Source organism: Nocardiopsis sp. iso_237, assembly GCF_056173345.1.
This window is the reverse complement of the sequence record NZ_CM149669.1, coordinates 6,229,057-6,344,399: the sequence shown is the minus strand read 5'-3', so window position 1 is coordinate 6,344,399 and position 115,343 is coordinate 6,229,057. Positions and strand designations below refer to the sequence as shown.

The following is a 115,343-nucleotide window of genomic DNA, read 5'->3' as shown; positions in this document are numbered from 1 at the left end:
TGGACCGGCTGCCGCTCACCATCAACGGCAAGCTCGACCCGGCCGCGCTGCCCGCGCCCGCCCACACGGGCAGCGAGGGCCGCCCGCCGCGTGACGACGTCGACCGCGCCCTGTGCGACGACTTCGCCGCCGTCCTCGGCCTGGGCGGGGAGGCCGACGCGCCCAGCGCCGCACTCGGCATCGACGACGACTTCTTCGACCTGGGCGGGCACTCGCTCCTGGCCATGCGCCTGGTCGGCCGCGTCCGCAAGCGCACCGGGCAACGGCTGCGCGCGGGCGACCTCATCGCCGCGCCCACCGTCGCCCGCCTGCGCGCGTACCTGGAGTCCCCGCGCCGCGAGGACCTCCTCGCCCCGGTGCTGCGCCTGCGGGAGGGCGGGCGCAGGAGCCCGCTGTTCTGCTTCCACCCGGCGAGCGGGTTCAGCTGGTCCTACGCGGGGCTCGCCCCCCACCTGGACAAGGAGCGGCCCATCGTCGGCATCCAGTTCCCGGGCCTGCGCGAGGACGACCTGCCGCCCACCATGGACGGACTCGTGGAGCGCTACGCCCGCCTCGTCCGCACCGTCCAGCCCAACGGCCCCTACCACCTGGTCGGCTGGTCCTTCGGAGGGCAGATCGCGCACGGCCTCGCCACCCTCCTCCAGGCCGAGGGGGAGGAGGTCGCCTTCCTCGGGATGCTGGACACCTACCCCACCGACTCCGCGCCCGTCCTGCGGGCGGGCGGCGCCATGTCCGACGCCGAGGCCGAACAGGAGGCGCTGGAGTTCCTGCTCTCCAGCTCACAGCGCGACCTGCCCTCCTGGCTGACCGCGCCGTACCGGCGGGAGGAGGTCGTGGAGTTCATGCGCGACAGCGACGGCGTCTGGGCCGACTTCGACACCGACACGATCGAGCGCGTGGTCCGGGCCCGCATGTACACCAACGAGGTCATGTACCGCACGGGATACCGGGTCTTCGACGGCGACCTGCACTTCTTCTCCGCCACCGCCCAGCGCGAACCCGACTCCGGCATCACCGCCGAGCTGTGGAAGGAACACGTGCGGGGGCAGGTGCACGACACCCCCGTCGACCACCACCACGACGACCTCACCGGCCCGGCCGCGCTCTCCGTCATCGGCCCGGTCCTCGACCGCGCCCTGAGGGCCGCGCGCGGGAACCCGACCCCGGGTTTCCAGTCGAAATAAGGCAAGGCTAGCCTAACTAGCGACTCGGGCTCCCCGCCGTATCCCCGTGCCCCACCCCACTCCCACGAAAGCGAAGACCGTGAAACAGCTGACGACCCCTCTCAGGGGAGGTGCCCTCACCTCCGGCGGCCTCGCCCTGGCTCTGGCCCTCACCGCCTGCGGTACCACCCCGGACGCGGCCGACGGGACCGACGCCGGTGCCACCGTCGAGGTCGAGACCGACTACGGGACCGTCGAGGTTCCCGAGGACCCCCGGCGGATCGTGGCCCTGGAGTTCGGCAACGAGATCCTCGTCGAGGCCGGGATCGACCCCGTCGGCGTGATCGAGCCCAACCCCGGCCTCTACACCGAGGACGAGCTCGCCGTCCTCGAGGAGGCCACGGTCGTCCAGGCCTCCAGCCTCGAACTCAACCTGGAGGCCATCGCCTCCGCCGAACCCGACCTCATCATCGGCGGCGTCCGCGAACAGAGCCACGAGGACTACGAGGAGCACTTCGCGACCCTCTCCGAGATCGCGCCCACCGTCCTGTTCGACTTCGAGGGCGCCGGACACGAACTCCGCGACATGAGCCTCGGACTCGCCGAGGTCGTCGGTGACGGCGAGCGCGCCCAGGCCGAGCGCGACCGCTACGAGGAGCGCGTCACCGAGATCAGCGAGACCTACGCCGACCAGCTCAGCGACCACACCTTCGCCGTGGTCTTCGGGGTCGACAACGAGTTCGCCGTCATCAACACCAACGCCTGGGGCGCCCACATCCTCGACGAACTCGGCGCGGAGGCGACCGCCGTCACCGAGGAGGCCGGGACCGACTTCGCCGCCTGGCAGTCCTACGAGAACATCGACAAGCTCCAGGACACCGACGTCGTCTTCTACGAGACCGACGTCGCCCACGAGCCCGACCCCTTCACCGCTGACCTCCTCGGACAGGACCTCTGGCAGCCCCTCCCCGCCGTCGAGGACGAGCAGGTCCACCCGCTGCGCTACGGCGCCGCGCGCACCTGGGCCCAGGGCAACGACGTCCTCGACCAGATCGAACAGGTCCTGGAGACCCTCTAGGCCCCGTGTCACGCGACCCCAACGAAGGAGCGACCATGACCAACCCCTTCGACGACACCGAAGGCACCTTCCTCGTCCTCGTCAACGACGAGGACCAGCACTCGCTGTGGCCCGGGTTCGCCCGGGTCCCCGAGGGATGGACCCCCGTCCACGGACCGGTCTCCCGGGACGAGGCGCTCGCCTACGTCAACGCGCACTGGACCGACCTGCGCCCCCGCAGCCTGCGCGAGGCGCTCGCTTGACGGCGCGGTGGGCCCCTCTCCCGGACGAGGGGCCCACCGCCTCCGGACGGCGGCACACCCGAGGGCGGACCACCGCCCGCCCCACCCGTGAAGGACCCCGTGAAGCTCTCCCAGCTGATGGTCGACACCAGCCCCCTGCGCCTGAGCCGCGAGTTCAGGATCGTCTTCGTCGCCCGACTCGTCTCCGTCTTCGGGCTGGGGTTCGCCGCGGTGGCCCTGCCCATGCAGGTCTACGAGCTCACCGGGTCCTCGCTGCTCGTGGCCACCGTCCACACCACGTCGGCGGTGAGCGTCCTCGCGGGCACCCTGGTCGGCGGCATGCTCGCGGACCGGGGCGACCGGCGGCGCCTCATCGTCATCGGCCGGGCCTCCGCCGTCGTCGGCTTCGGGGCCCTGGCCGTCAACACGCTCGTGCCCGCCGAACCCTGGCTCTGGGTGATCTACGCGGTCGCCGCCTTCAACGGCTTCCTCGGCTCCTTCAGCGCCGTCGCCCTCCAGGCCGCCGCCCCCGGGTTCGTCCCGCGGGACAGGCTTCCGGCCGCCGGTGCCCTGCTCGCCCTCAACGGTGAACTCGGCTCCGTCCTGGCGCCCGCGCTCGGCGGGGTGATCATCGCGGCTCTGGGGATGGGCGGGAACTTCGTCATCACGGCGCTGCTCTCGCTCTTCACCACCGTCCTGGTGTGGCGCCTGCCCCGGCTGGAGGCCCCGGAGGAGAGCCGCGCCCAGCCGGTCCTGGACGCCCTGCGCGAAGGAGGCGGCTTCGCGCTCCGGCACCGCGTCGTCGGCCCCCTGCTGCTCCTGGGCCTGGCCCAGATGCTGTTCGCCGCACCCCAGGTGCTCATCAACGAGTTCACCGACAAGGTCCTCGGCGGCGGACCCACGCTGGTCGGCCTCCTGTACACCGCGCCCGCGATCGGCGCCCTCATCGGGTCGCTGACCAGCGGCTGGGCCGGACGGGCCCGGCGCACGGGCGCGCTCCTGCTCGTCGCCGTGGCCCTCTGCGGCCTGGCCGTGCTGGGGCTCGGCGCGAGCACCTGGGCCCCGGTCGCCTTCGCGTTCCTGGTCTTCCTCGGCTTCGGGCAGGTCGTGGAGGAGATCCTGCGGTACGCGCTGCTCCAGTCCCACACCCCGGACCGCCTGCGCGGACGCGTCAACTCGGTGTGGACCGCGCAGTCCACCGTCGGCAGTTCGGCGGGGGCGCTCACCCTCGGAGGCCTGGCCCCCGTCATCGGCGCCGCAGGCGCGATGATGGCCGGGGGAGCGCTCACCGTCGTCAGCGTCGGGGCGCTCGCGGTGGCCTTCGCCGGGCTCCGTACCGCCCGGGTCCTCGCGGAACCCGAACCCGAACCCGTCTCCCGGGTCCAGTCCGAGCAGTAGCCCGGCCGCTTCCGGTTCCGGGAGACGCGGGAGGATGGGACCCTCATCCTCCTCCGAACGATACTGGAACCCCGACCGTGATCGACAAGTTCACCGACACCGTGAAGCGTGTGGTCGTCCACGCCCAGACCGAGACCGTGCGTTTCCACCACAGACGGTTGGGCCCCGAGCACCTGCTGCTCGGCCTCGTGTACGAGGAGGAGGGGATGGCCGCGCGGGCCCTGCGGGGGCTCGGGGCCAGCTACGAGGCGACCGAGGCGGAGGTCCTCAGGGTCACCAGGCCGAGGAAGCGGCCGCCGTACGACGACCCGGGTTTCTCCCGGGAGACGCGCACGGCCCTGAAGTACGCCTTCCACGCGAACGCGCGGTTCGACCACGGCCACTTCGGAACGGAGCACCTGCTGCTCGGCGTCCTGTACCGGGACCGGGCGACGGCCCCGGCCGTCCTCCGGGGGCTCGGAATCGAGCCCGAGCTGGTGCGCGGAAGGGTCGAGGAACTGATCGCCGAGATGAGCGCGAGGTAGCCCCCGGGCCCCAGGGAGATGATCACGCGGTCGGTTCCCCCGGCCATTGTCGGGTGAATTCCGCCGGTGTCCGGACGGGGGCGTCGGTGCCCCTCGCCTGGGCGGCCCACTCCTGCTCCGGTGCTGGTCAGCGAGCTCGCGGCGACACAGGGAACCGGAATGCGACCCTCCCCGGCACGGATTCCACCGAATCCGCGCCGGGGTTTCTTCACGCGCGGGAAACGGTGTCTTGATCCGCGTGAAATAGGGGTCCTGTCGTGTGTTCTCCCGAAAGGATTCCGCGCGGCACGAGCGGACGCCCGGTGGCTCCGACGCGGTCGGTCCGGCCACGGGGTCGACGCGGTGGCACGTGGCGGCGCCATGGCACGCGGGTCCCCGCCGTCGACGACGGAGTCGGCCGAGGGGACGCCGAACGACCCCGTCGGGCGCGTCCGAGAAAACACGCGGGCGTGTTCCCTCGGAGGCGGCGCGAGCACTCCGTGAGAGCGGGGCGGAGGGGGTCGTCTCACAAAAAATGTACCAGTGTTTGTCGCACATGGTGTGGGGGTGTTTCCCCTTGTCCGACAGTGCTTCCGGGGCCGGAGCGATGGCCCGCGAATGCCTCCCCGGCGCTCGTGGGGGCTTGCCACACGCCTCTCACGTGCTAAAACCTAGATGGGTTGGTGTTGCTACCAAACCCATAACGAATCGTTGAGAGGTGGTTCATGCATCTACTTCCCTCCGATACCGAGAAGCTTCTCCTGGCCGTCGCGGGCATGATCGCCCGGGACCGGCGGGCCAGGGGCGTCAAGCTCAACCAACCGGAATCGGTAGCGCTGCTGTCCTGCTGGGTGATCGAGCGGGCTCGTGAAGGTGCCAGAGTGGCCGAGCTGATGCAGGAGGGGCGCACCGTGCTCTCCCGCGAGGAGGTCATGGACGGGGTCTCCGAGATGATCCCGAACGTCCAGGTCGAGGCCACGTTCCCCGACGGGCGCAAGCTCGTCACCATCACGGAGCCGATCCAGGCGCGGACCCGTCCCCTCCCCGGAGGCGACCCGTCCCCTGAGCTGACCCGTCCCGTCCAGGGAGCGACCCCATGATCCCCGGTGAGATCCGTACCCGCGCCGTGCCCCTGGACCTGAACGCCGACCGTGAACGGTTGACCCTCGTCGTCGTCAACGCGGGTGACCGAGCCATCCAGATCGGCTCCCACCTGCACTTCCCGGACGCCAACCCCGCGCTGCGCTTCGACCGCGAAGCGTGCCAGGGCTTCCGGCTGGACGCCCCCGCGGGCACCTCGGTCCGTCTGGAACCCGGCGTGAGCCGCACCGTCGAACTGGTCGCCCTCGGCGGCCGACGGTACGTTCCCGGCCTCCAGATCCAGGACCTGAGCAAGGAACCCAAGACCGGCGAACGCGTGCCGCGGCCGGTCATCCCGTTCGGCACCCCCGGCGTCGAGGTCCCCGAACCGGAGCGCGCCTCCGGTACGACGATGCGCGTCGGTGAGCTCGACGCGCACGACGGCGACCCGGCCGAGGTGGTGCCCACCGAGGTCCTGCCGGGCGACCAGGAAGACGCGACCGAGGACACTGAGGAGCAGCAGCCGTGAGCCGCATCGACCACCGTGAGTACGCGCAGCTGTACGGACCCACGGTCGGGGACCAGATCCGCCTGGGCGACACCGACCTGTGGATCGAGGTCGAGGAGGACCGCACCGTCGGCGGTGACGAGGTCGTCTTCGGCGGCGGCAAGAGCATCCGCGAGTCGATGGGTCAGGGCATGACCCTGCGCTCCGAGGGCGCCCTCGACCTGGTGATCACCAACGTGGTCGTCATGGACCACTGGGGGATCGTCCGGGGCGACGTCGGCATCCGCGACGGCGACATCGTCGCGATCGGCAAGGCCGGCAACCCGGACGTCATGGACGGGGTACACCCGGACCTGCTGATCGGCCCCGGCACCGACGTCATCGCCGGTGAGGGCAAGATCCTCACCGCCGGGGCGATCGACACCCACGTGCACTTCCTCAGCGAGATCGAGATGCACGAGGCGCTGACCACCGGCACGACCACGGTGATCGGCGGCGGCACCGGCCCCACCGAGGGCTCCAAGGCCACCACGGTCACCCCGGGCGCGCACGCGCTGCGGACGATGCACCGCGCCCTGGACAAGTTCCCGCTCAACGTCCTGCTGTTCAGCAAGGGCAGCACGGTCTCCATCGACGCGCTCCGCGAGGACGCCCTGGCCGGGGCGGGCGGCTACAAGGTCCACGAGGACTGGGGCGCCACCCCGGCGGCGATCGACGCGGCCCTGCGCGGCGCCGACGAGTTCGGCCTCCAGGTGGCGCTGCACGCCGACTCCCTCAACGAGACCGGTTACGTCCAGCACACGCTGGAGGCGATCGGCGGTCGCGGCATCCACGTGTTCCACTCCGAGGGCGCGGGCGGCGGCCACGCGCCCGACATCATCATCACCGCCGGTGAGTCGAACGTCCTGCCCGCCTCCACCAACCCGACCCTGCCGTTCACGGTGAACACCGTGGCCGAGCACATGGACATGCTCATGGTGGTGCACCACCTGAACCCGCGTGTCCAGGAGGACCTGGCCTTCGCCGACTCGCGCATCCGCGCCTCCACGATGGCGGCCGAGGACGTCCTGCTCGACATGGGCGCGATCGCGATCACCTCCACGGACGCCCAGGCGATGGGCCGGATCGGTGAGCTGATCTGCCGCACGTGGCAGGTGGCGCACGTGATGAAGAACAGGTACGGCCGACTCGCCTCGGACCTGCCCGCCGACAACGCCCGTGCCCGCCGGTACGTCGCGAAGTACACCATCTGCCCCGCGGTGGCCCACGGCGTCGACCACGTGATCGGTTCCGTCGAGCCCGGGAAGATGGCCGACCTGGTGCTGTGGGACCCCGCGTTCTTCGGCATCCGGCCGTCCGCGGTGATCAAGGCCGGCGCGATCGTCGCCGCTCCGCTGGGCGACCCCAACGGCGCGGTCCCCCTCCCGCAGCCGGTGCTGCTGCGTCCGACCCTGGCCGCGCAGCCCACGTCCGCCGCCGACCTGGCGGTGAGCTTCGTGTCCCCGATGGCGATCGAGGACGGTCTGGCCGAGCGCCTGGGGCTCCAGCGCAGGCTGGTGGGCGTGCGTCCCACGCGGGACGTCACCAAGGCGGACATGCCGAACAACAACGCGCTGCCGAAGATCGACGTGGACCCGGAGACGTTCGCGATCAGCATCAACGGTGAGTTCGTGAAGCCGCAGCCCGTGGACGTGGTACCGCTCGCGCAGCGGTACTCGATGTTCTAGGCCGCCGTGTGAGCACTGGACTGGGCACACTGCTGCTGGCCGACGCCCGGCTGCCGGTGGGCGGCCACACCTACTCGGCCGGGCTCGAACCCGCCCTGCTCGACGGCCTCCCGCCGCACCGCGTCCCCGAGTACATCGCGGCCCGCACGCGCACGGTGGGCCTGGTGGAGGCGGCCGCCGCCGTCCTCGCCCACCGGGCGGTCGGGGGCGTCACCGCCGCGACCGCCGACGGGCCCGAGGGGGTCGGCGTGGACCCCGGGGCCCTGGCCGACGTGCACGCGGCGCTGCTGGCCCGCTCACCGAGCGCGCCGCTCCGGGACATCTCGGGGCTGCTCGGCCGGGGGCTGGTCCGTCTCGCGGACCGCCTGTGGCCGGAGCACCCGGCGGTGAAGGCGCTGCGCACGCTGGGGCGCGCCCCGCAACGGCCGGTCGCCCTCGGAGCGGTGGCCGCCGTCATGGGGGCCGACGAGGCCGAGGTCGCCCGGGTGAGTCTGTACGACGACGCCCAGACGGTGGCCTCCGCCGCGCTCAAACTCGCACCCGTCGACCCGGTGGACGCGGCCGGGTGGGTGCTCGGAGCCGAAGGGGTGATCTCCGCGACCGTCGCGGAGGCGCTCGCGGTCCGGGGGCCCGACGACCTTCCCGCACGTACCGCACCCCAGATCGAGGGGTGGTCCCTCGAACACCAACTCAAGACCAGGAGGATCTTCGTTGCCTGAGCAGACCGAAGCGAACACGGGTTCCACCACCGGCACCCGGCGCGCGATGCGCCTGGGCGTGGCCGGTCCGGTCGGAACCGGCAAGAGCACGCTGATCGCGACCCTGTGCCGCGAGCTCGCCGACGAGCTGAGCATGGCCGTCGTCACCAACGACATCTACACCGACGAGGACGCCCGCCTGCTGCGCGCGGCCGGGGTCCTGCCGATCGAGCGCATCCACGCGGTGGAGACCGGCGCCTGCCCGCACACGGCCATCCGTGACGACGTCACCCCCAACCTGCTCGCCGTGGAGGACCTGGAGGCGGAGTTCGCCCCGCTGGACCTGGTCGTGGTGGAGAGCGGCGGCGACAACCTCACCGCCACGTTCAGCCCCGCTCTGGCCGACGCCCAGATCTTCTGCCTGGACGTGGCCGGCGGCGGCGACGTGGCCCGCAAGGGCGGGCCCGGCATCGAGCGCGCCGACCTGCTCGTGGTGAACAAGACCGACCTCGCCCCGCACGTGGGCGTGGACGCGGAGCAGATGGTGGCCGACGCCTCCAGCTCCCGCGGCGGTCTTCCGGTGCTGGCGCTGAGCCAGCACGACGACGTCTCCATCAAGGCCCTCGCCGGGTGGGTGCACCAGGTGCTGGCCGACTACCGCGCCGGGAACCACGTGCCGCGCGACCCGGGCCCGATGGCCCCGCACACCCACGCCGACGGCACCACGCACACCCACGAGGGTGACGGGAACCACGAGCACGGATGAGTGAGACCGTCGCGGCCCGCGTGACCGTCGAACGGGTCGGCGGGCGGGTACGCCTGACCGACCTGGCGGGGGGAACCTACCTGCGGGCCCAACCCCTGGGCGTCCGCGGCGACACCGCGCGGGTGGCCCTGCTGGGCACCTACGCGCTGCTGCTCGCCGGGGACGACCTGCGGATGGAGATCACCGTGGGGCCCGGCGTGTGGCTGGAGCTGGTGGAGCCGTCCGGGATGGTCGCCTACGACGCCCGGGGAGGCGCCGCGAGCTGGCGGGCCGACCTCAACGTGGCGGACGGCGCGTGCCTGGTGTGGCGTGGCGCGCCGTTCGTGGTGACCCAGGGCGCGGACATCACCCGGCACACGCGGGTGCGCCTGTCCGGCTCCGGTCGGGCGCTGGTGCACGAGACCCTGGTGCTGGGGCGCAGCTACGAGTCGTCCGGGGGGCCGCTGCGTTCGGTCACCCGGGCCGAGATCGACGGTCGTGCCCTCCTGGTGGAGGACCTCGACCTGCGGGATCCGCTGCTGTCCACGGCCCCCGGGGTCATGGGCGGCAACCGGGTGCAGAGCTCGACCTTCCTGCTCGGCGCCCGCCCGGAGCGGTCGGTGGGCGTGCGGGAGACCCTGCTGCACGGGCCCGGCGCCCTGGCGCGGGCGGTGGCGGAGCACGCCCACGAGGCGGACGCGCAGGTCGCTGACTCCTGGGAGCGGTGGCGGGCGGAGTTCGCCGATCGGGTCGGGTACGAGGGCGCGACGGAGGACGTGTTCGCCTGAGGGCCGCACGGCCCACGAAGTGCACGGACCACGCGGGGCCGGGGAGTGTCCCCCGGCCCTTCGCCGTGTCCGGTCGGGGGCGTGGCCTGACGGGAGCGTCAGCTGGTCGCTCGGTCGCCCACTTAACCGGTCACCCCTGGTCAGGGCCCGGTCGGCCGGTGAGGCGACAGGTCGGGGTGGAACCCCGGGCCGGTGGCGGGCGGGCAACCGCATCCGCGGCCGTCCACCGGTCCAGCCCCTCCGTCACCTGGTCGGTCGGTGGGCCGTTCGGCGGACGGGCCCGCCCCTCCGCTCAGTTGGCCAGGTCCCCGATGTCCACGACCTCGTCGGCCCAGGCCCTCAACAGCGCGTGGTCGTGGCTGATCGCGAGGACGCCGACCCCTTCGGCGGCGAGTCCGGACAGCAGGTGCGCGACGGTCGCCGTGGAGGCGGCGTCGAGCATGGCGGTCGGCTCGTCGCAGACCAGGTACGCGGGGGCGGCGGCCAGCGCCCGGGCCACGCAGGCCCGTTGCAGCTGACCGGCGGAGACCTGGTCGGGGTACCGGTCGAGCAGGTCCGGGGTCAGCCCCACCCGGCGCGCCAGCTCGGCGGTCCGGTCGGCCGTCTCCGCCGCCCGCGAGCGGCCCCGGGCGGAGAACGGTTCCGCGATGATCCGCCGCAGCGGCATCCTCGGGTCCGTGGCGGACCCGGGGGACTGGTGCAGCAGCCCCAGACGACCGTCCATCCGACCCCGCCGGGTGGAGGGCGGCAGGCCGTCGGCCACCACGGTGCCCGCGTCGGGTGGGCGCAGGCCGGTGAGGATCCGGGCCAGGGACGACTTGCCGCTGCCGGACGGGCCGGTCAGCCCCAGGACGCGCCCGGGTGGCACGGTCAGGCTCACCCCCCGCAGGACCACCCGGTCCCCGTAGCGGCAGGTCACACTGTCAGCTACCAACGACATCGGTCTCTCCCGTCCGGTCGGTGAGGGAAGGGTCGGCGGGCGGGTCCGTGAGTTCCGGAGGCAGCCCCGGCAGCGGGTGCAGCCCGTGCGCGGGCAGCGCCGCCATCAGCGCCCTGCTGTAGGGGTGCCCGGGTTCGGACAGCACCCGTCGGGCGGGTCCGCGTTCCACGATCCGTCCCGCGTACATCACCGCCACGTGGTCGGCCACCTGCGTCGTCTCCAGGATCTGGAGGTCGTGGGTGATGACCAGGACCGCCGTGCCGGAGTCGGCCACGCGTCGCAGCAGGTGCAGGACCTGCGCGGCCAGCTCCGGGTCCAGCCCGGCGGTGGGCTCGTCGGCCAGCAGCACCCGGGGCCGACCCGCGAGCGCGGCGGCCGTCACCGCCCGGACGGCCATGCCGCCGGACAGCTCGTGGGGGAACAGCTCCGCCGCGTCGGCCTCCAGACCGACCCGTTCCAGGAGGTCGGGGACCGACTCCTCGGTGCCCAGGGCGGAGACCACCTCCGCGATCTGCGGCCCCACCCGGCGCACCGGCGTGAAGGTCCCGGCCCCGGACTGCGCGGCCAGCCCGATCGTGCGCCCCCGGAGCGCGCGCCAGACGCGTTCCTCGGCGCCGAGCACCTCCCGGCCGTCCACCAGCACGCTCCCGGAGGAGCGGGTCCCGGCGGGCGACAGCCCGCACAGGGCCGAGGCCAGCGTGGACTTCCCGGACCCGGACTCCCCGACCAGCGCGGTCAGTTCACCCGCCCGCAGGTCGAGGTCGAGCTCCGTGGCGGCGTGCACCCAGCGGCCGTCGCCGGTGGGCAGCCGCAGGGTCAGGGACCGCACCCGGACCAGGGCCTGGACGGTGTCGGCCGGTTCGTCCGGTGGCACGGTGACCGGCAGCGGGTCCGGGCCACGGCCGCGCCGCCGACCGGACCGGCCGCCGTCCAGCGCGCGGGTCAGCCCGGCCACCGAGAGCGTGGTGGCCACGAGCACCCCGGCGGGGGCCGCCAGTGTCCACCACGCCCCGGTGAACACGTCGCCGCGCGCGACCTCCAGCAGGGTGCCCAGGCTGGCCTCGTCGGGGGAGAGGCCCAGGCCCAGGAAGCTGAGCGTGGACTCGTGCCAGACGGCGTGCGGGACCAGCATCACCAGGCCGACCGCCGCCTGCGGGAGCGCGGCGGGCAGCAGGTGCCGGTACAGCACCTGACCCCGGGAGGCCCCCCACAGGTAGGCGGCCTCGACGTACTCCGAGGAGCGCACCGAGAGCATCTCGGCGCGCACCACACGGGCGATCTGCGGCCAGTGGGTGAGCGCGATCGACGCGATGATCGCGGGCAGCGACCCGGGGTAGAGGGCGACGATGACGACGCCGATCAGCAGGTGGGGCAGGGCGTTCACCCCGTCGGTGGTGCGCATGAGCAGCCGGTCGACCCGGCCGCCCGCGGTGGCGGCGACCGCGCCGACGGCCACCCCCAGCACCGTGGCGACCACGGCGCAGACCAGCGCCACCAGCAGGGACACCCGCAGCCCCTCGGCGGAGCGCACGAACAGGTCGTAGCCCGAGTGGTCGGTACCGAACCACTGCCCGGGGCCGGGGGGCAGCAGCGCCCGGGCGAAGTCGGCCGTCTGCGCCCCGGCCCACCAGGGGACCAGGACGGCGTAGGCGACGAGGACGGCCAGGGTCGCGACGGGAAGGAACCGGACGGTGCGGCGTCGGCGGGGCCGCGCGGTCGGCGCGGTGGTCGCGGACTTCGGCTCAGACATCGGCGCTCACCCTCGGGTCCAGGAACAGGTAGGCGGCGTCGGCCAGCAACGAGCCGAGCAGCACCACGGCGGTGGTGGCCAGCGTGAGGGCGGCCAGCAGCGGGAAGTCGAGCGACTGCGCCGAGGCGACCAGCGCGGCGGCGATCCCCGGCCACGCGAAGATCTCCTCCACCAGCACCGCGCCCACGACGAGTTCGGGCAGCCGCGCCCCCACGATCGTCACGAGAGGGGCGAGCGAGACCGGCAGCACGTGCCCGGTCACCACCTTGGCGGGGGAGAGCCCGCGCGCCCGTGCGGCGCGGACCGGTTCCGACCCGCGGGCGCGGGCCACGGCGGTGCGCACCGCCAGCAGCAGCCACGGGAGCTGGGTCAGGGCGAGAGTGCAGGCGGGCAGCACGAGGTGGGTCACCACGCCGCCGAACGTGGGGGCCTCACCGGGGGCGGCGGCCCCCGCCACCGGGGCCCAGCGCAGGATCACCGCGAACACGGTGACCGAGCCCAGGGCGAGGACGAACGGGGGCACCGCCTGCACCAGCACGCCGACACGGGTGACGACCCGGTCCGACCACGAGCCGGGCCGGAGCCCGGCGACCGTGCCCCACACCAGGGCCGACAGCACGGCCACGGCCAGGGCGGTGCCGGAGAGCAGCAGGGTCCACGGAAGGCGTTCGGCGAACACCTCGGAGACCGGCATCGTGTACCCCCGGGACCAGCCGAGGTCCCCTTGGAGCAGGTCGGAGGCCCAGGACCACCAGGCCCGCCACCAGGGGACGTCGAACCCCAGCGCGGTGCCGAGGGACTCCCGCTGCTCGGCGGTGGTCCGCTGGTAGCCCGCCCCCAGGTAGGCGGCGAGCGGGTTGAAGGGGGAGCGCGCGGCCAGCAGGAACACCAGCGCGCTCAGTCCCACGAGCATCGGGAGCCCGACGGCGACGCGGCGCGCCACCAGTCCCGCCAGCTCGCGGCGGCGGTCCCGCCACCGGGTCCGGTGCGACCGGGCCCGGCGGACGGGGGAGGAACTCATCGACGCCACTCGGAGAGGTTCCACCACGGACCCCAGGAGACCCCGTGGGCGTGGGGTTCGAGTACGAGCGGGCCGCGGTCCCAGTCGTCCTCGGCGGCGATGTAGGTGTGGTCGACGAACGCCATGAACACGTACGTGGGGTTCTCGACGTAGGCCCGCTGGATCCGCTGGTAGGCCTCGACGCGCTCGTCGGGGTCGAGGGTCCGGCGGGCCTCCTCCAGGTCCTCGTCGACGCCCGGGATGGCGAAGTCGCCCGGGTTCTCGTAGGTGGGGGTGTCGGCCTCGCGGGTGTGCAGGGTGGCGTACACCTGGGTGTCCAGGTCGTAGGGCTTGTCGCCGCCGCCGAGCAGGATGCCCGCCTCGGTGGAGTTCTCACCCATCTCGTCCCAGGAGGCGCCCTGGATGTCCACCTCGATCCCCAGCGGCAGCATCTCGGCGGCGAAGGCCGTGGCCAGGTCACGGCGCAGGTTGTCCGAGGCGAGGTAGTACAGGGTGAACGCGGCGCGGTCGCCGTCGCGGACGCGGACGCCGTCCGGGCCCTCCTCCCACCCGGCCTGGTCCAGGAGGTCGGCGGCGGCGTCGGGGTCGTACTCGAAGACGGCCTCCGGGTCGTGCGCCGCGCCGTAGACGTCGGGGACCGGGGTGTGGGCGGGGCGGCCGTGGCCGGCGAGCACGTTCTCCACGACCCCGTCGCGGTCCACACCGAGGTTCATCGCGAGCCGGGCGTCGGGGTCGGCGGTGAAGGGGTTGTCCGAGGGAAGGGAGAGGCCGCGCCACTCGGCGGTGCGCACGGGCAGGACCTCGGAGCCGTCGACGTCCGCGAAGGTCTCGGCGGTGACCGGGGGGAGCACCGTTCCGTCGATGTTGCCCGCCCGCATGCGCTGGGCGCGGGTGTTGTCGTCGGGCACCGAGAGGATGACCAGTTCGGTGACCTCGGGCGCGGTGCCGTGGTACTCGGGGTTGACCTCGAACACGGCCTGGTCGGCGCTGAGGTCGGACAGCACGTAGGGGCCGGTGCCGACCGGTGCGCGGTTGCGCTCGGAGTCCGCTGCGGGGCCCGGGGTGATCTCCTCGGAGGGGGTGATGCCGAGGGTGAGCCGCGCGGGCATGGCGTAGTAGGGGTAGTTCAGGGTGAAGCGCACGTTGTGGTCGTCGACGGCGGTGACCGACTCGATCATCGAGTAGGAACCGGCGACCTCCGACGCGGTGTCGGGGTCGATCACGGCCGAGTAGGTGGCCACCACGTCCTCGGCGTCGAGGGCGGAGCCGTCGGAGAAGGTGACGTCCGTGCGCAGCTCCACGTCCCAGACGGTGTTGTCGTCGTTGGGTTCGGGAGCGGAGGCGGCGAGGGCGGGGACGAGTTCGGGGAGTGTGTCGTCACCGGAGGACTCGGGGCGCAGGAGGCCCTCGAAGATCGGGGAGACGCCGAGTTCGCCGTAGCCGTTCACGGGGTCGAACTCACCGACGGTCTGGGCGTCGGCCAGGACGATGCGGTTCGGTGTGCCCGTGGCGTCGGCCTCGGTGGAGCCGGTGCAGGCGGTCAGGAGGAGGGTCGGGGCGAGAGCGGTCGCGAGGAGGGCGCGTGTCGGGACGGTTCCGTTCATTCAGTTCTTCCTTGTGGGAGTCGTGGTCTTTCGATGGCGAAAGGTTGACCATCTGATCAGATGATAAGGTATTGGTCATTCCCGTCGGCCACCGGTTCGACCCGGGCCCCCGAACCGGAGACGACGGTCACCCCTCGGGCCCGCGATCGGGGATAATGGACCCGATGACCTCCCACAGCGACCGGTTCCCCTCGGAGCCCAAGATCGACATCGGAGCCTGGGCGGATCGCTTCCGCCTGCTCGGAGACCCGACACGCCTGCGTCTGCTGGCCGCCATGCACCACGCGGGCCCGGCGAAGGCCTCGGTCGGGGAGCTCGCCGCGATGGCCGGGATCACCGACGTCGCCGCCTCCCAGGCGCTGAGAACCCTGCGCCTCCAGGGCTGGGTCCAGGACGAACGCGACGGGCGCACGGTGCGCTACACGCTCGTCGACACCACGGTGCACTCCCTGCTGCACCTGATGGGCGCCGAACACTGAGAACGCCGTCGGGGCGGGTGCCTCACGCACCCGCCCCGACGGCGTCCCCCCACGCTGTCTCCTAGTCGATCCGGAACAGCGTGGTGGTGCCGGACACCTCGTTGGCCACGACCAGCACCGGGACGCCCGGAATCGGGGAGTCACCGGCGCTGATGAAGGTCAGCCCCTCCGCGCCCAGGTCCCCGGCCTCACGGCTGGCCGGGTCGGCGCCGAGGTCGCGGTTGTTGAGGTACTGGGTGAAGGTCACGTCGCGCGGGTCCGTGACGTCGTAGACCATCACCCCGCCCACGCGTTCCAGGCCCACGAACGCGTAGGTGCGGCCCTGCACCTGGCCCAGCACGACCCCCTCGGGCTCGGGGCCCTTGTCGTCGCTGCGGCCGTCGAAGTTGTTCTCGCGGTGGTTGGAGTTGAAGAACTCCGGCGCGGCCTCGGCGGTGATCCGCTCGAAGTCGGAACCGGAGTCGAACAGCTGCTCGCCGTCCGCGCCGAAGATCGAGAAGGACCGGCCGCCGAACGAGTGGATCTCCTCGTGGCAGGAGCCGTCCTCGCGCAGACCCTCGGCGGTGCTGACCGAGAGCCGCCCCAGGTTGTGGTCGGCGGTCAGTTCCTCGACGGTCTCGATCCCCCGGTCGTTGTCCTCCAGGAACTCCCGGACGCGCGGGGCGTCCTCGCACAGGTCCAGGTTCTTCACCCGGGTCTCCTCCGAGTAGCCGTCCCAGTCGCGGGCGTCGCCCTCGTTGGCGGTGACCAGCAGGGTCTGTCCGCGCCACCGGTAGCTGTCGAAGCCGTCGGGCTGGTACACGCCCTGGACCGGCCAGTTGGCGATGGTGATCGCTCCGTCGCGGTCGGACGCGTCCAGCTCGTTCCCGGGCTCCATGTGGTCCTTGGTGCCGAAGGGGACGATGTCGGTGATCTCCGCCCGGCGCAGGTCCAGGACGGCGAAGGCGTTGGCCTCCTGGAGCACCACGTGGGCGCTGTGGTTGGTGTCGGCCACGATGTACTCGGGTTCCAGGTTGCGCGCCACCCGCCCGGGGGTCCCGGCCTCGCCGGTGGACAGGTCCGGGCCGTACACGCGCACGTCCGGGTGGAGCTCGCGGCCCTCGTCCCAGGCGCGGAAGTCGGCGGTGCGCACGTCGTCCTGGGTGAGCGCGGCCGGCCTGCGGTTCACGGGGACGACGCTCACGGAGCCCTCGGGGTCGACCGTGACGTCGTCGTTCGGCTCCCCCTCGTTGGCCACCAGCAGGGTGCGGCCCTCGGGGGTGAAGGTCAGCATGTCCGGCAGCGCGCCGACCCGCAGGGCGTTCACGGACCTGCCCTCGGTGTCGAAGAGGACCACCCATCCGTCGTCGGTGCGGTCGGCGGCCTCCACGGCCACGGCCACCACGTTCCCGTGCACCGCCACGGAGTTGGCCGCCCCGCCCCGCTCCACCACGGACCCGTCGGCCGCCCGGACACCGGCGGTCTCCAGGTCGAAGAGCTTCTCGGGCCGCTCGGGGTCGGACACGTCCAGGACCTCCACCACGGCGGCGGCCGCGTTGACCACGAACAGGCGCTGGGTGCGCGGGTCGTGGGCGACGATCTCCGCGCCCGAGGCGTCGAAGACGTCGGCGTGATAGGTGCCCAACGCGGACAGCTTGACGGCCCCGGTCGCCTCGGGAGCCCCGTACGAGGGCGCCTCGTCGGCGTGGACGGGGGCGGCCAGGGTGAGGCCGAAGGCCAGGACGGCCGAGGCGGTGAGGGATCTGCGCATGCTGTTTCCTGGAGGTTCGGGGGAGGCGGACGCCGGTCGCGTCCGTGCCGAGCCAACCAGGGGAGGGCGATCCCGCGCCGAACGGCCGGTGTCCTGGGGATGAAACCCGTGGTTCGGGGGTTCGACCGGCCTCCTGACCCGCCCCGACCAGCTCCCCGACCCGTTTCCCGACCCGTTTCCCGACCCGCTCCCGGAACCGCCGGTCTCACTCCCAGGTGAGGCGGCGGGCCGTGGTCACCTCCAGGGGGGAGGCGCCGAAGTGGGCGGCGAGCAGGACCCGCCCCTCCTCGGAGCGGGTGTGCACCACCGAGCCCTGGGAGACCCACCGACGCCACGCCCGCTCGAACGCGAGCGCGCCCTTCCGGTTGCGGGCCAGGGCGGAGGGCACCGCGTGGAACACCGGCACGGTCGTGTCCGTCGGCGTCACCCCGGAACCGTCTCCGGTCCCGGCCCCCTCCTGGTCGACGAGGACGTGCCGGGGGACCAGGTAGCGCAGGTCGCCCACCAACGGCCCCAGGGTCTCGTCCAGTGACTCGGTGAACAGCTCCGCCGAACCCGGGTCGGTGAGCGTGAACCGGTACACGCCGTCGGTGTCCACGTGGACGCGGACCCCCTCGGCGCCGGTGGCCGAGCGGCCCGCCCAGCGCAGCGCGTCGGCCACCGCGCACGCGTACCGCGAGGTCCCCACCGGTTCGCGGGCCAACGCGCGGACGCGAGCGGCCTCCCGCTGCCTGCGCAGGGTCTCCCGGCGGATCCGGCGGGTGTCGCGCCACCAGTGGACCAGGGCCGCCAGGCCGAACCCGGCGGCCACGGCGAGCGGCCCGATTCCGAGCGACCCGAGTCCGAGGGACGCGAACACCAGGCAGAGCGCGGCGGCGGCCCCCAGGACGAGGGTGGGCACCAGGTGCCGGGCGGGCGGTGTGTCGACCGGCTCCGGATGGATCACCTGATCCCCCACCAGCACCTCGGGTGGTCCGGGAAGTGCCAGGTCCAGGCCCGCCTCCGCAGTCTCCGCCGGTACCGCCCGCCCCGTGTGCACCCGGAGCGTGGGCAGCACCAGGTCCGCGTAGCCCGCGCCCAGACGCCACCGTGCCCGGGTGCCCTCGCGGTCGGCCGCGCGCCCGGCCATCCGGCGGTTGACGCGCGCCGGGTCCTCGGGCGGGTCGTACGGGGACAGCTCCGGGTCCACGTGCGCGACCCCGCTCATCACCTCGCCGTCGGCGCCCACCCCCAGATAGCCCTCGTGCTTGCGCACGAACCTGCTCCAGTCGGCCGCGCCGCGCGGGTGCCCCCGGCTCACGCACACCACCGACCAGGTGTGCGCCACCTTCTCCGGCCACTCCGGGTCGAGGCGCAGCGCCCGCCCCCGGCTCTGCACCACCGCCGTGGGAGTGGTGGCGGTGGTCAGGTCCACCACGGTGTTCACGCCGCGCGCGTCCCACCCCTCACCGAGCAGTGCCCGTGTCCCCACCAGGACCTGGCAGCCGCCGGACTCCAGGAACCGCGTCACGACGCCCACCCACGTGCGTGAGGTCCAGGAGCCCTCCACCGAGTGCAGGCCGCCGGTCTCGCGGAGGGCCAGCTCCACCCCGGGCAGCTCGGCCCGGGCGAACTCCAGGAGCGCCGCGCCGGTGCCGGGTCCGGTCGCCACGGTGCGGCCGGTGACCAGGACCGGATCCAGCGCGGAGGTGCGCGGGTCGGCGGCGAGCTGGCTCACCTGGAGCCAGGCCGAACCGGCGTCGTCGGGGAGTACACCCCGGAGCGCGGCGGGGGCGCGGGCGGAGGCGCGTTCGTGGTCGCACAGGACCAGCGCCCGCAGCCGGGGACCGAGGGCGTCCCTCTCCGCGGCGAGGATCTCCACCGTGGCCAGGGACTTCGCGGCGCTGCGGGCCAGGACCCGGTCCACGGGGGAGGTGCCGCGGCGAACGCCGTTGCGGGTGAGGTGGTGGCCCACGGACGGCAGGGCGGCGCGGATCCGCTCGCGGGCCTCCCTGTCCCGCGCGGAGTCGTCCAGGCAGTTCCTGGCGTAGTCACCGATCAGCGCCGTCCAGTCCTCGGCCCGCGGAGGGTGCCGGTGCCGTTCGTGGACCCTCGCCCCCTCGGGCAGGGCCACCAGCCCCCGGTGGTGCAGGCGCAGCACGGCGTCGGTGAGCTCCGGTTCCCGGACGGCCAGATCGCCCCACCCCACCCGGCCGCCCTCCCGGGTGTCCCGGGTGACGAAGCGCGCGTCCAGCCAGGGCAGGAAGTCGGTGGTCGCGAACCCGGGGGCGAACAGGTCCGTGCACATCTCCTCGAACCTCGCCGCCTGTCCGGCCAGGTACTCGTCTTCGGTCAGGGTGGGCTCGGTGACGTGCACGAGTTCGGCGAAGGGGGCCAGGTACCCGTCCCGCACCAGCGCGGGGATGGACGCGCCGGTCACGGGCGGGCCGAAGAGACGGTCGACCAGGTCCCGCTCCGTCGCGGTGAGGCTCGCGGCGGGGGTCCCGGTCAGCCCGACCACCCGGGTGTCGGGGAGTTCGTCGAGGATCTCGGAGAGCAGCCGTCCCCACACCTGGAGGAGGTGGTGGCACTCGTCCAGCAGGAGCGTGAGCGGACCGGCGCCGTGCAGGGCGTCCACCAGGGCCCGCCCGTTCGCGTGCAGCCGGTCGCGGACGGGGGTGGCCGAACGCCCCTCCTCGTCGGTCTCGGCGTCGGGGTCGAAGACGGCCAGCGACTGGTAGGTGAGCACGTTGACGGCGTGCCCGAGGTCCCGGCCGCTCCCGGCGGAGCACCCCTCGGGGCGGGCGAACCCCTCCCAGTGCCGGATCCACTGCCCCTGGATGGCGGTGTTGGGGACCAGGACCACGGTCCGGCGGCCCAGACGTCGGGCGGCCTCCAACCCGACGAGGGTCTTGCCGGACCCGGGCGGGAGCACGACCCAGGTCCGCCGGGCGCCGTCCGTCCAGCGCCGGTCCACCTCCGCGAGCGCCTCGCGCTGGTAGGGGCGCAGCTCACCGGGCCAGGCGGCGCCGCTCAGCGGTGCCGCGTCCCGTGGCGGTCCCCCGGTCTCCGACATCCCGCCAGCCTAGCCAGGGCGGTCCGGTGCGCCGGTGGCGGGACCGAGTCGGACGGTGGGCCCGCCGTCTCGGGCGGACCCACCGCGCCCCTCACTCCGAACGCAGCCCCTCCGGGCGCATGGTGCGCAGCAGCGCGGGGATCGCCAGCAGGGTGGTCAGGAACGCCACCCCCATGCCCGCGCCGACGATGACCAGGGTGTCCGTCGGGATGAAGGCCGGGGGGATCCCCGCCAGCCGTTGCACCAGGAGGCCGAGTGCGGTCCCGACGGTCGCGGCCAGCGTGACGCCCAGGAGCACGGGCAGCGTGGTCTGCCACAGCACCGACGCCACCAGTGTGCTCCGCCGTGTGCCGAAGGCGGTGAGGACCGCGTGCACTCGCCTGCGTTCGCGGACCTGCTCGACCGTGCCCACCACCAGCCCGGCGGCGATGACCGCCAGACTCGCCAGGGCACCGGCGATGAGCGCGTCACGTATGTTGACCATGCCCGAGTAGGTGGCGCTGAGCATGGGAAAGCCCACGTGTGACGTCGGGTCCAGAGCCACGGCCGCGAACCTGAGCTCCTCCTCCATCTCGGGGACGGACGGGTCGACGCGGATCCAGACCGTACTCCGGGTGGCGATCTCCTCGGGCACCGCGGCGGCCTCCGGGGTGGCCAGGACGACGTCGGCCGCCGTCAGCCCCATCCCGCTCCACGGGTGTTCGACCAGCGGCCCCTCGAACCCGGTGAGCCGGGGCACCGTCCACGCGCTCTCGGCCCTCTCGTCCCTGGGCCGGACCATGACCGTGTCACCGGCCGCCAACTCCGGCACCCCGCTGAAGGCGTCCCCGGGGGAGCACTCCGGCAGGTCGGCCATCTGCCGGAGGGCGGCGCAGCCGGCGACGTACACCACGACGTCGGAGCCGCTGTCGTCGACGCCCCACACCCTGCTGAAGGTCACGGCCTCCTCCACTCCGGGGACCCCCGACACGGCGTCGGCGGGGTCGTCGTCGGTCGGCGGCATCATCAGCTCCGCCTGGACCTGGAACCCGGCCGCCCCGAACGCGTCCTCCGTGTACGCCTGCGCGCGGGTCTCCGCCCGTTCCATCGTCGACTCGGCCCAGGCGTTGGCGAACAGGCTCTGCAACGCGATGGCACCGGCGACGGTCACCACGATCCCGCTGACGGCGCGTGTGGGACCACCGCCCGCCGCACCCAGACGGCGCAGGGCCAGCTGGAGTGAGAGGGGTCCGCCCGAGGCACGGCCGAAGAGGCGGTTCACCACCCAGGGCAGCACGGCGGTCGTACCGAACAGGGCGGCCAGGAGCCCGATCGACACCAGGGGGAACCACGTGCCCCCGGTCAGGCCGAGACGCCCGGTCAGTTCGGGGTTCGCGCTCAGGACGATGAGTACGAAGCCGAGGACGAGCAGCAGCAGACGCCACCACAGCCTGGGCCGCTGCCGTTCGGCTCGCCGGACGGTGCCGAGCGGTTCGACCACCACGCCCTTCAGGGAAGCGAGCACCACCCACAGGGACAGCAGCGGAACCCCGACCAGGACCAGGAACCCGAGCAGGGGCTGCGGTGTCACGTCGGAGGTGAAGAGCCCGGAGGACACCGGCACCGACTCCACGACCGGGCGTCCCAGAAGGAAGAACCCCACCCCGAGAGCCAGACCGAGCGCGACCCCCGGAAGGGTCTCACCGGCCGCGACACACCGGGTGGCCCTGCGGTCGGCACCCATGAGTCGCAGTGCGGCCAGGCGGCGGTCGCGCTGTTCGCCGCCGAAGCGCACGGCCGCGCTCAGGAACACCACGACCGGGGTGAGCATGACGACCACGCCCACCACGCCGAGCAGCAGGACGATCGGTCCCGCCAGGACGGCCCGTTGTTCGCCGCCGAACTCGGTGATGCGGACCCCCGCGTTCTCCAGGGACAGGTCGTCGCTGCCGAGGTAGAAGGCGAGCTCGCCAGGGCCCATGAGGCCCTCGGGCCCGATCTCCCCGACGACGGTGTGGTGGTCGAACCCCTGTCGGAGGGCCTTCGCCCCGGGGCCGTCAAGGACCTCGGCCAGGGCGGGGGAGAGCACGATCTCGCCGTGGCCGGGGATCTCGGCCACCCCCGGTGGGAGCGGGGGGTCGGAACCCTCGGCCCGCAGCACCCGCCCGTGGATCTCCCGCCCGTCGTACTCGGTGCCAGCGAGACCGACCAGCAGCGTGTCGTCACCGGCGGGGGGCTCCGGATGGGGTGCCGCCTGGTAGTCCACGCGATCCGCGGCCCGCTCGGCCAGGTTGTCCAGGATGGTCGGCAGGGAAGCGGCCAGGAGCAGGGCGGCGGTGGCCACGCCCACCCCGATCGCCGTCAGCACGGATCGGAGGACCACCTCCCGCCCGCCGCGCAGGGAGAGCTGCGCGCCCAACCAGAGGTCCTTGGGCAGGGACGAGCGGACCCGGTCCGCGCCGGTCCCGTCCTCGGAGCCCCCACGCGGGCTCATTCCGGTCCTCCGACGTTACGGGTGCGGCCGTCCCGGCACACGACCTCGCGGTCCGCGTAGGCGGCCACTCGGGGTTCGTGCGTCACCACGACGACGGCGGACCCGCTCTCCCGGGCGGCGTCCGTGAGCATCCGGATCACCCGTTCCCCGTTCAGGGAGTCGAGGGCGCCGGTGGGCTCGTCGGCGAACACCACGCGGGGGCCGGTGATGAGGGCCCGGGCCACCGCGACCCGTTGTCCCTCCCCGCCCGAGCACTCGCCCGGGGTCTTGCGCGCGAGTTCACCGACGTCCAGCCGGTCCAGCCACTCCGCCGCCGTGCGTTCGGCCCGGCGGCGGGAGTGCCCGCCCAGCCGGAGCGGGAGGGCGACGTTCTCCAGACAGGAGAGTTCGGGGACGAGCTGTCCGAACTGGAAGAGGAAGCCGAACTCGGAGCGTCGCAGGGCACTGAGCCGGGTGTCCGAGGTGTCGACCAGGTCCTGCCCGTCGTACTCGATCCTGCCTTCGTCGGGTCGCACCACACCGGCCAGGCAGTGCAGGAGGGTGGACTTCCCGGAACCGGAGGGGCCCATGATCGCGACGATCTCGCCGGGGTACAGGCTCAGGGACGCGTCCGTCAACGCCTGGGTGAGGCCGAAGGACTTGCGCAGTCCCGAGGCCGCGAGCAGGGGTTTCCCGGGCTCCTCGGGGAGCTGGTCGGGCAGGGTTCGGGGGGTGGGTCGGGTCATCGTCCGCGGACCTCCCCGGCGAGGTCGTTCAGTCGGGCCGCGGTCAGTTCCAGCCAGCGCAGGTCGGCTTCGAGGTGGAACAGGGCGTGGTCGCAGATGAGCTGGTCGGAGAGGTCGCCGTTCGTCTTCCGGCGGGTGAGCTCGCGCATCTGGCGCAGGTGCTCGGCGCGTTGGACGTCGAGTACCCCGTCGGCCGGTCGGCCCGTGAGGAGGGCCAGCACGACCTTGGTGTACAGGGTGCTGTGGAGGTAGGGCTCGGGGGTCTCCGGGTGGGAGAGCCACTGCTCCACGTCGGTGACCCCGGCCTCGGTCACGGTGTACCGCTTGCGTTCGGGGCCGGCGCCGGGCTCGACGGTGTCCACCTCCACGAGCCCGTTCTTGAGAAGCCGGGAGAGGGTCGCGTAGACCTGCCCGTAGGCCAGGGGTCGTTTGGTGGCGAAGCGCTCGTCGTAGGCGCGCTTCAGGTCGTATCCGTGCTGGGGGCGGGTTTCCAGCAGCCCCAGGAGGGTCTGGCCGAGTGACATGCGTTGACTATACACACGATGTATACGCGATGTGTATAGAGCCCGGAGCGCCCGCACGCTCGGGGGCGCCCCGGGGGCGGGGGCCTCGGGCGTCAGAGGGCCGTCGGCGGGGGCGCCGACTCGGGTCGGCGTCGGCTGGCCCCGCTCGGATCGTCCGGAGGCGGTCGGGAGGCAGGGGTGCGGGTTCCGGTCGGCGGGACGGAGCCTGGCCTGGCCGGGTGGATCACCTATGGGCGGTGTCGCCCAGGCGGCGGCCCGGGACGGGGCGCGCGGTGACGCCGGGATTCCGTGGATCGGAGGAGTTCCGGGTGAGCGCGGCGCGGTCGGGCGTCACCGGTTCGGGCGCGCGGACAGGAGCTCCCGGCCCGGCTCACGACGCGGGTCGCTGCCGGGGGAGCCGTCCGTCCGGTCAGTGCTGGTGCTGCTCGTCCGGTCTCGCGACGCGCTTGGCGTCCTCGTCCGCGCGGGCGGCACGGCGCAGGCGGTGCCAGGAGGTGGCCCAGCGGAGGCGTTCGCCCTCGTCGGTGCCCACGCAGGCGGTGACGAAGGCCATCAGGAACACGTACCCGGGCAGGTCCGTGCCCTCCAGCGCGCGCTGGAACTTGGCGGCGCTGACCACGCCCCCGCACTTGTACTCCAGTTCCAGGTACGACCAGCCGCCCGCCCAGGCGAGGTAGCGGCGCATGGTGAGGAGGAACTCGGCGGGGGTCCGCGCGTCCATGGGGTTGGGGCGCCGCTCGGCTTCGGGGCGCACGCTCTCGACGGGATCGACGGGGAGGCTCATGGGTTCGGAGGGCACGTGGTCCAGCCAACCGTCCCGGTGTGGTGTGCGGTTGGGTCCGGTCGGTTCGAGGAGGCCCGGGACACTCACACGGTCTCCTTTTCGGCGGTCGGGGTGACGGCCTGTGTCATGGGAGGACTCTCCAGTACCCGTGGGTCACGGGTACGGACAAGGGGGGATCTGAGAGAGCCGACCGTCTGAGAGGGAGCGTTGTGGCGGGAACGCTGACCGGCCGGTTGCAGGGAATCTACCTGAAGAAGGCGAAACGCGAAAGCGCCTGGTGTCCGCGTCCGCGGGAGGCGTACGTCTCTTTTTCGAGGTGACGGCCTCGCGGCACCGTGTTCTGTTGGGAAGTTCTCTCAGAAAACGGATTCCCGGTGATCGTTGGTCCCAATGTAAACGTCAGCAATGCCGGGAACATTCTTCTCCCAGTTCACTTGGGTTCCACTGGGAAATGATCTTTCTTTTTCGTCAGATTCGGCGCCCGAAACCTCTGATTTTCGGGTGTCCATAACCCGGCGAGGGTCAGGGGGTCCACCAGAGTGCGGTGGCGTCGTCCCGTACCTTGCCCCGTGGGAACCGCTGACGGGTGGGATCAGCGGCCTCCAGCTCCCGGACCCGGCGCACCAGGGACCCGGGGCCGCGGTGCCGGACCAGATCGAACGCGCCCTCCCAGGACAGGTCCCCGAACACCTCCACGGCCCGGCTCGCACCGTCGGTCATCGCGAGGAAGGGGCCCAGGGGAGCCGTGCCGACCACGGCCTCCTCGGCGGCGCGGGGGTCGGCGCCCGCCGTCCAGAAGCCGCCGGGGACGTTGCGCCAGGCGCGGACGTCCCCCACCCGGGGCCGCAGGTCGTCCAGCCGGGTGTCCGCGATCAACCGGACCCCGCCGTCCCCCTCGGTGAGCAGCACGGAGTCCGACAGCACCAGGTACTCCAGTCGGTCCGCCCCGACGCGGGCCGCCACCACCGTGGCCGAGGGCGTCTCCCGGACGCCGAGGTCGCAGGTCCCCTCGTGCAGGGACGACACGGCGGTGACCGCCTCCGCCAGCGCGTCGCGCGGGGCGGCGCCCGCGTCCAGCCCCGCGAGCAGCAGCGAACCCAGGCGCCGGGTGTGCCAGGCGACCCCGTGCGAGCAGCCGTCGTCCAGGTCGGTGGGGGCGCTCACCCCGTCGAGCAGCACCGCGACCGTGGCGGTCGCGGCGGCGAAGTCCTCGTTCGGACGGTCGGGGCGTCCCGGGGCGGTGGCGATGAGGAAGGGCACGAGCCCCCTCCTACCCGCGACGGGCGCACCGACACGGGAGGAGGGGGAGGGGGTTCGGTCAGCGCACGACCACGGTGGTGTAGACGTCCAGGTGCCCCTGCTCCCACAGCCAGTCCATGGCGGCCAGGCTCACGCGGGCGCAACCCTTGGAGGCGGGCTGGGCCGGGACGCTGGGGTACCCGTGTACGGCGATGCCGCCGTTGAAGTACTTGGGACGGTAGAGCGCCCCGTAGGGGCCCGGGTCCCAGGCGTCGACGTCACGGAAGACCGAGTACTCGCCCGTGGGCGTGGTGGCGATCCGCTCGGAGCCGTCCGAACCCTCGTAGGGCTGGCCGGAGCCGGTGGACGTGTGGATCACCTTCTCGACCGCGCCGTCGACGACCACCAGCAGCAGCTGGCGTTCGAGGTCGATCTCCACCGCCGTGCCCGCGCTCGTGGCGGAGGGCACCGTGCCCTCTTCGAGCGCGGTGCGGGTGGCGGGGCCGACGATCCCGTCGCGGTCGATCCCGGCGGCCTTCTGGAGCGCGATCACGGCCTGCTCGGTGTGCGGGCCGAACTCGCCGTCCACACCGTCGATCCAGTAGCCGAGCGCGGACAGTCTCTCCTGGAGGGCGTTCACCTGGGCGCCGGAGTCACCCGTGCGCAGGTCCGAGGTCACTCCCACGGGGGAGGACGCCGCGGCGGGGGTCGTCGGGACGGCGTGCGCCGGTGCGGCCAACAGCGCCGAGCCCACCGCCAGGGCGCAGGCCGCCCCGAGGGTGAGTGTCGTAGTGCGGAGGGTGTTCCTTGCGAGGTGTGATCGGGGGGAAACCATAGGTTCCATTTACCCACAAGTCCGCCGCCGTCCCGGATTCGGGGCGGCCGAGATCCGCACGGCGGGCTACTCGAAGCGGGAGCTGCGCACCGGGCCGGAGGTGGACACGGGCAGACGCGGACCCCGGGCCCAGCGGTCCGCGACGGCCTCGGCGAAGGTCGGCAGCGCCGGGTCCGGGTCCTCGGTGTCGGCCGCGACGATTCGTTCGGCCAGTTCCTCCTCGGGCGACTCGTCGGCGGGGACGCGCTCCACCTCGTCGTCCACCACCCGGAGGTGCTCGCCCCACGGCGACGCGACGTTCTGGTGCAGCACGGAGACGACGTCGGCGGTGACCCCGGGCGGGGAGGTCCAGCAGGAGGCGTGCTCGAACAGGACCTGTCCGGGAGCCCGGGGCACCAGATCACGCACCAGGTCCGGCTCCGAGTCGGTCAGGTCGTAGGCGACCACCAGGGCGTCCGAGCGCTCCGGGTCCACCGGGACCACGGGCAGGTCCAGTACGCGGGCGGCGGCCAGCCCGAGGACGCGGCTGGAGCGGTCCGGGAGCGGCATCACGGCGTCCGGTCGGCTCCCCGCGGCCTCCAGCACCGAGGCGAGGTCGCGGAGCCCGCTCCGGCACGCCTCGTAGGAGTCGCCCAGGTGGGCGTAGCGGCCGTTCATACCCTCGTCGAACCCGAACGGGGAGATCTGCCCGAGCAGCGCCCCGGTCAGGGCGAACTGCCATCCGCGCAGGTCCCGGCTGTCCAGAGGGCCCGCGGCCCCGGCCGCTCCGGCGCGCTCCACCATGCGGGTGATCCGGTCGTGGGCCAGGTCCCAGCCGTCGTCCTCGGGGGTGGACAGGCGGGCGAGGACCTCCCGTGCGGTGTCCACGTCCCCGGAGCACAGGGAGTTGTACGCGAGCAGGTAGCCGCCCGGCCAGTCCGGCAGGACGTCATCCCAGGCGCGCAGCTCGCGGACCGCGTCGGAGTGCCGCTCCTGGTCCTCCAGGGCCGAGACCAGCTCCCACAGGGCGGGGGCGGCCGCCGGGGCGAGCCGACGCGCCGCGCGCAGGGCCGGGACCGCCAGGTGCGGGGCGCCGGCCTCCAGGCACTCGAACCCGAAGTCGTAGCAGGCCTGGGCGCTGTCGGGATCGGCCCGCAGGGCCCGGGAGGCGGTCGAGAGGTCGTCGAGGCCCACGGCGCCGGCGACCGCCGAGGCGAACGCGGCCAGGTCCCCGAGCGGCAGGTCGTCCGCGACGTTCCTCAGGGAGTTCACGGCGGCCGGGACGTCCCCCGCCTCCAGCAGCTTCCAGGCGCCGGGGAGTGCCGATGTCATGGTGGTGCCCTTCGCTCCGGGGACGGGCCCCGTTCAGGACCCGCGGTGGTCCGGCACCCGGCCCCGTCGTCCACGTCGGCGGTGCGGTCTGCGACCAGGGGTTCCCGCCCGGTCGGCGCATGCCCCCGCCCTGTCGGCGGGGGCGCGGTCACCGACCCAGCGGTACCTCAGCCAGGGAACGGGCCACCTGGGCCAGGGCTCGGCAGCGGGCGAACTCTACCGGAGTGAAGGGCAGCCCCGCACGGTGGACGGTCAGGGCGCCCCCGCCGGGCGCGGGCAGGGTCATGACGGTGCCGGACAGCTCCTCCCGTGGCCCGGACGATCGCGGCCACGCCCCCTCCGCTCCCTCCTCGCCCCCGTGGACGTGTCGTGGCCCCGCATGGCGGACCTCGTGGGCGGCGGCGAGGGCGATCAGGCAGCGTTCGAGTGTGGTCGCACCGGTGACCAGCGCGTCCACCATGGTGAGTGTTCGGCTCGTGGTGTCGCTGAGCTCGTGGACGTCGGCGGTGCGCACCACGGCGCGACGGGCCCCGGCGTCCCGCACGGCGCGGCGCAGGTCGGCCTCGTCCACGTTCGGGGGCACGGTCACGAAGAACTCGTCGACGGCGTCGGTGCCGTCGGGGTGGACCTGCATGAGACGGATGTCGACCCCGAGTGCCGCGAATCGGCCGGTGAGGGCGGCGAGTCCGCCCGGCACGTCGGCGACGGTGACCCGCACACTCCAGAGCCGGTCCTCGACGGGGGAGGTGGAGCGGGTGCGGTCAGGGGGGAGCGTCGTGGCCGGGTTCGCGGGTGTACGGCGGCGGTGTCTGCGCCAGCGGTGCAGGGCGGAGAAGGCGAGGAGCAGGACCCCCAGCGCGATCAGGGCCCGGATGCCGCTGTCGCTGTGTCCCAGGGAGACCACCAGCAGGTGCGCCGCTCCGGCGGCGAACAGCAGGGTCCCCGTCTCCAGCACCTCACGGCCGAGGAAACCGTGACGGTCGTCGTGTGCATGGCTGCCACTGAAAGCGTCCATACCCCCGAAGATCCCAGGCCCAGGTTGCGTCCGTCCTTCGTCCCGTGTCGCCCCGGTAACGACGGAGAGTGATGTCGCTCACTGTTCCGGTCTCGTGGCTCGGGGTACACGGCGGTGGTCGTTCCTCGCGGACACGCCGTGCCGATCGTTCGACCGACCTCGGTCGACGTGGGCCCGGGCGCGGGCGCCGGGGAGTCGGTTCAGGGAAGGTCGATGACGTCGGTGACGTCGATGTCGATCCGCGCCACCCGCAGTCCGAGCCGGTCCTCGACGAAGGCGCCCATGTCCCGGCGCGCCGTCGCGGTGGCCTCGGGGATGACGGTGCCGGTCAGGACCCGGGCGGTGGCGGCGATGACCAGGCCCTCCGGGGTGTCCTCGATCCGGCAGCGGCCCAGGACCAGGCCCCCGGCCGGGTCCACGCGGGCCCGCAGCATCGCGGAGACCGCCGAGTGGCGGATCCGCGTGTCGCCGGGGGCCCCGCCCGAGCCGGTGTCGGGCAGCCGGAGCGTCCTCCGGGAGCGCCCCTCGGCGCGCACCACGCTCATGACGTCGTCGAGCAGGCCGGGCGGGGCGGTGACCTGGCGGTCGTCCTCCAGCGCCGCGCCGAGCGCCGACAGCAGGGGTCGGAACTCCTCGGTGGCGGCCCGGCAGTGCGGGCAGGTCCGTTCGTGTTCGGTGACGGTGCCCGCCCGGAGGTGGTCCAGGAGCGCGTCGGCGGAGGTGCCGCAGGGCAGTCGTTCGTGGTCGTCGGACGGTTCTACCGCCATGGTTCGAGCGCCTCCACGAGATGGGTACGCGCGCGGTGGATGCGCCCGCGTACGGCGGTCGGGGTCGTGTCGACGATCTCCGCTATCTCCTCATAACCCAATCCTTCCATTTCCCGGAGGACCCAGCAGATCCGCTGCGGGGGCGGCAGGCCGGACAGCGCCGCGCGCAGGGCCTCGTTCAGGTCGGTGGCCAGGGCGCTGTCGGCGGGGCCCGCGCCGCGTTCCCTGAGCGCGGAGTGGTCGTCCTCCTCGGCGGGGTCCTCGGGGCGGCGGGCGCGCAGGGCGTTCAGCGCGAGACGGCCGACCATCCGGTGCAGCCAGGCGGGGAACGCCTGCGGGTCCCTGAGGTCCGGCAGCCTGCGCCAGGCCGTGATCAGGGCCTCCTGGGCGGTGTCCCTGGCCTCGGCGGCGTCGCCGAGGGTGCGCAGGGCGATGCGGTAGACGGTGTCCTGGTGGCGGCGCACCAGGGTCTCGAAGGCGTGGTCGTCACCGTCCTGTGCCCGTTCCACGAGCACGCTCTCCGGTAGTGCGGTGTCCGTGTGCATCTGCGGGGTCCAGCTCCCGAGGCCGGGTCAACTACCTGTGGTCAGAAGGTGACCACCTTACGCAAGGTCGCCCCGATGTCTAGTGTGGTGCAGGTCACATCAATATGAGCGTGAGCCGGAGCCCTCCGGTCGTGTCCTCCACGTGACGGCCCGAACAGAACGAAGGGCCGCGACGAACCGTCCGCACCGATCCGCAGGAGCACCCCATGGCAGCCAAGGACCCCGCGACCGCCCGCACCGACATCCACGAGGCCCCCGCCCCGACCGCCCTGGACACCACCTCGTCCGGGCGCACCGACCGCGCCTCCGCCCGCTCCGCCGAGCAGGGGCGCACCGACATCGCCGACCACGTCGTCGCCAAGATCGCGGGGATGGCCGCCCGCGAGGTGCGCGGCGTGCACCAGATGGGCGGGGGAGCGGCCCGGGCCTTCGACGCCGTCCGCGAGCGCATCCCCGGCTCCACCTCCACCAACGCCGCCGCCCGGGGCGTCTCCGTCGAGGTCGGCCAGACCCAGGCCGCCGTCGACATCAACCTGGTGGTCGAGTACGGGATCTCCATCCCGGACCTCGCCGGAGTGGTCCGCCGTAACGTCATCGCCGGGGTGGAGCGCATGACCGGTCTGGAGGTCACCGAGGTCAACGTGACCGTCGACGACATCCACCTGCCCGACGACGAGGCCCCGGAGGCCCCGTCCGAGCCGCGCGTCCGCTGACACGCGCCCCCTCTCACAGCAGCTAAGGAGCACGAACGATGTGGTCGATCGTCGGACTGGCCTACGGGTCGTTCCTCGGCCTGGTGGCCTACTTCGGCGGGTTCGGGGCCTTCCTCCTGGTCCTGCTCCTCGGGGCGGTCGGGTTCCTGGCCGGGCGCGCCTACGCGGGGGAGACGGACCTGTCGCCGCTCTTCTCCCGCGAGCGCTCGGGCAAGGACACGCGATGGTGAGCGCCACGGTGGTCGACCCGGTCCGTCCGGCCGCCACCGGGGTCGAGGCACGCGCCGCCCGCCGCGTCGCGGTGCGCACCTTCCGACCCCGCCGGTCCACCGCCGCCGTCCTGGTCAGTGCCGTCACGGCGCTGGTCGCGGGGGTGGCCGCCGCCGAGCTGATCGCCACCCTGGTCGGCAGCCCGCTGCGGATCATCCCGCTGGAACGGGTCACCGAGCCGACCGTCGGAGTCCACTGGGACGGCCCCGAGATGCTCGTGGCCTCGGCGGTCACCGCCGTCGTCGGTCTCTTCCTGCTGCTCACCGCGCTCGTGCCGGGACAGGGCAGCCACATGGTGCTGCGCACCGACGACCAGGACCTGGTCGTCGGCCTGTCCCGGCGGGGCCTGTGCCAGCTGGCAGAGACCTCCGCCCGTGAGGTCGCCGGGGTCACCGGTGCCCGCGCCCGGGTCCGGCGCCGCACCGTCCGGATCACCGTCCGTGCTCCCGCGCCGGTCGACCCCGGACTCCGGGGGCGGGTGGAGGGCCTGGTCCGGGACCGCCTGCACGATCTCGACACCGTCCGTCCGGTGCGCGTGCGCGCCAGGATCCGCCGGGTGGAAGGGGGGCTCCGGTGAGGCGCCACCCGCACCGTTCGGCACGTCGGACCGCTCGGGGGAACCGGCAGGGGCTGGCCCTGGTCGGCGCGGTGCTGACGGCCGCGGGCACGGCCGTCCCCCTGCTCGTCCACGGGCCCGTCGACCTCCTTCCTCCGGGAGCCTCGGGGGAGACGCTCGGATCGGTGGGTGAACTCCTCGCCCCGCACCTGTCCGCGCCGTGGGTTCCGTACGCGGCGGCCGGGCTGGCCGTGGTGGTGGCGGTGCTGGCCCTCCGCTGGCTGGTCGTCCAGGGGCGCACCGCGCGGGTGCCCTCGCTCCGCCTCGACGAGGGGGAGCGAGGCCGCACCGACGTCGCGGCCCGCGCCGCCTGTTCCGCCCTGGCCAGGGAGGTCAGCGGTTACCCGGGTGTGCGCAGGGGTCGGGCCCAGCTGACCGAGTCGTCGCGCGAGCCCTGCCTGCGTCTGGACCTCGTCCTGGCCGAGGACACCGACCCCACCGCCGTGTGGCGGCGGTGCCGCGACGGTGCGCTCACCAGACTGCGGGTGTCCCTGGGACTGGACCGGCTGCCCACGGTGCTCCGCATCTCGGTCTCCGGGCAGCCGTCCGGACGCGAACTCGCCTGAACCCGCCGCGCACACGCGCGGGTTCCGGTTGAGCGACGGGGGTGGCGCGGGCCCCGGGCCACTGGGGAGGACCCGGCACGGCCCCCACCCCCGTCCGACTTCGGTTTTCTCCTCCGGAGGGCTCCTTCGACGAGACTTCCGAACGTTGAGTGCCCTGCCCTGCACCCGTCACCTCCCGGACCGGAGCACGCCCGTGTGGTGCTCCGGTTCTCGCGTGCGTACTCCCGAGGGCGATCGACCGAGGTAGGCACCGAACAGGCCTCGCGGGCCTCGCGTGCGCACGCCCGAGAGGCGATCGCTGAACGCCCTGCCACCCGGTACCTCCTCGTGTGGAGACGCCGCCCGTACGGTGCTCCGGTTCTCGCGTGCGCACTCAGAGAGACGCGCTCCGGTGAGGAAGGCCCCGGCCCACTGACCTCCACTCCGCATGAGGACCCTGTTCCCGCGACCTCAGCCGTCGCCTCTGGCGGTCTCCTTCGAGACGGCGGTTCTGCGGGCCTTCCGCCCGCCGTGGACGCAGCGGCGCATCAGCTGGTCGAGCGGGCCCGGCCGGTTCCGGACCTCCAGCCAGGCCGCCAGCACGAGGCTGACCGACCAGGCCAGCGCCGCCACCAGCAGCGCGCCGAAGGGACCCGCCTGGGTGCCCAGACCGACCAGGTCCGGGTGGAGCATCACCGCGACCAGCACCGAGTTCAGGAGGTAGAAGGTCAGCGAGCGCTGGCCCATCGCGGCGACCGCCCCGGCCAGCGGGCCCTTCCGGCGTTCCAGCCGGATGCCCCACAGGGCGAAGAGCGCCGCGTACCCGGCGCCGCCGAGCACCCCGCTGAGCACCTGGAGGGCCATGTACAGCCCCTCGGTGAGCGCCCCCGGGGAGAGCACGCCCTGTACGGTCAGCGCGGTCGGCAGGGCGCCCAGCACCGAGACCGAGGTGCACACGACCGCCACCCGGGTGAGGAAGCCCCGGTGCGCCTCGGGGTCGTCCAGCAGACCGGCCCGACCCGCCCGGTAGCCCAGGACCACCAGGATCAGCAGGGGGAAGGCGAAGGCGATGAACACCGGCCCGAACGGCAGGAAGACCAGCCGCTCGATCCAGTCCCCGGCGGTGAGGTAGCCGGGGACGGGCGCGTACTCCCCGGCGGCGTCCGAACCGTCCGCCGCGGCCATGCCGACCATGGCGAGCGGAACCGTGATCACGTAGAACACGGCGAAGACCACGGCGGCGCGCACGATGGCCCGGTTGGAGCGGAACAGCAACCAGCCGGTGACCAGCGCCGCCAGGCCGTACGAGGTGAGGATCTCGCCGGGGAAGACGAGGAACGCGTGGACGAAGCCGAACAGCAGCAGGAAGCCGCCACGCCGCCGCAGCAGACGCCGGACCTCCCGCTCCGACGTGCCCCTGTCCAACTGCCGGGAGACCATCCAGGCCATCCCGTAGCCGAAGAGGATCGCGAACATCGGGAAGGCCCGGTTGTCCAGGAACAGGGTGGTCAGCAGCGAGGCCGCCCGGTCCTGGAGCGGGTAGCCCACGACGTCCGTGCCGAACCCGGCCCCGACGTACACCCCCGCGTAGGCCATCGCGATGAGCAGGAGCATGGCGCCGCGCGCGAGGTCGGGTGCCAGCCTGCGTGGGGCTCTGGTGGGTGGCCCGACCCCTGTTGTCGCCGACATGTCGATGGTCCCCTCTGTTCGTGGCACGCCTGGGAGTCTGGTGGCAGTCTTCGCCAACCGGTTGGTGCGGCGCATCGGTCAACCGGCCAGCCGATCGGCCAGAAATGGGTAGGCAGGTGGTGGGACGCGGTGCCCCGCGCGGCGCGGTCCCCGGCCGAGGGATCCCTGAACCAGGAGGCGGCATGAGCCGGTTCTTCATGAACGAACGCGAGACCCTGGTCGAACAGGCGTTGGAGGGGCTGGTCGAGGCCCACGGCGGACTGGTCGACGTCCATACCGACCCCCTCTTCGTCACCCGGCGCACGCCCGCCAGGGACAAGGTCGCGCTGCTGTCCGGAGGGGGCTCGGGCCACGAACCGCTGCACACCGGATTCGTGGGTACCGGGATGCTCGACGCTGCGGTGCCCGGCGACGTGTTCGCCAGCCCCACCGCGCTCCAGGTGCGCGCCGCCATCCGCGCCGTGGACGCCGGGGAGGGCACGGTGATGGTCGTCAAGAACTACACCGGCGACGTCCTCAACTTCTCGATCGCCGCCGAGCTCCTGGCCGAGACCCACCGGGTCGAGCAGGTGCTGGTCGACGACGACCTCGCCACCCAGAAGGAGGACGACGGCGGTCCCGGGCGCCGGGGCACCGCGGCGGTGGTGGCGGTGGAGAAGGTCTGCGGGGCCGCGGCCGAGGCCGGTGCGCCCATCGCCCAGGTACGGGCGCTCGGCCAGGAGGTGGTGGCGCGTTCCGCGACGCTGAGCGTGGCCTTCGAGGCCTGCACCAACCCGATGACCGGGAAGCGCTCCTTCGAGCTGGAACCGGGCCGGATGGAGTTCGGCGTGGGCATCCACGGCGAACGCGGGATCGAGACCCGCACCGTCACCGAGGCCGCCGCCCTGGTGGAGAGCCTGGTCGACCCGCTCGTCGAGTCCGTGGGGATCAGGCGGGGGGACTCGGTCCTGGCGATCGTCAACGGGCTCGGCGCCACCCACGGTCTGGAGCTCGGGGTGGCGGCCCGCGAGACCCGCAGGGTCCTCGACGGTAAGGGCGTGACCCTCGCGCGGTCGCTGGTGGGGCCGTACGTCACTTCGCTGGACATGAAGGGGCTGTCGATCACGCTCACGGCGTTGACCGACGACCTCGTGGAGTTCTGGGACGCGCCGGTGCGGACCCCCGCGCTGGCCTGGTGAGAGGAGCGACCATGTCCGACAACGAACTCACCGGTGCGGACGCCAGGGCCTGGCTGCTGGCCTTCGCGGACCGGGTGGTGGCCGACGCCGACGAGCTCACCGAGCTCGACCGACAGGCGGGTGACGGCGACTTCGGCTGGAACATCGGTTCCGCGCTGAAACGGGCCCGCGCCAACCTGGACGGCGACGACCCGGCCGGGGTCTTCCAGTCCGTCTCGGACACCTTCCTGGCCTCCGGCGGCACCAGCGGGCCGCTCTTCGGGCTCTGGTTCGGCCGCCTCGGCGCCGGACCTCCGGCTCCCTGGTCCGTTCCGGACCTGGCCCGGGCCTTCGAGACCGCCACCGGTGCCGTCCGGCGCCTGGGCGGGGCGGAGGTCGGTCACAAGACCATGGTCGACGCGATGGTCCCCGCGACGCGGGCCCTCGCGGAGACACGGGCCACCGCCTGGCGGGAGGCCCTGGGTGAGGCCGCTGAGGCGGCCCGGGCCGGGGCCGAGTCCACCAGCGGGATGATCGCCCACCGGGGACGGGCCAGTTACCTGGGGGAACGGGCCCAGGAGGTCCTCGACCCCGGGGCCGTCTCGATCGCCTGGTTCTTCGAGGCGGCCGACGGGATCTGATCCCCCATGGTGGAACCGGGGCGCCGACGCTCGGGGTTGCGTGCCGTTCGGTTGTCCACAGCCTGTGGACAACCGAACGGACCCGTGTCGGTAGTCTCCAGCTGGCGGCCCCGGCGCGGGCCCGCCGAACCGAACGAGGGAGCCGACCGTGGGTGCTGCAGTCAACGACCACAAGGTCATCGTGATCACTGGCGCGGGCGGGGGGATCGGCCGGGAGACGGCGCGGCGGCTGCTGGGCGACGGCCACTCCGTGGTGCTGGCCGGGCGGCGCCGCAAGACCCTGGAGGAGACGGCGGGAGAACGTCCCGGAGCGGTGGTGGCCGAGGCGGACGTGACCTCCTCGGAGTCGGTCCGAGCGCTCTTCGGGACGGTCCGCGAGCGCTTCGGCCGCGTCGACGTGCTCTTCAACAACGCCGGGGTGTTCGGCCCCGCCGCGTCGGTGGACGAGATCGGGGACGAGGCCTGGCGCGAGGTCCTGGACACCAACGTCACCGGCTCGCTGAACTGCGCCCGCGAGGCCGCGCGGATGATGAAGGACCAGACCCCCGGAGGCGGGCGGATCATCAACAACGGCTCGATCTCCGCGCACGTCCCCCGGCCGTCGAGCGTGGCCTACACCGTCAGCAAGCACGCGATCAGCGGCCTCACCGCCTCGCTCAACCTCGACCTGCGGGGCCACGGGATCTCCTGCACACAGATCGACGTCGGCAACGCCGCCACCGCGATGACCGCTGGTTTCGGCGCCAGCGCACGACAGGCCGACGGCTCGGTCCGCCCGGAACCCACCATCGACGTCACGCACGTGGCCGACACCATCGCGCACATCGTCTCCCTGCCCCTGGACGTGAACGTGCCGACGGTCACCGTGATGGCCCGGGAGATGCCCTTCGCCGGGCGCGGCTGAGTTCCGCGAAGGCGTGGCGGCCCGGCGGGGGCCGTGCTAACGTCACTCCTTCGCGGCGACCCGGACCTGGCCTCCCGGCCCAGGGACGTGCCGAACCCGTGTCTCCCCGCCCTGTCGAGGGCCGGTGGAGAGCGGACGTTTCTGCACGTTCTCCGACTGCCAGGGAGCCACGCCCGTGCGTGTCCACTGCGCGGTGTACGCCCTGGGGCTGCGCCGCTACTCCACCTACCGCGCGGCCGCCGCCGCCGGGGTGTTCACCAACTCGGTCTTCGGCGCGATCAACGCCATGGTGCTGCTCGCGCTGTTCGCCGCCCGCCCCGAGATCAACGGTTACGACGCCACCGACGCCGTCACCCAGGTGTTCGTCGCCCAGGCGCTGCTGGCCCCGCTCGCCATCATGGGGCCCGCACTCGACCTCAGCGAGCGCATCCGCACCGGCGCGGTCGGCGTCGACCTCCTCCGGCCGGTCCCCCTGCTCGGCTGGACCCTGGCCCAGGACATGGGCCGGGCCACCTTCGACTTCGCCTTCCGCAGCGCACCCACCTTCGCGGTCGGCGCGCTCCTGTTCACCCTGGCCCTGCCCGGGGACCCCGCGCGCTGGCTCCTCACCCTGGTCTCGTTCGTGCTGGCCGTCGTGGTGGGCTTCGCGCTGCGCTACCTGTACTCGGTGGTGGGGTTCTGGCTCATGGACACCCGGGGCGTGTGGGCCGTGATGGGCCCGGCCGGGCCGGTCCTCGCCGGGATGCTGCTCCCGCTCACGCTCTTCCCCACCGGCGTCGCGGACGTGCTGCGGTATCTGCCGTGGGCGTCGATGGTGCAGATCCCCGCCGAGGTCTTCCTCGGCAAGGACTCGCTGCCGGGCGGGGGCGTGCTCGGCGGGTTGGCGTTGCAGGCGGCGTGGGCGGTGGCGCTGCTCTCCCTGGCCGCCTGGCTGACCGGCCGGGCCACGCGCAGGGTGGTGGTCCAGGGTGGCTGACACGCTCTCAGCGAGGAGGCGGGCCCCCTCCCCGCTCCGGAACCTGGGCCCGGAGCTGCGCACGTACGTCCGCCTGGCCTGGACCTGGACCCGAGCGGTCGCCCAGTACCCGATGGCGCTGTCCCTGTTCACCCTCGGGATCACACTCGCCTCCCTGGCGGAGATGGGCGCCGTCGTCGTGGTGTTCGCGCACGCCGGGACCCTGGCCGGGTTCACCGTGTACGAGGGACTGCTGGTCTACGCGCTGGCCGCGTTCTCCTTCGGCGCCGCCCAGCTGCTCACCGGATCGGTGGACCGCCTCGGGGAGCACATCCGCACGGGCAGCTTCGACACCATGCTGGTCCGGCCGGTGTCCCCGCTGATCCAACTGGCCGCCGACCAGTTCTCGCCGCGCCGCTTCGGCCGGATCGTCCCGGCCCTGGTCGTGCTGGTGTTCGCCCTGGTCATGTGCGACATCGACTGGACCGTCGGGCGGATCCTCATGCTCCCGGTGCTGCTGGCCTCGGGTGTGGCCGTCTGTACCTCGGTGTGGCTGATCGCGGGCTGTCTCCAGTTCTTCGCCACCGACGCCCGGGAGGCGGCCAACTCGGTCACCTACGGCGGGCAGGCGCTCACCGAGTACCCGATCGCGATCTACGGGCGCGACCTGGTGCGGTCGGTGACGTACGTGGTGCCGCTGGCCTTCGTGAGCTGGCAGCCCGCGCTCCACCTCCTGGACCGGCCCGACCCGACGGGGCTGCCCGGGTTCCTGCGCTTCCTCGGCCCCGTCGTGGCCGTCGCCCTCGCGCTGGTGGCCGCCCAGGTGTGGCGGTTCGGCCTGCGCCGGTACCGCTCCACCGGAAGCTGACCCGGACCCGGAACCCGACGCGGGTGCCCCGACGGGGCAGGGAAACCCGGACGCTCGAAGGCCCCCGACCCCCGACCCGCGACCCCGACCCCCGACCCCGAACGACAGGAAGGAGTGTGCCCCCTTGCGGGTCCACGCAGCGGTGTACGCCCGAGGGCTGCGCCGCCACTCGACCTATCGCGCCGCGCTCGTCGCCGGCGCCCTCACCAACTCGGTCTTCGGCGCGATCAACGCGATGGTGCTCCTGGCCGTGTTCGCCGCGCGCCCCGAGATCAACGGTTACGACGCCAGTGACGCCGTCACCCAGGTGTTCGTCGGTCAGGCGCTGATCGCCGTCACGATGATCGTCAACACCGCGCCCTCCCTCGACCTGGCGGAACGCGTGCGCGGCGGCGACGTGGCCACGGACCTGCTCCGCCCGGTCTCCCTCCTGGGCTGGTGGATGGCGGAGGACCTCGGCCGGGCCACGTTCACCTTCCTCTTCCGTGGCGTGCCCACCTTCTGCGTCGGCCTCCTCCTGTTCGACGTGGTCCTGCCGGGCGGCCCGGTCCGGGCCGCGGCGGTCCTTCTCTCGGCGGTCCTGGCCGCCGTGATCGGGTTCGCGCTGCGCTACCTGTGCTCGCTGAGCGGTTTCTGGCTGATGGACACCCGGGGGCTGTGGACGGTGAGCGGCCTCGTCGCCCCGGTGGCGGCCGGGATGCTGCTGCCGCTGGCCCTGTTCCCGCCCGCGCTCGCGGACGTGCTGCGGTATCTGCCGTGGGCGTCGATGGTGCAGATTCCGGCGGAGATCCTGCTCGGCAAGGACTCGCTGCCGGGCGGGGGAGTGCTCGGCGGGTTGGCCTTGCAGGCGGGGTGGGCGGTGGCGCTGCTCCTGTTCGCCGCCTGGCTGACCGGCCGGGCGACGCGCAGGGTGGTGATCCAGGGTGGCTGAGACGACGACACGGGACCGCGAGCCCGGGACTCCGCTGGCCCGCGCCGCCGGGGCCGTCCTCCGGCCGGTCCAGGACTACCGTCGGCTGGCCTGGATCTGGGTGCGCGCCTTCGCCCAGTACCCGGCCTCCCTCCTCCTGATGTCCCTGGCCGTCGCGGTGAGCGTGCTCGCCCAGATCGGCGCGGTGGTGATCGTGTTCGGGCACGCCGGGACGCTGTCCGGGTTCACGGTGTACGAGGGACTGATGGTGTTCGGGCTGGCGGCGAGCTCCTTCGGGATCGCTGACATGTTCATGGGGGCCGTGGAACGGCTCGGCCTGCACATCCGCGCCGGTTCCTTCGACGTCATGCTGGTCCGGCCGGTGTCCCCGCTGGTCCAGCTGGCGGCGGACGAGTTCTCCCCGCGCCGCCTCGGCAAGGTCGTCCCCGCCCTCGTGGTGCTGGGGATCGCGCTGGCCAACGTCGACGTGGAGTGGACGCCCGGCAGGGTGCTCCTGCTCCCGGTGATGATGCTGTCCGGGGTGCTGATCTGCGGCGCGATCTGGGTGGCCACCGCCTGCCTCCAGTTCTTCGTCGCGAACGCCCGCGAGGCGGCCAACTCGGTCACCTACGGCGGGCAGGCGCTCACCGAGTACCCGCTGGCGATCTACGGCCGCGAGATCGTCCGCTCGGTGACGTACGTGGTGCCGCTGGCCTTCGTCAGTTGGCAGCCCGCCCTTCTCGTGCTCGACCGACCCGACCCCCTCGGCATGCCGGAGGCCCTGCGCTACGCGGGCCCGGTCGTCGCCGTACTCGCCTGCACCGGAGCCGCGCTGCTGTGGCGGTTCGGGCTCCGCCACTACCGATCCACCGGGAGTTGACCGATGACCGCAGAAGGAACAGAGGAACCCACCAACGTGGCCGCCGAGACGGGAGAGGCCCCCGGGGCCTCCGAGGTCTCCGAGGCCGAACCGATCATCGAGGCGGCCGGGCTCGGCCGCGACTTCGTCGTCTCCGAGGGCCCCTTCCTGCGCCGTACCCGGCGCACCGTGAGCGCCGTCCGCGACGTGACCTTCACCGTGCGGCGTGGGGAGATCGTCGGCTACCTGGGGCCCAACGGCGCCGGGAAGTCCAGCACCATGAAGATGCTCACCGGCATCCTCACCCCCACCTCGGGGAGCGTCCGGGTGGTCGGAAGGGATCCGTCCCGCGAGCGCACCCGCCTGGCGAGGGACATCGGCGTGGTGTTCGGCCAGCGCACCACGCTCTGGTGGGACCTGCCGCTGCGCGACAGCCTCAGCCTCACCCGGCACCTGTACCGGGTGCCCGCCGACGTCCACGCGGAGCGGCTGGCCGAACTCACCGAGCTGCTGGAGCTGGAGCCCTTCCTGGACACCCCGGTCCGCCAGCTCAGCCTGGGGCAGCGGATGCGCGGGGACCTCACGGCGGCCCTGCTGCACGCCCCGCCGCTGCTGGTGCTGGACGAGCCGACCATCGGCCTGGACGTGGTCAGCAAGTCGACCATCCGGGAGTTCCTGCTGCGGATCAACCGGGAGCGGGGCACCACCATCCTCATCACCACGCACGACCTCGGGGACGTGGAGCGGTTGTGCGACCGGGTGATCGTGATCGACAAGGGGCGGCTGGCCTTCGACGGGGACCTGCCCGAGCTGCGCGCCACCGTTCCCACCCCGCGCGTGCTGGTGGTCGACCTGGTGGCACCGGCGCCCGCGATCGAGGTGGAGGGAGCCGTCACGGTCCGGGTGGACGGGCCGCGCCAGTGGCTGGAGCTCGCGGACAACCCGGCCCGGGTGATCTCCCGGGTCACGGCGGAGCACGAGGTGGCCGACCTGACGCTTCGGGAGCCCGACATCGAGGGAGTGGTCTCGGCTCTCTACCGGGGGGCGTTGCCCACCGAAACCCGGGCCTGATGCCCCTGTACCAAGGGGACGCGTTCGGGGACCATGGGATGTATGTCCCCTTTGTCATACGGTCTGTGGCTCGGGGTCGCCTTCGGTGTCCTGTCCTGTTGCGCGTACACGGCGGCCGCCGTCGCGCAGCGCAGACTCGCCGTCCGCGTTCCCGAGCCACTGACCGGCGGACACCAGATCGGAGCGCTGCTCCGGCACCCCCTCTGGTGGATCTCCCTCGTGTTCAACGGCGGCCGCGCCGGATTCCAGGTGGCCGCGGTGAGCTTCGCTCCGCTGACCGTCGTGCAGCCCCTCGGCGTGCTGGTGCTGGTCCTCGGTATCCCCTGGTCGGCGCGGCTCTCCCACCGGAAGGTGAGCCGCGCGGAGTGGCGGGGCGCGGCGTACACGATGGTGGCGCTGGGGGTGCTGCTGGCGGTCACCGTCACCGGTGATCATGGCGGGGTCCTGTCCTACGAAGGGGCGGCGCTGGTGGGCGTCGGGACGGTGGTCCTGCTCGGCGCGGTCGCGTGGGTCGCGGGTCGGGTGCCGTCGCGGGCCTGGCGGAGTTACCTGCTCGCGGGTGCGGCCGGGGTGGCCTTCGGGGTCTCGGCGGCGACGGTGAAGACCGCCGTGTGGGCCTTCGACGAGGGTGTGCTGGCCGGGCTCACGCACCCGTCGAGCCCGGCGACAGCGGTGATCGCGGTCTTCGGGCTCCTCCTTGCGCAGGCCGCCTATCAGGGGATGGACCTGGGGGCGCCGCTGGGCATCACGACGCTGGCCAACCCGGTCGCGGCCGCCGTGGTGGGGGTGGCCCTCATGGGGGAGACCTACGCGGGCGGTTGGCTCGGTGGAGTAGTCGCCTTGGGGTGCGCGGTGGTCGCGGCGCACGGGATCCGTCTGTTGACCGTGCCCTCCACCGACGAGGGGGCGAAGGCGCCGGAGGGGACACAGGGGACGTAGGGGCGGGGTCCTCCTGGGATCAGACTGCCGGTGTGGCCTTAGCTCGTACGCAGGAGTGCGACCCATTCGGGGCCGGGAAAGAGGAGGTGCCCGGGGCCGGGGAACGTGGAGTCCCGGACCGTGCTGCACAGCTCCTCCAAGAGTTGAACCTTCCTGTCGAGGCCATCGCCACGTCCGGACAGTGGGGCGTGGCCAAACCCGACCCCGACTTCTTCGCCCGCGTCATCGCCATGGCCCCGGGGAACCCCAGGAGATCGTGTATGTCGGTGACCACCGTGACAACGATGTTCTTCCCGCTCGTGAAGCCGGGCTGCGGTCGGCGCTGATCCGTCGCGGCCCCTGGGGATACCTGTGGGCGGATTAGCCGGAGGTGCGCGCTCAAGCGGACTGGGTCATCGAGTCGATCAGAGAGCTGCCAGGCCTGATCACCGCAACGGACTGACCCCGTCCGCAGTTTCCACAACGCATCGAGGGGTCCTCCGTCACCTGGGGGTGCAACGAGATGACTCCACAGTAACCACGGTTCCCTCTCCACATTCAGGTTCTCGTCATCGCCTGTAAGCCGATGAGGAGTGGCCGGACCTGTTTTTGCCCCCAGCCTGTGGACAACCCGGTCGAGAAACGTTTCGGCGGCCGCCGCCGGGACCGCCCCAGCGGTGGGGGTCGGCTTTCGTTGCGTATTTTCGTCACGGTGAGTTGCGTCCCCGCGACCGTCCCACCGCAGTTCACCGCGTCATCCTCGCACCTCGGAACCGGGGAAGTCGGCGTTGCGGAACCCTTGGGACACGCACCGTCCCCGACTCAGAGCTCCGGGAAACCCACGGTGACCACCAGACCCCCCTCCGGACGTGCCCTCGCGGTGGCCTTGGCACCGTGCGCCGTGGAGATCGAACGGACGATGGACAGCCCGAGCCCGGTCCCGGGGCGGTCCCGGTGCAGACGGGCCGCGTCTCCCCGATGGAAGGGCTCGAACAGCTCCTCCGCGTCACTCACTGCCGCTCCAGTGTTGGTCACCCTGAGCACCGTGCGGCCCGCGGCCGTGCGCACCCGCACCTCCACCCACCCGTCCGCCGTGTTGTACCGAACGGCGTTCTCCACCAGGTTGCGCGCCAGGTGCTCCAACAGGACCGGGTCGCCGTCCACCGCAGCGGACTCCGCGTCCACCCGCAGATCCACCCCCTCCGCCTCGGCCGCCCCCGCGTGCTGGGCCACCACACCGTGAACCACCTCGGCCAGGTCCACCTCCTCGGTCCGCGCCAGTCCGCGATCCGAGCGGGCCAGCAACAGCAGTCCGCTGATCAGCGCCTCGCTGCGCGCCACCGAGTCCAGCGCCCGACGGAAGGTCGGCCGCAGATCGTCCGGGACCCGGTCCTGGGCCAACGGCACCTCCAGCGCGGCACGCTGCACCGACAACGGCGTGCGCAGCTCGTGCGAGGCGTTGGAGACGAAACGGCGCTGGGAGTCGAAGGCCCGCTCCAACCGGGACAGCATCCCGTCGAACGTGTCACCCAGCTCCCGGAACTCGTCGTCGGGCCCCCTCAGGTCCAACCTGCTGTGCAGGTCGTGCTCGGACAGTGTGCGCGCCGCGTCGGTCACGCGGTGCAACCGCCGGAGCGGCCCGCCCGCGATCACCCACCCGGCCAGCGCCGCCAACAGGGTCACACCCAGGAGGATCAGCACCGAGTTCATGAGCAGGTCCGACAACACCCCCACCTGGTAGTCGTCCACGAGAAGGGCCAGGGGCTCGGCCTCGGTCTCCGCCCAGCCGGTGGTCGGAGCCGCCTCCCCGGACTCCTCGGTCTCCTCGGTCTCCCCGGTCTCCCCGGTCGGCGCGGGAACGGTCGGGGCCGGGACGACGAGGGTCTCGGACGGATCGCCGGTGGGCAGCGCCGCCGTCGTGGACAGCTCGACCCCCCGCATCTCCAGACTCGCGGAGACCATCGCGTAGTTGGCGGAGAGCAGCAGCGCCCCGCCGAGGGCGAAGACCCCCGTGTAGACGAGGGCCAGCTTCGTGCGCAGGGTCAGGCTGGTGAACCGGCTCAGCCAGCGTCGTGGCACGGCCATGGATGCGGCGGCCACGTCAGATCCGGTAGCCGTGGCCGGGGACGGTCTCGATCACCGCGGGAGCGCCCAGCTTGCGGCGCAGCCCGTGCACCACCACCTTCAGCACCCCGCTGAACGGGTCCAGGTGGGCGTCCCACACCTTCTCGATCAGGTGGGTCGCGGTCACCGGCGCACCGTCCGCGCGCAGCAGCTCCTCCAGCACCCCCAGTTCCTTGGGGGAGAGGGAGAGCACCCGCCCGTCACGGGACGCGGTCCGCCGGGTGGTGTCCAGCACCAGACCCGCCCGGCTCAGTGTCGGAGGCGCCGCCGGACGCGCCCGGCGGCCCAGTGCCCGGACCCGCGCCACCAGCTCCAGGTACGCGAAGGGCTTGGCCAGGTAGTCGTCGGCGCCCAGGTCGAGCCCGTCCACCCTGTCCTCCAGCCCGCCCGCGGCGGTGAGCATCAGCACGCGGGCCTGCACCCCGGGGTCCTCCGCGATCCGCAGGCACACCTGGTCTCCGTGCAGCACCGGCAGGTCGCGGTCCAGGACGACGACGTCGTAGTCGTGCACGGTGGCCATCTCCAGGCCGGTGTCGCCGTCGTGGCACACGTCCACCGCCATGCCCTCACCGCGCAGCCCCTCGGCCACCGTCTCCGCCAGGTCCGGCTCGTCCTCCACCACCAGAATGCGCATGCGTTCCCCTCGCCCCTGAACTCCGGCCGTCGGCGTTCCCGACCGACAAGCACTATCCACCGCCCGGTTAGGCCGAGGTTAACCCCGCGAAACCCCCCAACGAGCGGGGAACCGGGGGCCTCAGAACCCGGAGGACCCTAACCACCGGCTAACCGCGGTCCCGCTGACATGTGCTGTGCACCCACCAGCGGCGTCGGCTCATCCGGCGCCCGACCAAGGAGGACCTCATGCGTTCACTCACCCTCGCCGCCGTGGCCACGGCGGCGGCCGGGCTCCTGCTCACCGGCTGCGGGGCCTCCGGCGGGGACGAGGCGGCGGACTCGGAGGCCGCCCCCGAGAAGTCCATGGACGAGGCGATGCTGGACTACGCCGCCTGCATGCGCGAGGCCGGTTTCGACATGCCCGACCCCGACCCGGACAGCGGCGTGATCGCCCTCCCCGGCCTGGAGGAGCCCGACGACGAGATGTTGGCGGCCATGCAGGAGTGCGAGGAGCTCCTCCCCGTGGACGAGAACGCGCCCACCGAGGAGGAGCAGTTCGAGGCCGACCTGGAGATGGCCGAGTGCCTGCGGGAGCACGGCATCGACGTCGAGGACCCCGAGCGCGGCATGGGGCTGTCGCTTCCGGTCATGCCCGAAGACGACGAGCACATGGCGGCCATCAGCACCTGTAGCGGCTCCGAAGGGGGCAGCACCGAAGAAGGCGGCGCCGAAGAGGGCGGCGTCGACTTCCAGCCCGGGACCGAGGGCGACTCGTGAGCGCGGACACCGACCTCCTTCCGGAGGAGGAGACCGACGACGCCGAGCGGCCACGGCCCCGCAGGGGGAGGGGGTTCGTCTGGCTGGCGGCGGCACTGCTGAGCCTCGTGGTCCTGTGCGCCGGGGCGGCGGTGACGGTCTGGGGCTGGCCCCAGGCCGCCAAGGAGGAGGAGACCACCGCGCCCGCCGCCACCGCCTCGGTCGAACGCACCACCCTCCTGCGTGAGGAGCGGCTGGACGGCGTCCTCGGGTACGCGGGCGGGGGCTCGTTCTTCGCGCGTTCCGACGGTGTGCTCACCTGGCTCCCCGAGGAGGGGGCCGAACGCTCCGCCGGGCAGCGGGTCTGGGAGATCGACGGCCGCCCGGTGATCCTGCTGCGGGGCGACAAGCCCGCCTACCGGACCCTGGAGCCCGGCTCGAAGGGCCCGGACGTGCGCCAGTTCGAGCAGGCGCTCGCCGAACTCGGGTACGGCGGCTTCACCGTCGACGACGAGTTCACGTGGCTCACCGCCGAGGCGGTGAAGCGCTGGCAGAAGGACACCGACGGCATGGAGGTCACCGGTACGGTCGAGCCGGACCAGATCTGGTACACCTCCGGTCCGGTCCGGGTGACCGGGCACGAGGCGGCGGTGGGCGAGAGCGTGGGTCCCGCGACCCCGCTGGTCACCACCGCGTCCACCCACAAGGTCGTCCGGGTCGACCTGAAGGTGGGCGATCGCGACCTCGTCGACGAGGGCGACGAGGTCACCGTGGAGATGCCGGACGGCCAGACGGTCACCGGAGAGGTGGAGTCCGTGGGCGACGTGGCCCAGGTGGAGGAGGACGAGGAACCCGGCGGGGGCGGCGGGTCGCCCACCGTGGAGGTGCTGGTCTCCCTGGACGCGGACGCCGAGGGGGCCGAGGGCTTCCTGGACCAGGCACCGGTCAAGGTCCTCGCGAAGGGGGATTCGCGCGAGGACGTGCTCGCCGCTCCCGTGGGGGCGCTGATCGCCCTCTCCGGCGGCGGCTACGGGCTGTCCGTGGTGGACGGCGACGGGTCGGTGCGGGACGTACCGGTGGAGACCGGCTGGTTCACCGACGGCCTGGTGGAGGTGACCGGTGACGGCGTCGACGCGGGCACCGAGGTGGTGGTTCCCGAATGACCGCCGTGGAGTTCACCGGGGTGAGCCGCCACTATCCGGGCGGCGTACGCGCGCTGGACGGGGTGGACCTGCGCGTCGAGCGCGGGGAGATGCTCGCGATCGTCGGCCCTTCGGGGTCGGGGAAGTCCACGTTGCTCAACCTGCTCGGCACCCTGGACGCCCCGACCTCCGGGAGCGTGCGCGTGTTCGGGTACGACGTCGGGGAACTCGGGGACGACCAGCTCGCCGCGCTCCGGGCGCGGACGATCGGGTTCGTCTTCCAGCAGTTCCACCTGGCGCCCAACGTGTACGCCGTGGACAACGTGGCCGACGGCCTGCTGTACGCCGGTGTGCCCGCCCGGACCCGGGTGCGGCGGGCCCGCAGGGCCCTGGAACGGGTGGGGCTGGCGGACCGGGCCCGCCACCGGCCGCACGAGCTCTCCGGCGGGCAGAAGCAGAGGGTGGCGATCGCGCGGGCCGTGGTGGGCTCCCCGCCGCTGCTCCTGGCCGACGAACCCACCGGGGCGTTGGACACCGCCTCGGGCGAGGCCGTGATGCGGGTGCTGCGGGAGCTGAACGAGGACGGGGTGACCGTCGTGGTGATCACCCACGACCGCGAGCTGGCCGCCTCCCTGCCGCGCCGGGTGGAGGTGCGCGACGGTCGTGTGGTCGCGGACACGGGTGCCTCACGGGGAACGGGCGACTCCCGGACCTCGACTGACCCACAGACCTCGAAGGACTCTCCGACACCGGACACCGTCCCGGGCTCGGAAGACACCCGGAACTGGGCGGAGGCGGGCCGGTGAGGGGGCTCCTTCGGCGGTGGCGCGACCGCCGATCACCGCTCCGCCCCGCCCGGCTCTCCCTGGTCGACCGCCTGCGGACCGGGTCGAGCGGGCTGCGCGCCCGGCCCACCCGCGTGGTGCTGTCCGCCCTGGGTATCGCCATCGGAATCGCGGCGATGGTCGCGGTGGTCGGCGTCTCCTCCTCCGGCCAGGCAGAACTCGACCAGCGGATCGCCCGGCTGGGCACCAACCTGGTGTCCGTCGCGCCGGGCGACGACCTGTTCGGTGAGGCCGCCACGCTTCCCGAGGAGGCGCGCGGACGGATCGGCCGGATGCCGGAGGTGGAGCACACCTCGCAGGTGGAGCAGGTGAGCGGGACCAACGTCTACCGGAGCGACCTCGTTCCGAGCGCCGAGTCCGGCGGAATCTCCGCCTACGGGGCGGACCTCGACCTGTTGGAGGCCGTCCGCGCCGAGGTGGCCGTGGGCACGTGGCTGAACGGGGCCACCTCCGACCACCCGGCGGTCGTGCTCGGCGCCTCGGCGGCCGGGAGACTGGGGATCGACCGGATCACCCCGGACACGCTGGTGCTCATCGGTGACACCTACTTCTCCGTGGTCGGCGTGCTGGAGCGGGCGGAGCTGGCGCCGGAGCTGGACAGCGCTGCGCTGGTCGGCCAGGAGATCGCGGAGGAGGTACTGGGCGCCAAGGGCGAGGCCTCCACGGTGTACGTGCGGGTCGACCCCGAGCACGTGGAGCGGGTCCGGGACGAGGTGGGCCGCAACGCCAACCCGGAGAACCCGAACGAGGTCAAGGTGTCCCGCCCGTCGGACGCGCTGGAGGCCCAGCAGGCCGCCGACCAGACCTTCCAGGGGCTGCTGCTCGGTCTGGGCGGGGTGGCCCTGCTGGTGGGCGGGGTGGGGGTGGCCAACACGATGGTCATCTCCGTGCTGGAGCGCCGGGGCGAGATCGGTCTGCGGCGCGCCCTGGGCGCCACCCGTCGCGACATCAGGGGGCAGTTCCTGGTGGAGGCGATGGCCCTGTCCGCGCTGGGCGGGGTGTTCGGGGTGCTGCTGGGTTCCCTCGCCACGGCGGGGTACGCGCTGCTGCGCGGTTGGCCGGTCTCCCTGCCCTGGTGGGCGGGGGCGGGCGCGGTGGTCGCGACGGTGGCCATCGGGGCGGTCGCCGGGATCGTACCGGCCCTGCGGGCCGCCGCCCAGCACCCCACCGAGGCGCTCGGTACCGCCTGAGCCCGTTCACGGGTTCCGGCCGACGCGGCGGCCCGGTCCCGGGGAACCGGGCCGGGCCGCCGCGTCATGTCCTGGCCTCCGGCCTCACCCCTGCGAGTCGGCCCCCGCCACCGGAACCCGCCACACCAGCACGGTCCCGCCGTCCTCGCCCCGACCGGCGCTGAACTCTCCGCCCAGGGCACGGGCCCGCTGCTCCAGGTTGCGCAGGCCGCTGCGGCGGCCCTCCTCGGGAAGCCCCACCCCGTTGTCGGTGACGGTCAGGATCAGGGTGGTGGGGCGGCCGGTGGCCGACCGCTCCTCCACCGTCACCGAGACGTGCACCTCCGTGGCGCGGGCGTGCCGGGCGACGTTGGTCAGTCCCTCCCCCAGGACCGCCAGCAGCTGCTCGCCCACCTCGTCGGGGACGGACGCGTCGATCGGCCCGTCCAGGCTCACCCCCGGGTGGCAGCCCAGGCTGTGCGCGGTGTTCTCCGCCAACCGCAGGATCTGCTCACGCAGCGAGGTGTCCCTCCTGCTCGGCGGGTGCTGGAGGTCGAAGATGGTCGACCTGATCTCCCGGATCGTGCTGTCCAGCTCGTCGATGGTGCTCTGGACCCGTTCCCCTGCCTCCGTGGAGCTGATCAGCCGGACCGTGCTCATGAGGGTCATCGCGGACGCGAACAACCGCTGGATCACCACGTCGTGCAGGTCCTTGGCGATCCGGTCCCGCTCCTCCAGGACCACGATCCGCTCGCTGTCCCGCCGGGCCTCGGCCAGCTCCAGAGCCACCCCCGCCTGGACGGAGAAGGAGTTCAGCATGCGTCTGATGTTGGAGTCGAACGGCGCCCTGTCGGAGAGTTTGCCGAGCAGCAGGACCCCGCGCGTGTTGCCGGGGGTGCCCAGCGGCACCAGCAGCCCGGGGCCGTAGCCGCGGTGGGTGAGCATGGGGCAGTTGGCCTGGCGCAGGTCGGGGATGGTCTCGGCCTCGCCCGACTCGTACACCCAGCCGCAGGCGGAGTCCTGGATCTCCACCGGGGTCCCCAGGATCTCCTGGGCGATCGGCCCGTCCGCGAACTCCGCGAACAGGTGACCGCGCGCGTGCGGATCCGGCAGCATCACGACGGCGGTGTCCGCGCGGGCGATCTCCCTGGCCTGGGCGGCCATGTAGGCCAGCACCTCGTCGGTGTCGGCCCCCGACAGCAGCCGGGTGGTGATCTCCGTCGAGGCGGCCAGCCACCGCTCGCGCAGCCGGGTCTCCTCGTACAGGCGGGCGTTCTCGATGGCCACACCGGCGGCGGTGGCCAGCGCGGTCACGATCGTCTCGTCCTCCTCGTCGAACTCCCCGCCGTTCTCCTTCTCGGTCAGGTAGAGGTTGCCGAACACCTCGCCGCGCACCTGGATCGGCACCCCGAGGAAGCTCGACATCCTCGGGTGGCCCTCCGGGAACCCGCCGAAGTCCGGGTGGTCGCGCAGGTCGGAGAGGCGGAGCGTGGCCTGCTCGAACGAGGGCGTGCCGAGCACGCCCTTGCCGTGCGGGAACCGCCCGATCCGTTCGGCCTGCGCCTGGGTGAACCCGACCGGGATGAACTCGGTGAAACCGCCGTCCTCACCGATCACGCCCAGCCCGGCGAACCTGGCCTCGGCCAGGTGGGCGGCGGCCTCGGTGAGCCGCCGCAGTACGGTCGCCAGGTCCAGATCGCCACCGATGTCCAGGACCGCCTGGAGCAGAGAGTGCATCCTCCCCTGAGCGGAGAGCCCCGGGTTCATCTGGGAGTGCACATCCGCGAGGAGCTCGTCCAGGGACTTCGGGGACCACCGATGGCTCTGGGGGATCTTGGTCATGTGTGGTTCAACCTCCGCAGAGCCGTTGAGGGGTTGAGGGCTAATACTCGAATTGTCGTTGGTTTTTTCCCGGTTTGCCACATCTTGCTGTTAGGAAGCTTGTTCGAGCGGCCGGGAATTCCCCTGGAATCGAGGACAGCGGCCCGGCAATTCATGCTAACGTCACGTTCAGTTGGCGCAGGAAGGCACTCTGTGACCTCGCGCCGCTGCCTCCCCCGCACCCCCAGGTTCCGGGGTGCCTCCCACACGAACACCACGAGCCCCTCCTCCCCCGGTGACCCACCGGAGCGGACCGGCTCACACGGCGGAAGGAAGCCCCGGTGTCTGGATACCACGGTACGGTCGGCGCCATCGGCGTCCGCCTCGCCGTGTGCCCGGAACCGGTCCGACGGGCCCTCACGCTCGCCGGTCTGCTCACCGGCGTCCTGTTCACCGTGTGGCTCGTCTCCGCCGCCCCGGCGCACTCCTCGGAGCTGCCCGGTACCGAGAACCCCCTCACCGCCGGTGTGGTGGGTTCCGGACTGGTGACGGGCACCGAGACGCTCGGCGGTTCACTCGGCGGAGCGGTCACCACCGTGGGTGAGCGGGCCACCCAGCACGCCACGGAGGCGGTGGACGGCGCCTCGGAGGCCGCGCGTGCGGTCGAGACCGAGGCCTCCGCCCCCGTCCAGCAGGTCCGGGACGCGGTCCGGGAGACCTCCCTTCCGCACCCCGACCAGCTGTCCGAACTGGTCGCCCCGGCCCCCGCGCGGGTCACCGAACCCGCGCAGGCCCCCGAGGGCGACGACCCCGCCGCCGAAGACCGTCAGGACCGCGAGACCGGGGCCGAGGCCCCGGAGGAGCAGCGTGCGGTGGCCGAACGGCCCGCCGCCGACGCCCTGGTCGCGGCCCGGGAGCGCGGTTCCGTCGACCACCCGGCCGAGGACGCCACCGAGCGCGACCGGTCCGCCGACACCGCCCCCCGTTCCACCGAGGCGCTCACCACCATCGCGGGCGGCACCGCCCCCGCGTCCGGTGGTACCGCCTTCGCGCCCGCCGTCGCCGGGTTCCTGCCCGTCACCGGCGCCCCGGCGCCCGCCCCCGGCCTGTTCGAGGCCGCCCGGCACGTCCTGCGCTCGGTTCCCGCCGAGTCCGCCGACGAGCCGACCTTCTCCCCGGACTAGCGGACCACCGGACCGCGTCCCGCGCCCGTACGCCCTGAGCGTCCCGCGCCGCACGCGATCAGCCCGGCACGGCTTCTCCAGCCACACCCTTCCCAGCGGCACCAGCACTCGGTGACCTTCTGGGGGTTGACGTGAACCCCGCACCTCGAACGCGAGGTTCACGTCAGCCGGTGGTCCGCCAGACCGACCGACTGAATCCGGATCGAACCCGCTCGCCCGCACCAGGGACGCAGGGGTTCACCGACCGGAGAGCTCGCCCGTACCACCCTCAGGACCGACGCCCCTGGCCAGGGAGACGGTCCGACGCGACGGAGCACGACACCCGCTCCGTCGCGCCCCTCGAACAGAACACACGCTCACTCCGGAAGGACTCACATGTTCCACACCGCCCGTACCTCTGCTCGGACCCTGCTGGTGGCCGCCGGCACCGCCGGATTCGTCGCCCTCGGCGCCGGTGTCGCCGGAGCCGACACGCTCGGCGGTGCCACGGACGCCCTCCCCCTGGGTGAACTGGGCAACCAGGTCCCCAACGTCCTGACCGAGGGTGTCGCCACGCCCCTCGGTGACCTGGTCAAGGTCCAGCCCGGCGAGATCTCCGCCCAGCCCGACATCCAGCACCAGAACAACCCCGTCGGTACCGTCGTCGGTGACACCGTCAGCACCGACGCCCCGATCACGACCGGCCAGGACAACGCGGGCAACGTCGGTCCGCTGGACCTCGGAACGGCGACGGAGACCCTCCCGCTGAGCGAGGCCGGCGGCGCGGTCGACCCGATCTCCATGCTGCTCGGCGGGACCGGCCTGCTCGACGGCCTCGGGGGCGGCGGCCTCCCCGTGTCGATGAGCGCTCCCAGCGCCTCCGTCGTCGAGGACACCGTCACCGAGCTGGGCACCCGGGCGCAGGAGGGCCTGCACCAGCCCGGCCTCGACGTGGTCGGCCTGGACGACCTCGACGTGAAGCAGCAGCTGGGCGAGACCGTTCCGCTGAGCGAGCCGGTCGGCCTGGACGCGGGCGAGAACGCCGACCTCACCGGCGGTGTGACCACCCTGCTGCCGAAGGACGTCAGGGAGACCCTGCCGATGTCCGCCCCCTCGGAGCTCCAGGTGGTGGGTGCCACCGAGGAGGCCGTCACCAGCACCGTGGGCGACGTCCGTGGCGCGGTCGGCGGCCTGGGGATCGAGGAGACCCTGCCGATGTCCGGTGTCGACGGCCTGGAGCCGGCCCTCGACGGTGGCCTCCACGGTGTCGCCGGTCTGGGCGAGAAGGTCGGCAGCATGGAGGCCGGTGACGTCGTCGACCTGGCCGGTGGGGCGAGCGAGTCCACCGGCGGCCTGGTCGACGTCCAGGGCCTGCCCGAGCTGGGCCAGCCCGAGGTCGGCCCGCTGCCCCTCGCCTCCGAGCTGCCCACCGAGGAGCTGCCCACCGGTGACCTGCCCGTCCAGCTGCCGCTCGGACTGTAGGTCCACGAACGTGCGCCCGTCGGTCGTGGCGGGCGCACCACGCCTCGGGCGGTGAGCGGAACCACCTTCGTTGACCGTGGTGCCAGTGGGGACTGTGGGGGTTTCCCGGCACGTACCAACGGAAAGTCAGAGTTCCCGCCGCCCGAGGCACCTGCCCTGCCAGGGGCATGAAGGGGCCCCCGTCGCTGATCGCGACGGGGGCCCCTTCTCCGTGTGGGGACGGGTCGGTCTACCAGTCGTCCTCGCCGGTGCCGAAGCCGAGGCCGTCCTGGCAGGGGTTGGACGTGGCGTCGCGGCCCTCGCCCGGGCGCGCGGACGGTTCGGTGGAGGCGCCGGCCTCGGTCTCCTCCGCGTTGCCCTCCGGGCTCGGATCGACCGGGGTGGGCTCGTCCATGGGCGACTCCTGCGGCACGGGCGCGTCGTCGGCCAGCAGCGCGGGCAGCGGGCGGTCCTCGCGTACGGCGGAGAACAGCTCGGCGGCCTCCTCCTCGTGCCACATGACCCGGTTGGGGTCGTAGGGCGCCTGGTACCAGGGAACGGTGTGGAACTCGATGTCGGACAGGTCCACGTCGGCCATGGTGACCGCGATGGAGAGCATCCGGTCCAGTGACAGCTCGCCGTCGGTGGCGCTGTGCTGGGCCACCGCCTGGAGGATGCCGTTGAGCTTGGACGGGCTGCTGAGCACGTCGCTGCTGGTCACCTGGTCCGCGAGTGCGGCCAGGAACATCTGTTGCCGGTCGATGCGCCCCATGTCGCCGCCGTCGCCGATGTCGTAGCGGGCGCGGACGAAGGACAGCGCCTGGTCGCCGTCCAGGGTCTGGTCACCGGCGTCGAGGCTGAGCTTCGACCGGCGGTCCTCCATGGGTTCGGGGATGCACATGTCCACCCCGCCGATGGCGTTCACGACGTCGCGGAAGCTCGCGAAGCTCAGGTGGACGAAGTGGTCGACCCGGATGTCGGTGAGGGTCTCGATCGTCCTCACCACGCAGGGCGGTCCGCCGTGGTACATCGCGGCGTTGATCATGCCGAAGTAGCCGTAGGTGCCCTCGGTCTGGCCGTAGGCGTCGCACTCGGGCAGCTGCACCAGAGAGTCGCGCGGGAAGCTGACCACCGAGACGCGCTTGTCGGGCGAGATGTGCGCGAGCATCAGGGAGTCCGAGCGCTCGCCCTCGAACTCGGTCGAGTAGGCGGGGCTGTCCTCCTCGTAGCCGTCCGATCCGATGAAGAGGATGTTGACGGCGTCGCTGATCTTGTCCGGCCGCTCCTCGTCTCCGAGCAGGGCCTCGATGTCGTGCTGCACCATGTCGGAGCGCAGGGAGTGGTAGTAGGCGTAGGCGGTGCCCACCCCGACCACCAGGACCAGGGCCAGGGAGGCCGAGGTCCACATGACGGCCCTGCGCAGGCGGCTGCGCCTACGCTTGTTCCCCTTGACCGCCGCCACCGCGGCGACGCCGTTCTCGGAAGCGTCTTCCGGGCCGTCTCCGCCCTTGGCGCCCGGCTCCGGAGTGACCGGCGCCGCGGCGGTCGCGTCGACGGCGTCGTCCCCGCCTTCGGAAGCGTCCGGTTCCGGGGAGTCCCCGTCCCTGGTTCCGGCGGCCTCCCCGGCCTCCGGCTCCGAGGTGTCCGTGTCGTCCGCGTCCGGTACCGGCGCGGCCGCGTTGACGGCCTCGTCGTCCCCGGCCTTCTCCCCGTCCTCCGGCGCGTCCCCGTTCGGACGCTCCTCGGAGGGCTCGTCGGAGTCGGAGTCGGCCTCGGCGGTTTCCTCCCGGCCGGACCCCCCGGTGGTGACCGGCGCGTCGACGTCGATGACGACGGTCTCCGGCCGGTCGTCCCCTTCGGTCGCGTCGTCCGCGTCGGCTGCGGGCTCGTGTTCGGCCGAAGCCTCCCCGGTGGGCGCTTCGGGCTTGGTGGGCTCGTCGGCGGCATCGGAGCCAGTGGGCTCGCCAGTCGCGTCGGATCCGGTCTCTTCCGGCTCGTTCCGCATCACGTCCCGTCCTTCCAAGTCCGACTCGGCGGAGTCCGCCGCAGTCCCCTCAGCACCCTCGACCTGGGAGGGCTCGGAGTTCTCGTGTGGTGTCTGGTCCGCGCCGGAATCGGCGGAGTTCTCGTCAGCGGGCATCGTGACAATCTCGGTGAGTTCGGACGGCTGGGCGTGCCAACGGCTGGACACCGACCCTGGTGGGTCACGCGTCCGAGTCCGGGGGAGGGCGGGGGTCGCGCGGGGGAAACACGCGGGCAGACCGGAATCCTGACCGAAAAGTCGCCGAGGGGGAGTCCCAAGGCCGGGGGGAAAGCCGGGACACCAGCGGACAGGGGTTGCCAAGTACACCGGAACCCGCGCGTGGCAGTGATCCTAGGTGAAGTTCTCGCTGAGTGCGTGCTCGGGTTGTCCATGCGCGCGGTTCCTGACCACAATTGCGCCGTACAATTCCTTGCCCGGGTGGCAGTAGTCTGCGGCTTTCCTGCCCGACTGTCTCATCTGTTCCCTTCGGAACCACGTCCGACGCGCCGGGGAAGAGTGGATTACTGCTGATGAGACACCATTCGGGCTGAATCTCCCACTCTGTCCGTGTTCGGGAGCGCCTGCGGCCCAGGGGAGAAGCGCTGTCCGAAACGGTGGGATCAGTCGTCCCAGAAACCGCTCTCCTTCTCGTTCTCCTTCTTCTCGGTCCCCTCGGCGGTGGCGGTCGCGGTACGGCCCTTACCGCTCGGCTTGGCGCCGGTCCTCGTGCTCTTGGTGGTCTTGCGGGCGGTGCCTCCGGAGCCACCGGCGGCCTTGGCCGTGCCGGTGTGGCGCGGACGCGGGGTGACCGGGCTCTTCTCGATGGGCGCGCTGGGTCTGGGGGCCTCGCCGGAGTGGATGCTCAGGGCCTCCTCCTCCACGCTGAGCATCTTGCGCATCAGGGCGGGCACCTCCGGCAGGCGGTCCGCGCGCAGGTGGGCGCCGAGCACCTCCAGCGCGTGGTCGCACAGGACCCGCTTGGCGGAGGCGGCGCCGACCCCGCTCAGCTGCTGGACCTCGGGCAGGTCGTGCTCGCGCAGCAGGCGGACGACCTCGCTGAGCCGCTCGCGGGCCTTGCGGTCGGTCATCGACATGACCGTGAGTTCGGCCTCGCGCAGGAAGTCGGTGCCGTCGCCGTCGCCGTCGCCGTCGCGCTCCGCGATGAAGGCGCTGGTGAGGTTGCGGGCCGAGGTGCGTGTGCCGGTGCGCAGTTCGGCGCGGCGGATCTGCCGGGAGTGCAGCGCGGTCACGACCACGCTGGTCACGAGGCTGATACCGGCGCCGATCACGACGAGCACGGCGGGGTTTTCGAGCAGCATGTGTACGGGAGACCTTTCCGGGCGGTGGTCCGCACGGGACATGGCCACGGTGTCGACGGGGGCGGCGGGTGCGGGGGTGACGGAGGGTGTTCGAGTGCCAGCCGGTACTCGGGTGCGTGACTATTCGGCAGTTCGGTACTCGTTGTCAAGTGTCATGACGGAGGGGGCGCTCGCGGGCACGGCGCCTTCGCAGGTCAGGACAGATGGGGGCAGGATCGACGGTTCGTCCTTCCTACCGCTTGCCCGGCCCTGATCCGGGTAAACATCCGTTGTCCACAGCCTGTGGACAACGGCGCTAGGGAGTGTTTTTTGGATGCTTTCGCTGGTGGCGGCGGAGCCGCCATCGATGCGATCGGCCGTCGCCCCTACTGTGCACTGCTACGCAAGCTCCGCAGCCTCGCACAGCGGGGGCCCGGCAATCTCTCGCAAGACGATGAGTGAAGCTGCCCCTACTGTGCGCTGCTACGCAAGCTCCGCAGTGTCGCACAGCGGGGGCCCGCCCGGGTTTGGCTGTCCGAGCTTCATCGGCGCAGTGAGAGGCAGCCTGGTGGTCGTGAGCGCGGAATGATCCAAAAAACACGACCTAACCGGCCAGGAGTCCGTTCACGGCCTCCGGCGACAGGATCTCCTCGCTGACCATCGCCGCGCAGCCGCGCACGCCGGCGTCGTCCCACAGCGTGCTCGCCACGATCCTCAGCTGGCGGGTGGCCAGGGCGGTGCACTGCTGGAACACCACCTCGCGCACGCCCGCCACCAGGTGGTCGTAGGCCTCCGAGAGGTCTCCGCCGAGCACGATCAGCTCCGGGTTGAGCAGGTTGACCGCGCCCGCCAGGGTCTCGCCCAGCCGCCGCCCGGCCTCGCGCACCAGCGTGACCGCCACCGGGTCGCCCTCCGCCGCCAGCGCCACCAGCTCCTGGAGCCCGGCCGCCTCGCGGCCCCGCTCGGCGGCCTGGACCAGCAGCCTGCGCCCGCCCGCCACCGCCTCCAGGCAGTCGGTGTTGCCGCAGCGGCACGGCAGGCCGCCCCCGTCGCGCACGGGGACGTGGCCGATCTCCCCGGCCGCGCCCAGGGCGCCGCGCAGCAGACGCCCGCCGGAGACCAGCCCGGCGCCGATCCCCGTGGAGACCTTCACGAACACCATGTCGTCGGTGTGGCCGTGCCCGCCCGCGATGTGCTCCCCGAGCGCCATCACGTTCACGTCGTTGTCGACCATCACCGGGACGGGGAAGCGCTCGGCGACCAGCGGCCCCAGGGCCACGCCCGCCCACTTGCCGAGGAACGGGCGGTCCTCGGCCCGCCCCGCGTGGAACTCCACGGTGCCGGGCAGCCCGATGCCCACCCCGCGCACCTCCTCGGGGGAGCGGCCCAGCCCGGCGATCTGCTCCGACCAGGTGTCCAGGAGCCAGGGCACGGTGGTGTCCGGCCCCTGTTCCATCCGGGGCGAGCCGGGGGCCCGTACGAGCACCCGGCCGTCGAGGTCGCACACCGCCGCCTGACTGCGGACCATGCCGAGGGCCGCGGTGAGGATCAGTCCGCTGGAGGCGTTGAACTCCAGGAGTGTGGGCGGGCGGCCCCCGCTGGAGGCCGCGCGGGTCCCCTCCGTCACCAGTCCGCCGTCCATCAGCTCGGTGACCCGCAGGGCCACGGAGGGCCGGGAGAGCCCCGTCGCCCGGGCGATCTCGGAGCGGCTGGTGGCGCTGCCGGTGCGGATCATCTCCAGGATGTGTCCGCTGGTGGCGGTGGAGGACAAGCGTCCGGGGGTTCTGGCCATGCCTCATTCAACCATTCACTCGACGGTGTGGCTTGAAGGTCGTGCACTTATGTAAATTAATGTTAGGAAGTGTGCTTGGATTTTTACCATAGTGGGATTAAGGTCGAAACCGGACCGCAAGCCTCTGGACAGCGCCCCCCGCCCCGTGCGGCGGTCTCCCCCCACACCCCCGCCACCCCCGTTCCACCCCTCGCACGTCCCCCTCCCGCAGGAGCCCACCGAATGCCGCAGCAGCCCGCGCCCAGCCCCACCGACCTGGTGGTCTTCGGCGGAACCGGTGACCTGTCCATGCGTAAACTGCTCCCCTCCCTCTACCTCCTGGACCGCGACGGCCACCTGGGCGCGGACACCCGGGTCGTCGCGGTCTCCCGGGACGGCCTCACCGACGCCGACCTGCGCGACAAGGCCTCCTCCGCCGTCCGGGGCCACAGCGCCGTCCAGGTCGTCGAGCCCGACGTCCTGCGCCGCTTCCTCGGCCGCCTCTCCCACATGACCCTCGACGTCGGCGGCGACCCCTCCGGCTGGGCCGACCTCGCCGCCGCCCTCACCCCCGGCCGCGACCGCGTCTTCTACCTCGCCGTGCCGCCGATGATCTCCGGGGCCATCTGCCGGGGACTCCGGGACGCGGGCCTGGTCACCCCCGAGTCCCGCGTCGTCATGGAGAAGCCGCTCGGCCGCGACCTCGCCTCGGCCCGGGCCGTCAACGACGAGGTGGGCGCGGTCTTCGACGAGTCCCGCACCTACCGGATCGACCACTACCTGGGGAAGGAGACCGTGCAGAACCTGCTCGTACTGCGGTTCGCCAACGTCTTCCTCGAACCCCTGTGGAACGCCCGGTGGATCGACCACGTGCAGATCACCGCCGCCGAGACCGTGGGCGTGGGCGGACGGCGCGGCTACTACGACTCCTCCGGCGCCATGCGCGACATGGTGCAGAACCACCTGCTCCAGCTGCTCTGCCTCACCGCCATGGAACCTCCGGCCAGCTACGACCGCGACGCCGTCCGCGACGAGAAGCTCAAGGTCCTCCAGTCCCTGAGACCGATCACGGGGGACCGGGTCTCCGAGCACACCGTGCGCGGCCAGTACACGCGGGGGACGGTCCAGGGCGAGGAGGTCCTCGGGTACCTGGACGAGGCGGGCGGCCCGGCGACCAGCGACACCGAGACCTTCGTGGCCCTGCGTGCCGAGGTCGCCAACTGGAGGTGGGCGGGCGTCCCCTTCTACCTGCGCACCGGCAAGCGCCTGGAGCGCGCCCGCTCCGAGATCGTGATCCGCTTCCGCGACGTCCCGCACACGATCTTCCCCGGGGCCACCGCCGCCGGAGCGGGCAGCCTCGTCATCCGCCTCCAGCCGGACGAGGGCATACACCTGACCATGCTGGCCAAGACGCCCGGCGCCGGGGCGCTGCGGCTGCGGCCGGTCCCGCTGGAGCTCAGCTTCGCCGACACCTTCTCCACCCGCTCTCCCGAGGCCTACGAGCGGCTGCTGACGGACGTGTTGGCCGGGGACTCCACCCTCTTCATGCGCCGCGACGAGGTCGAGGCCGCGTGGCGCTGGGTGGACCCCGTCATCGAGGCCTGGAACGGCCTCGGCACCGCACCCGAGACCTACCCCGCCGGAAGCTCCGGTCCCGCAGGAGCGCAGCGGCTCATCGGCCGCTCCGGCAGCACGTGGCACGAAGAGGAGCAGGCATGACCGCGCACACCCACGGCACCGCGACCCCCGCCGCCGTCCATCCGGTGATCGAGGAGGTCACCCGGCGTCTGACCGAACGCAGCGCCCCGACCCGCGCCGCCTACCTGGCACGTGTCCGCGAGGCGGTCGGCCAGGGCCCGGCCCGCACCTCCCTGGGCTGCGCCAACCTCGCGCACGGGTTCGCCGCCTGCGGGGTCGGTGACAAGCTCTCCCTGGCCGGGGACGTCACCCCCAACCTGGCGATCGTCTCCGCCTACAACGACATGCTCTCCGCCCACCAGCCGCTGGAGACCTACCCGGCCGTCATCAAGAAGGCGGTCGCGGAGGCGGGCGGCGTCGCCCAGTTCGCGGGCGGGGTACCCGCCATGTGCGACGGCATCACCCAGGGCCGCGCGGGCATGGAGCTGTCCCTGTTCAGCCGGGACGTCATCGCGATGTCCGCCGCCGTGGCGCTGTCCCACGACATGTTCGACGGCGCCCTCATGCTCGGCGTGTGCGACAAGATCGTGCCCGGCCTGCTCATCGGCGCCCTGTCCTTCGGGCACCTGCCGGTGGCGTTCGTCCCCGCCGGTCCGATGCACTCCGGCCTGCCCAACAAGGAGAAGGCGCGGGTCCGCCAGAAGTTCGCCGAGGGCAGGGTCGGCCGCACGGAGCTGCTCCAGGCCGAGTCCGCGGCGTACCACTCGCCGGGCACCTGCACCTTCTACGGCACCGCCAACTCCAACCAGATGCTCATGGAGGTCATGGGCCTGCACCTGCCCGGGGCCAGCTTCGAGCAGCCCGGAACCCCGCTGCGGGAGGCCCTGACCGCCGAGGCCGGTCGCCGCGTGCTCGGGCTGACCGCCCTGACCGGGCACCACACCCCGGTCGGAGAGCAGGTCGACGAGAAGGCCGTCGTCAACGCGGTGGTCGCGCTGCTGGCCACCGGTGGATCCAGCAACCACACGCTGCACCTGGTCGCCATCGCCCGCGCGGCCGGGATCCAGCTCACCTGGGACGACTTCGCCGCACTGTCCGAGGCCGTGCCGCTGCTCACCCGCATGTACCCCAACGGCGCCGCCGACGTGAACCGCTTCCACGAGGTGGGCGGCATGGCCTTCCTCATCGGCACCCTGCTGGACGCCGGGCTCCTGCACGAGGACGTCCGCACCATCGCCGGACCTGGCCTGGACCGCTACCGCCGGGTGCCCGAGCTGACCGAGGGCGGTGAGCTGACCTGGGTGGACGGCCCCACCGAGAGTGCGGACACGACGGTGCTGCGCCCGGCCGACGACCCCTTCGCCCCCGACGGCGGGCTGCGCATGCTGGAGGGCAACCTCGGCCGCGCCGTGATCAAGGTGTCCGCCGTGGCGCCCGAGCGGCACGTCGTGGAGGCCCCCGCGCGGGTCTTCGCGGACCAGGCCGAACTCCAGACGGCCTTCGCCGCAGGTGAGCTGACCGGGGACTTCGTCGCGGTGGTGCGCTTCCAGGGGCCGCGCGCCAACGGCATGCCGGAGCTGCACAAGCTCACCCCGCCGCTGGCCGTCCTCCAGGACCGGGGACAGAAGGTCGCCCTGGTCACCGACGGGCGCATGTCCGGGGCCTCCGGCAAGGTGCCCGCCGCCATCCACGTCTCGCCCGAGGCGGAGGCGGGCGGCCCGCTGGCCAGGGTTCGGGACGGCGACACCGTTCGACTGGACGCGGTCCGGGGCACACTGGAGGTCCTGGCCGACCTCGACGGGCGCGAGGACGCCCGGCCCACGGTGGACTCCTCCGTGGGGACCGGACGCGAACTGTTCGCCGCCCTGCGCGGGGCGGTCGGCCCGGCCGAGACCGGGGCCGGGGTCTTCGGCCACTGAGCCCGGGCGGGTCCTCGGGGCCCGCCGCCCACTCCCGTCCTCCGTACCCACTGACCACTTGGAGACAGCCATGACGACGATCCCCCGCTCAGGTGCGGACGTGCTCGACCTCGCACCGGTGATGCCCGTGGTGGTGGTCGAGGACGCCGAACAGGCCGTGCCGCTGGCGCGCGCCCTGGTCGAGGGCGGACTGCCCGGCATCGAGATCACCCTGCGGACCCCGGCGGCCCTGGACGCCATCGAGCGCGTCGCCCAGGAGGTGCCGGAGGCCGTCGTGGGCGCCGGGACCGTCGTCAACGGCGAGCAGGCCCGCGCCGCCGCCCAGGCGGGGGCGCGCTTCCTCGTCAGCCCCGGGTGCACCCCGACCCTCGCCCGGGAGATGGCCGACACCGGGCTGCCCGCCCTGCCGGGGGTGGCCACGGTGTCGGAGGCGATGGCGCTGCTGGAGCTCGGGCTGACCGAGCTCAAGTTCTTCCCGGCCGAGGCCTCCGGCGGGGCGGCGTTCCTGAAGTCGCTCACCGGCCCGCTGCCGCAGGTCCGGTTCTGCCCCACCGGCGGGATCACCGCGCGGAGCGCCCAGAGCTACCTCGCGCTGGCCAACGTGGGCTGTGTGGGCGGCAGCTGGCTGACCCCCGCCGCGCTGGTCCGCGAGGGCCGCTGGGACGAGGTCACCCGGCTCGCGCGGGAGGCCGCGGCGCTGGAGCGCTGAGGCCGAAGCCCGGACGACCCCGGTCCGGCCCCCGCCGTGCCAGGCCGCGGAGCTCGCGTGGCAGCGCGCAGTGGGGGAGACGGCCGCCCGCACCGGTGGCGGCTTCGCGGCCACCGGTGCGGGCATCCACGAAACACGCCCTAGCCGACACCGGAGGACCGGGCGTCGACCAGGACCTGCACGCCGTCCAGGACCCGCTCCAGGCCGAAGGCGAACTCGTGGTCCGCCTCGTAGAGCGCCTGGTGGGTGGTGCCGACCGACACACCCACCCGGGCGGCGGTCGGGTGCTTGGACTCGTCGGCCAGCGCGGCCAGCAGGGGGTCGGCGGTCCGCCACCACTGCTGGTCGTCCATGCCCGAGTCCCGCGCCAGCCACTCGGAGTTGACGGTCTGCCGCGCCGTGCTCTCCACGTAGCCGTTGACCAGGCTGACCGTGGAGTCCATCTCGACGTCGCTCAGACCCAGCCCGTCCACGGCGGAGAGCTCGTGGTCGTACTTGGCGATGAGGTTCGGGCCGAGCAGGCGCGTGGTGACGGTCTGGAGCATCCACGGATGGCGGATGTAGAGGTCGCGATTGGCGTGCGCGATCCGGTGCAGGCGCTCCCGCCAGGTACCGGACCGGTCGCCGGTGTCCAGGTCGGCGTAGGCGGCGTCCACCATCAGGTCGATGAGCTCGCCCTTGCCGGGCACGTAGGTGTACAGGGACATCGTGCCCACGTCCAGGGCCTCCGCGACCCGGCGCATGGACAGCGCGTCGAGCCCTTCGGCGTCGGCCAGCCCGGTGGCGGCGGCCACGATCCGGTCGACGCTCAGCCCCGGTTTCCCCCTGCGGCGGCTCGCGGGTTCCTGGGTGCGCCACAGCAGGGCCAGACTGCGCGCGGGGTCGCCACTCTTGCTGTTCTGCGGGGACATCGGTCCGTCCTGGTACTGGGTCCGTAGGGCGTACGGGTCAGTGTACGTCCGTGGAGCCCCGCCCCCGCGCGCCTGAGGGGCCGCGCGGGGGCCGGGGTCAGCCGCCCAGGGAGCGGTACCGGTGCACGGACAGCGGCGCGAACACCGCGACCAGCAGCAGCGGCCAGACCACCGCCATCAGCAGCGGGTTCTGCGCGATCCAGGAGTCACCGGCCACGGTCGGGTTGCCGAACAGCCCGCGCGCGGCGGCGACCGTGGACGACATCGGGTTCCAGTCCGCGACCGCGCCCAGCCACACCGGCATGGTCGCGGTGGCCACGAACGCGTTGGACAGGAAGCCGATCGGGAACTCCAGGGTCTGGATCACGGCGATCCCGCCCTGGCCGCGCAGGACCAGGCCCACGTAGATCCCCACCCACACCAGGGCGAACCGCAGCAGGAGCAGCAGCCCGAACCCGGCGAGGGCCGCGCCCGCGCTCCCGTGCCACTGCCAGCCCACGAGCGCCCCGAACCCGACCAGCACGGCCAGCGTGATCGTGGACCTGAGCATGTCCGCGAGGCAGCGGCCGACCACCACGGCGGAGGCGGCCATGGGCATCGACCGGAACCGGTCGGTGATCCCCCGGGTGGCGTCGGTGGTCACGGCGGTGACGGTCTCCCCGAGGCCGAACACCATGACCATCGCGAACATGCCGGGCATGAGGTGCTCGGTGTGGTCGCCGCCGCCGGGCACGGACATGGCGCCGCCGAGCAGGTACACGAACATCAGCACCATGAGGACGGGGAAGAGCAGTCCGAAGAGCAGTTCCCACGGCTGCCGCCACCAGTGCAGGACGTCGCGGCGGGCCACCGTCCATCCGTCCACGGCCGCCCAGCCCAGGCGCGACAGGGGCCCGGGCGGGGAGGCGACGGCGGGCGGGGTGAGGGTGCGCGCGGTGTCGTTCATCGCCGGACCTCCGTGGTGGTGTTCCGTCGCTCGGGACCGGTCAGGTGCAGGAAGACCTCGTCGAGGCTCGGGGCGCGCAGGACCACGTCGGCCACGGCCACGCCGCCCTCGTCCAGGGCGCGCACGGCCCTGGTCAGGGAGGCGGCGCGGTCGTCCACCTCGGTGCTGAGCCGCCGTCCCTCCGGACTGGTGGTCACGGTGTGCCCGGTGGCCCGTTCCACCAGGGCCGCCGCCTCGGCCAGGACCCCCTCGTCGCGCACGACCACGTCGATCCGGTCCCCGCCGATCCTCGACTTCAGTTCGGCGGGCGTGCCCTCCGCGATCACGTGACCGGTGTCGATCACCGAGATCCGGTCCGCGAGCCGGTCGGCCTCCTCCAGGTACTGGGTGGTGAGCAGGACGGTGGTGCCGGTGCCGACCAGGTCGCGCACGGCGGACCAGACCTCGTCGCGGCCGCGCGGGTCGAGGCCGACGGTGGGTTCGTCGAGGAACATCACCGGCGGGCCGAGGACCATCCCGGCGGCGAGGTCGAGCCGGCGCCGCATCCCGCCCGAGTAGGTGCTGACCGGGCGCTTCCCGGTGTCGGACAGGCCGAAGCGCTCCAGGAGTTCGTCGGCCCGACGGGCGGCGGCGCGTGCGCCCAGGTGGTGGAGTCGACCGAAGAGTTCCAGGTTCTGGCGGCCGCTGAGGATCTCGTCGACGGCGGCGTTCTGGCCGACCAGCCCGATGCTCCGCCGGACCTGGACGCCCTGGGCCGCCACGTCGTGTCCGGCGACCTCGGCGGTGCCCTCGTGCGCGCGGATCAGGGTGGTGAGCACGCGGACGGCCGTCGACTTCCCGGCTCCGTTGGGCCCGAGCAGTCCGTGGACGCCGCCCCGATCGACCTGGAGGTCGAACCCGCGCAGGGCCCAGGAGGTCCCGAACCTACGGCCGATCCGCCGCGCGCTGACGGCGGTGGCGGGATGTGCTGTGGAAGCCATGGGTTCCCTTCTCTTCGTACCCCGTACAGTACGGCGTACGGAGAAGGGAACGCAGGGCCGGGGCCGGATAATTCCTTATGGCCTAAGGTTTTCCGGTGATTCTCGTTGTCGCAGGTGGCGAGGGTGCGGTTCGGGTCCTAGTCGCGGCCTCCGGTCGGGGCTCCACCGTGGCGGGGCCGATGGTGTGCGCGTCTTGAGCGGGTCCCGTGCGTCGGTCCTTCGGTGGGGGCGGCGCGGCCGGTCAGGGGTTGGAGACGAAGGCGCCCGAGGTGACGGCGTCGGTCGTGATCCTCGCCGTTCTCCGCAGGTCCGCCTGGGAGACCGGCTCCCGGCTGACCAGCAGGCGGTAGTAGACCGGCGCGACCACCGACCGCACCACCTCCTCCGCGTCGGTGCCCTCGGGGGCCTCGCCCCGGGCGACGGCCTCGGTCACGACCACTGCGGAGCGGCGGTGCCGGTCGCCCATGAAACCGCGCAGGGCCTCGGCCACCAGCGCGGACTCGAAGGCGGCCGCGACCGCCGCCGCCGACACCTCGCGTTCCGGCGCCTCGGTGAAGCCCTCCGCCACGGTCTCGGCCAGCGCCAGCAGGTCCGTGTAGAGGGCGCCGGTGCGCGTCGGTGCCCAGTCCCGGTCCGCGGACCACTCCAGTGCGGCGCGCACCAGGCCGTCCACACCACCCCAGCGGCGGTACACGGTGGCCTTGTGCACCCCGGACCGCGCGGCCACGAGGTCGACGGTGATCGCCCCGTACCCGTGTTCCCCCAGTTCGTCGAGGGTGGCCTGGAGGACGGCGGTGGTGTTGCGCGCGGTGCGGCCGCCGGGGCGGGTGCTGCCCGGCGCGGAATCCTGTGAACTCATAACGCAACCCTAGTTGCGTTTGCCTGCCCGTCGTGTCATCCTGCTACTGCGACATCCGTCGCATCAGCCCACCCGAAGGAGGAGTTCGTCATGGGCCCGCGTCGCTCGACCCCGTGTCCCCAACCGTTCCACGCCACCTTCGGGAGATCCCTTGTCACACACCATCGTCTGTACCGGGCTCGGCCTGACATGGGCTGACGGAACCGTCGCCCTCTCCGGGCTGGACGCCGCCCTGGGTGCCGGGCGCACCGGGTTGATCGGCCGCAACGGCAGCGGCAAGTCGACCCTGCTCGGACTCATCGCCGGGCGGCTCACCCCGACCGCCGGAACCGTCACCGTCAACGGGGAGAAGGCCACCGAAAACGGAGGAGTGGCCCACCTCGACCAGTCGCTGACCCTGGACACGCGTGCCACCGTCGCGGAACTGCTCGGCGTGGAACGGGCCCGCGCGGCCCTGCACGCCATCGAGGCGGGGGAGGCCACCGAGGCCAACTTCGCCGCCGTGAGCGAGGACTGGGACATCGAGGAGCGGGCCCTGGCCCAGCTCGAACGCTTCGGATCGCCTCTCGCGGGGGACACGCCACTGGACCGACGGGTGGGCGGGCTCTCCGGGGGTGAGGCCGTCCTGACCGCCCTGGCCGGGATCGCCCTGCGCCGCCCGGACGTCACCCTGCTCGACGAACCCACCAACAACCTCGACCGCCGCGCCCGGGAACGCCTGCACGCCGCGATCGAGTCCTGGCCCGGCGTGCTCGTGGTGGTGAGCCACGACCGCGAGCTACTGGAGCGGGTGGACCGGATCGCCGAACTCCGCGACGGCCGCCTGCGTACCTGGGGAGGGAACCTCACCGCCTACACCGAACAGCTCGCCGTGGAACAGGAGGCGGCCCAGCGCATGGTCCGCGTGGCGGAGGCCGACGTGCGCAGGGAGAAGCGCCAGCTCGCCGAGGCCCAGGTGAAGTTGGCCCGCAGGGTCCGCTTCGGCAAGAAGAAGTACGAGACCAAGCGCGAGCCGCGCGTGATCATGAACCAGCGCCGAAGAGAGGCGCAGGTCGCGGCGGGCAAGCACCGGATCATGCAGGAGGAGAAACTGGACACGGCGCGCGAGGACCTCGACCGCGCCGAGGAGAGTGTCCGAGACGACCCCGGCATCCGGGTCGACCTCCCGGGCACCGAGGTCCCCGCCGGACACGACGTCCTGGAACTCAGCGGGGGAGACGGGCGCCTGTACCTGCGCGGCCCCGAACGGGTGGCGCTCACCGGCCCCAACGGATCGGGGAAGACCACCCTGCTGCGGATGGTCCTCGACCGTGCGGCCGGGCGTTCCACCACGGTGGACCACGGACCACCGGTGAGGGTGGAGCACGTCACCGACCGCGTCGGCCACCTGCCGCAGCGGTTGGACGTTCTGGACCCCGGCCTCAGCGTGCTGGACAACCTGCGCGCCGCCGCACCCTCCGCCAGCGTGCGGAGTCTGCGCGCCGGGTTGGCCCGCTTCCTGGTGCGCGGAGAGCGGGTGCACCAACCCGCCGCGGAGCTCTCCGGGGGTGAGCGCTTCCGGGTGTGCCTGGCCCGCCTGTTGTTCGCGGAGGTGCCGCCGCGCCTGCTGATCCTGGACGAGCCCACCAACAACCTGGACCTGGACAGCCAACGCCAGCTGGCCGAGGCCCTCGACGCCTACCGGGGCGCCCTGATCGTGGTCAGCCACGACCACGCCTTCCTGGGGGAGATCGGGGTGACCCGCCACTGGGTCCTCACCCGGGGCCGCCCGCCCAGGGAGGCGGCCCCGCTCACCGCCGGGTGAGGGGCCGCGCCGGACCTCGTCGTGTGTGGAACGGTGCCCAGGGAAGCACCTGAGGTGGCCCGTCGAGGCGTCGGCCTGACCTGAGGTCGGGTCGACGGGCCGGGTGATCTACGGAGGCGTCCGCCCGACCGCGGGTCAGGTTCGCGCCGCTGATCAGGACGCGCTGACCTGGGGGCGGCTGGGGAGGCGGCCCGATCGGGGGACGGGTTCGTGTGGAGTGTCCGTGAACCGGAGCGTCCAGGGAGCGCCTGGGCTGATCCGGCGGTGCCTCTGTGGAGGTATCGCGTTCGCGTGGAGTGTTCGCGAACGGGGTCGCCCCGGAATCACCCGGGGCCCGACGGGCCGGGGAAGGAGGTGCCGGCGGGCACCAGGCCCGATCGGGGGCGCTACCCGGTGAACTGCTCCGCGTGCTCGGCGGCCCACTGGGCCAGGGTGCGGCCCGGGCGGCCGGTGACGCGCCGGACGGTGTCCTGGACCTGCCCGCCGACCTCCGGGGGGTTGGCCGCCAGATCCAGGGCGAAGGCCACGTACTCCTCGTCGTGCCCCTCGGCACGCAGGCTCCGGGCGGTCTCCTCCGGGCTGAGCCGGACCACCGCGACCTCCCGGCCGATCGCGGTGGACAGCCGCTCGGCCTGCTCGGCGGGGGTCAGGGGCTCCGGGCCGCTGATCGGGTACGACCGCCCGCCGTGGCCGTCCTCGGTGAGGGCGCTGACCGCCACCGAGGCGATGTCGGCCTCGTGCACCATGGCGCTCGGCTGGTCGCGGGACACCCGCATCAGGCCCTCGGCGCGGATCTCCTCGGCGTACGCGAGGAGGTTGGACATGAACTCGACCGGGTTGAGGAAGGTCCAGGCGAGCGTGCTCCCGCGCAGGGCCTCCTGGACGCCGCCCTCGTGGAAGTCGGACAGCACCGTCACCCGGCGCACGCCCGCGGACGCGGCCAGTTCGACCAGGCGCGGCCCGGTCTCCAGCGCCGCGTAGTCGTCGCCCCCGAAGGTGATGAGGTGCAGGCCCTCGACGCCCCTGAGGTGGGGCACGAGCGAGTCGGGGTCGGTGAGGTCGCCCCGGACCGCCTCGGCTCCCTCCGGCAGTGCTCCCCGCGCGCGTTCGGGGTCACGGGTCAGGGCGCGCACGGGGTGTCCGGCGGCGACGAGCTGCCGGACGATCTCGCGGCCGACGGTGCCGGTGGCCCCGGCGATGAGAAAGGTCAAGACGCATCCTTCCGTAGTGCGTACAGTACATCGTACGGTAAGGATCAGGCGGGCTTGGCCGGGCAGTCCCGGAGGTGGTCGTCGACCACGCCGGTGGCCTGGAGGTAGGAGTACACGATGGTGCTGCCCACGAAGTTGAAGCCGCGCTTCCTGAGGTCCCGGCTGATCCGGTCGGACAGGTCGGTGGTCACCGGTACCTCCTCCGGGACGGACCAGTGGTTGACCACCGGTTCGCCCCCGACCCAGCCCCAGAGGTAGGGGTCGAAGCCGCCGAACTCCTCCCGGACCCGCTGGAAGGCCTGGGCGTTGCGCACGGCGGAGGCGACCTTGAGGCGGTTGCGGACGATGCCGGGGTCGGAGAGGAGCCGGTCCGTCTCGGTCGGTCCGTAGGCCGCCACCCGCTCGAAGTCGAAGCCGTCCATGGCGTTCCGGTAGTTCTCCCGCTTGTTCAGCACCGTCGACCAGGACAGACCCGCCTGGGCGCCCTCCAGGACGAGCATCTCGAACAGGTAGCCGTCGTCGTGCGAGGGGCGCCCCCACTCGTGGTCGTGGTACTCGGTCATGAGCTCGGAGGCGTTCCGGGCCCAGGCGCAGCGGCGGGTGTCGGTCATGGGTGCTCCTCGAAGGGGTGGTGCGGACGGGCACCCATCGTCGCGGAGACCGGTGACGGTCGGCGGGAACCGGGTGCCCAGGGGCGTGGAAAAGGAGAAACACGTTGTGCGGACGGTGCGCCCGGGAAAGGATGGAACGGTGACAGACGCGCCGAGTACCCCACCGTCCCGCTCCACCGCCCCCAGGGTGCGGCTGGTGGAGATGACCGAGCCCGTGCTCGCCGCGCTGGCCGAGGGGGACACGGTGACGGCCAGCACCCACGTGGGCGTCGGGCTCGGAGAGCACTTCGCCACCGAGGAGATGCGCTGGCTGAGCCGGTACCGCCTCGGGCAGATCCAGGCGGTCCCCGACCGGGCGGGGTGGCTGACCAGCGTGGTCGTGGACGACGACCACGGTTGGGCGGTGGGCCACGCCGGGTTCCACGGTCCGCCGGACGAACGCCGGATGGTAGAGATCGGGTACTCCGTGGTGCCGGAACTGCGGCGCCGGGGCTACGCGCGGGCCATCCTGGTCGAACTGCTCCGCCGGGCCGACGCGGAGCCGGAGGTCGCCGTGGTGCGGGCCTCGATCCGGCCGGACAACGCGGCCTCGAACGCCACCATCGCCGGGTTCGGCTTCGAGCACGTGGGCGAGCAGTGGGACGACGTCGACGGCCTGGAGTACATCCACGAACGCCCCTCCCCGCGCCCGGACCCGGCGCCCTAGCGGACCGCGCGCGGATCGCCCCGGCTGGCCCACCAGGCACGCTTCTCGGCGGTCCCGCCGGACCCCGGATGTTCGGAGCGGTGAGTGGTGCCACCCGGCGTCCTCGCCCAGGGGCTCCAGGTCACCGCCACTTCCACACCTTCGACAACGAGGGCGATCACCCGGCGTCCCCACCCCGGCCGATCCCGGCCGGAGTGGGAAACACCGGTCAGTCGGTGCCGTGCCAGGAGCTCCACAGGGCCGCGTAGGCGCCGCCCGCCGCGATGAGCTCCTCGTGCGAGCCCAGCTCCGTGACGCGCCCGTCCTCGACCACGGCCACCCGGTCGGCGTCGTGCGCCGTGTGCAGCCGGTGTGCGATCGCGATCACCGTCCGGCCCTCCAGCACCGCCGCCAGCGACCGCTCCGTGTGCCGCGCCGTCCTCGGGTCCAGCAGCGAGGTGGCCTCGTCCAGCACCACCGTGTGCGGGTCCAGCAGCACCACGCGGGCCAGCGCCACCTGCTGCGCCCGGGCCGGGGACAGGGCCTCGCCGCCCGAACCCACCCGGGTGTCCAGGCCGTCCGCGAGCCCCCGCACCCAGTCGGCGTCCACCGCGTCCAGGGCGCTCAGCAGGGTGCCGTCGTCCACGTCGGCGCCCTCGGCGGCGGCGATGGCCAGGTTCTCCCGCAGGGTCCCGGCGAACACGTGGTGCTCCTGGTTGACCAGGACGATCCGCTCACGCAGCACCCCGGGGGCGAGCTCGGCCACGGGCACCCCGCCCAGCGACACGTGCCCGGAGCCCGGTACGTCCGCCCCGGACAGCAGACGGCCGAGCGTGGTCTTGCCCGCCCCTGACGGCCCCACCACGGCGAGCCGTTCCCCGGGGCGCACGCTGAGGTCGATCCCGCGCAGCACGTCGTGGCCGGGCACGTAGGCGTAGCGGACGCCGGACAGTTCGATCCGGTCGTCCGCCGGGACCAGGCCCGGGTCCGACGACTCCTCCGGCAGCCGCTGCACGCCCCGCAGACGCGCGAACGACGCCCCGGCCCGCTGGAGCTCCTCCATCCTCTGGGTGACGCCGATCGTCGGGTCCACCATCTGCTGCACGTACAGCAGGCAGGTCACCAGGGTGCCGAGGCCGATCCCGCCGTTCAGGTACAGCGCTCCGCCCACCAGCAGGGTGACGGAGACGGGCAGCACGAAGACGGACTCCGCGACGGGGAACAGCACCGACCGCAGCCGCAGACTGCCCCGGCGGGCCCGGTACAGGACGCCGACGTCCCGGTCGGTCACCGCCCGCCGGTCCTCCTCGATCCGCAGGGCCTCCACGGTGCGGCCGCCCTCGGCGGTTGCGGTGGTGCCCTCCAACGCGGTGGAGAGGGCCGTCCCCTCGGCCAGGTAGGTCTCGCGGGAACGCCTCAGGTACCAGCGCGCGGCGGGCCACACCAGGGGGAAGCCGAGCAGGGCGCACAGCCCCAGCAGCGGGTGCAGCCAGGTGATCGCGGCCACCAGCACCAGGATCTGGAGCAGGCCCATGCTGATCTCCGGCAGCGCGCCGCGCAGGCTGCCGCCCACGTTCCCCACGTCGGCGGAGACACGAGTGGTGAGGTCGCCGGTGCCCGAGCGCTCCACCACACGGGTCGGCAGGGACAGCACACGGCCCACGAAGTCCTCGCGCAGGCGCCGCAGGACGTGCTCCCCGAACCGGTAGACGGCGCGGCGCGCGTACCGGGTGAGCAGGAGCTGCACGAACGCGGCGGCGAGCACACCGGCGGCCAGCCGGTCCACCGCGCCCAGGGTGGCGGTGCCCGCCTGCACCATGTCGACGATCCGGCCCAGGAGGTAGGGGCCGACCAGACCGGCGCCGGTGGCCAGGCAGGTCAGCAGGACCACCCGGGCCACCCGCCCGCGTTCGGAGCGCAGCAGCAGGAGGGTGTCCCTGCGGACCTGGGCGCGGTCCGCGACGGGGAGTCGATGGCTCATTGAGGGGTCCCTTCGTCGGCGCCGACCCGGCCGTTCTCCTCGTCGGAGGCCCCACGGAAGACCAGCGTCCGGTAGTCCGGTCGGTCGAGCAGTTCACCGTGGGTGCCGACCGCCGCGGCCCGCCCGTCCACGAGCAGGACCACCCGGTCCGCCCGGTCCAACAGGAGCGGCGAGGTCCCCGCGACCACGGTGGTGCGTCCGGAGCGGGCCTCGTGCAGCCGCTCGGCCACGGTGGACTCGGTGTGCGCGTCCACGGCCGAGGTCGGTTCGACCAGCAGCAGCACCTCGGGGTCGCAGAGCAGCGCCCGGGCCAGCCGGACCCGCTGGCGCTGACCGCCGGAGAGGTTGCGGCCCTGCGGTTCGACGGCGGAGTCCAGTCCGTCCGGCATGGAGGTGACCACGTCGTCGGCGCCCGCCACGTGCAGGGCGGCCTCGATCGCCGTGTCCGCGTGGGTGCCGTGCGGGTCCAGGACCTCGCGCAGCGAACCGGCGAACAGGTGGGACTCGTTGTCGGACACCAGCAGGCGCCGACGCACCTCCCCGACCTCCACGTCGCGCAGCGGGATCCCGCCCCACAGGGTGTCGGAGGCCGTGTAGCGGCCGAGCCGGTCCACCACGGCGGCGGCTCCGGCGTCGGCCGACACGAGGGCGGTGGTCAGGCCCGGCGGGACGCGCACGCCCGAGTCGGGTTCGACCAGCTCCGCGCCCTCCTCCGGGCCGGGCAGGTCCCGGCCGCTGCCGGTGGGCGGGGGGTCGAGGGTGAGCAGGTCGAGGGTCCGGCGCACGGACACCAGGCCCTCGATGATGGCGCTGGCCCCCTCGATGAGGAAGAACACCGGCAGGATGAGGATGGCGACGTAGGCGTAGACGGCGACGGTCTCACCCACGGTGATCTGCCCGTTCACCGCCAGGCGCGCGGCCACCCAGGTGACGGCTCCGAGGAAGACCACCGGCAGGCAGGCGCTCACCGCGTGGAACCAGCTGGTGGTCTCGCTGACCCGGTAGCCCTGGTGCAGCAGCTCCCGGGACCGGTCCTCGTAGCGGCGGGCGAAGTGCTCCCTGCCGCCGATCCCGCACAGGACCCGAAGGCCGGACACGATGTCGGCGGCCAGCGCGGTGGTGCGCCCCTGGTGTTCGCGGTAGACGGTCTGGTGGCCGTGCAGGCGTCCCATCAGCGGTCCGATGACGGCGGCCAGTACCGGCACGCCGAGTACGACGATGGCGGCGAGCAGCGGCGAGATGGTGAACAGCAGGACCGAGACGCCCGCGTAGGCGACGACCGCGCCCACTCCGGGGCCGGTCAGGGTGAGGATCTGGGCGATGCGCAGGACGTCCGAGGCCTGCACCGTGGAGAGCTCACCGGAGGAGACCCGGCGGGACAGGGAAGCGCCCAGCACGGTGGAGTGGCGGGTGATCACGCGCATGGTCCGGTGCGCGGCGTCCGTCCTGACCAGGGACATCGTCCGGTGCCGCAGGATCGACACGGTGGCGGTGGCCACCGCCACCAGGGCGCCGGTCCCGGCCCACAGGACGAGGACGCGGGGATCCTCGGCGCGCAGCCCGTCGTCGATGGCGCGGGCGAGCAGATACGGCGGGAACACCAGCCCCACCATCCACAGGGTGCCGTAGAAGGAGCCGCGCAGCACCCGCCACGGCTGGGAGGAGATCAGCCACCACACGTAGCGGAGGGGGCCGCGCAGGTCGGGATCACCGGTGGGCGGAAGGGCCGAGCGGGGGAGCGGGCGGCTGCCCCAGGGGCCGGGGACGCCCGTGGTCTCGGGCAACTGACACCTCCGTGTGCGCTGGATCACGCCCATCAAACCAGGGTGCGGGGCCGTGCCAGGGACGAACCCCGCAGGGACCCGCGCGGCCCTGGTCGGAACCGTCCCGAGGAGGGCCGGACCCGGCCTCGGTGACCGGACGTCACCCCTGGGTAAGGGGATGACAGGCGGTCGGCGGCGCGGTAGAACGGCACGAGCTGTCCCACCCTCAAAGAACCGAGGAGCACCACCCCTTGACCGCCAATCCGTTCCTGTCGCCCAGCGAACTGCCCTACCGTCTTCCCGACTTCGCGGCGGTCCGCGAGGAGCACTTCCTGCCCGCCTTCGAACAGGGCGTGGCCGAACACCTCGCGGAGGTCGACGCGATCGCCCGCGACCCGGAGCCCGCGACCTTCGACAACACCATCGCCGCGCTGGAGCGCTCCGGCGCGACCCTCATGCGGGTGGAGGTCGTGCTCAACACGCTGACCGGCTCCGACGCCACCGACGGCATCCGTGAGATCGAGAAGCAGGTCGCCCCCCGTGCCACCCGGCACCGGGACGCCATCTCCCTCAACCGCGACCTGTGGGCGCGCATCCAGCAGGTGAGCACGGACGACCCCCAGGAGGCCTGGCTGCTGGAGCGGTACCGCCTCGACTTCGTCAACGCCGGAGCCGACCTCGGTGAGGACGAGCAGGAGCGGCTGCGGGAGCTCAACGCGCGCCTGGCCGAGCTCGGCACCGAGTTCTCCCGCAACGTCGTCCGGGCCACCGGCGAGTCCGCCCTGGTCACCACCGACGTCTCCGACCTCGACGGCCTGGACGAGGCGCGGATCAGCGCGATCCGGCAGGGCGACGAGTACGTCCTCCCGCTGCTGAACACCACCGTGCAGCCCGCGCTGGCCCAGCTCACCAACCGCGCCACCCGCGAGCGCCTGTACACGCTCAGCGCCGAGCGGGCCCCGGAGAACCTGGAGATCGGCGCCCGCATGGCCGAGCTGCGCGCCGAGCGCGCCCGGCTGCTGGGCTACCCCGACCACGCCGCCTACAAGGTCGCCGACCAGACGGCGAAGACCGTCGAGGCGGTCGAGGAGCGGCTCGGCCAGCTGGTCGGCCCGGCCCTGCGCAACGTCGAGAAGGAGGCCGAGGCGCTCGCCGAGCACGCCGGTCACGACATCGAGCCGTGGGACTGGCCGTACTACACGGAGCAGGTCCGCAAGGCCCGCTACGACTTCGACGAGAGCGTGCTGCGGCCCTACTTCGAGCTCGGCCGGGTGATCGAGGACGGCGTCCTGCACGCGGCGACCCTGCTCTACGGCGTCACGTTCACCGAGCGCCCGGACCTCGCGGGCTACCACCCCGACATGCGCACGTGGGAGGTGTTCGACGGCGACGGAACCGCGCTGGGCCTGTTCCTGCTGGACCCCTACGCGCGTCCGACCAAGCGCGGCGGCGCGTGGATGCACAACCTGGTCGACCAGTCGTACCTGCTGGACGAGCGGCCGGTGGTGGTGAACAACCTCAACATCGCCAAGCCCGTCTCCGGGCCCACCCTGCTCACGTTCGACGAGGTCGAGACGGCCTTCCACGAGTTCGGCCACGCCCTGCACGGCCTGCTGTCGGCGGTCCGGTTCCCCCGGGTCGAGGGCACCAGCGTGCCGCGCGACTTCGTGGAGTTCCCCTCCCAGGTCAACGAGATGTGGGCGCTGTGGCCGGAGGTCCTGTCCCACTACGCGCGCCACCACGAGACCGGTGAGCCCGTGCCCGCCGAACTCGTGGAGCGGCTGACCGCCGCCAGCCAGTTCAACCAGGGGTTCGGCACCTTCGAGTACCTGGGCGCGGCGCTGCTCGACTGGGCCTGGCACCGCCTGGCCCCCGGCGAGACCGTCGAGGACCCGGCGGCCTTCGAGGCGCGCGCCCTGGAGGCGGCCGGCGTCCTGCACCCGCTGGTGCGCCCCCGCTACCGGAGCGCGTACTTCCAGCACATCTTCTCCGACGACGGCTACAGCGCGGGCTACTACTCCTACGTGTGGAGCGAGGTGCTGGACGCCGAGAGCGTCGAGTGGTTCAAGGAGCACGGCGGACTCACCCGCGCGGGCGGCGACAGCTTCCGGGAGAAGGTGCTCTCCAAGGGCGGGAGCGTCGACCCGATGGCGGCGGTCACCGACTTCCTCGGCCGCGAGCCCGGCATGGGCCCCCTCCTCACCCGCAAGGGCCTGAACTAGGGAGCGTCCCCCCGCGGCCCGCCCGCCACGGCGGGCCGCAGGGGTGCGGGGGGCGTGATCAGCCCTTCGGCGCGCGGGGCTCACCCAGCCCGGCGCGCTTCCGTGCTCGGCGGCCGACCCCCTCCACCGCGCGCAGCGCGTCCCGCACGTCCCGGTGGGACGGGGTGAACGGCAGGTTGTGGATGGTCTCCTCCGGGGCCGTCGCGGCCGCGACCACCCGGTCCAGCAGCGCGTCGTCGGCGTTGCCCAGCCCGGCCTCGGTGAGGGTGGTGGGCAGACCCGCCCTGGCGGTGAACTCCGCGAACTCCTCCACCTCGGAGGTGGGGGCGCCCTCCAGCAGCAGCTGGGTGAGGGAGCCGATGTTGACCTTCTCGCCGTGCGCGAGGTGGTGGGTCTCGTCGACCGCCGTGAGGCCGTCGTGCACCGCGTGTGCGGCGGCGAGGCCGCCCGACTCGAACCCGAGGCCGGAGAGCAGGGTGGTGGCCTCCACCACCGCCTCCACGTCCGGGGTGACGAGGTCGCGGTCCACGGCGTCCAGCGCGGGGAGCGCGGATTCCCACAGGATGTCCCAGGAGAGCCGGGCCAGGGCGGTGCCCGCGCGGGTGGGGCGTCCCCCCACCATGTTCGTGGCGTCGGAGCCCCGCAGGGCCCGGGCCTCGATCCATGTCGCCAGGGCGTCGCCCACCCCGGCGGCCAGGAACCGCGTGGGCGCCTGGGCCACCAGCTGGGTGTCGACCACCACCAGGGCCGGGTTGCGGTCGTAGAAGCGGTAGGACTCGAAGGCGCCCTTCTCGGTGTAGACCACGGAGAGGGCGGAGGTCGGGGCGTCGGTGGAGGCCACCGTGGCGGCGCTCACCCAGGGGACCCCGGCGTTGGCGCCCGCGGCCTTGGCGGCGTCGATAGCCGCGCCGCCGCCCAGGCCGACGATCACGTCGTGGTCCTGTGACCCGATGACCTCACCGACCCGCTCGGACTCGGTTCTGGTGGGTATGCCGCCGAAGCGCTCGAAGGTGAGCGGGACCCCGGCCTCCGCGAAGGAGCGCTCCAGGGTCGCGCCGACCAGCCCCCGCACGACGTCGTCGGCGAGCACCAGCGGTCTGCTTCCCACGCCTCCGACCAGGGTGCCGAGCCGCTCCATCGCGCCCCGGCCCTGGACGTAGCGGCCGGGCGAGGCGAAGACGCGCAGGGACGGAGTGTTCTGGGCCATGGGAGTTCCCCCTGTGGTTGGTGGTTCTCCTCCCGGCCTGGCCGGTGGACGGGCCACCCAAACGTCATGCACCACAGGTTGCCCCGTTCTTTGCCCCACCCTCTCCGGCCGGGTTCGGGGACCCGGCCCGAGTGCCCCGCGCACGAGGCCCCCGGACGCTGAGCCCCCTTCCCCGCTGAAAGCGCGGGTCTGGGTCCCACGGGAGCGAGTGGGGCCACCCACGTCGACGTTCACACGTGCTGTACTCCCTCGCCGCGGGTTGCGAGCCGGGCGATCGCGTCGGCGCTCGGGCTGCCGGGGTCCGGGGTGTACATCACCAGTTGCAGTTCGGTGCCGGGTAGCAGCAGGATCTGGCGCTCCAGCTCCAGCTCACCCACCTGGGGGTGGCACAGGCGTTTGCGCAGCGTCGGCAACGGGCGCACGTCGTGGTCGCGCCAGCTGGCGGCGAAGTCCGCGCTGAGCGCGGCGAACTCGTTGACCCGCTCACTGAGGGCACTGTCGGCGGGGTGACGGGCGCTGGAGGCGCGCAGCTGGGCCGCGGACCGCCGGATGAACTCGCCTTCCGTGCTCGCTGGTGCCGAGCAGAGGGTGCCCCGAAGCCGAAGGGCCAGTTGCACGACGTTGCGTTCCTCGGTGGGCAGGAGCCCGAAGTCGGTGATCAACGCGGCTGCGGTGGCGTTCCAGGCCACGATGTCCTGACGCTGGTCGACCAGGTAGGCGGGTATCGGGCCGAGCCGCCCCAACAGCCGTCGGGCGTCGGCGGGCACCGGCTCCCGATCAGTGTTCGTGCCGACGGGGATCTGACCGGCCAGCCGCGCCAGGTGTTCACGCTCCGCGACGGTGAGCCGCAGTGCCGCGCTCAGCGCCGTCAACACCTCCGGGGAGGGACGCGAGGCGCGGGCCTGCTCCAGGCGTTCGTAGTAGTTGACCGAAACACCGGCCGCTTCGGCGACCTCCTCGCGGCGCAGCCCCGGAGCGCGCCGGGCGCGTCGTCCTGGCGGGTGGGCCGTCGACACCTGCTCCGGACGTAGCGAGTCCCGCCGACGGCGCAGGAAATCGCCCAGGTCATCTCTGCTCACCCGGTTCATGGTGGCACGGGGCGCCCGGTCCAGCCACGGACTGCTGGTCCGGGGCTCAGCCGTCCGTTCCCCGACTGCGGGTTCGCGTCCAGTGTGGCCTTCACAGCCCGTTGAACACTGGGGGAGACCATGCCTCACACCTGCGAGGAAACGATGTACCGAGTGCCGGATCCGGTGCTGGCCAAGGCTACGGACACCGCTGTCCCGTGGACGAAGGACGGCACCGCCGTGTCCCTGTCCGCCGCCGGGGCCTCGCTGCGCTCGGGAGCTGCCTGGTGACCGGCGTCCTGGTGACGGGCGGCACTGGGAAGACGGGTGGCGCGCTGGTGGGACTACTGCGCGGCGACGGCGTACCGGTGCGGGTGGCCAGCCGCCACCCGTCCGCCGACGACCCCGACGCGGTTCGATTCGCCTGGGGGGATCCGACCACCCACCCTGCCGCACTGCGCGGGATGGACCGGGTCTTCCTTGTTCCTCCGGTGAACTCCGTGGATCCGATGCTGTCGGTCGGTCCGTTCCTGGCCGAGGCGCGACGCCTCGGCGTGCGCCGGGTGGTACTCCTCGGCTCCGCCATCGTGCTGCCGAACGCTCCCGGTGCTGTGGAGATGGCCGAGCGGGTGCGGGCCCAGCCAGGTGGGGTCGTGCTGCGCGCGTCCGGGTTCATGCAGAACTTCCTGAGCCCCCATCCGGTGGGCGAGCGGATCCTGCGCCACGGTGAGGTGCACACTGCAGCCGGTGAAGGCGCGGTGGGTTGGATCGACGCGAGGGACGTCGCGGCCGCCGCCTCCGCCCTGCTGGCCGATCCCGGCGTCGAGCCCGACAGCCAGCGTGACTACCTGCTCACCGGGCCGAAGGCCCTGAGTTACCGGGACGCGGCGGCGATCATCACCGCCCGCACCGGTCGGGCGGTCCGGGTGGTGACGGTCGGGACCGACGAGCAGGCCTCCGCCTACTGGGCCGCGGGAATGTCCGCCGAGTTCTCCGCCGCCATCGCCGCCGTGGAGGACGGCATCAGGCGCGGCCTACACGACCGGGTCAGCACAGCGGTGTTGGAGCTGACCGGCCGTCCGCCCCGCACCTTCGACGAATTCGTCCAGGAGCACGAGACCAGGTGGTGGGACAACGGGGGGTCCGACCACTGATCGGCGGAGGGCAGAGGGAGGGCGGCCCCTGCCCGTCCCCGTAGCGCGCCCACCGCCCTCTCCGGCGGCCACAGCGGACGATCCCGCCCCCCCCGGAGAGGTACCCACGCGGCATGGCGACGAACGCGGGGGTCGGACTGGCGCGTCGGCCCCGTCACCGGACCATGGCACGGGTCACGGCTCTACCGCCGAATCCCCTGGTGGTCCTCCTCGCCCCCTGTCCACCCCTGTCGGCGTCGAACCCGCGCCGACCGGTTCCGGCTCGGGGCCTCGCCCGGCCGGCCCGGCCGCGGCTCCGGAGGCCGCACGGCCCGTGCGTCCCTTGGCCTTCTGCCGCCTGGCCAGCGGTTTCAGAGTGCGCTGGACGATGAAGTACTCCGCCACGAGCACGTTCACCAAGAAGGAGGCCCAGGCGCTCGCGTGGTAGATGTCGTCGAAGGTCAGGGACGGGAAGAACCTCTCCTGGAGCGCCAGGCCGGTCATCAGATAGATCCGCAGGCTCACCGCGGCGAAGGTGAGCGCGTAGTTGCGGATCATCCAGACACGGTGCAGTTGGACCTCACCGCGGCGGATGGTGGTGTAGGCCTGGTAGAGGGTGTAGAGCCAGGCCGCGGCGAGGATGTAGAAGGCCACCTGTACCGAGAACCCGCTGACCGAGTAGGTCGCGGCGAACAGGGCCGCGATCGAACCCAGGACGATGGAGACCATGTAGATCTGCCCGGCGATCCGGTGCGCCTTCGGGTAACGGACGCGAACCCGGGTGAGGAACTGGAACGGGCCGATGAGCAGCGCCAGCGAGCTCGGGACCGCGTGCACCGCGATGGTCACGTAGTGCGAGGCGAACAGGTCGTTGAGCGGGATCTGGTTGCGTTCCACGCCACCGACCAGATAGGTCTGCGCCGAGTAGACGGCGATACCGACCGCGGACGTGGCCAGAAGACCCCACAGGGCCCACCACCATCGTCGGCGCGTCGACTTGGTCATGCTGGTCAAGGTCTCCCCCACGTAGGAGTAGCAGGCGGCTGTCACCGACATGCTGCTGCGTGGGCGGGTTCGTTCGCGTCGGTGATCGTCGCCTAATCGACCGTTTCCAACGGTTGATCCAGTTCGGGCAGGTCCTTGAGCTGCCTGCGGGAGGTGATGTCGAGCTTGCGGAAGATCCTGCGCAGGTGGGCGTCGATGGTCCGCGGGCTCAGGAACAGCCGTGCGGCGACCTCCTTGGAGGTGGCGCCCGCCGCCACGTACCGAGCGACGTGGACCTCCTGCATGGTCAGACGGTCCAGGGGCCGCTCTGAGCGCTCACCCACCACCTCACCGGTCGCCCGGAGCTCGTTGGCCGCCCGGTGGGCGAAGGCCTCCATCCCCAGATCGGAGAGCATCCGGTGTGCGGTGCGCAGCTGCTCTCGTGCGTCGCGGCGGCGGTTGCGGCGGCGCAGCCATTCCCCGTAGCGCAGGTGTGACCTGGCCAGTCCGGGTACGGCGGGGCTGCGTTCCAGCACCTCGATGCCCTTGCGGTGGTCGGCCTCCGCTTCGGTGACCAGAGCCCGGGTGCTTGCCAGAACGCCCTGGGCCCAGCTGGTCTCCACCGGCTCGGTCCGCTCGGCCAGGGACTCCAGTGCGTCGGCGGCCAGGCTCTCGTGCCCGCATCGGGCTGCGGCCTCCACCAGTTCGGGAAGAATGATCCCGGGTAGGAACAGCCCCGCGTCCTGCGTCCCGCTCACGGCCGCGTCCAGCGCGCGCGAGTAGTCTCCGAGTCCGTTGTTGAGCACGGCCCTGGCCCAGTGCATGTTGGCCGGGAGCTGCCCCCGGCCTCGGCGCTGCGCCTCCTCCAGGAGTCGGAACGCCTCCTTGTCGCGGCCGCGTATCGCGGCCAGGTGGAGGCGCGGGTACATCTTCGGTGCGTCTTCGAGGGCGTCGGCGATCGCCTCCTCCTCGGCGATGGCGGCGTCGGCCCGCCGGAAGTCGCCGGTGAGCACCGCGGAGATGGCCGTCTGCGCGAGGGCGAGCCTGGTCAGGGTCAGCGATCCGCTCTGCCGTCCGGTGCGCGTCATCCACTCGGTGATGCTGGTGTGCACGCTGTGGTCCCACAGATCGGCGGAGAGCAGGCTGGCCAGCCCCGGGTGGTGGGCCCACGCGGCGGCCTCCCCGGTGAGCACACGGCGGACCATCGGCACGCCTTCCCGGTAACGCCCGGAGGCGAGCAGGCTCAACGCGTCCAGGAGGTCGGGGGCCCGGTTGGTCGAGGGGGCGGTGTGCGCGGCTTCGAGGACCTGCTCCATCACCCCGGCGGGTCGGCCGGTCAGCAGTGCCGTTTCCAGGGCGCTCACCAGGGAGGAGCGAGTCAGCTCCGGGTCGGTGGCGGCCAGGCGGCGGGCCGCTCGCAGGAGGAGGCGCGGCCCGTCCTGGGCCTCCTGCCCGCCCCTGAGGAGGGCGAGCTTGCCGCGCAGCAGGTCGACCGAGGCTTGCAGGGGTCCGTCCAGGGTGTCGGCGTCGACGCTGTTGAGCAGGTTCGCCGCGGTGTGCGCCGTGCCCGCGTCGAGGGCTGCCCGGGCCGCCGCGAGTGTGCGTTGAACGCGTGGTCCGGGGGCCAGGGACAGGGCCGCCGCGCGTTCGAGGAAGGCGGACGCGGCCGCCACACCTCCGCGCGCCTGGGCGCGTGCGGCCGCCGATTCGAGCTCGGTGGCCACCTCCTCGTCCGGTGCGCTGCTCGCCTGGGCCCGGTGCCAGGCCCGTCGGTCCGGAGCGGTGACCGGGTCGGTGACCTCGGCCAGGGCCCGGTGTGCGGCCTGGCGGCGCTCCAACCCGACCCCCCAGTACACGGAGGAGCGAGCCAGGGGATGGCAGAAGCGGACGCGTGTGCCGAACTCGACCAGTTCGGAGGCCTCAGCGGCGGGTGCGGCCTCTGCCACGTCGATGCCCGACCGTCGGGCCGCGGCCCAGAGCAGGTGCGGGTCTCCAGTGGGTTCGGCTCCGGCCAGGGTCAGAAGTCGCCGCGCGGGTTCGGAGAGCCCCCCGAACCTGGTGTGGAAGCTCTGCTGTACGCGTTGCGCGACCGGGGAGGGGGTGGGCGGGACGAAACCGCCGGCCTTGGGCAGCTCGATCAGGGCGAGCGGGTTGCCCCGGGCTTCGCTGAGGAGGCGTTCGCGTACCTGTGTGTCGAGTGTGGTGGTCTTCTCCGCGCTCAGAAGAGAGCGGGCGTCGGTGTTGTCCAGACCGCCCAGGGTGAGACCTGGCAGCTCGTGCAGGCGGGGTTCGGCGGTCCGGGTCGCGAACACCATGGCGAGGGGTTCGGCGGTGATACGCCTGCCCAGGAACACCAGTGCCCGGGCCGATGCGTGGTCCAGCCAGTGTGCGTCGTCGATGACGCACAGCACCGGTTGTTCCCGGGCGGCGGTGGAGAGCAGTTCCAGAGCCGCGAGGCCGACGCGGTGCGGAGCGGGGTCACCACCGGTCAGGCCGAACGCCACCTGGAGGATGTCACGGTGATCGGTGGGGAGTTGGTCCAGGTGGGTCAGGACCGGCACGCACAGTTGGTGGAGCCCGGAGAAGGGCAGTTCCTTCTCGAACTCTGATCCGGTGCCGTGGAGGATCCGGAATCGCGGCGCGGCGATGTGCGCCGCGTGGTCCAGCAGCGCGCTCTTGCCGATACCCGGTTCGCCGCGCAGGACGAGAACGCCTCCCCGGCCCCGTTCGGTGGCGTCGAGCAGGGTTCTCAGGCGGCCGGTCTCGACGAGCCTGCCGACAAGAGGCCGGGGAGGGGCAGTAGGCATACGCAGAACGATAGTGACCTGGAACGTGGGGTCTGGTCCGTGCTCTGTCCCTGTGGGGGTGTGACGACGGAGTACCCGAACGTGCTGCTCGCCATCCAACGCGACCCCGGGTTTCCACTCACCCGGAACGGACCTCAAACGGCCGCGGCGGCCTCGGCCTTGGCCTTGCGGCGGCGGACGGCGGCGGCTCCGACCGCACAGATCAACACCAGCAGGGCCGTCCCGCCGACCACGGCCATGACACGGCCACGCGTGGGCTCCATCGGCATGTCCAGGGCGAACTGCTCGGCCTCGGCCCCGCCCCCCGACCGCGGACCCATCTCCCTGGTCAGCGCCCCCACCGGGTCGAGGAACCCCGTCCCGAAGGCGGCACCGGCGTCCGGGTAGGCCGACATCACCAGGCGCTCCGCGGTCTGCGCCGCGCTCAGCCCGGGGTCGTGGGAGCGCAGCAGAGCGGCCACACCGGCCACGAACGCCGCCGCGACCGCGTCCCCCTCCGCGACGGCGTGCCCGTCCCCGCCCGGGGCCAGGCTCATCACGGACTGGCCGGGCGCGCTGAGGTCGGGCGCCGAGATCCGACCGTCCGCCGTGGCGGGCGGCGGCGTCAGCGGGGCGCCCTCCGTGCCGGTCGCCGTCACCCCCAGCACCTCGCCCCTGGTCGCCGGGACCGCCGCGTAGGCGTCCCGCTGGACCATGGCCGTGGACGGCGCCACCACCAGGACGTCCTCCTCGACGGCGGTGTCCACCGCCGCTTCGAGCCCGGAACTGCCCAGGGGGACGGCGACACCCACCAGCACGACGTCCGCTCCGCCGGAGACCGCCTCGTTGATGCCGTCCGCGACCGCGTCGGCGTCGGCGCCGCCCCAGTCGTCGGTGACGGGCACCGACAGCACACGGGCCTCCGGGGCCACCCCGACGAGACCGCTGTCCGGCTGGGGCCGCGCGGCGACGATCCCGGCCAGGAAGGTCCCGAACCCGGTGCAGTCCTCACCGGCCCCCTCCACCGCCCCCTTGAGCGCGGCGGAGGAGTCGTCCACGGGCGAACCCACGACGGCCACGGTCGTTCCGGCCCCGGAGGAGGTGGACCGCGCCCGGGGGAGCCCCAGGGCGTTCTCGGTCCACAGCTCCTGGTCCACCGTCTCCTCGGAGGACGGCACACACTCGTCCCCCGCCAGTTCGGGCGCCACCTGCGGCAGCGCGGGCGCGGCCTGGTCCGCCGCCGCTGGCGCGGTCGCCACCAGGAGCAGCGAGGCCGTCAGGCACACCCCGGCCCCGAACCGAAGCCGCTTCCGTTCCGCTCCGTTCGACACGGGGCCTCCCGTTCCTCTCCACCGACCGCGGGGCGGTCGCTACCTTGTCGGGCCACTCCTCGGACGCCCGTCAGTCGCGGGCGGCCGCCTCCTCCGTCTCGGGGTCGAGCGCCAGCTGCACCTTGACCGGGTCGCGCCGGTCGAAGCGCAGCGCACGACCCGGAGGCATACGCTGCGGGCGCAGCGATCCGAACAGCACGCCCTCGGAGGGCGGGCAGGACAGCACCATGCTGGGGGTGTTCGCGTCGATGAGCATCCGCAGCGCCGGCTCGCCCATGGCACGGCTGAAGCCACCGGCACCGCGCGCCAGGATCAGGTGGAACCCGATGTCGGCGCCGTGGGGCAGCATCTCCATGAGCGGGGACAGCGGACCGCCACCGCCCGCCGAACTCAGCAGGTCGTAGTCGTCGATGACCACGAACAGCTCCGGGCCGGTCCACCACGAGCGCTCGCGCAACTGCTCCGGAGTGACCTCGGGGCCGGGCAGCCGGGGCTTGAGCGCCTGGGCCGCCGCCATCATCATCTCCCGGGCGCTCTCACCGGTCACCGCGTAGCCGAGGCGCTGTTCCTCGGGGATCGCGTTGAACAGGCCGCGCCGGGGGTCCACCACGACCACGCGGGCGTCGGTGGGGCTGTACCGCTCCCGGATGGTGCGGGTGATCAGACGCAGCAGGTTGGTCTTGCCGCTCTCGTTGTCCCCGACCACCAGCAGGTGCGGCAGCACGGAGAAGTCGTGCCACAGCGGCTCCAGGCGGCGTTCCTCCAGACCCAGCGCGATCTTCGGTCCGTCCTGGGGCGGAGGCAGATCCGACGCGGGAAGCGACAGGGGAAGCAGACGCACCTGGGGAGCGGACGGACCGTCCCACCGCTGCTTGACCGCCTCCACGACACCGGCCACGGAGGCCTCCGGCCCCTCCTCCATCTGGGGGAGCGCGGACAGGAAGTGCTTGTACTCGGCGGTGAGGCCGCGACCGGGGATCCGGGGCACCTTCTCCGCCTGGCGCATGTTGATCGCGGAGTCCACCGCGTCGCCCAGACGGAGCTCGAACCGGGTGACGAGCAGGTCGCGCAGGCTGGACTGCACGTCGGCCCAGCGCGGGGAGGCCACGATCAGGTGGATGCCGTAGTTGAGGCCGCGCTGGGCGATCTGCGTGATCTCCGCGATGAGGTCGATCATGTCCGCACGCACCGTGGCCCAGCCGTCGATGACCAGGAAGACGTCACCGTAGGGCTGGTCGGAGAACTCCCCGGCGGCCCGGCGCCGACGGTAGGCGCCGATCGAGTCGACGCCGTGCTCCGCGAAGAACTGCTCGCGGCGCCCCAGCAGCGCCGTCATCTCCGCGACGGTACGGGTGACGCGTTCGAGGTCCATGCGCCCGCAGATACCGCCCACGTGCGGCAGGTCCGCCACACCGCGCAGCGTGCCGCCGCCGAAGTCCAGGATGTAGAACTGCACCTGCTCCGGGGTGTTGGTGAGCGCCAGCGCGGAGATCAGCGAGACCAGGAGGGTGCTCTTGCCGCTCTGCGGACCACCGATGACGGCGGTGTGCCCGCCCGCGCCGCGCAGGTCCGCGGTGAGCGGGGTGCGCAGCTGCTCGAAGGGGCGGTCCACCAGGCCCACCGGCACGGTCAGCACCGGGTCGGAGCCCCACGCGGGCAGCGAGGGCGCGCCCTCCGACCGCAGCATCTCCGCCACGGTGGGGGCCTGGTCCAGGGGAGGCAGCCACACCTGCCGTGCGGGCGGACCGACGTCGCGGACCGCGTCCAGCGCGGTCTCCAGCAGACTCGTGTCCGACTCCTCCACCGGTTCCGGCTCGGGCACCACGACCGAGGCGGGCGGCCCGGCCACGTACCCGGGCAGGAAGGGGGTGATCTCGCGGGCGGCGGTCGACGCCCGCGCCGCGCGGCGCTTGGCGCGGTAGGGGCCCGAGACGTACGCGGCCTTGAACCGCGTCAGCTCCTCGGTGTCGGACTTGAGGTAACCCGATCCCGGTGCCGGGGGGAGCTGGTGGGCGTCGGCCACACCGAGCACGCCCCGGCTCTCCATGGCGGAGAACGTGCGCAGCGCGATCCGGTAGGAGAGGTGGCTCTCCAGCTGGTGCATGCGGCCCTCGTCCAGCCGCTGGGAGGCCAGCAGCAGGTGCACGCCCAGGCTTCGGCCCAGGCGGCCGATCATGACGAACAGCTCCATGAAGTCCCGGTGGGCCGCGAGCAGCTCACTGAACTCGTCCACGATCACGAAGAGCGTGGGCATGGGCTCCATGGTCGGGTCGCTCCGGCGGCCCTTCTCGTACTCGTGGACCGAGCTGAAGTTGCCCGCCGAGCGCAGGAGTTCCTGGCGGCGGATCAGCTCGCCGTGCAGCGCGTCCTGCATGCGTTCCACGAGGGAGGTCTCGTCGGCCAGGTTGGTGATCAGCGCCGAGGTGTGGGTCAGCCCGTCCAGGCCGATGAACGTGGCACCGCCCTTGAAGTCCACCAGGACGAAGTTGAGCTTCTCGGAGGAGTGGGTGAGCGCCAGGGACAGCACGAGCGTGCGCAGCAGCTCGCTCTTGCCGGAACCGGTGGCGCCGATCAGCATCCCGTGCGGGCCCATCCCGCCCAGCGCCGACTCCTTGAGGTCGAGTTCCAGGGGGGCGCCCGAGGCCGCGATGCCGATGGGCACCCGTAGGCGGCTCTCCGGGCGCTCGCGCTCCCACTCGCGGGCGGCGTCCCAGGTGTGCAGATTCGGGATGCCCAGCAGGGTGGTGAGGTCGAAGTCGGTGGTCAGGGGTTCCACCACGTCGGCGGCGACGCTGACGCGGTAGGGGGCCATCATGCGGGCCAGGGAACGGGCCCGGGGGAGGTCCAGGGAGTCGGGCCGACCGAGGTGGGAGAAGGATTCCCGCCCGGAACGGTCCAGCTCACACATCTCCATGGAATCCTTTTCGACCCTCAGTGAGAGTGTGTGGGGTGCTCCGTCCCACATGCGCTCGGTGCCCACTTCGATCACGATCGCGTTGCGGAAGCCCCCGCTGAGCAATCTCGAACCTTGCGGCACGGATCCGCCGTCGACGATGATGACGGTGAACGGCTCGTCACGCCCGGGCACCGCCTGCGGGTCGAAGGGCGGCCGGTCCGCCAGCGCGGGACCGACGAGTCTTTCCAGCTCAATGGCGTCGGAGGCGATCAGACGGACGGGGCCCGCGCCGTCCCGCTCCGTCGGGTGCATGCAATGCGGAAGCCATTTCATCCATTCCCAGTCCGCCATTCGCTCATCGTTCACACAGGCGACCACACGCAATTCATCCGGCGCGTGAAAAACTGTGACCTGTCCCACGAGTGCGCGCACCATTGCACGGATAGATTCGGTTTCCCCGCGCAGTCCCAGATGTGCGAATCCCCGCAGATAAAGCGAGACCGGCAAGTCCGCGACGGTGCCGTAGGCGTTGATGAAACGGCGTAGCGCGTGCGCGCAGAGCGGTTCCAGGTCCTCCACCGGCTTGGTCGACAGCGGGGCGATGCGGGTCTGGAGGGGCTGCTCGCCCACGGCGATCCTGACCTCCGCGAAGTCGTCGTGCGCCCCGCGCCGCTCCCAGAGCCTGCTCGTGCGCACCAGCGACCACAGGGCGTCGGGGTCGGGTCCGTTCCACGCGCGGGCCTCACGCTGGGCCACCACGACCTCCCGCACCCGGCCGCGCATCTGACCGAGATAGCGCAGGTAGTCACGTCGGTCGCCGGAGAGGCGGCGGCTGCGTTCGATCCGTACGCGCAGGATCTGGCCGCCGACCATCGCCACCGCTCCGACGAGCATCATCCCGCCCGCGATGAAGGGCATCGCCGTGCCCAGGGCACCCGCCCCGCTGGGGCGGATGAACATCATCACCATCGCGAGCGAGCTCAGCGCCATCGGGAGGTACATGAAGACCCCCGAGATGCCGTTCTCCTCCTCGGGGAGGACAGGGGGCTCCTGGAGGGAGAGCTCGCCCTCGGGCGGCTCGGGGCCGGGTCGACGCGCCGGCCTGCGGACGAGGATGGTGCTGATCAGCGTATCCCTTCTCTTTCCCCTGGTCAGCTGGCATTCGCAGCAGGGGCGCCGGGCGTGTACCGGCCCGGGGTAATTCCGACGGGGCCGAATGGGGGAACCCCAGAACCGGATTCGGTGACCGGGGATGGGGGGCGGGTGCTCAAATGAGCAACGGTATCCCCGGGCCAGAGTTTTCCGAAACGTCATGACCGGAATTCCGGAAGTGGTGCTAGTCTAGCCCAGCATTTCGAGAACGGGCGCGCCGTCCCCTGCCCCAGGCGTTCCGCAGAGGAATGGCGTACCCCGGCCTCGTCCCCCTCCCCGGGTGTCTTTATCCCCCACCCGTAAACCGACCCAGTCACTGTCGTCCAGCGAGGAGGACCGATGTCGGACGTCGTCTCCGCCGATCTCTGCCGCCTGGTCGTGCGCGCACCCAACGCCTCCTTCGAGATCGCCGTCCCGTGCGACCTGCCGCTCGCCGAGCTGCTGCCCACGTTCCTGCTCTACGCCGAGAACGAGAACGAGGACCTCGACGAGAGCGGACTCGAACACGGCGGATGGGTGCTCCAGCGCCTGGGCTCACCACCACTGGACGAGTCCGAGACCGCCGAGTCGCTCGGCCTCACCGACGGCGAGACGCTCTACCTGCGCGAGCGCGCCGACCAGATGCCGGAGATCCACTTCGACGACCTCGTCGACGGCGTGGCCGACACGCTGTCCGAGCGCTCCGACGGATGGGGCGCGCGCGTCGCCAGGCGCTCGCTGACCGGCACCGCCGCAGTGGGCTTCGCCGGCGCCCTCGCCCTGCTGACACTGCTCGGCCCCACCTGGATCGCGGGCGCCACCGCCGCCGCCACCGGGCTTCTCCTGCTGCTCGCCGCCGGTGCGGCAGCCCGTGCCTTCGACGCCCCCATCGCCGCCGCCGTCACGGGCGGCGCGGCCGTGCTGTTCATGGCCTTCGCCGGGGCCACGCTCCCGGGCGGCGACCCCAGCAACGCCCTCATCGGGGCGCGGATGCTCTCGGGTGCCTCCACGGCGACCGGCGCCGCGGTCCTGGCGATCGCCGCCGTCGCCGCCTGCCTGCCGTTCTTCACGGCCATCATCGGCACGGCCCTGTTCACCGCCGCGGCCGGTGCCCTGCTCATGTTCTGGGACAACGCCCCGCCGCAGGGGGTGGCCGTCTCGGCCGCCGCCCTGGTGCTGCTGCTCTGCTCGTTCGCTCCGGCCCTGGCCTTCCGCCTGGCGGGCATGCGCCTGCCCCCGCTGCCCGGCGGGGTCACCCAGCTCGGTGAGTACATCGACCCCCACCCGGCCCGCGACGTGCGCACACGCACCAAGCGCGCGGACCACTACCTCGGCGCCCTCCTGGCCATCGTGGCCGTGGTGTGCGCCGCCTCGATGACCGTGCTGGCCGCCCACCCGGGCGGACTGGCCTCCACCGCGGGCGTCTGCGTCGCGCTGATCCTGCTGCTCCAGTCGCGCGGGCTCAGCGGCGTGTGGCACCGCGTGTGCCTGCTGGGTTCCGGCGTGTACGGGCTGGTGGCCATGGCCGTGGGCGGCGGCCTCGTGGGCGGCGACACCGCCCGCATGGTCCTGTTCGGGCTGCTGCTGGTCGCGGCGCTCGGCCTGCTCCTGGCCGCCTGGTCCGTGCCGGGCAACCGCCCCATCCCGCACTGGGGCCGGGCGGGGGAACTCATCCAGAGCCTCGCGGCGATAGTCCTGGTGTGCCTGATCCCGGGGAACCTCGGGTTGCTGGCGTTGATGAGGGGGATCGGCGGATGACGCGCACCGGAAAGCGGGTGGTCTGATGCAGACCCGTCGCGACCAGGTACAGGCGCACTCGTTCATGGTGCGCCGACTCTCCACGGCCATGGCCGCCGCCGACCCGGACGCCGCCGAGGCGCCCCTGCGCCGCACCCGTAACGGCGCGTTCATCGGGCTCGTCCTCGCGGTGCTGCTGTGCGTGGGGTTCCTCGTCTTCGGCCTGATCTTCCCGGGCGGCGCCACCTCCTGGCGCAACGAGGGGACCCTCGTCGCCGTCAAGGGCGGCGCCGGCCGGTACGTCTTCTCGGACGGTGTCCTCTGGCCGGTGTCCAACCAGACCTCCGCGCTGCTGCTGGCGTCCAACCCCAAACCGGTCCAGGTCGCCGCCGACTCCCTGGAGGGCACCCCCGTCGGATCCCCGCTGGGCATCGCCGGAGCCCCCGACGGGCTCCCCGCCGCCGACGCGGAGGGCTCCATGGTCTGGCAGGTGTGCGCCACCACCGTCGACACCGGCGACGGCGTCGAGACCCTCACCTCGCTCACCCTGGGCCGGTCGCCCTTCGGCTCCCCGGTCGGGGAGGACGACGGTGTCCTGGTCCGGGACCCCGCGGGCGGGGTCCACCTGTTGTGGAAGGGCAACCGCCTGGCCATCGACGAGGAGAACGGTGCCCTGGAGTCCCTGGGGTACGGCACCGCGGTACCCCACCCCGTCGCGGCCGCCGTCCTGGACGGCGTGCCCGCCGGACCCGCGCTCTCCGCGCTCGACGTCGAGGGCCGGGGCGAGGACGGTCCGCGCGTCGGCGGCGCGGACACCCGCGTCGGACAGGTCTTCAGCGTCCCCGCCGCTGAGGGCGGCCCCGAGCAGTACTACGTGCTCACCCGGGACGGTCTGACCCCCACCGACGCCACCCACGCCCGCCTGCTGCTGGGCCACCCGCTCACGGCCGAGGAGGCCTACGGGGGCGGCGAGGCGGCGCCGGTCGAGCTGAGCGTCAACGAACTGCGCGCGCACCTGTCGGGCGAGGAGACGGTGACCGGTGACGGCCTGCCCGCCACACCGCCGCCGCTGACCGATCCCCAGGGCGCGGCGCTGTGCGTCGTCGACCAGGGGGACGGCGCCCTCGCGCTCTCGCTCACCTCCCCGGCGGACATCGGCGGCCGGGCCGCGCGGCCCCCGGTGGGCAGCAGGGCGGCCTGCACGGCCCCCGACCTCATCGACATCCCGTCCGGCGAGGGCGGCCTGGTCAGGGCGGCCCCGGCCGGAGGCGCGGCGCTCCGCGGCTCCTACTTCCTCGTCACCGACGCCGGGGCCAAGTACCCGGTGCCCGACGCCAAGGCCGCCGAGACGCTGGGCTACACCCCCGGCGGGGCCTCCGCGGTCTCCACCGCCCTGTTGGACCTGCTGCCCACCGGGCCCGACCTGACCCCGCAGGCCGCCGCGGAACCCGTCGGCGCTCTCGCGGAACCGGGGGAACCCCGGTGCCTTTCCGACTGACGCCCAACAGAACCAGGAGACTCCCATGTCGATGATGCGCAGTACCGACCAGGCGATGCGGACCGGCCGCGACGCCATGGAGACCGCCCACACCACCTGCAACGGCGTCTACACCAGCGTGGACGGCGTGCGGGACCTGCTCGGCGGCAACTGGCAGGGCGGCGCGGCCACCCAGTACGACACCGCGCTGGTCAAGTGGCTCGAAGAGCTGCGTCTGATCACCAACGACATGAACGACATGATCGGCATCCTCGGCGGCACCGAGCGCAACTTCCACGCCATGGAGGACGAGAACATGCTGTCCGCCAACTGGATCACCCAGCTCAACCCGAACCAGGGCGACGTCGCTCGCTGACCCTGACCTGATCCGACCGACCCGATCCGCCTGCCTCCGCGACCGGGGGCGCACCATCGAGAGAAACCGGAGCCATACCCATGGACGGATTCGAGATCAAGTACAGCGGTGCTGACGACGCGGGCATCGACCTGCGGAAGCAGACCGACATCATCGAGCAGGCCATCAACGAGCTCGACGCCAAGGTCCAGGCGGTCAAGTCCGACTGGATCGGTGAGGCCTCCGAGCAGTACGACCAGCGCCTCCTGTCCTGGCGGCGCAACGTCGCCGACATGCGCGCGCTGCTGGGCCACGCGCAGGTCTCCCTCGGCGACATCACCGAGCGCTACCGCCGCGGTGACCTCCAGGAAGCCGGGAACTGGAACGCCCGCCGCTGACCACCACCCCTCGGCCGCTGCGGCGGCCCGAACGGACCGCCGCAGCGGCCGAGGGACACCGCACCCACCGTTGACGCCGCGCGGCGGCTTGATGAAGAGCTGGACAGGAGAGGACGGGGCAGGACGTGTCAGAGGAAAAGACCAAGGTCACGCTGGAATACCTCAAGACGTTGCGGACGGCGCACATCGATCCGCTTCGGGAGAAGGTCTCGAAGACGAAGACTGAGGCGTCCACGCACTACGCGGGCGGTGAGGACGCGTCCGCACCCAACGTGCCCTTCGGCAACCCCGCCCTCCTCCCCATCGCCGGTGAGCTCTCCAAGGAGGTCGGTGCCGTGCTGACGCAGTTCACCACCTCGATCACCGACCTGGAGACGCGCCTGGTCGCGATGTCCGCCGGCATCCGGGACAGTGCGATCACCTACGAGGAGCTGGAGTCCGACGCCGAGTTGGACGCCACCCAGATCGGCCAGATCATGTCCAACGGCGCGCCCACGGGCGGTGGCGGCGGCGGTGGTGGCGGCGGTGGCGGCAACGGACCCAACGACACACCCAACGAGACCCCTGAATCGTCCTGAGCCGACGCCTCTCGGCGCAGTGTCTTCGCCGCTCCGGCTCCCCCCAGTACCCCTTCGCCCCACGAATCGCCCCTGAGGAACTTCCATGGCTGACGAGGACCTTCCCGAGAAGGAGGGGACCGACCCCGCGGCACCCGAGTCCGGGGGCGCCGTCGAGAGCGAGGAGTTGGCCCACGCCATCAACGTCTTCGCCGACAAGGACGACAAGGGTTCGGCTCCCCCGATGGGTACGGCGCAGGCGGTGAAGGACACCAACTGGCTCAGTAACTACTTCTGGAACGTCAACAACCCCAAGGACGCGGACGAGTGGTTCGGTTTCGACAGCCGGGCCTCTGACGCCGAACAGCTCGGCGGATACGAGTGGGGGTTCGCGGTCTACTCCGGCATCCACGTCAACGACGCCATCAAGGACACCGAAGGCACGGTGTGGGGCAACTTCATTGACCGGATGCGCGACATTCTCAACGCCGCCTCCACCTCCAGCGTGGGCACCAGCTCCTTCAACAGCGGTGTCCTCAGCCGCATCGAGACCGATCTCGGCGACTTCCGTGACTTCGCGAACGCCCGCTACGACGAGATGTGGGCCCTGTCCGAGGAGATGAAGCCGGGAAACGAGAAGTTCGAGGGCGCGGGAGCCGAGGCCCTGCGCGGATACCTGAGGAAACTGGCCCTTGAGTTCCAGAACCTCGCCAACTACATCGACCCGGCCGTCGACGCCGTGAACACGGCGCGCGTCGCCGCCAACCCCACCTACCTCCAAGCGGTGATCAGTGCCTTCAACACGTGGCACAGCAGTGAGAACCGCAGTCCCCGCGCGACCATCCGCAACTGGTGGGAGGAGCAGCGGGACAAGGTCACCTGGGAGGACGGCATCATCAAGATCCGCGGCATGCGGACTGATGAGAAGGCCACCTGGGAGACGTTCGAGACGGAGATCAAGGACCGCTGGTGGGACAACCTGGCGAACCTGCGCACGGCAGCCACGGAGGGCATCTCCACGGTCTCCACGACCTACGGCACCTCCTCCGCGGAGATCCTGCCCTTCGTCCCCGTCGCGACCACCCCGCCCGGCGGTGGTGGAGGCGGCGGTGGCGGTGGGGGTGACGGTGAGGGCGGCGGCAACGGCCCCTCGCTTGAGGAGATCCTCAACGGGCTGTTCGGCGACGGTGAGGGCGACGGTGAGGGCGGCGGCGGTGGGGGTGACGGTGACGGCGACGGCGACAACCGCTCCATCCAGGACATCATCGACGAGTATCTCAACGGTGGCAGCGGCGAGGGCGGCGGCGGTGGCGGTGGTGGCGGCGACGGCACTGGCGGTGGCGGCGACGGCACTGGTGGTGGCGGTGGTAACGGCCCCCTGGGCGACGGCCGCACCATCGACGAGATCGTCAACGACTACCTGAACGATCAGGGCCCCAACAGCGGAGGGTCGGACATCCCCGAGGGCGGCGGTCCCGTACCCGGTGGCTCGGGTGACCTGGGCGGTGGCCCGGAAGGTTCCGGTTCGGGGAACCCCGACGGTCCGCCGATCTCCTCCGGTGGTTCCGGTGGTCTCGATGGTCCGGGTGGCCAGGGCCTGGGCGGTCCCGGTTCAGGTGGCGAGGGGATCGGCGGCGACCCCAACTCCTCGGGCGGAGGCCCGGGCGGGTTCTTCCCGCCGCCGGTGGCCCCGGGCATGGGGGGTATGGGCGGCGGCGGTACCGGTGGCGGCCCGAACAACACGGGGCGTCGGGAGCAGGGGACCCCGCTTCCCGACGGGAGCAGCATGCTTCCGGACGGCAGTACGCGCCTCCCGGACGGCACGGTCCTGAACCCGGACGGCAGCACGCGCCCCCCGGACGGCAGCGGGCAGCTCCCGGAGGGGAGCACGCCGCTCCCGGAGGGGAGCGCCCGGCTCTCCGACGGCAGCATTCGGCTTCCCGACGGGAGCATCCTGAACCCCGACGGCTCGCGCACCGACGGTGGCAGCGGTGATCCGTCCTCCATCGGTGGCCCGCCACGCGGCGGCTTCGGGGACCTCGACCTCTCCTCCTCCACAGGTGGCGCGGGGGGCGGCAGCGTGCCGCCGCCCCCGGGTCGCGTATCCACCGAGGGCGACCTGGACCTCTCCTCGGGTGGTTCGGGCGTGGACGGGAACGGGAACGGCTCCCCGATCCCCGGCGGCTCCAACGGCATCGGCGGTCCGGGCGAGGTCAACCGCCCCGGTCTTCCGGACGCCCCGGAGCTCGGCGGCTCCGGTGGCAACGGCAACGGATCGGGTTCCCCCGTTCCGGGCGGTTCGGGTGATTTGGGTGGTCCGGGTGGTGCGGATCGGCCTGGGTTGCCGGATGCGCCGATCATGGGCGGGTCCGGTGGCAGCGGCAACGGGTCCGGCTCGCCGATACCTGGCGGATCGGGCGAGATCGGTGGCGGCTCGAACCGCCCCGAGATCCCGGACCCCCCCGTTCTCGGCGGATCCGGAGGCAGTGGCAGCGGGTACCCGACGCCTGGCGGCATTGGTGGGCCCGGTGACCTGAGTTCCTCCTCGGGTTCGGGCTCTGGTCCGGGCGGCATCGGCGGCGGAGGTTCCTCCTTCCCGGGGGGCTCCGGCGGCATCGGCGGTCCGGGTGACCCCAACTCCTCGTCCGGCCCCGGCTCGGGCGGCGGTGGCATGAGCCCCCGCTCGGACTCGGGCTCCGTGGGCGGCGGCTCCGACGGCAGGGGGAACGGGCCCGGCGGGACCAGTCCCCAGGGCGGCTTCGGCGGCGGCCAGGGGACGGACGGCTCCTCCACCGGAGGAGGACCGGGCACCCCCGGGACACCCGGTACGCCGGGCACCCCCGGTATGCCCATGATGCCCCCGGGCGGAATGGGCGGTGCCGGTGGCGGCGGCGGTGGCGGCGGGCAGGAACGCAGCCGCACCACCTGGCTGGCCGAGGACGAGAAGGTGTGGGGCACCACCGCACGGGGCGGCCCCGCCTCGTTGGGACGGCCCGGAACACGAAAAGACAAGGGAGTGAGCGGCGTTGGACATGTCCCTGCAGGGACAGATGGAGAGGTCCCTCGAACAACTTCGACAGACCCAGGAGCGCCTGGCGGAGGCAAGCGCAAACCTGGAGTCGGTTACCGCCGAAGCGATGTCCAAGGACCGGATGGTCAGCGCGACGGTGAACGCCAGAGGCGAGATCGCTGAGCTGAGGTTCCACACCGACAAGTACCGGATGATGGCGCCCGCCGAACTCGCCTCGGCCGTCGTCGAGGTCGTCGAACGGGCTCGGCGCGACGTCGCCCAGCAGGTCTCCACCGCCATGGGCGGCCTGGTGCCCGGCGACACCTCGGCACGGGAGCAGGCGGTGGCGGGCGACCCCACCGCACTGCTGGAGGAACTGGGCCTGGGCAACGTGCACCCGCCCCGCTGATGACGACCGGGATGTGGGGGAGGGGCTGCCCTCCCCCACAACCCGGCCAGGTGACGGAGAACGAGGCAGGACGAGCAAGGAGGGGCCATGTCGGAACGCATCTCGATCGACCCTGAGGCGGTGGCCAGGGACGGTGCCGAGATCCACCAACTCGCCGCCGAGGTGCGTGCGATCGACCAGTGGTACACCACCTCGGCCGACGCCTTGGGCGAGTGCTGGGGTGAGGGTGACGCCGTCGCGAAGTCGTTCGAGAAGAACTACGTTCCGGCTCGCGACGGGTTCGCTGTCTTCCTGAAGACGCTCGGGACCGCGTTCGAGGACACCGCCGAAGCCACCATCGAAACCGCGAGGCAGTTCGGCCGCTCCGAGCAGTACGGCATCGACACCGCGACGCGACTGGGAGGTCTCCAGGGCGGTACCGGTGGCACCAGCGGGAGGCACTGACCTCCATGGGAATGGAACTGCCCGCCGAACTCCGCAACCTGTTCTCGGTTCTGACAGGTTCGGAGTGGCCCACCGCCGACGAGACGCGGCTGTGGGAGCTCGCCCAGGTCTACGGCACCACCGCTGACCGGTTGGAGATCGAGCTCCCGCAGCTCGTCATCCGGATCAAGAACAAGGTGCGGGAGAACTTCGACGCCACGGCGGCGGACTTCTTCGATCAGTCGGTGGACGAGTTCACGGCGGGGCAGAACAACTACCTCGGTGAGGGCACGGCGGTCGCCCGGGGGCTCCAGGAGTACGTCCACAACGCGGGCACGCAGGTGCAGTACGCGAAGTGGATGATCATCGGCCAGCTGGTGCAGCTGGCCCTGGAGATCGCCTGGGCGATCGCCATGGCGCCGTACACCTTCGGTGCCTCTCTGGCCAAGATCCCGATCTTCCAGGCGATCGCCCGCACCGTCATCGGACGGGTCATGTTCCGGCTGCTCTCCACGCTGCTCCAGCAGATGGCGATCAGCCAGTTCTTCGCGCTCACCCTTGACGCGCTGATCCAGCGCATCCAGATCGACCAGGGCAACCGCGACGGGTGGGACAAGAAGCTCACCGAGGACGCGGCCAAGGGCGCCTTGCTGGACGGCCTGTTCGGCACCGCCGCCGCCTTCGGTGGAAGCGCGCTGTCGAACCAGTTCAACAAGCTGCTCGGCAACACCGTCGGACCCACCATCTCCAAACGCCTCGACGACAACTTCCCCATTGACAGCCTGGGCAAGGGCGGCAAGGACCTCCCCAACGGCATCGGTGACGTGATGGGGCGCAACACCGACGAGCTGCTGCGCGCGTACGGCATGGACAACCGTCCCGGGTGGAGCCGCCCGGTCGACGGCGAGCGCTTCCGCAACGACATGGGGGACAGGTTCTCCGACTCGTTGGGCGACTCGATGGGCCGGAACCAGGCCCGCGACTTCGGCAACGAGTACGCCGACGCCTTCTCCCGCAACTGGGGGAAGGAAGGCCTCGGCGACGCCCTGAACGACGTGGTGAACAAGTACGGGCGCAACCTGGACCCGGACCTGAAGGACTTCCTGACCAAGGGTGTGCCCACCGGTGTGCGCGACGGGCTCTCCGACGTCGGTACGCACTGGAAGAACTTCCTGGCGCAGCTCGGCGGCCAGGGCATCGCCAACGCGGCGCAGGGGATGCTCAGCGAGGGCTTCTTCAACCTGCTGTTCAGCGACGAGAAGACCTTCTCCATCACATGGCTGTCCGGTGTCTCGGGTTTCGTCTCCGGAGCGGTCCAGCAGAGCCTCACCCAGGGCGGTCTGGCGCTCCTCAACCAGCTCAACAACGCGGGCCTGCCCGAGGGTGTCCCGCCGCCCACCCCCAACCCGCCCTCGACGGACGGTGGAGGCGACGACACCGGCAACAACTCGAACCAGAACGGCGGCCCGCCGGAATCGGGGTCGAACAACTCCTCGAACAACTCCTCCTCGAACTCCTCCACCTCGAACAACTCCTCCTCAGAGGGGGAGGGCGGCGGCTCGCGTGACGGGCAGGGGCAGAACTCGACCAACGACTCCACACAGGACTCGACCCCGCCTCCGCCTCCGCCGCCCCAGCAGGTGACCACGGAGTCTTCCGACACGAACGACCAGTCGGACGGCGGAGACAACCAGCCCGCGCCGCCCCAGCAGGTCACGACCGAGTCGTCCGACCAGAACGACCAGAACGACACCGGTCCCTCCCGGCCGGAGACGCCGTCCAACGAGAACGACGGTGCCAACGAGTCCACGACGGAGGACACCCCCGGGCAGGGCTCCGAGGAGCCGGTCAACACCCCGAACGGGAACGAGGACGGTGGCGACACCGACCACCTGAACCGGGGCGGCCCGGACGAGACCGCCTCGGAGAACGACGAGACCGGCGACGCTCCGGTCGTCGGTGGTCAGGATCAGTCCACCGAGGAGACCGGAGACCAGAACCAGCCTGTCCAGGAGCAGCCCGTTCAGGAGACTCCTGTCCAGGAGACCCCGGTTCAGGAGCAGCCCGTTCAGGAGTCCCCGAACGAGGACGACCAGCCGGTGCAGGAGTCTCCTGTTCAGGAGGAGTCGACCGGTGGTGGTGTGGTGCAGGAGCCCGGTGGTTCCGAGCACCGCAACGGGTCGGAGGAGACGTCCCAGAACGAGCAGGTCCAGGACCCGCCAGTTCAGGAGACGCCGAACCAGGATGACCGGCCGGTTCAGGAGACGCCGATCCAGGACCAGCCGGTGCAGGACCAGCCGGTGCAGGACCAGCCGGTTCAGGAGTCTCCTGTTCAGGAGGAGTCGACTGGTGATGGTGTGATTCAGGAGCCCGGCGGTTCGGACCTCCGGGACGGGTCGCAGGAGACGTCCCAGAACGAGCAGGTCCAGGACCAGCCGGTTCAGGAGACGCCGGTCCAGGAGCAGCCGGTTCAGGAGTCCCCGAACGAGGACGACCGGCCGGTTCAGGAGTCTCCTGTTCAGGAGGAGTCGACCGGTGACGGTGTGGTGCAGGAGCCCGGTGGTTCCGATGTCCGGGGGACACCCAACCAGGAGCAGCCCGTTCAGGAGACCCCGAACCAGGAGTCGCCGGTCCAGGAGGACTCTCCGGTTCAGGAGCAGCCCGTTCAGGAGTCTCCGAACCAGGACGACCAGCCGGTTCAGGAGTCCCCGGTTCAGGAGTCCGGGGACGACACCGACGGCAACTCCCAGGGGCCGCCCGCCTCGACCCCGAACGCGGGCGGACAGGGTTCGAGCGACGGCAACACGAACACGCACCGCCCGAACGGCCCTGGGCGCGACGGCGATGCCGAGACGGTCGTGGAGAACGAGTCCGGGAACACCGACACCCAGCTCTTCCAGGACGACACCGGTCGCGACGACGCCCGCACCCAGGACGAGGCGACCGGCGGGCAGGACACCGGCGCGAACGTGCACCAGAACGGTGACCAGCAGGGTCCGCTGAACGAAAGCGACTCGCGGGAGTCCACACCTGACGAGGACGGATCGGGCACCCCCGTGCGCCAGGACGACGCCTCGAACGAGACGGCCGCGCACCCCGACGCCACACCCGTGCCCGTCGTGATGGTCCCGCCGCACAACCCCGCGCAGGGCGGTCAGGAGTCCACGGGCGACGGACGCCGCCAGACCCCGCCCGGCAACCAGACCAACACCCCACCGGTGTCCCGGCCGCGCCCCGACCCCGACGCTCCCGCCCCCGTCTCCGACCGGCTGCGTCCGCCCACGGAGTGGCAGAACGCCCGGGACGACATCGAACCCAGGCGGGTGGGAGCCAACCGGGACCGTTCCGGTGTCGACACCGACGGCATCGAGATCCTGCACGGGTCCAGCAAGGACAACCCGATCAGCTCGATCGCGGAACGCGGCTTCGACGTGCGCCGTATCCCCCTGCCGAACCCCGAGCCGGACGGCCCGACGCACGTCACCGAGCTGACGTTCCGGGTCAACTTCGGCACCGGCCCCGGGGTCAGTCGCGGAGACGCCAACACGGCCCAGCAGATCTTCCAGGACCGGTTGAACGACGTCGTCAACGAGCGCTACCGGCTGCCCGACAGCGGGGACCAGTTCCACGTCCGGGTGGAGGAGGTCGGCCCGGACGGCCGTCCGCACGCCGACATCACCTGGGTGCGCGACAACCCCGACCTGCCGGGACGCAGCGACACCGCCAACTGGCGCCTGGACGACGGAGCCGACGTCTGGCTGCACGAGACCCTGCACCGGCTCGGCCTCAACGACGAGTCCCAGGACCGTTCCGAGGACGGCTCCGGTCGGCCGCGCGCCGTCCTCCGGGACTCTCCGGACTCCACCGCCGTCCACGAGGCCGGCGGCTACATGGACTCCCCGGGCGGGCGCGACAACCGCCCTCCGGAGATCCTCAACCACTACCTGGAGCAGATCGAGAACCAGGCGAACGGGGCGTCGCGCTACGACCCGCCGACCCGGGTGGGTGACCTCCCCGACTCCGTGCACCAGGACCTGACCCAGATCCTCGACCCGGAGGGGAGCAGGTCCCAGGACGACACCATCGCGCTGTTGGGCGCCGCCTACGACAGCCGTGAACGCGGTCGCGGCGACGACCAGGTCCTCGCTGACCTCCCGCCCCGGCTGAAGGACGACTTCGGCCGAACGCTCAGGGAGTGGATCTCGGACGGGCGCCTGGACGGCGCCCTCGATCGGGCGCGTGAGGCGGGTCTGGACTCGCCGCTGTCCCAGATGCCGAGCGGACCCACGCCGGTGACCACCGAGGGTGGCGGGAACCACCGCGCCGCCTCGCCCTGGACCAAGCTGTTCAGGCCCAGGGGCGGGGGTGACGACAGCAACGGTCACCAGATGCAGGACCTTTCTGGGAACAACCGGGACCGCGACACGAACGACGGGAACAGGCGCAACGACGACAACACTGGTGGGGAGTCCTCGCGTCCCCCGCGCAGGACACCGACCACGACGGAGGAGACACCGCCTCAGCAACCGGTCCGGGACGAGAGCGGGCAGCAGGACCTGACCCAGGATCAGACGCAGCAGGACCAGACCCAGACCCAGCAGAACCAGACGCAGCAGGACCAGACTCAGGACCAGCAGAACCAGGCTCAGGACGAGACCCAGGTCCAGACTCAGCAGGACCAGACTCAGGTCCAGACTCAGCAGGACCAGACTCAGGTCCAGACTCAGCAGGACCAGACTCAGGACCAGCAGAACCAGGCTCAGGACGAGACCCAGGTCCAGACTCAGCAGGACCAGACCCAGCAGGTCCAGGACGAGACCACGCAGCAGGACCCGCCCAGGCCGGTCGACGCCGACACGAGGCAGATCCTCGACCTGCTCACCGACATCGGCCCCGCCAACAACGGGGACGGGTACTCGGGTGTGCACATCAACCCGGACGCCGACGTCCAGGGGCTGGGGCAGCGCCTGACCGACCAGCTCGCGCGGAACGGTATGGAGCCGGACGCCAAGGCGTTCAAGGACGCGCTCGACCGCATCGGTGACGGACGGGCCCGTGCGGGGGAGACGTTCGACATCCCCGTTCACGACGTCGGCGCCGACCGTCGCACGGGTGACGACGGCACCGACAACACCGGCCGTGAGAACACCCCTCCTCCCGTGCGGGGCAACGTGCAGTTGACCGTGGACCGCACCTGGCGCGACACGACCGCCTCGCCCGACCGGAAGGCCAACGCCGGGAACTCGACCGAGAACCGGGCCAAGCAGGTCAGCACCGGAGCCCAGCAGGGACGCAAGGGCTTCAGCCCCCTGCTCCCGGTCACCATCATCGGCAGTCTGGCCGCCAAGACCGCGTTGATCAGCACGCGCTTCAAGGGGTCCTTCTCAGTCCGCCAGCGCGGCACCGACTTCCAGGTCAGCTCGGAAAACCGCCACAAGCGCAAGGTGGACGTCGACGGGGACGATCCGTCCCGTTTCACTGGTGATCTCACCGTGTCGGCCGCCCTGGAGGTGGCGCCCGCCCCGTTGCCGCCAGCGGCCACACCCGAGCAGCAGGGATCGGGCGACCAACGGCCACCGGCCGGGCCGCCCATGCGGATCGAGTTCTCCGACAGGTTGAACGACGCCGTCGACGTGGTCCTCGCGGGCCACGTACGTAACGACGGCAACGAAAACCAGACCTCGACTGAGGGCCAGACTTCCACCGAGGGGCAGACCTCGACCGAGGGGCAGACGTCCACCGAGCGCCAGACCTCCACCGACGCGCAACCCACCCCCGAGCGCCAGGAGGCCCCGGAGAACTTCCGCACCGACCGCGACGGCACCCCGATCCGCGCCCCCCGATTCTCGCGCACACTGGGCGTCCTCGACGGGGGCCTGCCCAAGGACTTCCCGGTCGACATGGGGACGTTGCGCGACAACCTCGGTAAGGCGGACCAGGGGAAGGTCCTGCGTTTCCCTTACACGGACGACTCCGGAAACGCGCAGTACCTGGAGATCAGCGGAGGTCCGGTCTCCTACGAGCGAATCGGCCCGGAGATGAAGGACTCGTCCTTCTCCGACACCGACAAGTTCTCCGACAACGCCCAGACCAGCGCGGGCCGTACCAACAAGCAGGAGGGCCGGGTGGGGGTCGGCTTCCTGGGCACGATCCCCGGCATGGATTCGACGCCGGTGGTCATTCGGATGGGGCCCGAGGCGAGCGGCGGCATCAAGGGCACCCAGAAGCACTCGCGCAGCACCGAACACGGCAGCGAGCGCACGTATGGGCCCGGTAGCAAGGGCGACTCCGCTTTCTACCGGGTGAACCGGACCTACACGGTCACGACCACCGAACAGCAGCCCCCCGCCGCCTCGAACAACACCACCAACACCGGGAACACGGGGAACACCAACACCGGGAACACGGGCAACACGGGGAACACCACCAACACGGGGAACACCGGGAACACCACCAACACGGGCAACACCGGGAACACCGGGAACACCACCAACACCGGCAACACGGGGAACACCACCAACTCGGGCAACACGGGGAACACCAACACCGGGAACACGGGCGACAACAACACCAACAGCAGCGGTGACTCGCCCAGGCACCAGCCCACCGTCCGCCCGGGCACGTTCGACCTGACCACCTTCGACCAGGTGTCGACCCGCGACGCCCTGGCCATGGCCTCAGACGGAACGAACCAGGACACCCCGGCCGCCCCCAACGTCCCAGGCCTCCACAACGACCGTGTGGACAACCTGGGTGAGGCCGTTCCGGTGCGATCGGAGTGGAACGACCGCAGTCTGCGCGACACCAACGGTGACTCGCCCATGACGGTCGCGGCCAGGAACATCCACACCAACGTCTTCCAGAGCCATCCCGAACTGGTGACCGACCCCTCCGGGCCCAGGGGCGACCGCCGAGGGTTCTGGAGAACCCTCTGGCAGGGGCAGGACCTGCGTGTCGAGAACACGTTGAAGATCTACGACATGGTCGGCGGGGCGATCGACGAGTCCGGCAACCTGACCGGGAAGGGCGTGGAGATCCCCCTGCGCACCGGCGGTCTGGGCAACGCCCTCACTCCCGCGCCCGGGCGGATCCGTTCGATCATCGGCTCGATTCCCGGGATGTCGTCCGTGCGCGACGACAACCGGGACGGCGCCGACTTCATCACGATCCTCCTGAACGGTTCGTTGAGCGACGCCCGGTTCGAGGGTTCCCGGAGCGACGGTTCCCTGAGCACCAGCCTCAACGCGTCGACGTCGCAGGGTTCGGGCAAGCAGAACTCGACCGCCTACGGCGGGGACCTGGGCGCGTCGGTGCAGGTTCGCGTCGGCTCGACGAGCGCCGGTATGCCCAAGGGAATCGTCGACGTGGGCGGCACCTACGCCTACGAACGGGAGAACGCCAACCCCCTGTCCGGCAGCCGCAAGGCCGGTGTCGAGGCCGCCACCAGTGCCAAGGGGGACCTGGAGTCGTGGTCCTACGCGCTTCAGCTGGACATGAGGCTCGGCAGCGACGCGGTCATCGACGTGACCCCGCAGAGCGGCGACGGCGAGACCCCGCAGGGCCCCCGGGTCGTGGTGGAGGGCGCCAAGACGGTGCCCGTGCCCGGAGAGCTCGGCCCCGCCACCCCCGAGACCGACCGCGGCGCGGAGGCGACACGGGCCCAGAACGCCGCCCAACAGGCACTCGACGCGGTGCAGCAGGCCCGCCAGGCGACGGACGAGGCTCGTAACGAACTGAACCGCCTGACCGCGCTCGCTGACCAGCTCGAAAACCGGGATATCCACCTCGCGAAGGCCGAGGCGACGGCGAATTCCAGGAACGAGGCAGCAGAGCGGGCGGACCAGCTCGCGCACAAGCAGGAGGACACGGCCACCAAGGCCGAGACCCAGGCCGACGACGCCCGGGCGCGGGCGGTTCAGGAGCGTGTGGACGCTGCCCGGGACCTGCGGGACGCGGCCGACCGGAGAAGGGAGGCGATCGAGCAGACATGGGCCTACGTCGACGCCCTCCAGACGGAGACGGACGCGCGGGGCCGCCCCGAGGGGGGAGAGGGCCAGCCGTCGGGGGACCGGCGCACCCCGTCCACCCCGCTGCCGGATCTCCTCGACACCGGGCTGGACAACCTCGGTGAATCGCCCGACCAGACCGCCGCCGACCAGGCCTGGAACACGGCACTCAACAACTGGAACGCGCTGGCCGACGCGGAGCGGGCGGCGGGCGACGCGAGGGCGGAGGCCGAGTCGGCCTTCAACGAGTCTGCCGGGCCGCCGTCCACGGAGGGTGACTCCTCCGGTGCCCAGCCGCGGCCGACCCCGTCGCCCGAGGTCCAGGACCTGGGCGCGGGCGCGCAGCGGGCGACGGATGACGCGGGGAACCTCAAGTCCCAGGCCGACACGCGGGACACGAGGGCCACCGAGGCGGAGGGCACGGCCAGCAAGAAGGAGTCGGACGCCGCCGACCTGCGTCAGCAGGCCGGAGAGTCGCGGAACCAGGCCAACGAGTCCGCGGAGAACGCGCGGCAGGCGGACCAGGACGCGGAGACGGCCCGCGGACTGCGGGAGGAGTCGGCGGGTGCGGCGCGCGACATCCCCGGAGCCGAGCAGGTTCTCAACCAGGCGCTGGACCTGGAACAGCGCAGGCACGAGGAGGCCGCCGGGGCGCGGGGACGCGGGGAGGACCACCGGTTCGCGCAGGAGCGGGACGCCCGGTTGCGCCCTCCGCCTGCACCGACTCCGCAGCAGGACCAGACCCAGCCGACGCAGGACAACCAGCAGACCCAGACGCAGACCCAGGACAACCAGAACCAGCAGAACCAGACCCAGGACAACCAGACTCAGCAGAACCAGCAGGACCAGACCCAGACCCAGGACAACCAGACTCAGCAGAACCAGCAGGACCAGACTCAGCAGACCCAGGACAACCAGCAGACCCAGGACAACCAGAACCAGCAGGACCAGACTCAGCAGACCCAGGACAACCAGCAGACCCAGGACAACCAGACCACCGAGAACCGGGGCGGGCACCGCGCTCGACCCGACCTCGACCTCGACAGCATGCCGCACGCGCCCAAGCACTCCGAGTCGCCCGGGCTCTGGAACCGCGTCGAGAACTCCATCAAGTCCGCTCCCGGCTACTCCGAGGCCTCGCGCTCCGGAGAGGCCGTCATCGGCCAGATGCGCGTCCTCAGTTCGCCCAAGGCCCTCGCCGCCCACTCGATGGACGTCCACGACAGCGGGCTCGACATCCAGGGGCAGTTCGAGGACGGCGTGATCCACCGCTCCAACGTCGACATCAACATCAGCGCCGAGCGCACGTCGATGCAGACGTCCGGGGCCGTGCTCGACGGCGGCGTCGACCTCACCTACAAGTCCGAGTCGGACAGGGTCACCGGCACCAGCAAGAACACCTCGCACACCTGGACGATCGGTGTGAAGGGCGAGGGGGCGCCCAACCAGACCGACACCAGGAACAACCGGGTGCGCTTCACCGCGGGGGTCGTCCCCTACGCCTCCAAGCAGACGACGACGGAGGGCGACTCCACCTCGTTCGGGGAGGAGACCAAGGTCTCCTTCCCCGGAAGCACCGTCAAGGTGACGACCAACGACGAGTTCAGCGTGAACACCAAGACGAGCACGCAGTGGAACGCCTTCGTCTCGGTGCCGATCAAGACCAGGACCGTGGGGGACGGATCGGTCCCGCCGCCGACCTCCGACAACGGCAATGGCCGTAACGGTGAGAACACCGAGAACGCGCGGCACACCGAGAGCGGGACCACCGAGTCGCGCCACCGCGTTCTCGAACTCACCCAGAAGAACGCCCTGCCGGGGACCGCGGGGCTCGACGGCGCACTGACGAACGCCCGTGGCGTCCCGGCCGGAATCGGGTTCGTCCCCGGCCGCGAGACCTCCGGGTACGCCCTCAACGGCGTCGACACCGACGCGGCCGTGGACAGCATCTCCCGGCAGGTGCGCGACTACGGGGTCGAGCTGAGCGACCAGAGCAAGCACGACATCCGGGTGGCCCTGTCGGCGACCAACAGCCGGGGTGACAACCTCAGGCTCCAGACGGGCGGGGTGGTCCTGCCGATCCGGGTGCGCGAGATCAACTTCGGTGACCAGCGCTTCAGCAGCGGCGGCTGGCTGCGCCTGGGACTGGGGCGCGACGGCACGCCCGTCTTCGGCCAGGTCGAGTCGGGGATGTCCACGGAGCACTCGGCCTCGGCGTCCTCCGAGCACAACGACTCCAAGGGAAAGCAGAAGAAGCAGGGCGTGACAGCGGGTCTGGACGGCGGCTTCAACCCCGTCCCGGCGACCGGAACCGACAGCAGCGGCGCTCCCACCTTCCCCAAGGACCGCTACCACACCAACACGGCGAGCGCGGGCACCGGTTGGGACAGCGCCACCACCACGACGAAGCTGTCCTCCGACACCGAGACGAACACGACCTCACGCGCGATCAAGGCTCCCGGGGTCAACGTCACCACGCAGATGAAAATCGACTTCACGCTGTCCCTGGACCGCTGGTACGGGAGCGGCTCGCGAGGCGAGGCCTTCTCGTCGTCCGTCGACGTGGGGCCCCGCACCGAGGTCTACCAGGCGGGGTCCTTCCAACCCGTGCCCCCGCAGACGACCCAGCAGGCGCCTCCGGCTCCGACGCCCGTGACCCCGCAGCCGTTCGTCCCCGACAGGACCGTCGTGAACGACATCGACGCCTTCGCCGGCGACTGGCGCGGCAGGATCGACGGCGACCAGACCTTCCTTCCTCCGGTGGACTCGGTGGGGCGGGACACCATCGCGGACGCCGCCCTGATCGCCCAGGCCCGGGCGAAGGGCTGGCAGCCCGACCCCGACAACCGGAACGTGACCGACGCCGTCGACTATCTTCGCCGGAACGGGGCCGGGTCCCGCGCGCCCGTGCTCGGGGCCGCCGTGGACCAGCAGGTACTGCGCGGGCTGTTCGGCGCCTCCTCCGGTGACGGTGCCACCCTCGTGGGCAAGGACCCGCAGGGGCCCTTCGCCGTTCCCGGTCTGGAGACGAAGCTGTTCACCCACGTCGACCGGGCGGGCGGTGAGATCATCGGCGCGACCAGCGAGATGACCACCGGAAAGGAGGGCTCGCAGACGCACCGCGACGAGCACTCCGTGTCCCACTCCGGATCGACCGCGCTCACCAACGCCCTCGACCTCGCGGGCATGAAGGGCGTGGACCAGCCGGCCTCCGACTTCCAGGAGTCCTCCGCCCTGGTCGGCGGTGGAACGAGCGGCGCCGGGGCGAGCAGCTCCGCCGCAGGCGGCAACAAGCAGTCGTCCTCCGCCGTCCACGTGGACGCCGACGCCTCCCGGAAGGGGCGCGGATACCTGGTGCGCTTCCCCGTCGACGCGCTGCTCGTCGCCCAGGACACCTCGACGGGTTCCCGACCGACCGCGGAGTCGACCCAGTCCACCGTCGACGTCTGGCTGACCCCGGAACAGGTCCGGGAGATCGCCACCGGGGTGAGCGAAGAATCCATCAACGCGTGGAACACGGTCGCCGATCGCCAGGACTCCGCGTCCGACTCCGAGAAGGCCCTCAACACGGCGCTCAACGACGCCCTGGGCCTGACCCTGTCGGACGACGCCCGGGCGCAGGCCCGCGCCGCCTCCGACATGCTGGCCCTGGGGCCGGAACTGGACCCGAGGTCCTGGTCAGCGGAGACCTCCGCCGGGGTCCAGGCCGTTCGCGAGTACCTTGGCTCCACGGCCCAGGACCGGGGGTGGGGCCGTTCGGAGGCCGACACCGCGACGGCGCACACCGAAGCGCTGAGGGGACTGAACGATCTCAGGGCGGGCGTGGGGACGCCTGGCGGGCTCACCCGGGAGAGGGTGGACGCCCTGGAGGGCCTGGTCCAGCGCCGCAACGATCTGAACACCAAGCTGCGCGAGCACCGCGATGCCCTGGACGCCTCCTTCACGGCCCTGGAGAATGCCTTCCCGACCCCCCCACCGCCTTCCCCACCTCCCCCTCCGCCACCACCCGTTCCCGTCACCACGGGGGTCAACCCGGTGATGCAGGCGGACTTCATGACCGCCCTCAACCCGACCGGCTGACGGGCACACAGACCATCTCCACCCGTGCCGCTTTTCGCGGCCGCCCCCGATACGCCGGAGGAACCTCCGGTTTCCGAAAGGAAGAACGAAGAATGACGGACAACACCGAGGCACCGCGCGGTCCCCACCGCACGGGGCCCGTGCTGAGCTCGACGGGGGAGGTGCCCTCGGCCACGGCCAGGGACGCCATCGGGGCCCCGTCCGAGCGAGGCCCAGGCCAGACCGCCCCCAACCCAGCCCCCGTACCCGCCCCCGCTCCGGCCGCGGCCCCCTCCGCCGCGACCGAGGCGAAGGCCGACGGCAACGAACGCGGGCGCCACGCCCTGCTCGCGGCGCTGACGCTGCGAGGCGGCGCGGCCGCCCGGGCCGCAGAGGGCACCGACAAGGCCGAGGAGCGCTACCGGCCGGGCCGTCCGACCCTCGCGGTCGCGGCCATCGCCGGTCTGATGCTCGTGGCCGCCCCCTTCGGCCTGTCCGCGGCCAAGGAACACCAGACCGGGACACCGCTCCAGACGGATCTCGCCTCCGGCAGCTTCGCGGACCCGTCCGGCGGCTCCGCGTCCGCCTCCGCCTCGGGGACGGGCGTCCAGGGGTTCGTCCCCGAGGTGCAGCCCAACGCCCCCGTCCTGCCCGGAGCGGACACCGGGGCCGAACCCGGATCCGTCCCGGACCCCGCGTCGGCGGGGACGGGCGGCGGCGGAGGCCCGGCTGGCGGAGGCCTGCCCGAACGCCCCGTGGACCCCTCGACCGGCGCCCCGCTCGCCGGAGGGACCGAGGATGACGACGAGGACGGCGACGACGGTGGCGACGGCGGCGACGGCACCGGAGGGGGCGGCGACGGTGTCGGCGAACCCCAGGGCGTGACCGTCGAGAAGGGCTCGCTGCTGGACACGCTCCTGAACGAGCGCAACGGCGACAAGAAGGAGGACTCCGAGGACTCCGAGGAGTCTGAGGAGTCCGAGAAGCCCGGTTCCGACAAGGGCAAGGGCTCGGAGGAGGACTCCGAGGGCGACACCGGCGAAGGCGACGCCACCGAGGGCTCCGCCGACGGCGGGACCCCCGATGGTGTCGTGGCCTCGCCGCTCACCGCCCGTGAGGGTCAGAAGTCCGAGCCGGGCGAGGAGGGTGTCGAGCCCGAGGAGCAGCAGTCCGAGCGGCAGTCCGAGCAGCGGTCCGAGCCGGAGCCCAAGTCCGAGCCGGAGCCCGAGCCTGAGCCGGAGCCCCAGCCCGAGCCGGAACCCGAGCCGGAGTCCTTCTTCGCCGTCTCGGGCCCGGGTTGCAGCAACGAGGGCGCTCGTTACCGGGTGCACGGCGACGGTGTCTGGCGCTCGGGCCCCTCCGGCTACACCGAGAGGGGATGCGTCGACGGCTACGATGTCATGGCCGTGAGCGGCGACCCCGACGGCGGCGGAACCGCCGCGGAGTGGACGTTCTGGCCCAACCGGCCCGGTTCCACCTGCACGGTCAAGATCCTCGTGCAGAACGGCCCCGAGCCCCTCTGGGCCAACGGCGTCCCGATGCACTACGAGCTGTTCGACGGTGACAACGCCGGAGACGGTTTCCGTGGCGGTTTCGAGGTCACCAAGCCCGACGACGGCCGGTACTGGGCTCTGACCGAGTTCAAGCCCGAGGGGAACTCGTTCACGCTGCGCGCGCGCAACAGGGGCCCCATCCCCGAAGGCGGCGAGGCCCCGCAGCTCCCCATCTCGGTGGTCGAGACCGAGTGCCGCTGACGGGAGAGTAGTCGCCGGTAACCCCGTACCGGCGGAGTAGGACAAGCCCGCGGGCCTCACCGGCCCGCGGGCACAGAAAGGAAGACGACAGGCGATGAACCGTCACGTGCGCGCGGTCGACCCCACCGGCGGAGCCGAGTTCCGCACCATCGGCGAAGCCCTCGCCGGCGCCAGTGACGGCGCCGTACTGTCACTGGCCCCCGGCCGCTACGACGAACAACTCGTGCTCTCGCGCGTGGTCACCCTGATGGCGGCCGAGGGCCCCGGGACCGTCGAGATCCTGTGTTCCTCCGGCACCGCCGTCACCTCGGTCGCTGAGGCGGTCAAGCTCACCGGCCTCGTCCTGCGCGGCCGCGACTCCGAGGCGCCGGTGGTGGACGCCGCCGCCGGGCAGGTCGAACTGGCCGACTGCGAGGTTGAGGGGGCCGCCTGGGCGGCCGTCCTCGCCCGGGGCGAGGGAGCCCTGGCCCTCCGGGGCTGCACCGTGCGGTGCAGCGCGGGGGCGGGCATCGTCGTCACCTCCCCCCAGACCAGCGTCATCGAGGACTGCGTCATCGAGGACGTCGGCACCAGCGGTGTCGTCATCAACGACAAGGGTGCCCCCGAGGTACGCCGGTGCACCATCCGCGACGCGGGCGCCAACGGCGTCTACGCGGCGGGCAGTGGCGCCGGGCACATCAGCGACTGCACGGTCTCGGGCACCACCAAGGCCGCCGTGGTGATCGACGAGCACGCGGCCACGGGCCTGAGCGACCTGCGCGTGAGCGGGGTCGCCGACGACGGCGTCGTGATCTCGACCCGGTCCCCCGTGACGGTCAGCGACCTCGTCGTCGAGAAGGCGGCGGGCCGCGGCCTGGTCCTGCGCGCCGGGACCGACCCCCGCGTGGAGCGGGTCCGCGTCACCGGCAGCGGCGGTGTGGGCATCCTGGCCGAGGACAAAGCCAAAGGACACCTACGCGACTGCGAGGTCCGGGACGCGGGCGCGGAGGGTGTCAGCGTCACCGGCCGCTCCTCCACCACCTTCAGCGGTCTGACCGTGCACGGCACGGAGGCCGCCGGAATCCACGTCACCGAGGACTCCACCGCCGAGTTCGACCGCGTCAACGTGGGACGTACGGCGGGGCCCGGTGTCGAGATCCTCTCCGGGGCGGCGCCCTTCCTCCGCAACGGGACCGTCACCGGGGCCCGGAGCCACGGCGTGCGCTGGGAGGGCGGAGGCGGACGCGTGGAGGACTTCGAGGTCACCCGCGCCCGCCGGACGGGCGTGTACGCGGCGGCCGGAGCCCGGGCCTCCCTGAGCGGGGTGCGGGTCATCGGTGCCCGGGAGAACGGGCTCGCCGCCACCGGCGGCGCCGTGCTCGACCTGCGCGACAGCGAGGCCTCCGAGTGCGGCGGCGACGGCGTGGCCGTGCACTCCGAAGGCGAGATCATCGCGCTCCGCGTGCGCTCGCACGAGAACACCCGCAACGGTGTCCTGGTGGCGGCGGGCGCCCGCGCGGTCCTGCGCAGCTGCGAACTGGTCGGCAACGGCGGTGACGGCGTGCTCGTCGGCAGCGGGGAGGACGTCGTCCTCGAAGGCTGCACCGTGCGCGCCAACGGCCGGGCGGGGCTGCGTCAGACCGTCGCCGGAGACCGGGTCCAGGCCACCTCCCTGGTCAGTGAGGACAACAAGGCGGAGGACAGCTACGGTCCCGACGCCGTCCCCGTCGACACCAACCCGGGAACGTCCGCCGAGGACGAGGAGGACGACGACGAGGAGCGTGGCCCGCTGGCCGAACTCCAGGCCCTCATCGGCCTGGAGAGCGTCAAGGACGAGGTCACGACCCTCATCAACCGCAACAAGATGGCCCGGCACCGCGCCGAGATGGGCCTGCCCTCTCCGCCCGTCGCCCGGCACCTGGTCTTCGCCGGTCCTCCCGGCACCGGCAAGACGACCGTGGCCCGGCTGTACGGCCGGGTCCTGGCCGACCTCGACGTCCTGCGCTACGGACACGTCGTCGAGGCCGCCCGCGCGGACCTGGTCGGCCAGTACGTCGGCGCCACCGCCATCAAGACCACCGAGATCTTCGAGAGGGCCCGGGGCGGGGTGCTGTTCGTCGACGAGGCCTACACGCTCTCGTCCGAGGACAACGGCGGTTTCGGTCAGGAGGCCATCGACACCCTGGTCAAGCTGATGGAGGACCACCGCGACGAGGTGGTCGTGATCGTCGCCGGGTACGCGGCGGAGATGGAGGGCTTCCTGTCCTCCAACCCCGGTCTGGCCTCGCGCTTCGCTCGGACCGTCACCTTCCCCAACTACCAGGCCGAGGAGCTGGTGAGCATCGTCGAGCGCCTCGGCTCCGTCCACCAGTACACGCTCGCCCCGGACCTGCGCCCGCTGCTGCTCCAGCACTTCGAGGCGCTGCCCAAGGGCCCGGCGTTCGGCAACGGACGCGAGGCGCGCAAGGTCTTCGAGGAGATGGTGGACCGCCAGGCGCACAGACTCGGGGAGGACCCGCCCGCCGACCCCTCCGAGCTCACCGTGCTCACCGCCGACGACCTGGGCGTCGTCGCCGGACAGTCGACCGGGCCCGGCGGGGACGACGTCGCGGGCCTGCGCGCCCAGCTCGACGCCCTGACCGGCCTGTCCGAGGTCAAGTCCACCGTCAACGACCTGGTCAACGTGCTGGTCGCCGCCGAGCGGCGACGTGCGATCGGGATGCCCGCGCCCACCCTCAGCCACCACCTGGTCTTCGCGGGACCGCCCGGTACCGGTAAGACCACCGTCGCCCGGCTCTACGGCCAGCTGCTGCGCGCCCTGGGCGTTCTCCCCACCGGCCACACCGTGGAGGCGGCCCGACAGGACCTGGTCGGACGCTACATCGGCCACACCGCGCAGCTCACCCTGGAGACCTTCGAGAAGGCGCGCGGCGGGGTGCTGTTCATCGACGAGGCGTACACCCTCACCCCGTCCGGGGCCGCCAACGGCGACTTCGGCCAGGAGGCCGTGGACACTCTGGTCAAGCTGATGGAGGACCACCGCGACGAGGTGGTCGTGATCGTCGCCGGGTACAACGCGGAGATGCAGCGCTTCCTCGACTCCAACCCGGGTCTGGCCTCGCGTTTCTCCCACAACGTGCAGTTCGCGGACTACTCCGACGACGAGCTGGTCGCCATCGTGGACCGGATGGCCTCCGACGGCGGGTTCACCGTCCCGGAGGAGACCGCCGCCGCGCTCGGGGCGCACTTCGCCGGGGTGCCGCGCACGGAGTCCTTCGGCAACGCCCGCTACGCGCGGCAGGTCCTGGAGCGGATGATCACCCGTCAGGCGGGGCGCACCATCGCCCTGCCCGACCCCACCCGCGAGGACCTCAC

The 115,343-nt window shown here is 72.3% G+C and carries 88 protein-coding genes (2 of these 88 only partly in view); 51 read left to right on the top strand and 37 right to left on the bottom strand.

What is annotated here, in order from left to right:
* From AC0VYM_RS28470 to AC0VYM_RS28420, 11 genes are all read left to right on the top strand, one after another.
* A protein-coding gene (locus AC0VYM_RS28470) for a non-ribosomal peptide synthetase (protein WP_475457291.1) crosses the window boundary here: on the top strand, positions 1 to 1,184 show its final stretch. The gene continues 2,896 nt to the left of window position 1, outside the view; only the last 1,184 of its 4,080 coding nucleotides appear in the window; the start codon falls outside the window, past its left edge; its stop codon occupies positions 1,182 to 1,184.
* A 79-nt stretch (positions 1,185 to 1,263) separates the two neighbouring features.
* The gene (locus AC0VYM_RS28465; protein ID WP_475457289.1) at positions 1,264 to 2,241 is read left to right on the top strand and encodes an ABC transporter substrate-binding protein; all 978 of its coding nucleotides are present in this window, start codon (positions 1,264 to 1,266) and stop codon (positions 2,239 to 2,241) included.
* 35 nt (positions 2,242 to 2,276) lie between these two features.
* Positions 2,277 to 2,483 carry an MbtH family protein gene (locus AC0VYM_RS28460; RefSeq protein ID WP_475457287.1) on the top strand — a complete coding sequence of 69 codons (207 nt, stop codon included), beginning with the start codon at positions 2,277 to 2,279 and terminating at the stop codon, positions 2,481 to 2,483.
* Between the two features lie 99 nt (positions 2,484 to 2,582).
* Positions 2,583 to 3,860 carry an enterobactin transporter EntS gene (gene entS, locus AC0VYM_RS28455; protein ID WP_475457285.1) on the top strand — a complete coding sequence of 426 codons (1,278 nt, stop codon included), beginning with the start codon at positions 2,583 to 2,585 and terminating at the stop codon, positions 3,858 to 3,860.
* 77 nt (positions 3,861 to 3,937) lie between these two features.
* Positions 3,938 to 4,384, top strand: coding sequence for a Clp protease N-terminal domain-containing protein (locus AC0VYM_RS28450; protein WP_475457283.1), 447 nt, complete (start codon positions 3,938 to 3,940; stop codon positions 4,382 to 4,384).
* 704 nt (positions 4,385 to 5,088) lie between these two features.
* Positions 5,089 to 5,463, top strand: coding sequence for an urease subunit gamma (locus tag AC0VYM_RS28445; protein WP_475457281.1), 375 nt, complete (start codon positions 5,089 to 5,091; stop codon positions 5,461 to 5,463).
* Positions 5,460 to 5,972, top strand: coding sequence for an urease subunit beta (ureB, locus tag AC0VYM_RS28440; protein WP_475457279.1), 513 nt, complete (start codon positions 5,460 to 5,462; stop codon positions 5,970 to 5,972). The genes AC0VYM_RS28445 and ureB overlap by 4 nt, the downstream gene beginning before the upstream one ends.
* Complete coding sequence (locus AC0VYM_RS28435; protein ID WP_475457277.1) at positions 5,969 to 7,678, top strand: urease subunit alpha; 1,710 nt, start codon at positions 5,969 to 5,971, stop codon at positions 7,676 to 7,678. Before ureB ends, AC0VYM_RS28435 begins: the two co-directional genes overlap by 4 nt.
* A gap of 8 nt (positions 7,679 to 7,686) precedes the next feature.
* Positions 7,687 to 8,397: an urease accessory protein UreF gene (locus tag AC0VYM_RS28430; protein ID WP_475457275.1), complete on the top strand. Its 711-nt coding sequence runs from the start codon at positions 7,687 to 7,689 to the stop codon at positions 8,395 to 8,397.
* Between the two features lie 46 nt (positions 8,398 to 8,443).
* Positions 8,444 to 9,142 (top strand): urease accessory protein UreG, encoded by a 699-nt coding sequence (ureG, locus tag AC0VYM_RS28425; RefSeq protein WP_475463284.1) that lies wholly within the window; start codon positions 8,444 to 8,446, stop codon positions 9,140 to 9,142.
* On the top strand, positions 9,139 to 9,909 hold the full coding sequence (locus tag AC0VYM_RS28420) for an urease accessory protein UreD (RefSeq protein ID WP_475457273.1): 771 nt from the start codon (positions 9,139 to 9,141) through the stop codon (positions 9,907 to 9,909). Before ureG ends, AC0VYM_RS28420 begins: the two co-directional genes overlap by 4 nt.
* 292 nt (positions 9,910 to 10,201) lie before the next feature.
* Here the strand turns inward: AC0VYM_RS28420 and AC0VYM_RS28415 are convergent, their stop codons facing one another.
* The 4 genes from AC0VYM_RS28415 to AC0VYM_RS28400 are packed head-to-tail and all read right to left on the bottom strand — an operon-like array spanning position 10,202 to position 15,224.
* The gene (locus AC0VYM_RS28415; protein WP_475457271.1) at positions 10,202 to 10,849 is read right to left on the bottom strand and encodes an ABC transporter ATP-binding protein; all 648 of its coding nucleotides are present in this window, start codon (positions 10,847 to 10,849) and stop codon (positions 10,202 to 10,204) included.
* Positions 10,833 to 12,599, bottom strand: a complete 1,767-nt coding sequence (locus AC0VYM_RS28410; protein ID WP_475457269.1) for a dipeptide/oligopeptide/nickel ABC transporter permease/ATP-binding protein — start codon at positions 12,597 to 12,599, stop codon at positions 10,833 to 10,835. Before AC0VYM_RS28410 ends, AC0VYM_RS28415 begins: the two co-directional genes overlap by 17 nt.
* Complete coding sequence (locus tag AC0VYM_RS28405; RefSeq protein ID WP_475457267.1) at positions 12,592 to 13,620, bottom strand: ABC transporter permease; 1,029 nt, start codon at positions 13,618 to 13,620, stop codon at positions 12,592 to 12,594. Before AC0VYM_RS28405 ends, AC0VYM_RS28410 begins: the two co-directional genes overlap by 8 nt.
* Positions 13,617 to 15,224, bottom strand: coding sequence for an ABC transporter substrate-binding protein (locus AC0VYM_RS28400; protein ID WP_475457265.1), 1,608 nt, complete (start codon positions 15,222 to 15,224; stop codon positions 13,617 to 13,619). Before AC0VYM_RS28400 ends, AC0VYM_RS28405 begins: the two co-directional genes overlap by 4 nt.
* A 164-nt stretch (positions 15,225 to 15,388) precedes the next feature.
* On the opposite strand from AC0VYM_RS28400, the gene AC0VYM_RS28395 reads away from it, so the two are divergent.
* Positions 15,389 to 15,703 carry an ArsR/SmtB family transcription factor gene (locus AC0VYM_RS28395; RefSeq protein WP_475457263.1) on the top strand — a complete coding sequence of 105 codons (315 nt, stop codon included), beginning with the start codon at positions 15,389 to 15,391 and terminating at the stop codon, positions 15,701 to 15,703.
* A gap of 61 nt (positions 15,704 to 15,764) precedes the next feature.
* Here AC0VYM_RS28395 and AC0VYM_RS28390 read toward each other — a convergent pair whose 3' ends face one another.
* The 12 genes from AC0VYM_RS28390 to AC0VYM_RS28335 all read right to left on the bottom strand — a co-directional run bounded on the left by AC0VYM_RS28390 (position 15,765) and on the right by AC0VYM_RS28335 (position 30,726).
* A complete protein-coding gene (locus AC0VYM_RS28390; RefSeq protein WP_475457261.1) occupies positions 15,765 to 17,453 on the bottom strand; it encodes a choice-of-anchor I family protein in 1,689 nt (562 codons plus the stop codon).
* Between the two features lie 205 nt (positions 17,454 to 17,658).
* A complete protein-coding gene (locus tag AC0VYM_RS28385) occupies positions 17,659 to 20,508 on the bottom strand; it encodes a DEAD/DEAH box helicase family protein (protein WP_475457259.1) in 2,850 nt (949 codons plus the stop codon).
* 91 nt (positions 20,509 to 20,599) lie between these two features.
* Positions 20,600 to 22,981 (bottom strand): FtsX-like permease family protein, encoded by a 2,382-nt coding sequence (locus AC0VYM_RS28380; RefSeq protein WP_475457257.1) that lies wholly within the window; start codon positions 22,979 to 22,981, stop codon positions 20,600 to 20,602.
* The gene (locus AC0VYM_RS28375) at positions 22,978 to 23,706 is read right to left on the bottom strand and encodes an ABC transporter ATP-binding protein (RefSeq protein ID WP_475457255.1); all 729 of its coding nucleotides are present in this window, start codon (positions 23,704 to 23,706) and stop codon (positions 22,978 to 22,980) included. The genes AC0VYM_RS28380 and AC0VYM_RS28375 overlap by 4 nt, the downstream gene beginning before the upstream one ends.
* Positions 23,703 to 24,230 carry a PadR family transcriptional regulator gene (locus AC0VYM_RS28370; protein ID WP_475457253.1) on the bottom strand — a complete coding sequence of 176 codons (528 nt, stop codon included), beginning with the start codon at positions 24,228 to 24,230 and terminating at the stop codon, positions 23,703 to 23,705. Before AC0VYM_RS28370 ends, AC0VYM_RS28375 begins: the two co-directional genes overlap by 4 nt.
* Positions 24,231 to 24,639: 409 nt before the next feature.
* Complete coding sequence (locus tag AC0VYM_RS28365) at positions 24,640 to 25,101, bottom strand: hypothetical protein (RefSeq protein WP_475457251.1); 462 nt, start codon at positions 25,099 to 25,101, stop codon at positions 24,640 to 24,642.
* Positions 25,102 to 25,536: 435 nt separating this feature from the next.
* Entirely contained in the window at positions 25,537 to 26,274 is a 738-nt protein-coding gene (locus AC0VYM_RS28360) for a hypothetical protein (RefSeq protein WP_475457249.1), read from the bottom strand.
* Positions 26,275 to 26,332: 58 nt separating this feature from the next.
* On the bottom strand, positions 26,333 to 27,088 hold the full coding sequence (locus tag AC0VYM_RS28355) for a L,D-transpeptidase family protein (protein WP_475457247.1): 756 nt from the start codon (positions 27,086 to 27,088) through the stop codon (positions 26,333 to 26,335).
* 66 nt (positions 27,089 to 27,154) lie between these two features.
* A complete protein-coding gene (locus tag AC0VYM_RS28350; protein ID WP_475457245.1) occupies positions 27,155 to 28,399 on the bottom strand; it encodes a hypothetical protein in 1,245 nt (414 codons plus the stop codon).
* 148 nt (positions 28,400 to 28,547) lie between these two features.
* Entirely contained in the window at positions 28,548 to 29,414 is an 867-nt protein-coding gene (locus AC0VYM_RS28345; protein ID WP_475457243.1) for an ACT domain-containing protein, read from the bottom strand.
* A 200-nt stretch (positions 29,415 to 29,614) separates the two neighbouring features.
* Complete coding sequence (locus tag AC0VYM_RS28340) at positions 29,615 to 30,181, bottom strand: hypothetical protein (RefSeq protein WP_475457241.1); 567 nt, start codon at positions 30,179 to 30,181, stop codon at positions 29,615 to 29,617.
* Positions 30,172 to 30,726 carry an RNA polymerase sigma factor gene (locus AC0VYM_RS28335; RefSeq protein WP_475457239.1) on the bottom strand — a complete coding sequence of 185 codons (555 nt, stop codon included), beginning with the start codon at positions 30,724 to 30,726 and terminating at the stop codon, positions 30,172 to 30,174. Before AC0VYM_RS28335 ends, AC0VYM_RS28340 begins: the two co-directional genes overlap by 10 nt.
* A 206-nt stretch (positions 30,727 to 30,932) precedes the next feature.
* On the opposite strand from AC0VYM_RS28335, the gene AC0VYM_RS28330 reads away from it, so the two are divergent.
* The 4 genes from AC0VYM_RS28330 to AC0VYM_RS28315 are packed head-to-tail and all read left to right on the top strand — an operon-like array spanning position 30,933 to position 32,891.
* On the top strand, positions 30,933 to 31,439 hold the full coding sequence (locus tag AC0VYM_RS28330) for an Asp23/Gls24 family envelope stress response protein (RefSeq protein WP_475457237.1): 507 nt from the start codon (positions 30,933 to 30,935) through the stop codon (positions 31,437 to 31,439).
* Positions 31,440 to 31,477: 38 nt separating this feature from the next.
* The gene (locus AC0VYM_RS28325) at positions 31,478 to 31,669 is read left to right on the top strand and encodes a hypothetical protein (RefSeq protein ID WP_378735636.1); all 192 of its coding nucleotides are present in this window, start codon (positions 31,478 to 31,480) and stop codon (positions 31,667 to 31,669) included.
* Positions 31,663 to 32,286: a DUF6286 domain-containing protein gene (locus AC0VYM_RS28320; protein WP_475457235.1), complete on the top strand. Its 624-nt coding sequence runs from the start codon at positions 31,663 to 31,665 to the stop codon at positions 32,284 to 32,286. Before AC0VYM_RS28325 ends, AC0VYM_RS28320 begins: the two co-directional genes overlap by 7 nt.
* On the top strand, positions 32,283 to 32,891 hold the full coding sequence (locus AC0VYM_RS28315) for a hypothetical protein (protein WP_475457233.1): 609 nt from the start codon (positions 32,283 to 32,285) through the stop codon (positions 32,889 to 32,891). The genes AC0VYM_RS28320 and AC0VYM_RS28315 overlap by 4 nt, the downstream gene beginning before the upstream one ends.
* Before the next feature lie 450 nt (positions 32,892 to 33,341).
* Here the strand turns inward: AC0VYM_RS28315 and AC0VYM_RS28310 are convergent, their stop codons facing one another.
* Positions 33,342 to 34,484, bottom strand: a complete 1,143-nt coding sequence (locus AC0VYM_RS28310; protein ID WP_475463282.1) for a DUF418 domain-containing protein — start codon at positions 34,482 to 34,484, stop codon at positions 33,342 to 33,344.
* 257 nt (positions 34,485 to 34,741) lie between these two features.
* Between AC0VYM_RS28310 and AC0VYM_RS28305 the strand changes: the two genes are divergently transcribed.
* From AC0VYM_RS28305 to AC0VYM_RS28260, 10 genes are all read left to right on the top strand, one after another.
* A complete protein-coding gene (locus AC0VYM_RS28305) occupies positions 34,742 to 35,737 on the top strand; it encodes a dihydroxyacetone kinase subunit DhaK (protein WP_475457231.1) in 996 nt (331 codons plus the stop codon).
* Between the two features lie 11 nt (positions 35,738 to 35,748).
* The gene (locus AC0VYM_RS28300; RefSeq protein ID WP_475457229.1) at positions 35,749 to 36,357 is read left to right on the top strand and encodes a DAK2 domain-containing protein; all 609 of its coding nucleotides are present in this window, start codon (positions 35,749 to 35,751) and stop codon (positions 36,355 to 36,357) included.
* 148 nt (positions 36,358 to 36,505) lie between these two features.
* Positions 36,506 to 37,261: an SDR family oxidoreductase gene (locus AC0VYM_RS28295; protein ID WP_475457227.1), complete on the top strand. Its 756-nt coding sequence runs from the start codon at positions 36,506 to 36,508 to the stop codon at positions 37,259 to 37,261.
* 175 nt (positions 37,262 to 37,436) lie between these two features.
* Positions 37,437 to 38,237, top strand: a complete 801-nt coding sequence (locus AC0VYM_RS28290) for an ABC transporter permease (RefSeq protein ID WP_475457225.1) — start codon at positions 37,437 to 37,439, stop codon at positions 38,235 to 38,237.
* A complete protein-coding gene (locus AC0VYM_RS28285; RefSeq protein ID WP_475457223.1) occupies positions 38,230 to 39,084 on the top strand; it encodes an ABC transporter permease in 855 nt (284 codons plus the stop codon). Before AC0VYM_RS28290 ends, AC0VYM_RS28285 begins: the two co-directional genes overlap by 8 nt.
* Before the next feature lie 124 nt (positions 39,085 to 39,208).
* Positions 39,209 to 40,015 (top strand): ABC transporter permease, encoded by an 807-nt coding sequence (locus tag AC0VYM_RS28280; RefSeq protein ID WP_475457221.1) that lies wholly within the window; start codon positions 39,209 to 39,211, stop codon positions 40,013 to 40,015.
* Complete coding sequence (locus AC0VYM_RS28275; protein WP_475457219.1) at positions 40,008 to 40,874, top strand: ABC transporter permease; 867 nt, start codon at positions 40,008 to 40,010, stop codon at positions 40,872 to 40,874. Before AC0VYM_RS28280 ends, AC0VYM_RS28275 begins: the two co-directional genes overlap by 8 nt.
* 3 nt (positions 40,875 to 40,877) lie before the next feature.
* A complete protein-coding gene (locus AC0VYM_RS28270; protein WP_475457217.1) occupies positions 40,878 to 41,924 on the top strand; it encodes an ABC transporter ATP-binding protein in 1,047 nt (348 codons plus the stop codon).
* Positions 41,925 to 41,966: 42 nt separating this feature from the next.
* Positions 41,967 to 42,863 carry a DMT family transporter gene (locus AC0VYM_RS28265; protein WP_475457215.1) on the top strand — a complete coding sequence of 299 codons (897 nt, stop codon included), beginning with the start codon at positions 41,967 to 41,969 and terminating at the stop codon, positions 42,861 to 42,863.
* Between the two features lie 55 nt (positions 42,864 to 42,918).
* Positions 42,919 to 43,227, top strand: a complete 309-nt coding sequence (locus AC0VYM_RS28260) for an HAD hydrolase-like protein (RefSeq protein WP_475457214.1) — start codon at positions 42,919 to 42,921, stop codon at positions 43,225 to 43,227.
* A gap of 437 nt (positions 43,228 to 43,664) precedes the next feature.
* On the opposite strand, the gene AC0VYM_RS28255 is transcribed toward AC0VYM_RS28260, so the two are convergent.
* Positions 43,665 to 44,942, bottom strand: a complete 1,278-nt coding sequence (locus AC0VYM_RS28255) for a sensor histidine kinase (protein ID WP_475457212.1) — start codon at positions 44,940 to 44,942, stop codon at positions 43,665 to 43,667.
* Position 44,943: 1 nt separating this feature from the next.
* Positions 44,944 to 45,600: a response regulator transcription factor gene (locus tag AC0VYM_RS28250; RefSeq protein WP_475457210.1), complete on the bottom strand. Its 657-nt coding sequence runs from the start codon at positions 45,598 to 45,600 to the stop codon at positions 44,944 to 44,946.
* Positions 45,601 to 45,827: 227 nt separating this feature from the next.
* Here AC0VYM_RS28250 and AC0VYM_RS28245 point away from each other — a divergent pair, with 227 nt between their 5' ends.
* From AC0VYM_RS28245 to AC0VYM_RS28230, 4 genes are read left to right on the top strand one after another with little or no spacing between them, the layout of a single operon-like run.
* Positions 45,828 to 46,358 carry a hypothetical protein gene (locus AC0VYM_RS28245; RefSeq protein ID WP_475457208.1) on the top strand — a complete coding sequence of 177 codons (531 nt, stop codon included), beginning with the start codon at positions 45,828 to 45,830 and terminating at the stop codon, positions 46,356 to 46,358.
* Entirely contained in the window at positions 46,355 to 47,500 is a 1,146-nt protein-coding gene (locus AC0VYM_RS28240; protein WP_475457206.1) for a peptidoglycan-binding protein, read from the top strand. Before AC0VYM_RS28245 ends, AC0VYM_RS28240 begins: the two co-directional genes overlap by 4 nt.
* A complete protein-coding gene (locus AC0VYM_RS28235; protein WP_475457204.1) occupies positions 47,497 to 48,285 on the top strand; it encodes an ABC transporter ATP-binding protein in 789 nt (262 codons plus the stop codon). The genes AC0VYM_RS28240 and AC0VYM_RS28235 overlap by 4 nt, the downstream gene beginning before the upstream one ends.
* Positions 48,282 to 49,514, top strand: a complete 1,233-nt coding sequence (locus tag AC0VYM_RS28230; protein ID WP_475457202.1) for an ABC transporter permease — start codon at positions 48,282 to 48,284, stop codon at positions 49,512 to 49,514. Before AC0VYM_RS28235 ends, AC0VYM_RS28230 begins: the two co-directional genes overlap by 4 nt.
* A gap of 84 nt (positions 49,515 to 49,598) precedes the next feature.
* Here AC0VYM_RS28230 and AC0VYM_RS28225 read toward each other — a convergent pair whose 3' ends face one another.
* The gene (locus tag AC0VYM_RS28225) at positions 49,599 to 51,335 is read right to left on the bottom strand and encodes a sensor histidine kinase (RefSeq protein ID WP_475457200.1); all 1,737 of its coding nucleotides are present in this window, start codon (positions 51,333 to 51,335) and stop codon (positions 49,599 to 49,601) included.
* A 320-nt stretch (positions 51,336 to 51,655) separates the two neighbouring features.
* On the opposite strand from AC0VYM_RS28225, the gene AC0VYM_RS28220 reads away from it, so the two are divergent.
* The gene (locus AC0VYM_RS28220) at positions 51,656 to 52,498 is read left to right on the top strand and encodes a hypothetical protein (protein WP_475457198.1); all 843 of its coding nucleotides are present in this window, start codon (positions 51,656 to 51,658) and stop codon (positions 52,496 to 52,498) included.
* A gap of 375 nt (positions 52,499 to 52,873) precedes the next feature.
* Entirely contained in the window at positions 52,874 to 53,959 is a 1,086-nt protein-coding gene (locus tag AC0VYM_RS28215) for a hypothetical protein (protein ID WP_475457196.1), read from the top strand.
* 229 nt (positions 53,960 to 54,188) lie between these two features.
* Here the strand turns inward: AC0VYM_RS28215 and AC0VYM_RS28210 are convergent, their stop codons facing one another.
* The 3 genes from AC0VYM_RS28210 to AC0VYM_RS28200 form a co-directional block, all read right to left on the bottom strand.
* Positions 54,189 to 56,078 carry an LCP family protein gene (locus AC0VYM_RS28210; RefSeq protein WP_475457194.1) on the bottom strand — a complete coding sequence of 630 codons (1,890 nt, stop codon included), beginning with the start codon at positions 56,076 to 56,078 and terminating at the stop codon, positions 54,189 to 54,191.
* A 503-nt stretch (positions 56,079 to 56,581) separates the two neighbouring features.
* The gene (locus AC0VYM_RS28205; protein WP_475457192.1) at positions 56,582 to 57,280 is read right to left on the bottom strand and encodes a hypothetical protein; all 699 of its coding nucleotides are present in this window, start codon (positions 57,278 to 57,280) and stop codon (positions 56,582 to 56,584) included.
* Positions 57,281 to 57,863: 583 nt separating this feature from the next.
* Positions 57,864 to 59,051: an ROK family transcriptional regulator gene (locus AC0VYM_RS28200; protein WP_475457190.1), complete on the bottom strand. Its 1,188-nt coding sequence runs from the start codon at positions 59,049 to 59,051 to the stop codon at positions 57,864 to 57,866.
* A gap of 222 nt (positions 59,052 to 59,273) precedes the next feature.
* Here AC0VYM_RS28200 and zwf point away from each other — a divergent pair, with 222 nt between their 5' ends.
* From zwf to eda, 3 genes are all read left to right on the top strand, one after another.
* The gene (zwf, locus tag AC0VYM_RS28195; RefSeq protein ID WP_475457188.1) at positions 59,274 to 60,749 is read left to right on the top strand and encodes a glucose-6-phosphate dehydrogenase; all 1,476 of its coding nucleotides are present in this window, start codon (positions 59,274 to 59,276) and stop codon (positions 60,747 to 60,749) included.
* Complete coding sequence (gene edd, locus AC0VYM_RS28190) at positions 60,746 to 62,587, top strand: phosphogluconate dehydratase (protein WP_475457186.1); 1,842 nt, start codon at positions 60,746 to 60,748, stop codon at positions 62,585 to 62,587. The genes zwf and edd overlap by 4 nt, the downstream gene beginning before the upstream one ends.
* Positions 62,588 to 62,657: 70 nt before the next feature.
* Positions 62,658 to 63,296 carry a bifunctional 4-hydroxy-2-oxoglutarate aldolase/2-dehydro-3-deoxy-phosphogluconate aldolase gene (gene eda / locus AC0VYM_RS28185; RefSeq protein WP_475457185.1) on the top strand — a complete coding sequence of 213 codons (639 nt, stop codon included), beginning with the start codon at positions 62,658 to 62,660 and terminating at the stop codon, positions 63,294 to 63,296.
* A 140-nt stretch (positions 63,297 to 63,436) separates the two neighbouring features.
* Here the strand turns inward: eda and AC0VYM_RS28180 are convergent, their stop codons facing one another.
* From AC0VYM_RS28180 to AC0VYM_RS28165, 4 genes are all read right to left on the bottom strand, one after another.
* Entirely contained in the window at positions 63,437 to 64,207 is a 771-nt protein-coding gene (locus tag AC0VYM_RS28180; RefSeq protein WP_475457183.1) for a TetR/AcrR family transcriptional regulator, read from the bottom strand.
* 97 nt (positions 64,208 to 64,304) lie between these two features.
* A complete protein-coding gene (locus AC0VYM_RS28175) occupies positions 64,305 to 65,153 on the bottom strand; it encodes an ABC transporter permease (RefSeq protein WP_475457181.1) in 849 nt (282 codons plus the stop codon).
* On the bottom strand, positions 65,150 to 66,133 hold the full coding sequence (locus tag AC0VYM_RS28170; RefSeq protein ID WP_475457179.1) for an ATP-binding cassette domain-containing protein: 984 nt from the start codon (positions 66,131 to 66,133) through the stop codon (positions 65,150 to 65,152). The genes AC0VYM_RS28175 and AC0VYM_RS28170 overlap by 4 nt, the downstream gene beginning before the upstream one ends.
* 241 nt (positions 66,134 to 66,374) lie before the next feature.
* On the bottom strand, positions 66,375 to 66,992 hold the full coding sequence (locus AC0VYM_RS28165) for a TetR/AcrR family transcriptional regulator (protein ID WP_475457177.1): 618 nt from the start codon (positions 66,990 to 66,992) through the stop codon (positions 66,375 to 66,377).
* A 151-nt stretch (positions 66,993 to 67,143) separates the two neighbouring features.
* Here AC0VYM_RS28165 and AC0VYM_RS28160 point away from each other — a divergent pair, with 151 nt between their 5' ends.
* Positions 67,144 to 68,796 carry an ABC-F family ATP-binding cassette domain-containing protein gene (locus AC0VYM_RS28160; protein ID WP_475457175.1) on the top strand — a complete coding sequence of 551 codons (1,653 nt, stop codon included), beginning with the start codon at positions 67,144 to 67,146 and terminating at the stop codon, positions 68,794 to 68,796.
* 386 nt (positions 68,797 to 69,182) lie between these two features.
* On the opposite strand, the gene AC0VYM_RS28155 is transcribed toward AC0VYM_RS28160, so the two are convergent.
* Together AC0VYM_RS28155 and AC0VYM_RS28150 are read right to left on the bottom strand one after the other, a co-directional pair.
* On the bottom strand, positions 69,183 to 70,007 hold the full coding sequence (locus AC0VYM_RS28155; protein WP_475457173.1) for an NAD(P)H-binding protein: 825 nt from the start codon (positions 70,005 to 70,007) through the stop codon (positions 69,183 to 69,185).
* A 44-nt stretch (positions 70,008 to 70,051) separates the two neighbouring features.
* A complete protein-coding gene (locus AC0VYM_RS28150) occupies positions 70,052 to 70,618 on the bottom strand; it encodes a DNA-3-methyladenine glycosylase I (RefSeq protein WP_475457171.1) in 567 nt (188 codons plus the stop codon).
* A 139-nt stretch (positions 70,619 to 70,757) separates the two neighbouring features.
* Here AC0VYM_RS28150 and AC0VYM_RS28145 point away from each other — a divergent pair, with 139 nt between their 5' ends.
* A complete protein-coding gene (locus AC0VYM_RS28145; RefSeq protein ID WP_475457169.1) occupies positions 70,758 to 71,324 on the top strand; it encodes a GNAT family N-acetyltransferase in 567 nt (188 codons plus the stop codon).
* Between the two features lie 208 nt (positions 71,325 to 71,532).
* Here AC0VYM_RS28145 and AC0VYM_RS28140 read toward each other — a convergent pair whose 3' ends face one another.
* Positions 71,533 to 73,284, bottom strand: coding sequence for an ABC transporter ATP-binding protein (locus AC0VYM_RS28140; protein WP_475457167.1), 1,752 nt, complete (start codon positions 73,282 to 73,284; stop codon positions 71,533 to 71,535).
* Positions 73,281 to 75,068, bottom strand: a complete 1,788-nt coding sequence (locus AC0VYM_RS28135) for an ABC transporter ATP-binding protein (RefSeq protein WP_475457165.1) — start codon at positions 75,066 to 75,068, stop codon at positions 73,281 to 73,283. Before AC0VYM_RS28135 ends, AC0VYM_RS28140 begins: the two co-directional genes overlap by 4 nt.
* 230 nt (positions 75,069 to 75,298) lie before the next feature.
* Between AC0VYM_RS28135 and AC0VYM_RS28130 the strand changes: the two genes are divergently transcribed.
* On the top strand, positions 75,299 to 77,269 hold the full coding sequence (locus AC0VYM_RS28130; RefSeq protein WP_475457163.1) for a M3 family metallopeptidase: 1,971 nt from the start codon (positions 75,299 to 75,301) through the stop codon (positions 77,267 to 77,269).
* 58 nt (positions 77,270 to 77,327) lie between these two features.
* Here the strand turns inward: AC0VYM_RS28130 and AC0VYM_RS28125 are convergent, their stop codons facing one another.
* Both AC0VYM_RS28125 and AC0VYM_RS28120 read right to left on the bottom strand, forming a co-directional pair.
* Positions 77,328 to 78,476 carry a glycerol dehydrogenase gene (locus AC0VYM_RS28125; protein ID WP_475457161.1) on the bottom strand — a complete coding sequence of 383 codons (1,149 nt, stop codon included), beginning with the start codon at positions 78,474 to 78,476 and terminating at the stop codon, positions 77,328 to 77,330.
* A 230-nt stretch (positions 78,477 to 78,706) separates the two neighbouring features.
* The gene (locus AC0VYM_RS28120) at positions 78,707 to 79,555 is read right to left on the bottom strand and encodes a helix-turn-helix transcriptional regulator (RefSeq protein WP_475457159.1); all 849 of its coding nucleotides are present in this window, start codon (positions 79,553 to 79,555) and stop codon (positions 78,707 to 78,709) included.
* 129 nt (positions 79,556 to 79,684) lie between these two features.
* Here AC0VYM_RS28120 and AC0VYM_RS28115 point away from each other — a divergent pair, with 129 nt between their 5' ends.
* Complete coding sequence (locus AC0VYM_RS28115; RefSeq protein WP_475457157.1) at positions 79,685 to 79,834, top strand: hypothetical protein; 150 nt, start codon at positions 79,685 to 79,687, stop codon at positions 79,832 to 79,834.
* A complete protein-coding gene (locus AC0VYM_RS28110) occupies positions 79,831 to 80,697 on the top strand; it encodes a Rossmann-fold NAD(P)-binding domain-containing protein (protein ID WP_475457155.1) in 867 nt (288 codons plus the stop codon). Before AC0VYM_RS28115 ends, AC0VYM_RS28110 begins: the two co-directional genes overlap by 4 nt.
* A gap of 174 nt (positions 80,698 to 80,871) precedes the next feature.
* Here AC0VYM_RS28110 and AC0VYM_RS28105 read toward each other — a convergent pair whose 3' ends face one another.
* The 4 genes from AC0VYM_RS28105 to eccCa form a co-directional block, all read right to left on the bottom strand.
* Complete coding sequence (locus AC0VYM_RS28105; protein ID WP_475457153.1) at positions 80,872 to 81,732, bottom strand: DUF2306 domain-containing protein; 861 nt, start codon at positions 81,730 to 81,732, stop codon at positions 80,872 to 80,874.
* 41 nt (positions 81,733 to 81,773) lie between these two features.
* Positions 81,774 to 84,467 carry an ATP-binding protein gene (locus tag AC0VYM_RS28100; protein ID WP_475457151.1) on the bottom strand — a complete coding sequence of 898 codons (2,694 nt, stop codon included), beginning with the start codon at positions 84,465 to 84,467 and terminating at the stop codon, positions 81,774 to 81,776.
* Positions 84,468 to 84,601: 134 nt separating this feature from the next.
* The gene (locus AC0VYM_RS28095) at positions 84,602 to 85,777 is read right to left on the bottom strand and encodes a S8 family serine peptidase (RefSeq protein WP_475457149.1); all 1,176 of its coding nucleotides are present in this window, start codon (positions 85,775 to 85,777) and stop codon (positions 84,602 to 84,604) included.
* A 70-nt stretch (positions 85,778 to 85,847) separates the two neighbouring features.
* Positions 85,848 to 89,798 carry a type VII secretion protein EccCa gene (gene eccCa / locus AC0VYM_RS28090; protein WP_475463280.1) on the bottom strand — a complete coding sequence of 1,317 codons (3,951 nt, stop codon included), beginning with the start codon at positions 89,796 to 89,798 and terminating at the stop codon, positions 85,848 to 85,850.
* Positions 89,799 to 90,164: 366 nt separating this feature from the next.
* On the opposite strand from eccCa, the gene eccD reads away from it, so the two are divergent.
* The 11 genes from eccD to AC0VYM_RS28035 form a co-directional block, all read left to right on the top strand.
* Complete coding sequence (gene eccD, locus AC0VYM_RS28085; RefSeq protein ID WP_475457147.1) at positions 90,165 to 91,562, top strand: type VII secretion integral membrane protein EccD; 1,398 nt, start codon at positions 90,165 to 90,167, stop codon at positions 91,560 to 91,562.
* Between the two features lie 25 nt (positions 91,563 to 91,587).
* Positions 91,588 to 93,039 (top strand): type VII secretion protein EccB, encoded by a 1,452-nt coding sequence (gene eccB / locus AC0VYM_RS28080; protein ID WP_475457145.1) that lies wholly within the window; start codon positions 91,588 to 91,590, stop codon positions 93,037 to 93,039.
* 25 nt (positions 93,040 to 93,064) lie between these two features.
* Positions 93,065 to 93,394 carry a WXG100 family type VII secretion target gene (locus AC0VYM_RS28075; RefSeq protein WP_110050566.1) on the top strand — a complete coding sequence of 110 codons (330 nt, stop codon included), beginning with the start codon at positions 93,065 to 93,067 and terminating at the stop codon, positions 93,392 to 93,394.
* Positions 93,395 to 93,474: 80 nt separating this feature from the next.
* Positions 93,475 to 93,771 carry a WXG100 family type VII secretion target gene (locus AC0VYM_RS28070; protein WP_475457143.1) on the top strand — a complete coding sequence of 99 codons (297 nt, stop codon included), beginning with the start codon at positions 93,475 to 93,477 and terminating at the stop codon, positions 93,769 to 93,771.
* Positions 93,772 to 93,896: 125 nt separating this feature from the next.
* Positions 93,897 to 94,349 carry a hypothetical protein gene (locus AC0VYM_RS28065; protein WP_475457141.1) on the top strand — a complete coding sequence of 151 codons (453 nt, stop codon included), beginning with the start codon at positions 93,897 to 93,899 and terminating at the stop codon, positions 94,347 to 94,349.
* Between the two features lie 85 nt (positions 94,350 to 94,434).
* Positions 94,435 to 97,521 (top strand): hypothetical protein, encoded by a 3,087-nt coding sequence (locus AC0VYM_RS28060; protein ID WP_475457139.1) that lies wholly within the window; start codon positions 94,435 to 94,437, stop codon positions 97,519 to 97,521.
* Positions 97,421 to 97,747, top strand: a complete 327-nt coding sequence (locus tag AC0VYM_RS28055; RefSeq protein WP_475463278.1) for a YbaB/EbfC family nucleoid-associated protein — start codon at positions 97,421 to 97,423, stop codon at positions 97,745 to 97,747. Before AC0VYM_RS28060 ends, AC0VYM_RS28055 begins: the two co-directional genes overlap by 101 nt.
* An 87-nt stretch (positions 97,748 to 97,834) precedes the next feature.
* Entirely contained in the window at positions 97,835 to 98,191 is a 357-nt protein-coding gene (locus tag AC0VYM_RS28050) for a hypothetical protein (RefSeq protein WP_475457137.1), read from the top strand.
* 5 nt (positions 98,192 to 98,196) lie between these two features.
* On the top strand, positions 98,197 to 110,256 hold the full coding sequence (locus tag AC0VYM_RS28045; protein WP_475457135.1) for a WXG100-like domain-containing protein: 12,060 nt from the start codon (positions 98,197 to 98,199) through the stop codon (positions 110,254 to 110,256).
* 92 nt (positions 110,257 to 110,348) lie between these two features.
* Complete coding sequence (locus AC0VYM_RS28040; protein WP_475457133.1) at positions 110,349 to 111,989, top strand: hypothetical protein; 1,641 nt, start codon at positions 110,349 to 110,351, stop codon at positions 111,987 to 111,989.
* 94 nt (positions 111,990 to 112,083) lie between these two features.
* Positions 112,084 to 115,343, top strand: partial view of a right-handed parallel beta-helix repeat-containing protein gene (locus AC0VYM_RS28035; protein ID WP_475457131.1) — the 5' portion only. The gene runs 28 nt beyond the window's last position; the window shows 3,260 of its 3,288 coding nt (coding positions 1–3,260); its start codon is at positions 112,084 to 112,086; its stop codon lies off the right edge, out of view.

Bases quoted from the DNA above. Each gene is read 5' to 3' on its own strand.
- AC0VYM_RS28460 (WP_475457287.1), top strand. From the start codon at position 2,277: ATGACCAACCCCTTCGACGACACCGAAGGCACCTTCCTCGTCCTCGTC.
- AC0VYM_RS28445 (WP_475457281.1), top strand. From the start codon at position 5,089: ATGCATCTACTTCCCTCCGATACCGAGAAGCTTCTCCTGGCCGTCGCG.
- ureB (WP_475457279.1), top strand. From the start codon at position 5,460: ATGATCCCCGGTGAGATCCGTACCCGCGCCGTGCCCCTGGACCTGAAC.
- ureG (WP_475463284.1), top strand. From the start codon at position 8,444: ATGCGCCTGGGCGTGGCCGGTCCGGTCGGAACCGGCAAGAGCACGCTG.
- AC0VYM_RS28420 (WP_475457273.1), top strand. From the start codon at position 9,139: ATGAGTGAGACCGTCGCGGCCCGCGTGACCGTCGAACGGGTCGGCGGG.
- AC0VYM_RS28415 (WP_475457271.1), bottom strand. From the start codon at position 10,849: ATGTCGTTGGTAGCTGACAGTGTGACCTGCCGCTACGGGGACCGGGTG.
- AC0VYM_RS28410 (WP_475457269.1), bottom strand. From the start codon at position 12,599: ATGTCTGAGCCGAAGTCCGCGACCACCGCGCCGACCGCGCGGCCCCGC.
- AC0VYM_RS28405 (WP_475457267.1), bottom strand. From the start codon at position 13,620: ATGAGTTCCTCCCCCGTCCGCCGGGCCCGGTCGCACCGGACCCGGTGG.
- AC0VYM_RS28400 (WP_475457265.1), bottom strand. From the start codon at position 15,224: ATGAACGGAACCGTCCCGACACGCGCCCTCCTCGCGACCGCTCTCGCC.
- AC0VYM_RS28395 (WP_475457263.1), top strand. From the start codon at position 15,389: ATGACCTCCCACAGCGACCGGTTCCCCTCGGAGCCCAAGATCGACATC.
- AC0VYM_RS28390 (WP_475457261.1), bottom strand. From the start codon at position 17,453: ATGCGCAGATCCCTCACCGCCTCGGCCGTCCTGGCCTTCGGCCTCACC.
- AC0VYM_RS28385 (WP_475457259.1), bottom strand. From the start codon at position 20,508: ATGTCGGAGACCGGGGGACCGCCACGGGACGCGGCACCGCTGAGCGGC.
- AC0VYM_RS28380 (WP_475457257.1), bottom strand. From the start codon at position 22,981: ATGAGCCCGCGTGGGGGCTCCGAGGACGGGACCGGCGCGGACCGGGTC.
- AC0VYM_RS28375 (WP_475457255.1), bottom strand. From the start codon at position 23,706: ATGACCCGACCCACCCCCCGAACCCTGCCCGACCAGCTCCCCGAGGAG.
- AC0VYM_RS28370 (WP_475457253.1), bottom strand. From the start codon at position 24,230: ATGTCACTCGGCCAGACCCTCCTGGGGCTGCTGGAAACCCGCCCCCAG.
- AC0VYM_RS28355 (WP_475457247.1), bottom strand. From the start codon at position 27,088: ATGGTTTCCCCCCGATCACACCTCGCAAGGAACACCCTCCGCACTACG.
- AC0VYM_RS28350 (WP_475457245.1), bottom strand. From the start codon at position 28,399: ATGACATCGGCACTCCCCGGCGCCTGGAAGCTGCTGGAGGCGGGGGAC.
- AC0VYM_RS28345 (WP_475457243.1), bottom strand. From the start codon at position 29,414: ATGGACGCTTTCAGTGGCAGCCATGCACACGACGACCGTCACGGTTTC.
- AC0VYM_RS28340 (WP_475457241.1), bottom strand. From the start codon at position 30,181: ATGGCGGTAGAACCGTCCGACGACCACGAACGACTGCCCTGCGGCACC.
- AC0VYM_RS28335 (WP_475457239.1), bottom strand. From the start codon at position 30,726: ATGCACACGGACACCGCACTACCGGAGAGCGTGCTCGTGGAACGGGCA.
- AC0VYM_RS28330 (WP_475457237.1), top strand. From the start codon at position 30,933: ATGGCAGCCAAGGACCCCGCGACCGCCCGCACCGACATCCACGAGGCC.
- AC0VYM_RS28325 (WP_378735636.1), top strand. From the start codon at position 31,478: ATGTGGTCGATCGTCGGACTGGCCTACGGGTCGTTCCTCGGCCTGGTG.
- AC0VYM_RS28320 (WP_475457235.1), top strand. From the start codon at position 31,663: ATGGTGAGCGCCACGGTGGTCGACCCGGTCCGTCCGGCCGCCACCGGG.
- AC0VYM_RS28310 (WP_475463282.1), bottom strand. From the start codon at position 34,484: ATGCTCCTGCTCATCGCGATGGCCTACGCGGGGGTGTACGTCGGGGCC.
- AC0VYM_RS28305 (WP_475457231.1), top strand. From the start codon at position 34,742: ATGAGCCGGTTCTTCATGAACGAACGCGAGACCCTGGTCGAACAGGCG.
- AC0VYM_RS28300 (WP_475457229.1), top strand. From the start codon at position 35,749: ATGTCCGACAACGAACTCACCGGTGCGGACGCCAGGGCCTGGCTGCTG.
- AC0VYM_RS28270 (WP_475457217.1), top strand. From the start codon at position 40,878: ATGACCGCAGAAGGAACAGAGGAACCCACCAACGTGGCCGCCGAGACG.
- AC0VYM_RS28265 (WP_475457215.1), top strand. From the start codon at position 41,967: ATGTCCCCTTTGTCATACGGTCTGTGGCTCGGGGTCGCCTTCGGTGTC.
- AC0VYM_RS28250 (WP_475457210.1), bottom strand. From the start codon at position 45,600: ATGCGCATTCTGGTGGTGGAGGACGAGCCGGACCTGGCGGAGACGGTG.
- AC0VYM_RS28245 (WP_475457208.1), top strand. From the start codon at position 45,828: ATGCGTTCACTCACCCTCGCCGCCGTGGCCACGGCGGCGGCCGGGCTC.
- AC0VYM_RS28235 (WP_475457204.1), top strand. From the start codon at position 47,497: ATGACCGCCGTGGAGTTCACCGGGGTGAGCCGCCACTATCCGGGCGGC.
- AC0VYM_RS28225 (WP_475457200.1), bottom strand. From the start codon at position 51,335: ATGACCAAGATCCCCCAGAGCCATCGGTGGTCCCCGAAGTCCCTGGAC.
- AC0VYM_RS28215 (WP_475457196.1), top strand. From the start codon at position 52,874: ATGTTCCACACCGCCCGTACCTCTGCTCGGACCCTGCTGGTGGCCGCC.
- AC0VYM_RS28210 (WP_475457194.1), bottom strand. From the start codon at position 56,078: ATGCCCGCTGACGAGAACTCCGCCGATTCCGGCGCGGACCAGACACCA.
- AC0VYM_RS28205 (WP_475457192.1), bottom strand. From the start codon at position 57,280: ATGCTGCTCGAAAACCCCGCCGTGCTCGTCGTGATCGGCGCCGGTATC.
- AC0VYM_RS28200 (WP_475457190.1), bottom strand. From the start codon at position 59,051: ATGGCCAGAACCCCCGGACGCTTGTCCTCCACCGCCACCAGCGGACAC.
- zwf (WP_475457188.1), top strand. From the start codon at position 59,274: ATGCCGCAGCAGCCCGCGCCCAGCCCCACCGACCTGGTGGTCTTCGGC.
- edd (WP_475457186.1), top strand. From the start codon at position 60,746: ATGACCGCGCACACCCACGGCACCGCGACCCCCGCCGCCGTCCATCCG.
- eda (WP_475457185.1), top strand. From the start codon at position 62,658: ATGACGACGATCCCCCGCTCAGGTGCGGACGTGCTCGACCTCGCACCG.
- AC0VYM_RS28180 (WP_475457183.1), bottom strand. From the start codon at position 64,207: ATGTCCCCGCAGAACAGCAAGAGTGGCGACCCCGCGCGCAGTCTGGCC.
- AC0VYM_RS28175 (WP_475457181.1), bottom strand. From the start codon at position 65,153: ATGAACGACACCGCGCGCACCCTCACCCCGCCCGCCGTCGCCTCCCCG.
- AC0VYM_RS28170 (WP_475457179.1), bottom strand. From the start codon at position 66,133: ATGGCTTCCACAGCACATCCCGCCACCGCCGTCAGCGCGCGGCGGATC.
- AC0VYM_RS28165 (WP_475457177.1), bottom strand. From the start codon at position 66,992: ATGAGTTCACAGGATTCCGCGCCGGGCAGCACCCGCCCCGGCGGCCGC.
- AC0VYM_RS28150 (WP_475457171.1), bottom strand. From the start codon at position 70,618: ATGACCGACACCCGCCGCTGCGCCTGGGCCCGGAACGCCTCCGAGCTC.
- AC0VYM_RS28140 (WP_475457167.1), bottom strand. From the start codon at position 73,284: ATGAGCCATCGACTCCCCGTCGCGGACCGCGCCCAGGTCCGCAGGGAC.
- AC0VYM_RS28125 (WP_475457161.1), bottom strand. From the start codon at position 78,476: ATGGCCCAGAACACTCCGTCCCTGCGCGTCTTCGCCTCGCCCGGCCGC.
- AC0VYM_RS28115 (WP_475457157.1), top strand. From the start codon at position 79,685: ATGCCTCACACCTGCGAGGAAACGATGTACCGAGTGCCGGATCCGGTG.
- AC0VYM_RS28105 (WP_475457153.1), bottom strand. From the start codon at position 81,732: ATGTCGGTGACAGCCGCCTGCTACTCCTACGTGGGGGAGACCTTGACC.
- AC0VYM_RS28100 (WP_475457151.1), bottom strand. From the start codon at position 84,467: ATGCCTACTGCCCCTCCCCGGCCTCTTGTCGGCAGGCTCGTCGAGACC.
- eccD (WP_475457147.1), top strand. From the start codon at position 90,165: ATGTCGGACGTCGTCTCCGCCGATCTCTGCCGCCTGGTCGTGCGCGCA.
- eccB (WP_475457145.1), top strand. From the start codon at position 91,588: ATGCAGACCCGTCGCGACCAGGTACAGGCGCACTCGTTCATGGTGCGC.
- AC0VYM_RS28075 (WP_110050566.1), top strand. From the start codon at position 93,065: ATGTCGATGATGCGCAGTACCGACCAGGCGATGCGGACCGGCCGCGAC.
- AC0VYM_RS28070 (WP_475457143.1), top strand. From the start codon at position 93,475: ATGGACGGATTCGAGATCAAGTACAGCGGTGCTGACGACGCGGGCATC.
- AC0VYM_RS28060 (WP_475457139.1), top strand. From the start codon at position 94,435: ATGGCTGACGAGGACCTTCCCGAGAAGGAGGGGACCGACCCCGCGGCA.
- AC0VYM_RS28050 (WP_475457137.1), top strand. From the start codon at position 97,835: ATGTCGGAACGCATCTCGATCGACCCTGAGGCGGTGGCCAGGGACGGT.
- AC0VYM_RS28045 (WP_475457135.1), top strand. From the start codon at position 98,197: ATGGGAATGGAACTGCCCGCCGAACTCCGCAACCTGTTCTCGGTTCTG.
- AC0VYM_RS28040 (WP_475457133.1), top strand. From the start codon at position 110,349: ATGACGGACAACACCGAGGCACCGCGCGGTCCCCACCGCACGGGGCCC.